Origin of the sequence: Aliishimia ponticola, assembly GCF_004803475.1 — a bacterium.
GTDB lineage: Bacteria > Pseudomonadota > Alphaproteobacteria > Rhodobacterales > Rhodobacteraceae > Aliishimia > Aliishimia ponticola.
The window spans coordinates 1-113,322 of sequence record NZ_SRKY01000006.1; the positions used below are offsets into that span (position 1 = coordinate 1).

113 protein-coding genes, 1 tRNA gene and 3 pseudogenes (1 of these 117 only partly in view) are annotated in these 113,322 nt (G+C 61.1%); 47 read left to right on the top strand and 70 right to left on the bottom strand.

What is annotated here, in order from left to right; genetic code table 11:
* The coding region (locus E4Z66_RS18090; protein ID WP_211097190.1) for a transposase at positions 1-235 on the bottom strand (235 nt) is incomplete at its 3' end.
* A 902-nt stretch (positions 236-1,137) separates the two neighbouring features.
* Here E4Z66_RS18090 and E4Z66_RS18095 point away from each other — a divergent pair.
* Positions 1,138-1,936: pseudogene (locus E4Z66_RS18095) on the top strand (IS5 family transposase).
* A gap of 175 nt (positions 1,937-2,111) precedes the next feature.
* Positions 2,112-2,999 carry a LysR family transcriptional regulator gene (locus tag E4Z66_RS18100; RefSeq protein WP_136464484.1) on the top strand — a complete coding sequence of 296 codons (888 nt, stop codon included), beginning with the start codon at positions 2,112-2,114 and terminating at the stop codon, positions 2,997-2,999.
* Positions 3,000-3,003: 4 nt separating this feature from the next.
* Here the strand turns inward: E4Z66_RS18100 and E4Z66_RS18105 are convergent, their stop codons facing one another.
* The 9 genes and pseudogenes from E4Z66_RS18105 to E4Z66_RS18145 all read right to left on the bottom strand — a co-directional run bounded on the left by E4Z66_RS18105 (position 3,004) and on the right by E4Z66_RS18145 (position 11,079).
* Entirely contained in the window at positions 3,004-3,660 is a 657-nt protein-coding gene (locus E4Z66_RS18105) for a 2-hydroxychromene-2-carboxylate isomerase (protein WP_136464485.1), read from the bottom strand.
* A 145-nt stretch (positions 3,661-3,805) separates the two neighbouring features.
* Positions 3,806-4,612, bottom strand: coding sequence for a transporter substrate-binding domain-containing protein (locus E4Z66_RS18110; protein WP_168797831.1), 807 nt, complete (start codon positions 4,610-4,612; stop codon positions 3,806-3,808).
* A 48-nt stretch (positions 4,613-4,660) separates the two neighbouring features.
* Positions 4,661-5,389, bottom strand: a complete 729-nt coding sequence (locus E4Z66_RS18115) for an amino acid ABC transporter ATP-binding protein (protein ID WP_136464488.1) — start codon at positions 5,387-5,389, stop codon at positions 4,661-4,663.
* Positions 5,370-6,026, bottom strand: a complete 657-nt coding sequence (locus tag E4Z66_RS18120; protein WP_136464489.1) for an amino acid ABC transporter permease — start codon at positions 6,024-6,026, stop codon at positions 5,370-5,372. Before E4Z66_RS18120 ends, E4Z66_RS18115 begins: the two co-directional genes overlap by 20 nt.
* Positions 6,027-6,029: 3 nt before the next feature.
* A complete protein-coding gene (locus E4Z66_RS18125) occupies positions 6,030-6,695 on the bottom strand; it encodes an amino acid ABC transporter permease (RefSeq protein WP_136464490.1) in 666 nt (221 codons plus the stop codon).
* Between the two features lie 77 nt (positions 6,696-6,772).
* Positions 6,773-7,579, bottom strand: coding sequence for a phytanoyl-CoA dioxygenase family protein (locus E4Z66_RS18130; protein WP_136464491.1), 807 nt, complete (start codon positions 7,577-7,579; stop codon positions 6,773-6,775).
* A gap of 478 nt (positions 7,580-8,057) precedes the next feature.
* A pseudogene (locus tag E4Z66_RS18135) lies at positions 8,058-8,681 on the bottom strand (IS3 family transposase); the annotation flags it as partial.
* Between the two features lie 694 nt (positions 8,682-9,375).
* A complete protein-coding gene (locus E4Z66_RS18140) occupies positions 9,376-9,885 on the bottom strand; it encodes a hypothetical protein (protein WP_136464493.1) in 510 nt (169 codons plus the stop codon).
* A gap of 792 nt (positions 9,886-10,677) precedes the next feature.
* A complete protein-coding gene (locus E4Z66_RS18145) occupies positions 10,678-11,079 on the bottom strand; it encodes a helix-turn-helix domain-containing protein (RefSeq protein ID WP_136464494.1) in 402 nt (133 codons plus the stop codon).
* Positions 11,080-11,424: 345 nt separating this feature from the next.
* Here E4Z66_RS18145 and E4Z66_RS18150 point away from each other — a divergent pair, with 345 nt between their 5' ends.
* On the top strand, positions 11,425-12,462 hold the full coding sequence (locus E4Z66_RS18150) for a nucleotidyltransferase family protein (protein ID WP_246036079.1): 1,038 nt from the start codon (positions 11,425-11,427) through the stop codon (positions 12,460-12,462).
* A gap of 562 nt (positions 12,463-13,024) precedes the next feature.
* On the opposite strand, the gene E4Z66_RS18155 is transcribed toward E4Z66_RS18150, so the two are convergent.
* Complete coding sequence (locus E4Z66_RS18155) at positions 13,025-14,575, bottom strand: alanine/glycine:cation symporter family protein (RefSeq protein ID WP_136464496.1); 1,551 nt, start codon at positions 14,573-14,575, stop codon at positions 13,025-13,027.
* Between the two features lie 14 nt (positions 14,576-14,589).
* A complete protein-coding gene (locus E4Z66_RS18160; RefSeq protein ID WP_136464497.1) occupies positions 14,590-15,024 on the bottom strand; it encodes a universal stress protein in 435 nt (144 codons plus the stop codon).
* A 321-nt stretch (positions 15,025-15,345) separates the two neighbouring features.
* Between E4Z66_RS18160 and E4Z66_RS18165 the strand changes: the two genes are divergently transcribed.
* Positions 15,346-17,532 (top strand): DEAD/DEAH box helicase, encoded by a 2,187-nt coding sequence (locus E4Z66_RS18165; protein WP_136464498.1) that lies wholly within the window; start codon positions 15,346-15,348, stop codon positions 17,530-17,532.
* A gap of 3 nt (positions 17,533-17,535) precedes the next feature.
* Here the strand turns inward: E4Z66_RS18165 and E4Z66_RS18170 are convergent, their stop codons facing one another.
* The 4 genes from E4Z66_RS18170 to E4Z66_RS18185 all read right to left on the bottom strand — a co-directional run bounded on the left by E4Z66_RS18170 (position 17,536) and on the right by E4Z66_RS18185 (position 22,505).
* Positions 17,536-17,964, bottom strand: a complete 429-nt coding sequence (locus E4Z66_RS18170; protein ID WP_136464499.1) for a universal stress protein — start codon at positions 17,962-17,964, stop codon at positions 17,536-17,538.
* Positions 17,961-20,549, bottom strand: a complete 2,589-nt coding sequence (locus tag E4Z66_RS18175) for a TRAP transporter permease (RefSeq protein ID WP_136464500.1) — start codon at positions 20,547-20,549, stop codon at positions 17,961-17,963. The genes E4Z66_RS18170 and E4Z66_RS18175 overlap by 4 nt, the downstream gene beginning before the upstream one ends.
* A gap of 97 nt (positions 20,550-20,646) precedes the next feature.
* Positions 20,647-21,615, bottom strand: coding sequence for a TAXI family TRAP transporter solute-binding subunit (locus E4Z66_RS18180; protein ID WP_136464502.1), 969 nt, complete (start codon positions 21,613-21,615; stop codon positions 20,647-20,649).
* A 29-nt stretch (positions 21,616-21,644) separates the two neighbouring features.
* Complete coding sequence (locus tag E4Z66_RS18185; RefSeq protein ID WP_211097191.1) at positions 21,645-22,505, bottom strand: MurR/RpiR family transcriptional regulator; 861 nt, start codon at positions 22,503-22,505, stop codon at positions 21,645-21,647.
* Between the two features lie 96 nt (positions 22,506-22,601).
* Between E4Z66_RS18185 and E4Z66_RS18190 the strand changes: the two genes are divergently transcribed.
* The 3 genes from E4Z66_RS18190 to E4Z66_RS18200 are packed head-to-tail and all read left to right on the top strand — an operon-like array spanning position 22,602 to position 27,070.
* On the top strand, positions 22,602-24,992 hold the full coding sequence (locus tag E4Z66_RS18190; RefSeq protein ID WP_136464505.1) for a GcvT family protein: 2,391 nt from the start codon (positions 22,602-22,604) through the stop codon (positions 24,990-24,992).
* Positions 24,993-24,995: 3 nt separating this feature from the next.
* Positions 24,996-25,739 carry a beta-keto acid cleavage family enzyme gene (locus E4Z66_RS18195; protein WP_136464507.1) on the top strand — a complete coding sequence of 248 codons (744 nt, stop codon included), beginning with the start codon at positions 24,996-24,998 and terminating at the stop codon, positions 25,737-25,739.
* Positions 25,736-27,070, top strand: coding sequence for an aspartate aminotransferase family protein (locus tag E4Z66_RS18200; protein ID WP_136464509.1), 1,335 nt, complete (start codon positions 25,736-25,738; stop codon positions 27,068-27,070). Before E4Z66_RS18195 ends, E4Z66_RS18200 begins: the two co-directional genes overlap by 4 nt.
* Before the next feature lie 3 nt (positions 27,071-27,073).
* Here the strand turns inward: E4Z66_RS18200 and E4Z66_RS18205 are convergent, their stop codons facing one another.
* From E4Z66_RS18205 to E4Z66_RS18220, 4 genes are read right to left on the bottom strand one after another with little or no spacing between them, the layout of a single operon-like run.
* On the bottom strand, positions 27,074-29,170 hold the full coding sequence (locus E4Z66_RS18205) for a molybdopterin-binding protein (RefSeq protein WP_136464511.1): 2,097 nt from the start codon (positions 29,168-29,170) through the stop codon (positions 27,074-27,076).
* Entirely contained in the window at positions 29,167-29,658 is a 492-nt protein-coding gene (gene mobB / locus E4Z66_RS18210) for a molybdopterin-guanine dinucleotide biosynthesis protein B (protein ID WP_136464512.1), read from the bottom strand. Before mobB ends, E4Z66_RS18205 begins: the two co-directional genes overlap by 4 nt.
* A complete protein-coding gene (gene mobA, locus E4Z66_RS18215; RefSeq protein ID WP_136464514.1) occupies positions 29,655-30,284 on the bottom strand; it encodes a molybdenum cofactor guanylyltransferase MobA in 630 nt (209 codons plus the stop codon). The genes mobB and mobA overlap by 4 nt, the downstream gene beginning before the upstream one ends.
* A complete protein-coding gene (locus E4Z66_RS18220) occupies positions 30,281-31,162 on the bottom strand; it encodes a formate dehydrogenase accessory sulfurtransferase FdhD (RefSeq protein ID WP_136464515.1) in 882 nt (293 codons plus the stop codon). Before E4Z66_RS18220 ends, mobA begins: the two co-directional genes overlap by 4 nt.
* A 54-nt stretch (positions 31,163-31,216) precedes the next feature.
* Here E4Z66_RS18220 and E4Z66_RS18225 point away from each other — a divergent pair, with 54 nt between their 5' ends.
* A complete protein-coding gene (locus tag E4Z66_RS18225; protein WP_136464517.1) occupies positions 31,217-31,927 on the top strand; it encodes an AzlC family ABC transporter permease in 711 nt (236 codons plus the stop codon).
* Positions 31,924-32,247, top strand: coding sequence for an AzlD domain-containing protein (locus E4Z66_RS18230; RefSeq protein WP_136464518.1), 324 nt, complete (start codon positions 31,924-31,926; stop codon positions 32,245-32,247). Before E4Z66_RS18225 ends, E4Z66_RS18230 begins: the two co-directional genes overlap by 4 nt.
* Before the next feature lie 29 nt (positions 32,248-32,276).
* On the opposite strand, the gene E4Z66_RS18235 is transcribed toward E4Z66_RS18230, so the two are convergent.
* The 5 genes from E4Z66_RS18235 to E4Z66_RS18255 form a co-directional block, all read right to left on the bottom strand.
* Entirely contained in the window at positions 32,277-32,792 is a 516-nt protein-coding gene (locus E4Z66_RS18235) for a hypothetical protein (RefSeq protein WP_246036080.1), read from the bottom strand.
* A gap of 118 nt (positions 32,793-32,910) precedes the next feature.
* Entirely contained in the window at positions 32,911-33,045 is a 135-nt protein-coding gene (locus E4Z66_RS18240) for an aa3-type cytochrome c oxidase subunit IV (protein WP_136464522.1), read from the bottom strand.
* A gap of 89 nt (positions 33,046-33,134) precedes the next feature.
* The gene (locus E4Z66_RS18245; protein ID WP_136464524.1) at positions 33,135-33,593 is read right to left on the bottom strand and encodes a DUF6173 family protein; all 459 of its coding nucleotides are present in this window, start codon (positions 33,591-33,593) and stop codon (positions 33,135-33,137) included.
* 102 nt (positions 33,594-33,695) lie between these two features.
* The gene (locus E4Z66_RS18250) at positions 33,696-34,745 is read right to left on the bottom strand and encodes an MBL fold metallo-hydrolase (protein ID WP_136464525.1); all 1,050 of its coding nucleotides are present in this window, start codon (positions 34,743-34,745) and stop codon (positions 33,696-33,698) included.
* A gap of 34 nt (positions 34,746-34,779) precedes the next feature.
* Positions 34,780-36,492, bottom strand: a complete 1,713-nt coding sequence (locus tag E4Z66_RS18255; protein WP_136464526.1) for an acyl-CoA dehydrogenase family protein — start codon at positions 36,490-36,492, stop codon at positions 34,780-34,782.
* A gap of 125 nt (positions 36,493-36,617) precedes the next feature.
* Here E4Z66_RS18255 and E4Z66_RS18260 point away from each other — a divergent pair, with 125 nt between their 5' ends.
* Positions 36,618-37,550, top strand: coding sequence for an L-threonylcarbamoyladenylate synthase (locus E4Z66_RS18260; RefSeq protein WP_136464527.1), 933 nt, complete (start codon positions 36,618-36,620; stop codon positions 37,548-37,550).
* 3 nt (positions 37,551-37,553) lie between these two features.
* Here E4Z66_RS18260 and E4Z66_RS18265 read toward each other — a convergent pair whose 3' ends face one another.
* On the bottom strand, positions 37,554-38,123 hold the full coding sequence (locus E4Z66_RS18265; protein ID WP_281276238.1) for a YqgE/AlgH family protein: 570 nt from the start codon (positions 38,121-38,123) through the stop codon (positions 37,554-37,556).
* Between the two features lie 129 nt (positions 38,124-38,252).
* Here E4Z66_RS18265 and E4Z66_RS18270 point away from each other — a divergent pair, with 129 nt between their 5' ends.
* Positions 38,253-39,059: a protein-disulfide reductase DsbD domain-containing protein gene (locus E4Z66_RS18270; RefSeq protein ID WP_246036082.1), complete on the top strand. Its 807-nt coding sequence runs from the start codon at positions 38,253-38,255 to the stop codon at positions 39,057-39,059.
* Positions 39,060-39,114: 55 nt separating this feature from the next.
* Here the strand turns inward: E4Z66_RS18270 and E4Z66_RS18275 are convergent, their stop codons facing one another.
* The 4 genes from E4Z66_RS18275 to E4Z66_RS18290 form a co-directional block, all read right to left on the bottom strand.
* A complete protein-coding gene (locus E4Z66_RS18275; protein WP_136464528.1) occupies positions 39,115-42,750 on the bottom strand; it encodes an efflux RND transporter permease subunit in 3,636 nt (1,211 codons plus the stop codon).
* 11 nt (positions 42,751-42,761) lie between these two features.
* Positions 42,762-44,216: an efflux RND transporter periplasmic adaptor subunit gene (locus E4Z66_RS18280; protein WP_136464529.1), complete on the bottom strand. Its 1,455-nt coding sequence runs from the start codon at positions 44,214-44,216 to the stop codon at positions 42,762-42,764.
* A 114-nt stretch (positions 44,217-44,330) separates the two neighbouring features.
* Positions 44,331-44,873 (bottom strand): molybdenum cofactor biosynthesis protein B, encoded by a 543-nt coding sequence (gene moaB / locus E4Z66_RS18285; protein ID WP_136464530.1) that lies wholly within the window; start codon positions 44,871-44,873, stop codon positions 44,331-44,333.
* Positions 44,870-45,646: a uracil-DNA glycosylase gene (locus tag E4Z66_RS18290; RefSeq protein WP_136464531.1), complete on the bottom strand. Its 777-nt coding sequence runs from the start codon at positions 45,644-45,646 to the stop codon at positions 44,870-44,872. The genes moaB and E4Z66_RS18290 overlap by 4 nt, the downstream gene beginning before the upstream one ends.
* Before the next feature lie 142 nt (positions 45,647-45,788).
* Between E4Z66_RS18290 and E4Z66_RS18295 the strand changes: the two genes are divergently transcribed.
* From E4Z66_RS18295 to plsY, 4 genes are all read left to right on the top strand, one after another.
* The gene (locus tag E4Z66_RS18295; RefSeq protein WP_136464532.1) at positions 45,789-46,730 is read left to right on the top strand and encodes an aspartate carbamoyltransferase catalytic subunit; all 942 of its coding nucleotides are present in this window, start codon (positions 45,789-45,791) and stop codon (positions 46,728-46,730) included.
* The gene (locus E4Z66_RS18300; protein ID WP_136464533.1) at positions 46,727-47,275 is read left to right on the top strand and encodes a hypothetical protein; all 549 of its coding nucleotides are present in this window, start codon (positions 46,727-46,729) and stop codon (positions 47,273-47,275) included. The genes E4Z66_RS18295 and E4Z66_RS18300 overlap by 4 nt, the downstream gene beginning before the upstream one ends.
* A gap of 109 nt (positions 47,276-47,384) precedes the next feature.
* Positions 47,385-48,647, top strand: a complete 1,263-nt coding sequence (pyrC, locus tag E4Z66_RS18305; RefSeq protein ID WP_136464534.1) for a dihydroorotase — start codon at positions 47,385-47,387, stop codon at positions 48,645-48,647.
* Positions 48,647-49,255, top strand: a complete 609-nt coding sequence (gene plsY, locus E4Z66_RS18310) for a glycerol-3-phosphate 1-O-acyltransferase PlsY (RefSeq protein WP_136464535.1) — start codon at positions 48,647-48,649, stop codon at positions 49,253-49,255. The genes pyrC and plsY overlap by 1 nt, the downstream gene beginning before the upstream one ends.
* A 37-nt stretch (positions 49,256-49,292) precedes the next feature.
* On the opposite strand, the gene E4Z66_RS18315 is transcribed toward plsY, so the two are convergent.
* The 7 genes from E4Z66_RS18315 to E4Z66_RS18345 all read right to left on the bottom strand — a co-directional run bounded on the left by E4Z66_RS18315 (position 49,293) and on the right by E4Z66_RS18345 (position 55,777).
* Positions 49,293-50,279: an oligopeptide/dipeptide ABC transporter ATP-binding protein gene (locus tag E4Z66_RS18315; protein ID WP_136464536.1), complete on the bottom strand. Its 987-nt coding sequence runs from the start codon at positions 50,277-50,279 to the stop codon at positions 49,293-49,295.
* Complete coding sequence (locus E4Z66_RS18320) at positions 50,276-51,259, bottom strand: ABC transporter ATP-binding protein (RefSeq protein WP_136464537.1); 984 nt, start codon at positions 51,257-51,259, stop codon at positions 50,276-50,278. The genes E4Z66_RS18315 and E4Z66_RS18320 overlap by 4 nt, the downstream gene beginning before the upstream one ends.
* Positions 51,256-52,128 (bottom strand): ABC transporter permease, encoded by an 873-nt coding sequence (locus E4Z66_RS18325; protein WP_136464538.1) that lies wholly within the window; start codon positions 52,126-52,128, stop codon positions 51,256-51,258. The genes E4Z66_RS18320 and E4Z66_RS18325 overlap by 4 nt, the downstream gene beginning before the upstream one ends.
* Positions 52,128-53,048, bottom strand: a complete 921-nt coding sequence (locus tag E4Z66_RS18330; protein ID WP_136464539.1) for an ABC transporter permease — start codon at positions 53,046-53,048, stop codon at positions 52,128-52,130. Before E4Z66_RS18330 ends, E4Z66_RS18325 begins: the two co-directional genes overlap by 1 nt.
* A 73-nt stretch (positions 53,049-53,121) precedes the next feature.
* Entirely contained in the window at positions 53,122-54,648 is a 1,527-nt protein-coding gene (locus E4Z66_RS18335; RefSeq protein WP_246036083.1) for an ABC transporter substrate-binding protein, read from the bottom strand.
* Positions 54,649-54,714: 66 nt separating this feature from the next.
* Positions 54,715-55,329, bottom strand: coding sequence for an RraA family protein (locus tag E4Z66_RS18340; protein ID WP_136464540.1), 615 nt, complete (start codon positions 55,327-55,329; stop codon positions 54,715-54,717).
* A 103-nt stretch (positions 55,330-55,432) separates the two neighbouring features.
* Positions 55,433-55,777 carry a RidA family protein gene (locus E4Z66_RS18345; protein WP_136464541.1) on the bottom strand — a complete coding sequence of 115 codons (345 nt, stop codon included), beginning with the start codon at positions 55,775-55,777 and terminating at the stop codon, positions 55,433-55,435.
* A gap of 167 nt (positions 55,778-55,944) precedes the next feature.
* On the opposite strand from E4Z66_RS18345, the gene E4Z66_RS18350 reads away from it, so the two are divergent.
* Positions 55,945-56,877 (top strand): LysR family transcriptional regulator, encoded by a 933-nt coding sequence (locus tag E4Z66_RS18350; RefSeq protein ID WP_136464542.1) that lies wholly within the window; start codon positions 55,945-55,947, stop codon positions 56,875-56,877.
* Here E4Z66_RS18350 and lhpI read toward each other — a convergent pair.
* The 6 genes from lhpI to E4Z66_RS18380 are packed head-to-tail and all read right to left on the bottom strand — an operon-like array spanning position 56,859 to position 62,188.
* Positions 56,859-57,806, bottom strand: a complete 948-nt coding sequence (lhpI, locus tag E4Z66_RS18355) for a bifunctional Delta(1)-pyrroline-2-carboxylate/Delta(1)-piperideine-2-carboxylate reductase (protein ID WP_136464543.1) — start codon at positions 57,804-57,806, stop codon at positions 56,859-56,861. The genes E4Z66_RS18350 and lhpI overlap by 19 nt on opposite strands.
* The gene (locus tag E4Z66_RS18360; protein ID WP_136464544.1) at positions 57,803-59,047 is read right to left on the bottom strand and encodes a Zn-dependent hydrolase; all 1,245 of its coding nucleotides are present in this window, start codon (positions 59,045-59,047) and stop codon (positions 57,803-57,805) included. The genes lhpI and E4Z66_RS18360 overlap by 4 nt, the downstream gene beginning before the upstream one ends.
* Before the next feature lie 30 nt (positions 59,048-59,077).
* Positions 59,078-60,361 (bottom strand): TRAP transporter large permease, encoded by a 1,284-nt coding sequence (locus tag E4Z66_RS18365; protein ID WP_136464545.1) that lies wholly within the window; start codon positions 60,359-60,361, stop codon positions 59,078-59,080.
* Entirely contained in the window at positions 60,358-60,831 is a 474-nt protein-coding gene (locus E4Z66_RS18370; protein ID WP_136464546.1) for a TRAP transporter small permease, read from the bottom strand. The genes E4Z66_RS18365 and E4Z66_RS18370 overlap by 4 nt, the downstream gene beginning before the upstream one ends.
* Positions 60,828-61,202, bottom strand: a complete 375-nt coding sequence (locus E4Z66_RS18375; RefSeq protein WP_246036085.1) for a cupin domain-containing protein — start codon at positions 61,200-61,202, stop codon at positions 60,828-60,830. The genes E4Z66_RS18370 and E4Z66_RS18375 overlap by 4 nt, the downstream gene beginning before the upstream one ends.
* Positions 61,199-62,188, bottom strand: coding sequence for a TRAP transporter substrate-binding protein (locus E4Z66_RS18380; protein WP_136464547.1), 990 nt, complete (start codon positions 62,186-62,188; stop codon positions 61,199-61,201). The genes E4Z66_RS18375 and E4Z66_RS18380 overlap by 4 nt, the downstream gene beginning before the upstream one ends.
* Positions 62,189-62,436: 248 nt before the next feature.
* On the opposite strand from E4Z66_RS18380, the gene E4Z66_RS18385 reads away from it, so the two are divergent.
* The 5 genes from E4Z66_RS18385 to E4Z66_RS18405 all read left to right on the top strand — a co-directional run bounded on the left by E4Z66_RS18385 (position 62,437) and on the right by E4Z66_RS18405 (position 66,255).
* A complete protein-coding gene (locus E4Z66_RS18385) occupies positions 62,437-62,994 on the top strand; it encodes a GbsR/MarR family transcriptional regulator (RefSeq protein WP_246036086.1) in 558 nt (185 codons plus the stop codon).
* A 218-nt stretch (positions 62,995-63,212) separates the two neighbouring features.
* Positions 63,213-64,013, top strand: coding sequence for a hypothetical protein (locus E4Z66_RS18390; protein WP_136464548.1), 801 nt, complete (start codon positions 63,213-63,215; stop codon positions 64,011-64,013).
* A 2-nt stretch (positions 64,014-64,015) separates the two neighbouring features.
* The gene (locus tag E4Z66_RS18395; RefSeq protein WP_136464549.1) at positions 64,016-64,468 is read left to right on the top strand and encodes a hypothetical protein; all 453 of its coding nucleotides are present in this window, start codon (positions 64,016-64,018) and stop codon (positions 64,466-64,468) included.
* Complete coding sequence (locus tag E4Z66_RS18400) at positions 64,465-64,809, top strand: hypothetical protein (protein ID WP_136464550.1); 345 nt, start codon at positions 64,465-64,467, stop codon at positions 64,807-64,809. The genes E4Z66_RS18395 and E4Z66_RS18400 overlap by 4 nt, the downstream gene beginning before the upstream one ends.
* Before the next feature lie 144 nt (positions 64,810-64,953).
* Positions 64,954-66,255, top strand: a complete 1,302-nt coding sequence (locus E4Z66_RS18405; protein ID WP_136464551.1) for a calcium-binding protein — start codon at positions 64,954-64,956, stop codon at positions 66,253-66,255.
* A gap of 178 nt (positions 66,256-66,433) precedes the next feature.
* Here E4Z66_RS18405 and E4Z66_RS18410 read toward each other — a convergent pair whose 3' ends face one another.
* From E4Z66_RS18410 to E4Z66_RS18430, 5 genes are all read right to left on the bottom strand, one after another.
* Positions 66,434-66,991, bottom strand: coding sequence for a hypothetical protein (locus tag E4Z66_RS18410; RefSeq protein WP_168797832.1), 558 nt, complete (start codon positions 66,989-66,991; stop codon positions 66,434-66,436).
* Positions 66,992-67,109: 118 nt separating this feature from the next.
* Entirely contained in the window at positions 67,110-68,480 is a 1,371-nt protein-coding gene (locus E4Z66_RS18415; RefSeq protein WP_136464553.1) for a glutamate--cysteine ligase, read from the bottom strand.
* Between the two features lie 57 nt (positions 68,481-68,537).
* Positions 68,538-69,068 (bottom strand): hypothetical protein, encoded by a 531-nt coding sequence (locus E4Z66_RS18420; RefSeq protein ID WP_136464554.1) that lies wholly within the window; start codon positions 69,066-69,068, stop codon positions 68,538-68,540.
* Positions 69,065-69,919, bottom strand: coding sequence for a GNAT family N-acetyltransferase (locus E4Z66_RS18425; protein ID WP_136464555.1), 855 nt, complete (start codon positions 69,917-69,919; stop codon positions 69,065-69,067). The genes E4Z66_RS18420 and E4Z66_RS18425 overlap by 4 nt, the downstream gene beginning before the upstream one ends.
* Positions 69,916-70,638 carry a 16S rRNA (uracil(1498)-N(3))-methyltransferase gene (locus tag E4Z66_RS18430; protein ID WP_136464556.1) on the bottom strand — a complete coding sequence of 241 codons (723 nt, stop codon included), beginning with the start codon at positions 70,636-70,638 and terminating at the stop codon, positions 69,916-69,918. The genes E4Z66_RS18425 and E4Z66_RS18430 overlap by 4 nt, the downstream gene beginning before the upstream one ends.
* 13 nt (positions 70,639-70,651) lie before the next feature.
* Here E4Z66_RS18430 and ubiA point away from each other — a divergent pair, with 13 nt between their 5' ends.
* The 3 genes from ubiA to E4Z66_RS18445 all read left to right on the top strand — a co-directional run bounded on the left by ubiA (position 70,652) and on the right by E4Z66_RS18445 (position 73,996).
* Positions 70,652-71,629 (top strand): 4-hydroxybenzoate octaprenyltransferase, encoded by a 978-nt coding sequence (gene ubiA, locus E4Z66_RS18435; RefSeq protein ID WP_136464557.1) that lies wholly within the window; start codon positions 70,652-70,654, stop codon positions 71,627-71,629.
* Positions 71,630-71,757: 128 nt separating this feature from the next.
* The gene (locus tag E4Z66_RS18440; RefSeq protein ID WP_136464558.1) at positions 71,758-73,674 is read left to right on the top strand and encodes an OmpA family protein; all 1,917 of its coding nucleotides are present in this window, start codon (positions 71,758-71,760) and stop codon (positions 73,672-73,674) included.
* Entirely contained in the window at positions 73,667-73,996 is a 330-nt protein-coding gene (locus tag E4Z66_RS18445; protein WP_136464559.1) for a hypothetical protein, read from the top strand. Before E4Z66_RS18440 ends, E4Z66_RS18445 begins: the two co-directional genes overlap by 8 nt.
* Positions 73,997-74,028: 32 nt before the next feature.
* Here the strand turns inward: E4Z66_RS18445 and E4Z66_RS18450 are convergent, their stop codons facing one another.
* The 17 genes and pseudogenes from E4Z66_RS18450 to E4Z66_RS18530 all read right to left on the bottom strand — a co-directional run bounded on the left by E4Z66_RS18450 (position 74,029) and on the right by E4Z66_RS18530 (position 89,845).
* Positions 74,029-74,823, bottom strand: coding sequence for a creatininase family protein (locus tag E4Z66_RS18450; RefSeq protein WP_136464560.1), 795 nt, complete (start codon positions 74,821-74,823; stop codon positions 74,029-74,031).
* Positions 74,820-75,455, bottom strand: a complete 636-nt coding sequence (locus E4Z66_RS18455) for an NAD(P)H-dependent oxidoreductase (protein ID WP_136464561.1) — start codon at positions 75,453-75,455, stop codon at positions 74,820-74,822. The genes E4Z66_RS18450 and E4Z66_RS18455 overlap by 4 nt, the downstream gene beginning before the upstream one ends.
* A 1-nt stretch (position 75,456) precedes the next feature.
* Positions 75,457-76,038 carry an NAD(P)H-dependent oxidoreductase gene (locus E4Z66_RS18460; RefSeq protein WP_136464562.1) on the bottom strand — a complete coding sequence of 194 codons (582 nt, stop codon included), beginning with the start codon at positions 76,036-76,038 and terminating at the stop codon, positions 75,457-75,459.
* Positions 76,039-77,448 carry an FAD-binding oxidoreductase gene (locus E4Z66_RS18465; protein ID WP_136464563.1) on the bottom strand — a complete coding sequence of 470 codons (1,410 nt, stop codon included), beginning with the start codon at positions 77,446-77,448 and terminating at the stop codon, positions 76,039-76,041.
* Positions 77,445-78,728 carry a cytosine deaminase gene (locus E4Z66_RS18470; RefSeq protein ID WP_136464564.1) on the bottom strand — a complete coding sequence of 428 codons (1,284 nt, stop codon included), beginning with the start codon at positions 78,726-78,728 and terminating at the stop codon, positions 77,445-77,447. Before E4Z66_RS18470 ends, E4Z66_RS18465 begins: the two co-directional genes overlap by 4 nt.
* A gap of 4 nt (positions 78,729-78,732) precedes the next feature.
* Positions 78,733-79,629 (bottom strand): ABC transporter permease, encoded by an 897-nt coding sequence (locus E4Z66_RS18475; RefSeq protein ID WP_342773467.1) that lies wholly within the window; start codon positions 79,627-79,629, stop codon positions 78,733-78,735.
* Positions 79,626-80,435: an ABC transporter ATP-binding protein gene (locus E4Z66_RS18480; RefSeq protein WP_246036087.1), complete on the bottom strand. Its 810-nt coding sequence runs from the start codon at positions 80,433-80,435 to the stop codon at positions 79,626-79,628. Before E4Z66_RS18480 ends, E4Z66_RS18475 begins: the two co-directional genes overlap by 4 nt.
* Before the next feature lie 10 nt (positions 80,436-80,445).
* The gene (locus tag E4Z66_RS18485; RefSeq protein ID WP_136464565.1) at positions 80,446-81,438 is read right to left on the bottom strand and encodes an ABC transporter substrate-binding protein; all 993 of its coding nucleotides are present in this window, start codon (positions 81,436-81,438) and stop codon (positions 80,446-80,448) included.
* A gap of 308 nt (positions 81,439-81,746) precedes the next feature.
* Positions 81,747-82,190 carry a molybdenum cofactor biosynthesis protein MoaE gene (locus tag E4Z66_RS18490; RefSeq protein ID WP_425456168.1) on the bottom strand — a complete coding sequence of 148 codons (444 nt, stop codon included), beginning with the start codon at positions 82,188-82,190 and terminating at the stop codon, positions 81,747-81,749.
* Between the two features lie 3 nt (positions 82,191-82,193).
* Complete coding sequence (moaD, locus tag E4Z66_RS18495; RefSeq protein WP_136464654.1) at positions 82,194-82,439, bottom strand: molybdopterin converting factor subunit 1; 246 nt, start codon at positions 82,437-82,439, stop codon at positions 82,194-82,196.
* Positions 82,439-83,104 carry a CDP-diacylglycerol--glycerol-3-phosphate 3-phosphatidyltransferase gene (pgsA, locus tag E4Z66_RS18500; RefSeq protein WP_136464566.1) on the bottom strand — a complete coding sequence of 222 codons (666 nt, stop codon included), beginning with the start codon at positions 83,102-83,104 and terminating at the stop codon, positions 82,439-82,441. The genes moaD and pgsA overlap by 1 nt, the downstream gene beginning before the upstream one ends.
* A gap of 60 nt (positions 83,105-83,164) precedes the next feature.
* Complete coding sequence (gene uvrC, locus E4Z66_RS18505; protein ID WP_136464567.1) at positions 83,165-85,027, bottom strand: excinuclease ABC subunit UvrC; 1,863 nt, start codon at positions 85,025-85,027, stop codon at positions 83,165-83,167.
* 291 nt (positions 85,028-85,318) lie between these two features.
* Positions 85,319-86,107, bottom strand: a pseudogene (locus E4Z66_RS18510) (SDR family oxidoreductase); the annotation flags it as partial.
* A gap of 13 nt (positions 86,108-86,120) precedes the next feature.
* The gene (locus E4Z66_RS18515) at positions 86,121-87,086 is read right to left on the bottom strand and encodes a calcium/sodium antiporter (protein ID WP_211097193.1); all 966 of its coding nucleotides are present in this window, start codon (positions 87,084-87,086) and stop codon (positions 86,121-86,123) included.
* 169 nt (positions 87,087-87,255) lie between these two features.
* A complete protein-coding gene (locus E4Z66_RS18520; RefSeq protein ID WP_136464569.1) occupies positions 87,256-88,053 on the bottom strand; it encodes a S49 family peptidase in 798 nt (265 codons plus the stop codon).
* 98 nt (positions 88,054-88,151) lie between these two features.
* Positions 88,152-88,913: an ABC transporter permease gene (locus E4Z66_RS18525; RefSeq protein ID WP_136464570.1), complete on the bottom strand. Its 762-nt coding sequence runs from the start codon at positions 88,911-88,913 to the stop codon at positions 88,152-88,154.
* The gene (locus E4Z66_RS18530) at positions 88,910-89,845 is read right to left on the bottom strand and encodes an ABC transporter ATP-binding protein (protein ID WP_136464571.1); all 936 of its coding nucleotides are present in this window, start codon (positions 89,843-89,845) and stop codon (positions 88,910-88,912) included. Before E4Z66_RS18530 ends, E4Z66_RS18525 begins: the two co-directional genes overlap by 4 nt.
* A 135-nt stretch (positions 89,846-89,980) precedes the next feature.
* Here E4Z66_RS18530 and E4Z66_RS18535 point away from each other — a divergent pair, with 135 nt between their 5' ends.
* Both E4Z66_RS18535 and E4Z66_RS18540 read left to right on the top strand, forming a co-directional pair.
* A complete protein-coding gene (locus tag E4Z66_RS18535; protein WP_136464572.1) occupies positions 89,981-90,964 on the top strand; it encodes a DMT family transporter in 984 nt (327 codons plus the stop codon).
* 72 nt (positions 90,965-91,036) lie between these two features.
* Positions 91,037-91,453 (top strand): globin domain-containing protein, encoded by a 417-nt coding sequence (locus E4Z66_RS18540; protein WP_168797833.1) that lies wholly within the window; start codon positions 91,037-91,039, stop codon positions 91,451-91,453.
* Between the two features lie 78 nt (positions 91,454-91,531).
* Here E4Z66_RS18540 and E4Z66_RS18545 read toward each other — a convergent pair whose 3' ends face one another.
* Positions 91,532-92,095: a nuclear transport factor 2 family protein gene (locus E4Z66_RS18545; RefSeq protein ID WP_136464574.1), complete on the bottom strand. Its 564-nt coding sequence runs from the start codon at positions 92,093-92,095 to the stop codon at positions 91,532-91,534.
* A gap of 213 nt (positions 92,096-92,308) precedes the next feature.
* Between E4Z66_RS18545 and E4Z66_RS18550 the strand changes: the two genes are divergently transcribed.
* From E4Z66_RS18550 to E4Z66_RS18615, 14 genes are all read left to right on the top strand, one after another.
* Entirely contained in the window at positions 92,309-93,418 is a 1,110-nt protein-coding gene (locus tag E4Z66_RS18550) for an amidase (protein ID WP_246036089.1), read from the top strand.
* A complete protein-coding gene (locus E4Z66_RS18555; RefSeq protein ID WP_136464576.1) occupies positions 93,419-94,558 on the top strand; it encodes an acyl-CoA dehydrogenase family protein in 1,140 nt (379 codons plus the stop codon).
* A gap of 11 nt (positions 94,559-94,569) precedes the next feature.
* Positions 94,570-94,938, top strand: a complete 369-nt coding sequence (locus E4Z66_RS18560) for a hypothetical protein (RefSeq protein WP_136464577.1) — start codon at positions 94,570-94,572, stop codon at positions 94,936-94,938.
* Between the two features lie 16 nt (positions 94,939-94,954).
* Positions 94,955-96,238 carry an aromatic ring-hydroxylating oxygenase subunit alpha gene (locus E4Z66_RS18565; protein ID WP_136464578.1) on the top strand — a complete coding sequence of 428 codons (1,284 nt, stop codon included), beginning with the start codon at positions 94,955-94,957 and terminating at the stop codon, positions 96,236-96,238.
* A gap of 3 nt (positions 96,239-96,241) precedes the next feature.
* Positions 96,242-96,736 (top strand): aromatic-ring-hydroxylating dioxygenase subunit beta, encoded by a 495-nt coding sequence (locus E4Z66_RS18570; RefSeq protein WP_136464579.1) that lies wholly within the window; start codon positions 96,242-96,244, stop codon positions 96,734-96,736.
* Positions 96,736-97,497, top strand: a complete 762-nt coding sequence (locus E4Z66_RS18575; RefSeq protein WP_136464580.1) for an SDR family NAD(P)-dependent oxidoreductase — start codon at positions 96,736-96,738, stop codon at positions 97,495-97,497. Before E4Z66_RS18570 ends, E4Z66_RS18575 begins: the two co-directional genes overlap by 1 nt.
* A gap of 10 nt (positions 97,498-97,507) precedes the next feature.
* Positions 97,508-98,458: a PDR/VanB family oxidoreductase gene (locus E4Z66_RS18580; RefSeq protein WP_136464581.1), complete on the top strand. Its 951-nt coding sequence runs from the start codon at positions 97,508-97,510 to the stop codon at positions 98,456-98,458.
* 9 nt (positions 98,459-98,467) lie between these two features.
* Entirely contained in the window at positions 98,468-98,992 is a 525-nt protein-coding gene (locus E4Z66_RS18585) for a flavin reductase (RefSeq protein ID WP_136464582.1), read from the top strand.
* Positions 98,993-99,328: 336 nt separating this feature from the next.
* Positions 99,329-100,345 (top strand): TRAP transporter substrate-binding protein, encoded by a 1,017-nt coding sequence (locus tag E4Z66_RS18590; RefSeq protein WP_136464583.1) that lies wholly within the window; start codon positions 99,329-99,331, stop codon positions 100,343-100,345.
* Positions 100,342-100,872 (top strand): TRAP transporter small permease, encoded by a 531-nt coding sequence (locus tag E4Z66_RS18595; RefSeq protein ID WP_136464584.1) that lies wholly within the window; start codon positions 100,342-100,344, stop codon positions 100,870-100,872. Before E4Z66_RS18590 ends, E4Z66_RS18595 begins: the two co-directional genes overlap by 4 nt.
* Positions 100,873-100,883: 11 nt before the next feature.
* Positions 100,884-102,164: a TRAP transporter large permease gene (locus E4Z66_RS18600; RefSeq protein ID WP_136464585.1), complete on the top strand. Its 1,281-nt coding sequence runs from the start codon at positions 100,884-100,886 to the stop codon at positions 102,162-102,164.
* A gap of 16 nt (positions 102,165-102,180) precedes the next feature.
* Positions 102,181-103,215 carry a ketopantoate reductase family protein gene (locus E4Z66_RS18605; protein WP_136464586.1) on the top strand — a complete coding sequence of 345 codons (1,035 nt, stop codon included), beginning with the start codon at positions 102,181-102,183 and terminating at the stop codon, positions 103,213-103,215.
* Between the two features lie 12 nt (positions 103,216-103,227).
* Complete coding sequence (locus tag E4Z66_RS18610; protein WP_211097192.1) at positions 103,228-104,001, top strand: class II aldolase/adducin family protein; 774 nt, start codon at positions 103,228-103,230, stop codon at positions 103,999-104,001.
* 134 nt (positions 104,002-104,135) lie between these two features.
* Positions 104,136-104,582 (top strand): MarR family winged helix-turn-helix transcriptional regulator, encoded by a 447-nt coding sequence (locus tag E4Z66_RS18615; protein WP_136464587.1) that lies wholly within the window; start codon positions 104,136-104,138, stop codon positions 104,580-104,582.
* A gap of 150 nt (positions 104,583-104,732) precedes the next feature.
* Here the strand turns inward: E4Z66_RS18615 and E4Z66_RS18620 are convergent.
* The 4 genes from E4Z66_RS18620 to E4Z66_RS18635 all read right to left on the bottom strand — a co-directional run bounded on the left by E4Z66_RS18620 (position 104,733) and on the right by E4Z66_RS18635 (position 108,463).
* Positions 104,733-104,809: transfer RNA gene (locus E4Z66_RS18620), tRNA-Arg, on the bottom strand.
* Between the two features lie 125 nt (positions 104,810-104,934).
* The gene (locus tag E4Z66_RS18625) at positions 104,935-106,305 is read right to left on the bottom strand and encodes a sensor histidine kinase (protein ID WP_136464588.1); all 1,371 of its coding nucleotides are present in this window, start codon (positions 106,303-106,305) and stop codon (positions 104,935-104,937) included.
* Between the two features lie 6 nt (positions 106,306-106,311).
* Entirely contained in the window at positions 106,312-107,730 is a 1,419-nt protein-coding gene (locus E4Z66_RS18630) for a dihydrolipoyl dehydrogenase family protein (protein ID WP_136464589.1), read from the bottom strand.
* 1 nt (position 107,731) lies between these two features.
* Entirely contained in the window at positions 107,732-108,463 is a 732-nt protein-coding gene (locus tag E4Z66_RS18635) for a TVP38/TMEM64 family protein (protein ID WP_136464590.1), read from the bottom strand.
* A 284-nt stretch (positions 108,464-108,747) separates the two neighbouring features.
* On the opposite strand from E4Z66_RS18635, the gene rpmH reads away from it, so the two are divergent.
* The 7 genes from rpmH to E4Z66_RS18670 form a co-directional block, all read left to right on the top strand.
* Entirely contained in the window at positions 108,748-108,882 is a 135-nt protein-coding gene (gene rpmH, locus E4Z66_RS18640; RefSeq protein WP_005980833.1) for a 50S ribosomal protein L34, read from the top strand.
* Positions 108,883-108,890: 8 nt separating this feature from the next.
* Positions 108,891-109,262: a ribonuclease P protein component gene (gene rnpA / locus E4Z66_RS18645; protein ID WP_136464591.1), complete on the top strand. Its 372-nt coding sequence runs from the start codon at positions 108,891-108,893 to the stop codon at positions 109,260-109,262.
* Positions 109,259-109,483, top strand: coding sequence for a membrane protein insertion efficiency factor YidD (yidD, locus tag E4Z66_RS18650; RefSeq protein ID WP_136464592.1), 225 nt, complete (start codon positions 109,259-109,261; stop codon positions 109,481-109,483). Before rnpA ends, yidD begins: the two co-directional genes overlap by 4 nt.
* Before the next feature lie 50 nt (positions 109,484-109,533).
* On the top strand, positions 109,534-110,400 hold the full coding sequence (yghU, locus tag E4Z66_RS18655) for a glutathione-dependent disulfide-bond oxidoreductase (RefSeq protein WP_136464593.1): 867 nt from the start codon (positions 109,534-109,536) through the stop codon (positions 110,398-110,400).
* Entirely contained in the window at positions 110,397-111,335 is a 939-nt protein-coding gene (locus E4Z66_RS18660) for a hypothetical protein (RefSeq protein ID WP_136464594.1), read from the top strand. Before yghU ends, E4Z66_RS18660 begins: the two co-directional genes overlap by 4 nt.
* A gap of 63 nt (positions 111,336-111,398) precedes the next feature.
* Positions 111,399-112,271, top strand: a complete 873-nt coding sequence (ttcA, locus tag E4Z66_RS18665) for a tRNA 2-thiocytidine(32) synthetase TtcA (protein ID WP_136464595.1) — start codon at positions 111,399-111,401, stop codon at positions 112,269-112,271.
* Between the two features lie 56 nt (positions 112,272-112,327).
* On the top strand, positions 112,328-113,322 hold the 5' portion of the coding sequence (locus E4Z66_RS18670) for a putative bifunctional diguanylate cyclase/phosphodiesterase (protein WP_246036088.1). Its footprint extends 565 nt past the window's final position; only the first 995 of its 1,560 coding nucleotides appear in the window; it begins with the start codon at positions 112,328-112,330; its stop codon lies off the right edge, out of view.

Consider the following 113,322-nt stretch of genomic DNA (forward strand, 5'->3'; position numbering starts at 1 on the left):
TTTGCACGAACCCCGTCGTTTGCCGCAACGGCAGGCCAAACAGCACCTTCATCGTCAGGCACATCTCAATCGCCGCATCGCTGAAGCTCGGCTGTCGGCCGCGTTTGCCCGTCGGTGGCGCTCGCCATATCATTTCTGGATCAAACCAGAGCGTCAGCGATCCGCGCCGCTTCAACGCGTCATTGTAAGCCGACCAGTTCGTGGTCTTGTACTTCGTAGGGGACCAACTGCTCATGCCATCCAGCCATCATGATGGATTCATGCAGTCAATCCCCCACCCGATTTGTGCAACAAGGCCCCGCAGCCGGACCGGGAGAACTATCTCACATGGGCAAGTGGCGGAGGAGGTGTCCTCAATACTCTACCCGCAAGACACCGATAAACTTGAAAAATCCATATAATGGATCGAATGCCTCAGGGCATATGGTATGCTTGATGCAATTTCGCAGATGGGAGCGAACCTAGCCCTATGGATAGCGGCGTAGCTCGAATGCCCCCAAAAAACGCAAAAGCGTCCTGAGCCTACCTAGTTGCTCCCGTGCGGGATCGAAAAACCCTGTTTAATGAATCTGCACCGGAGCTGCTGAGGGATAGCATCACTCATTTCACGAACTCAATAAAGCACTTTGGCTGATCAAACAGGTCGAGCGCTCTGGACCCGGTCGCTGTCTCCTACACGCTTTTCGTTAAAGATCTGACGATGGAAAACGATCTCCCAATCGGCGCTCGGATTACCAAAAGAAACCACAGACGGACACGAGATGGACAAAACGGAAAGAAAAAGTGCTTCCGATTTCTGCGTAAGAATTTCAACCAATGACCAGCAAGCGACCGAATGCCCAAACTCAATTGAAATCACAGGCTTAGAAGATGACGGCTACCAACTTGCAAGAGAGGGCAAATCTGCAGCGGCTTTGGATAGGTTCGTGCGAGTTGCGGCATTCTGCAACGCTTGCAACTTGCCGTGTCCGCGAAAACGTCGATGACGCCGCCCGATCACAATTATCCCGCTGGGTGCAAGTGCCTGCATGTGCATGACCAGTTCCAACCGGATCTCTGTGCGATAGCCGTTAGGGTCAGGACCCATTGATTTCCCAGGGATGGCATGATTCACGGTTCGAAAAACGAGCGGTGAACATGTCTGACCTATTTTGGCTGACCGACGCCCAGATGGCGCGTCTTGAGCCCTTCTTTCCCAAGTCACACGGCAAGCCACGCGTCGATGACCGACGTGTGCTGAGTGGGATTATCTTCATCAATCGCAACGGCTTGCGGTGGCGGGATGCCCCCACCGCCTACGGTCCACACAAGACACTCTACAACCGTTGGAAACGATGGAGCGACAAGGGCATCTTCGCGCGAATGATGGCCGGTCTGGCTGCCGAGCATAGCGAGACGAAGACCGTGATGATCCCCTCTCGGGACATCACTGCGTGATGCCCTGCCGGGCGGTGGACGCGACCTACCTCAAGGCCCAGCGAACAGCGACCAGTTTGGGTGTGAAAAAGGGGGGCGTGGACGCCTGATCGGTCGGACGAAGGGCGGCATGAACACTAAACTGCACGCTATCTGCGACGGCCAGGGCCGACCGCTCAACCTCTTCGTCACCGCCGGACAAGTCAGCGACTACATCGGCGCGCGAGCGCTGCTCAGCAGCCTGCCGAAGGCCGATTGGTTGCTCGGGGACCGCGGTTATGATGCCGACTGGTTCAGAGAAGCATTGAGAGACAAGGGGATACGCGCCTGCATCCCTGGCCGCAAGCAGCGCAAGAAGGCGGTGAAATACGACAAGCGCCGCTACAAACGCCGGAACCGGATCGAGATCATGTTCGGCAGGCTAAAGGATTGGCGACGCGTTGCGACACGATACGACAGGTGTCCGAAGGTCTTCCTGTCTGCCATCGCCCTCGCAGCAACCGTCATCTATTGGTTATGAGTCCTGACCCTAGTCGCCCGATGCTTTTGCTGCGGGGTCTGGTCACTGCGAGCGGCGTTGCACTTTTGCGGAATTCATAGCATCCTAGAAAGAATGGACCGCCTCGTTATCAGCGAAGAGTGGAGATATCTGCAAAACGCCCACGGTACTAATTCTCGAAACTTTGGATGCAAACGTGAATTTTCAGCAGCTGAGAACTTTTCGTCAAGTCGTGGAAGCGCAATCCTTCACCAAGGCGGCCGAAAGGCTCAATTCCACGCAGTCCACAGTTTCCATGCGCATCTCGGAACTGGAACAACATCTTGGGGTGCAGTTGTTGGATCGGTCCAAGCGTCAGATCCGGCCCACGCTCAAAGGCCAAGAGTTGCTGCGGTATGTCAAAGAGATGGACCGGATCGAAAATGCAATTCAGGAAAATGTCGGTAACCCGGATAAGTTATCTGGCGGAATAAGGCTTGGAGTTACCGAATTGATTGCAGTGACTTGGCTGCCAACATTGATTGCGGAACTCAAACGCCACTATCCGAAAATAGCGTTGGAATTAGAAGTTGGCGTGAGTGGGAACATTCTTGAGAAAATCGAAAGCCGAGATTTTGATCTTCTAATTCTCCCAACGAGCAAAGATTTCTCTCCTGGGTTGATTTTTGAGAAGCTCTATGAAGTAGAATTTCGGTACTTTGCGCATCCATCTTTGGGACTGAGCGAGCGCACCTTGTCCGCAAAGGACCTGGAGCGATGCAAAGTTATCTCTCCTGACCGAAAGTCTCCTGTTGCGATGGTCCAATCACGGTGGTTCCATCAAAATAAAATTTCTCCTGAGTGCATTAGCACCTCTAATTCAATGGAAATCGGTGCGATTCTAGCAAGGTCGGGCTTTGGCGCTGCACTTCTGGCGTATGATCACTATAAGCAGGAAGAGAAGGGTGGGAAGCTCGTGGCGCTAGATATTGTTGAGCCGATCCCATTTATTCCCTTTTTTGCTGTTTATTCCGACGAACCACTCCCCGTTCACGTATCAAAAACCATCGAACTCGTCCGCGACATCGCAAGCCGGCTTGAATAACACATCATTTTTCTAACCGAGGATCACCCGGTTTGGGGTTGAGGAAATTGAAGGGGCCAAATGGTTGCGAAATAGCATATTCCATCAGTTCGAGGTGATCTTGACCATAGTACATGTCGCCATCCAGGAAATAGGTAGGAGAACCGAAGATGCCTCTTTCGATCGCTTCGTTCGTATTGCTTGAGTGAATTCTTTGCACTTCTTCGCTTAATGCGATGTCGACAAACTTACCGTATTCTGGGTTAAGGTTTGTCGCCACCTTTCGCATCTGATCTGGATCTTCCAGGTCTGCGTCATCCCTCCAGTGCGCCTGCAGAATGGCATATGAGAGCGCGTCAATATCGGCTGAACCGTTGATCCCCGCGATAAGGATCCCGTTGGAAAAATCTAGTTGCCTGTCGTGGTATGTTGGTCGGTGTGAAAGAATGGCAATGTTGCGAAACTGAGCCCATCGTTCGATTTCTCTTCCGAAATGATAGTCGACATTGTGCTGAGTTCTCCTGTCAAACGGCAGACTTCCAACCGCTCGGACCACCGGGCGAAGATCTATTGGTTTGTGAACCAGTTCGCAGCCATGGGAACTACAAATTTCAAGTAGTCGTAAGTGACCAATGTATGCGTAAGCCGAATGCGCGGAGTAGAAATATTCTATCGTCTTCATCTTTTTTGCCCAACTTTTTTCGAGGTGGTGCCAAGAGTGACGGGTTCATGTATATCGCCCGCGCTCATGTGAAATGAGGGGGTCCAAATGATCCCCCTCAAGGCTTGGGATTTTTTTGCCGATGACAGGAAGAAGATCAGCAGTATCAGAAGGTTGGCAGATCACTCTGAAGGTCTTCATCTAACCATTTTTCGTGAAGCATCTGGAGATTGCCATTGATCTTGTTGAAGTAGACAAAGGTCTCCAACCAACGAAGCCAATCTGGATCTCCTTGCCGGAGCCCGATAGACGCCGGTGCGCGGCGCATAACGAACTTCAGCTCCAGCGGATTATCCGGGTTCAACTTGTTTGACTCGACAATGTGCATGTTGACCGCGGCCCACATGTCTGCTTGCCCAGAGAGCACGGCAGCCTGCGCGGTTGCTTCGTCTTCGAAGCGAACGATGTTTTCGTCAGGCACCATTTGCGAAAGTGTCGTGTCCATCGTTGTGCCACGTCCGACCGCGATCTTGTAATCGGCGATGGATTCAGGCGACATCACGTCCACGCCCGGCGGCCCATAGGCACCGATGATCAATCCGGTATAAGGCGATGTGAAGGCTATCTGACGCGCCCGTTGCGGTGTAGCCCCAAACAGGTTTACCTGCACATCCACCTTGCCCGTCAACAGGTTGGGGATCCTGTTGACCGAAGTCATCGGCTTCAGTTCAACTTCGACCTCTAGTTGTTCTGCAAGCAAGCGTGCGAGGTCGATATCAAAACCGACTGGGTTACCTTCTGCGTCGATTGAGCCAAAGGGAGGCGAATCCACCGGAACACCGATGATGATCGTTCCTCGGTCAATCACTTTTTTTAGCGTCGATTTTTCCTGCGCGTCAATTTTCCCTGCTGTTGCGGCAAGCGCGAAAACCGATGCTAAAACGCCTGCCAGCAGTTTTCTGGTCCAATTCATCGCATTCATTCCTTCTCTCTGTTGGGTTTCTGTTTTTGTTCGGAGGTGCTAAAGAACTGAGTTGATGAAACCGGCCAACTCAGGGGTTTTGGGGGATTTGAACAGGGTTTCCGGTGCTCCTTGTTCCCAAACTTTGCCTTCATGCATGAAGACCACTCGGTTTGCGACTTTGCGCGCAAAACCCATCTCGTGAGTCACGAGGACCATCGTCATACCTTCGCTTGCCAGGTTTTCGAGAACCTTGAGAACTTCCCCGACCAGTTCCGGGTCAAGCGCAGAAGTGATCTCATCAAACAGCATGATCTTGGGTGACATTGCCAACGATCGCGCGATTGCAACACGCTGCTGCTGACCACCTGACAGCTGGCTTGGGTATGCCCCGCTCTTGTTTGCAATTTGCACCCGTTCCAGAGCGGTTATGGCAGCTTTCTTTGCCTCGTCAGGTGACACCTTCTTAACCACCCGGGGTGCAAGGGTCACGTTTTTCTCGATCGTCAGATGCGGAAAAAGGTTAAAGCTCTGGAATACGATGCCGATCTTTTGACGCAAGGCTCTCAAATCGGCCTTGGCGGCACTGACCTCGGTTCCGTCTACAACGACTTTGCCGGATTCGACCTTCTCCAGTCCGTTGATACACCGCAGCAAAGTGCTTTTGCCCGATCCGCTGCGTCCTATGATCACGACGATTTCACCCGCAGCGATGTCTAAAGAAACTCCCTTGAGCACTTCGAGTTTACCGAAGGTCTTGTGAATGCTCTCAATGTTGATGAGTGGCATTGTATCTCCTTTCAAGAATCCGGCTCCACTGGGAAAGCGGGTAACACATTGCGAAATACATAAAGGCAACCACCAAATAGACGGTTAGCGGCTGGAACGTGGCAGCCGTTACCAACTGACCCATTCTCAGAAGATCGACGAACCCCACGACAGCGGCGAGCGATGTGTTCTTGACGATTTGCGCCATGAAACCGACAGTCGATGGGATCGCTATGCGCGCAGCTTGCGGCAACACGACGTAACAGAGCTTCTGCACGAAGCTCATGCCGAGCGCATCGGCCGCTTCCCATTGCGTTTTTGGAATAGCTTCAATGCACCCTCTCCAGCTGTCGCCGAGAAACGCACTGGAAAAGAAGACCATTGCAACAGAAATCGCCACCCAAGCAGAAACGTCAAATCCGAAGATGCTAAAGCCGAAGTAAAACAGGAAAAGTTGCCCTAACAACGGTGTACCCTGAATGGCGCGGATGTAGCACTCGATGAGAAATTTGAGTGGCCCTGGGCCGAACACTCTTCCGATCGCCACCATTAAACCCAGCAGCCCACCACCGGTGAAGGCTATCAATGACAGCAATACGGTCCATTTGGCGCCGGTGAGCAGTAGAAGAATGTCGTCGATTCCGAATTCACGCAGCATAGCTCAGTTGCCTCCAGAAAAGGCAAATCGTCCCAACACATAAAACAACGCTCTGAAACCGAGTGTCATTGCGAGATACATGAACGATACGACAAGGTAGATTTCGAAAGGCAGGAACGTCCGTGAGTCCAGATAGGCCGCAGCGTGAAACAGTTCCTTGGCGGAGATGAACGAGACGAGGCTACTTCCCAACAAAATCAGTATGAACTGACTCGCCAGTGCCGGATAAACCACCTTCAACGCTGGAAAAATTATCACGTGGCGAAAGACTTGCAGTGGACCCATACCAAGGCAAAGACCAGCTTCGATCTGACTCCGGGGAATAGCTTGAATGCCGGCTCGCACGATTTCCACGGTGTAGGCGCCAGCATAGATAGACAGGCCAATAATCGCTGCCTGCGAGGCTGACAGCCCGATCCCAACGGACGGCAATCCAAAGAAAACAACAAACAGCTGGACGAGCAGCGGCGTGTTGCGGATGAAATCGACATAACAGGACACGATAAACCCAAGAGGCTTCGGCCCCCAAACCTTCGTAGCTGCTCCGATGGTTCCGATGACCAGTCCAACCCCGATTGCTATGACCGAAAACTGAAGTGTGGCGACCGCCCCTTCAAGCAATAGGTCGATGTTCCGGAAGACAGGCTTGAAGCTGAACTCGTAGCTCATCCTTGCTCCTGTTGATGAAAGGTTTTGGCGAGAGGAAACCCGAAAGCTCGCGTTTCCTCGGCTTGGTTCTCTGACGGTTACTGTCGCAGGACTGGGAAGAGCGCAGAGTCCAAAGGTGCGCCCACCGGAATACCGGGATCGGCAAGCATTGGTTGAAGATTTGGGCGAGGATCGTAAGTCACGTCAGCACCTGCCATGCGCATAACATATGCACGTCTTGACTGATCGTTTCTGGAGTTTCCTGGTGCGCCGTGTACGGTCAGACCGTGGTGCACTGTAACATCACCCGGCTGCATTTCGAACATGATCAGATCAAGGTCATCACGCATGCTGTCAATGTCCGGCACCGGTGGCAAATCCTCTTTGTACCGATCCTTGTCGACGAAGGACTCGGCTTTGTAGCGTTGCCCCCATCTGTGTGATCCCTTGACATACTCGACTGCGCCCGTTTCCTTCGTAACGGGGTCCAAGGCCACCCACATTGTGCAGACTTGGTCGCCAGCCACGGGCCAGTAGGTTTGATCATGGTGCCAGACCGTTGGAGTCGAAGTCCCCGGCTCCTTGATCAGGAACTGGTCAAAAATTAAGTTGATCTTCTTAGACTGCAAAAGTTTGGAGGCATAGTCCGCAGCGCTCGAGTCTTCTACAATCCGGGACAGCTCGGGAATATGCTTGACTACGAAGGTATCGCTGAAGAAACGGCCACTGCCCTCTCGGGTTGCGTCTTCACTCATTTTGCTGGGCGCTGCCATATCCTTGGCCGCGATCTCCCGCAAAAATTCAACCTCTGATGGAGAAAACGCTTGCCTGATGCAAACGATCCCATCTCTCGCGTAAACTTCTGCCGCGTCTTCGTTTAGTTCAGAAGGTGCATACTCGTTCATCTTGAGCTCCCTTGTTTTTTGAAAGGCTTTTCAGGCGTATCAGTGAGGATTGAGCAGTCCGTCATTTCTAGGAAGCTTAGAAATTTGTTAATATCGCTTCAAATGATTAAAATGGATAAGTAAGATCAAAAATTCCGATATAATCTATGACGGCAGCACCACAAATTCATGGTTCTGTCGCAAGCGTTGTCGATCAAACTCAACTTGTGTGGCGGAACGGTGGCATTTTCGCCCGCAACAATTCTGAACCGACCCGGCTTTACATGGAACGTTTGAGGGTCCTTGAACGATTGATCTGGCCCTCGGCTTGGCCGCTGCTTCAGGGCATCTCGATGGCGTTGTTGAGTGCCTCGAAGTCTCGGTTCAAGATGCGGGCAGAGCGCACGATGGGCGCGAGGGCGGTGTGAATCCCGGAGACCAATTGGACCACGGAAACGGCCGGATAATCCGGTTGACCCAGCCCCCTAATCCGGGCCGTTCAGGTGTAGAATCCGTTTCTGTTTGTTTCTGTTGATATGGTTGCGGTCAAGGCCTGCTGAGCGGAGCCCTTGCGGAACTCAAGCGAGGCAGGCCGGGCGGCACGGTTGAGATTGGCGTAGACGGCTGGTGCCAATCCGCCAAGCGATGTGTGTGGTCGTTCAGTGTTGTAATCAATCCTCCAGTTTTCGATGATCTTCCTGGCCTCTGCGAGGTTGCCAAAGATATGTTCATTCAAGCATTCGTCCCTGAGCCTGCCGTTGAATGACTCGACAAAAGCATTCTGCATCGGCTTTCCCGGTGCGATGTAGTGCCAGCCGACGCCAGTATCCTCGCACCATCTCAGCACAGCGTGAGATGTCATTTCCGTTCCATTGTCAGAGACAATTATGTCCGGCTGGCCGCGCCTGCGGATCAACTCATCCAGTTCACGGGTCATCCGCGCACCAGACAACGAACGATCTACGACGATGGCCAGTGCCTCGCGTGTGCAATCGTCCACGATGCAAAGCACACGGAACCGCTGTCCGTCCTCAAAAGCGTCAGACACAAAGTCAAGCGACCAACGCTGATTGGCTCGATCCGGCACCAGAACCCGCCTTCCCTGGCGTCGGCAGCCCCCTCGCAGGGGCGCTATAAGACATACTACAGCACCACAAGGCATTTTCGAGAGACCGAGACTCACACGCCAAACGGCAGCCGCAAGCGCCACTACAGAGCCTCTCCGGCATGGGAGGTTAGGGCTCGAGGAATTGCCGGCGCCGGAACTGATCCTGATGGACGAACAGCGAGTCTTCTAGGACTCCGTATCTATCCGCCGGAAGCACGTTCCGTTGGGGGCTTTTCCATACGTCTTCCACATATTATGCATCGCACGTGGCAAACACGCCGGAACGACGTCGTCTACAAATCCATGAAACTACGGCGTCCATAAGCGATGCTCACAATTCTTCGCGTTTGTTGAATATGCTACCCTTCTTTCCGGGTTTTCTCATCGTCAACAGGCTGTTCGTTATTGTCGAAATTTACTACGTCTTGCCGCCACGGCGTGGATAATTCCATTTTGCAAAAAGTAGATAATAACACTCAAACCTTCTCCTTCGTTCGGCCTTTGGCCGAACTCAGTCCGACGAGCACCTCCCTTCGGTCGGCGCTCGACCTTTGTCTTCATTTTGCTTTCTCTTCTTTGATGCTGCGAATGCATATGCATTCTAACAAAGCTTACGCATTACGATGGGGCGAGCCATCGCATCTGAGCCAGGTGTGTATAGGAGATTGCGGATGACCCGTAGCGTGGCAGACAGGCTTCTCGCGGTTACCTAGTTGTTGATAAATTCACGGGATAGAATGAAATTTTCGAAATTCTGCTCTGCGGCAACTACCTTAGTAACATAGTCTATCACCGCCGGAGATTCAACGTCCTGGCAGTCAAAAGTCCCTTGTGGAACCAGTTTTTCCCAATGCTGCTTCGAGACGTCCGGAAGCTTGCTTGTGCGCTGTGCTCGCCCGCCTTCAATTATCCAAGGATCGACTTCGACGATCAGATGCCAGTGAGGATTCACACTCGCCTTCTCCAGAAACGCAAACCATATGAGCCTTTCATCTGGCCGCCGGGCCCATCTCGGTCCGTTGATAGACCGGTTCACTCTTGCGTCCCATTGCTTCAGCAGACTGCGCATCTTCGAAGGAGAAAACTGTTGGTGGCTCGTTGCCAGCGTTATGAAGTAGGTGAAGTCGAAGGACTTGAGCCTGTCGCGCAACTCGGCACGCATGCGTATCTGCATCGGTAATAGCGACGAGGTCATACCTGTATCTGGCAGGTCTTTCATGGTGTGAGGTCCTTCTTTGTGTAACTCACATCTCATAATAGCAGTTTCGACCGCGGCGATTTGCCGGTTTATTCGATGAGTGCAAAAAAAATGCCTCATGCCGCAAAAGAACGGTTCGTGCGCGGCGGGCGGCTCCAACACATTCAGTCGGCCCCTCCGTTGAGGGGCTCATTCGGCAACCACAGGCATCGCATCGCGCAGATAGAAGGTGTGTATTGTGGAGCTCCCGGCACCGCGAGGATCACATTCGCTCACCGGCCTCGCGTCTAGGAAAACTCCTGCCTTCGAAATGCGGTCGTGGAGCGATCCGTCAAACGACTGTATTCTCCATTCCCGCTCCTCCACAAAATCTGCAGGAAGCGATGCTAGGTAGCGCAGATCTGAGGCTAAGGAGTCGTGGGCTGGTAAGTGCCTTGCGGCGGCGATGCGGTCTCTTCTGCGCGGCCGCCAAATACGTGAGAGGTTTACCTCTTCCAGTAAAAACCAAAAACAGCACGAAAAAGTATACCCCTGCGCCGATCATAACCGAAAACGACGACTTCTGAGCTTACATGCCTGCGGCTCAGCCCGTCAGGACACCCTCTATGCAACCCCTCGCAGGCACCTATGAAAACCCCCTGCGGCTTCGACGTTAACCTTGTGCAACCCTCATTTAAACCCGCCAGCGGTCGGAGGGGACCCGACGACGCGTGGCCGTCGAGCCATTCCTCGCCGGGGACCTCATCGATGATCTTCGCTCTGGAAGGGGCGTAGTGCAGCCCGCTTAGTGAAGCGTCTTGGCTTAGACGGATGTTACCGCCCGAACATGGTGCGGATCGTCAACTGTGAGCGACTGGTCAGCCTCGGGTCGGTGTTGCCGGAGGCATCGCGTATCGCGTCCAACCAAGCCAACTCGTTCGATGTCACCGGATCACCAAACACCTCCAGCACGGCCTCGGCCCCGGTCGAACCGATCGCCTGCTCTAGGGCAAGACGCATCAGGAAGGCCGGGTCGCAGTCCAGCGCCTTCGCCAAGGCGGGGACGCGGTCGAGAGCGACCTTCGTGCTGCCCTGCTTGATCATCGTGATCATGTTCTGGTTGACGTATCCTGCCTCGACCGCGATCTCGGCCTGCGTCTTCTTCGGCTTCAATTCGAGCACCCTTCGCTCAATGAACTTTGCCAGCCGGGTCGTCTCGTGGGGTTTCTTAGTCATGGTTACCTCATTGAAGTTACACAGAAAGTCTGCATGACTAAGTTATAGCGACGGCGCGCTCGGCACTTGGGTGGGAAAAGCTGGAAAACGACGATATTCAAGTTGAACCGTCGGGACGACTATGGCGTGCACCTGGGCAAAGACCTGCACAGCACTTGTTTAGTGACCGTGACCTCGAGCTGTATCGACCATCGCGTGAATGACGTCGGGCTTGGGCGCCGGTGATGATGTTGTCCGCTCGTAAATTCCTTGGATGTGCCGGGGGATTTACGGCGGGGGTACGCCTGTGTTCAACGCCTTTACTTTTCGTTGAACACACGGCATGTTCAACAAAACTCAATATCGTTGAACAAGCCGGAGCCGACGGTGTTCTCTCGCCATTCTTCCACAGCGCATGCTGCCTATCACGACCTCTTGCGGTCGCTTCAGGACGATGCCGTGTCCGACATCCGCGGCACGCTCACCCGTGTCGAGCGGAACGGAAAATCCTACTGGTATGACACCTATCGGATCGGATCGGACGTGAAGAAGCGCTATATCGGCGAAGACAAGGAAGGCCTCCGACAACGGCTCGATCAGCACAAAGCCCTGAAAGCGCAGCAAGAGGACCGTCGCCGCGCCAGAACCCGTCTCGTGCGGATCCTGCGCGCCGAAGGCTTCCTCGGTCTCGACGTGTCGACAGGAAGTCTCCTTTCTGCGATGGCGGCCTCTGGTGTGTTCCGCTTGGGCGGCACCATCGTCGGCACTCATGCCTTCCGCCTCTACGAAGGGGAATTGGGTATCCGCTACGACATGGACATGACAGCCCATACTGACGACATCGACATTGCGAGCTTTTCTCGATTGTCGCTCGTGCTGGAAGACGCAGCGTCTCCTTCCTTGGAGGACGTGTTCAACGATCTCGCCTTTGCAGCACAGCCTAGCCTTGCTCCGGGACGCGCGTGGCGTTGGAAACAAACCCGAGGCGACACTCTGGTAGAGTTTCTGACGCCTTCCTTTGGCGACGGCGAAACCCTGCGCGAATTGCCGGCTCTGGGCGTCAACGCACAAGGTCTGCATCACCTGAACTATCTGATCGCCGACCCGATCAAGGCCGCCTTGACCTACCGGAGTGGCGTGCTGGTCCAGATCCCACAGCCGGAACGCTACGCGATCCACAAGCTGATCGTCGCAGATCGCCGCCGTTCTGGCAGGGATGTTCTCAAATCGGAAAAAGACCGAAGGCAGGCTGCATTTCTGATAGACGTGCTGAGCGAAGACCGACCGGACGAGTTGCGCGACGCCTATGAAGATGCGCTGTCTCGTGGTCCAAAGTGGCGCACGCGGATCGAAGCGAGTTTGAGTCGAATGCCTGAGACCCGGCGCTTGCTGGAAGCGGTTTGAGTTTCGAAACGTCCGCAATGAAACCGCAACGTTATTCCAGAACTGACGGCCAATCGAACGTTTTGCATGACGCAAGCAGCCCTTATTTTGTGGACTTCGAACCTGCGCGCTCGCCTTCGGGAGGCAGGGGCCGGAGGTTCGAATCCTCTCACTCCGACCAATGAACAGGACGCCTGCGGGCGTCCTTGACGTTTTCAGCAGTTTGAATGCACAGACCTCCGGGCTGTCCGGCTTGCCTGACATGCGTTTTCCGGCCTGTGATCCCATTGTGAAACGCGGCTTCGAACATACCGGGCGAAGTGCCGTCTACGCGCGGAAAGAACCGGCGTTGACGGACCGATGCATGTCACATCAGAGGATCGCCGGCACTGAAACTCTCGGCACTCAGGCGCGACACGCCCGGTCGCTTCATGTTTTCATGCTTCGGCAAGCGTCATATCCGGATGCCCCAAAGCCCCAGACGGCTGTGTATCAGTCTGACCTCTACCGGTCGCGTTTGACGACACTCGGCGCCAGACCTTCCGTGTGGAAGAGGCGGCCCCCGCCTCTTCCTTGGTCGCGGTTAGTGCTCGAACCGCTTGATTTCACCCGACTTCAGACGGGAGGCGTAAGAAGACAGTTCCTCTTTCACCAGCCGCATCAGGAAGTAGAGCGCCGTGATGTTGACCACCGCCATGGCGAAGATCGCCGCATCGGAGAAGTCGATCACCGGACCCAGCGACGCTGCCGCGCCGATGACGACGAAGATGCAGAAGATGATCTTGAAGATCAGTTCTTTCGTCTTGCCCTCGCCAAAGAGGTAGGTCCACGCCTTCAGGCCGTAATAGCTCCATGAGATCATGGTGGAGAAGGCAAACAGGATCACCGCAAGTGCGAGGATATAGGGGAACCAGCTAAAGCCCTGCGCGAAGGCGGCAGAGGTCAGCGCCACGCCCGAATTGCCATCGACCGTCGCGATGGCAGAACCTGCTTCGTTCAGGACGTAATTCCCGGTTTGCGCGTCCACGATCAACTGACCGGAGATGATGATCACCAATGCGGTCATGGTGCAGATGACCACGGTGTCGATCAGCGGCTCCAGCAGCGAAACGAAGCCTTCGGTGATCGGCTCATTGGTTTTCACCGCAGAGTGCGCAATCGCCGCAGACCCGACACCCGCCTCGTTCGAAAACGCGGCCCGCTTGAAACCTTGGATCAGCGCACCGACCATACCACCCGCAACGCCAAGCCCGGTGAAGGCCCCGTCGAAGATTTGGCCGATGGCCCAGCCGATCTTGTCGGCGTTCAGCAGCAGGATAATCAGCGCCGTGACCACATAGAGGATGCCCATGAACGGCACGACCTTTTCCGTGACCCGCGCGATGGATTGGATACCGCCCACGATCACCGCAAAGACCACGGCGGCAAAGATGACGCCCGTGATCCAGCCGGGATAGTCGCCGACGATATTGGCAATCTGTGCATGGGCCTGATTGGCCTGGAACATATTGCCGCCGCCCAATGCACCAAGGATACAGAAGATCGCGAACAGCACCGCAAGGATCTTGCCGCCCGGCAGGCCAAGCTGGTCGAACCCCTTGGAGATATAGTACATCGGACCGCCCGAAACGGTGCCATCCTCGTACTCATTGCGGAATTTCACGCCCAGCGTACATTCGGTGAATTTCGACGCCATGCCCAGCAGGCCGGCGAGGATCATCCAGAAAGTCGCGCCCGGACCGCCGATGCCGACGGCCACGGCGACGCCCGCGATATTCCCAAGGCCGACCGTACCGGACAGCGCGGTGGCGAGCGCCTGGAAGTGGCTGACCTCTCCCGCGTCATTGGGATCGGAATAATCGCCTTTCACCAGCGCAATCGCATGGCCGAAAAAGCGGAACTGCACGAAGGCGAAGTACAGCGTGAAGACCGTCGCGGCCACGACCAGCCACAGCACGATCCAGGGAAAATTCGTACCCGGCAACGGCGAAAAGATCAGATTGACGAACCATCCTGTCGAATTGGCAAAGATTTCATTGACCCGTTGATCGAGGCTTGCGGCCTCTTGCGCATGGGCCGCGCCACTCAGCGCCAGCGTCGCGAACGCTGCTGTCGAAGCAATACTGCGTTTCATTTTCCAATTCTCCTTCACGCGACGACGGTCACGGGCACAGAGGCGCTCATGACGAGGTTCGAGGTGACGCTGCCGAAAATCTTTTGCGAAAACCCATTGTCGGAAGTCCGGCCAACGACGATCTGTTCGGCGCCGCTTTGCTTGGCCACGCGGTTGATCGTGTCGGCGACGTCGCCATGCAGAACCTTGCCGGTGGCTTTCACGCCAGCCTCGGCCAGTTGCTTCAGCGCCGGGTCCAAAACCCGTTCCTGCGCAAAGGCGATTTCTTCTTCGCGCCGTTTATGTCGCTGCGCATTCTCTTCGGCGGTGTGGAACGAAAACGGTGACCATTCGATCACGTACAGAACAATCAACTCACAATCACCGATCAGTTTCGCCTGTCGCTCTGCATGTGCAAGCGCACGCTCTCCCGATGAATGGCCATCAAGCCCGACCAATAATGTTGTCATAGCATGGAGTCCTCTCGTTGCGTCCGCATGTCCCTGTTTTTATTCCACCCGGCGGACGACGGATTGGTGCGGCGAGTTTGGACAAATTCCACCAAAAGGGGAAGTCAGTCTTCGCCAGCCGCGCCCGAGCCCCGCTCGCAACCTGCCGAAATCGGCCGGATCACAGCGCAAAGCGCCCGTTTTCTGCCCGATCCGAACCAATGCTTCACGATTTGAGGTATACACACGCGGCCCAAGCGTTTATGGCGCTAGGCTTGTTTCGGCCCTTTGGCGGAATCGGTTCGCGCGACAGCGCCTCATTAAACCAGACTGACTTCAAACATGATCCAGACTCTTGCCGATGCGCTATCAGAGCGTGGTTACGACACCCTGACCGCCGTTCAGGAGGCCGTCACCAATCCCGATTTGGAGGCGCAGGATCTTCTTGTGTCCGCGCAGACCGGATCGGGCAAAACGGTGGGGTTCGGCCTTGCCATCGCGCCGACCCTTCTGGAAGAGGCAGAGGTTCTGGGCCAACCCGGCGCACCGCTGGCGCTGATCGTCGCGCCGACACGGGAACTGGCATTTCAGGTGATGCGCGAACTCAGCTGGCTTTATGCCAAGGCGAATGCGCGCGTGACGACCTGCATCGGCGGGATGGATATGCGCGACGAACGGCGCGCGCTGGAACGTGGCGCGCATATCGTGGTGGGAACACCCGGCCGTCTGCGCGACCACATCCAACGCGGCTCGCTCGACATGAGCGGCTTGCGCGCCATCGTTCTGGACGAAGCGGACGAGATGCTGGATCTGGGCTTCCGCGAAGATCTGGAATTCATGCTTGCCGAAGCGCCAGAAGACCGCCGGACGCTGCTGTTCTCGGCCACCGTGCCGCCGATGATTGCCAAGCTGGCGCAACAATATCAGCGCGACGCCGTGCGGGTGACGACGCTGACCGGCGAAAGCCAACATGCTGACATCTCATACCAAGCCCTGCGGGTGGCCCAGCAGGATGCGGAAAACGCGATCATCAACGTGCTGCGTTACCACGATGCGCGCAATGCCATCGTCTTTGCCAACACGCGCGCGATGGTGAACCGCCTGACTGCCCGACTGACGAACCGGGGGTTCTCTGTCGTGGCGCTGTCGGGCGAACTCAGCCAGAACGAACGCTCCCACGCGCTGCAAGCCATGCGCGATGGCCGTGCGCGCGTTTGCGTGGCCACCGATGTGGCAGCGCGGGGCATTGACCTGCCGGGGCTGGAACTGGTGATCCACGCAGAACTGCCGTCCAATTCCGAAGGGCTGCTGCACCGCTCTGGCCGGACAGGCCGCGCGGGTCAAAAAGGCATTTCCGCCCTGATCGTACCGCCGAAGATCACCAAAAAGGCCGAACGCCTGCTGAAATTCGCAAAGATCACGGCGGAATGGATGGTCCCCCCCTCGGCCGAAGATATCCTGCGCCAAGACGAAGAGCGGCTGTTGTCTGATCCCGTGTGGCAGCAAGAGACAACGCCCGAGCAGGAAGAATTCGCGGCGAAGCTGCTGGCGCTGCATGGCCCCGAAAAGATCGCTGCGGCCTATCTTGCCCTACACCGCGCGCGCCTGTCCGCGCCCGAAGACCTTGCCGATCCCGATACGCGCCCCGAACGCAAAGAGCGTAAGGCCTTTGGCCCCAGCGTATGGTTCGCGCTGTCCGTTGGCCGCGATGACCGGGCAGAGCCGCGCTGGCTGCTGCCCCTGCTCTGCCGGGCCGGGAATATCGACAAGGACGCCATCGGCGCGATCCGTATCCAGCAATCGGAAAGCTATGTGGAACTGGCGAAGGCCAGTGTCGCGGGCTTTCTGAGCCAGATCGGAACCGATGGTGTGCTGGAAGACAGCGTGACCGTGCGCCAACTTGATGGCGCGCCCGATCTTGGCCCGCCCCCTGCAAAGCGTGGTCCGAAACCGCACCGCCCTGACGGGGGCTCTGGCCCGCGCGGGCGGGATCGCCGCGATGGCCCGGATCACCGTGGCCCCGGCGCTGGTAAGCCCGGTGAGTACAAGCCCCGAGAACACAAACCCCGCGATAAATCCGCGAAACCGTATGCCCCCAAGGGTCCGGACCGCATGACCAAGGCGGTATCCGATGGGGCCGTGAAGCCGCGCAAAGTGAAATCCGCGCCAAGCGATGCGCCCAAGCGTGCGGACAAACCCGCCGCTGGGAAGAAGCCCCCACGCGATGTGCAGGGCAAACCCGCCGGAAAACCGAAGGGAAAGCCTAAGGAAAAAGCCGGTGCCGCCCCCGCGGCCAAGGGTGACAAGCCGTACAAGAAATTCGACAAACCGGCCCGCAAATCGGAAGGCAAGCCGCCGCGCAAGGGCGATGACAAACCGGCGCGCAAGACGGACAGCAAGCCTGCCCGCTCCCGCGCCAATGCCTCGGATACGTCGAAGCGGTTCACGCCTCCGGGTGCGGCGGGTCAATCGCGGCCACCACGCCTGCGCAAGGGCGGCGGCGGTGACGCCCCGCCGCGCCGGAAGTAACCGTCAGAGCCGCAGGACCAGAACCGAGGTCTTGGCATAGCGCGCGACCCGCGCCGCGTTCGGACCGATGACCCGGTCAGCGAAATCTGGTTTGTGCGCGCCGACGATGATCAGATCGGCAGAGATTTTCTCTGCCGCCTGCAGCACCTCTTCATAGGCGGTGCCGATCGCCACGATGCATTGCACCTGCTTGAAGTCGGGCAAGACCTCTTCGGTCATCTCATGCAACGCCTTGGACGCGGCTTCCGCTGCGCCTTTCATGGTGCCGTCCTTGAAGAACGACCCCACAAAGGACGACCCGTAATCGGGCAGCACTGTTGCGACGCTCAGACGCGCGTTCTCCATCCGGGCAAGCCGCCCCGCCTCCTTGAGAATGGCCCTTGCGTCCTTGTCATGGGTCAGATCGACCGCGCAAAGAATACGTTGGGTCATGCCAGCACCTCCCTTTCCTGACGTCCGCGTTGCAGCAGATAAACCAGCAGCACCAGCAGCAAGCCGGGGATGTAGAAAATCTCTTTTGGCAGCCGCTGCGTCGGCACATCCAGTTCCACGACCTCCCAATCCCAGTCGATGCCCAGTTGTTCTGACGGACCACCAAAGGCGATGTTATCGACAAAGATCTTACCGTCTTCCTCGCGGAACTCGATCCCGGCCGCATCTTGCAGGCGCGTCATTCCATCTGCGCCCGCCGCCCCGACGGGTAGCAGATACTTGGCGTCAATCGGTTCGCCATTCAGGTTTTCGCCCACGAACCGCACACGCAACGAAGCGTCATCGGGCGCGTCTTCGGCCATCTGGAAGATTTCCGCGCTGGGACGGGTTTCGAATTCCGGCGCGATCTGGTCAAGGAAGAAGCCCGGCCTGAACAGCACGAAGGCGGCCAGCAGCAGGATCGCACTTTCATACAGGCGCGATTTGACCATGAAGTAGTTCATCGTACCCGCCGCAAACAGAAGCATCGCAATCAGCGCGACGATGAACACGAACACCGCCTGTACCGGCCCCACATCGATCAGAAGCAGATCGGTGTTGAAGATGAACAGGAACGGCAGCAGCGCGGTACGGATCGAATAGAAGAACGCCTGAAAGCCGGTCTTGAGCGGATCGCCCTTCGAAATCGCAGCGGCGGCGAAACTTGCCAGGCCGACAGGTGGCGTCACATCCGCCATGATCCCGAAATAGAAGACGAACATGTGTACCGCGACCAGCGGCACGATCAGCCCGGCTTGCGCGCCCAGCTCTACCACGACGCCTGCCATCAGCGAGGACACGACGATGTAGTTCGCCGTGGTCGGCAGCCCCATGCCCAGCACGATGGAGATCAGCGCGACGAAGAACAGCATCGCCAGCAGGTTGCCGCCCGACAGGAATTCGACGAACTCGGCCATGACCTGCCCGATCCCGGTCAGCGTCACCGCTCCCACGATCACACCGGCCACGCCCATGGCGGCGGCAAGGCCGATCATGTTGCGCGCCCCGGCGATCATGCCTTCGGCGATATCGGAAATGCCTTCCTTGATATGGCGCACGACTTCGCCCTGATTGCGGAAGAACGCTTTCAGCGGGTTTTGCGTGAGCAGGATGAACAGCATCGCAACGGTCGACCAGAAGGCCGAAAGCCCGGGCGATTTGCGTTCGATCATCAGCAGGTACATCAGCAGCAGGATCGGCATCAGGTAGTGGATGCCGGTCTTGAAAATCTCGCGCACGGGCGGAAGGTGCTGCATGGAATCGAGGCTGGTTTCCAGGTCCGGCCCCTGCGCGGCAAAGCGCACCGCCGCCAGATAGGCGACCAGCATCAGGGCAAGGATCACATACATCGACGCACCGCCGAAGGTGCCGTAGATCGCATCGACGATCACGCCGGTCAGGAACAGCAAGCCACCCGCGATCACGATGGAAATCGCGATGATGAAGATCGCGCCAAGCATGAACTTGACCGGGTGCATCCGGCTGGTGCCCGTCATGCCGGATTTCAGTGCCTCAAGGTGCACGATATAGACCAGCGCGACATAGGAAATCGCGGCTGGCACGATGGCGGTTTTGACGACCTCCACATAGGAGATGCCGACATATTCGGTCATCAGGAAGGCCACCGCCCCCATGACCGGCGGCGTCAACACACCGTTGATCGACGAAGATACCTCGACCGCGCCCGCCTTGGTGGCCGGAAAGCCGACCTTTTTCATCAGCGGGATGGTGAAGGTGCCGGTTGTCACCACGTTGGCGATGGACGAGCCGGAGATCAGCCCCGTCGCGGCAGAGGCGATCACCGCCGCCTTGGCCGGGCCGCCGCGCAGGTGGCCAAGGGCCGCAAAGGCCAGTTGCAGGAAATAGTTGCCCGCCCCCGCCTGGTTCAGCAAAGCGCCGAACAGCACGAAGAGGAACACGAACCCGGAGGACACACCCAGCGCCACGCCAAAGACGCCCTCGGTCGTGAGCCACATATGGGACATGGCTTTCTCGAAGGACGCGCCTTTCCACTGGACGACCTCCGGCAACCATGAGGAGGAGCCGAAGAACACATAGGCCAGGAAGAACAGCGCCACGCCCATCAGCGGGAAGCCAAGCGATCTGCGCGCCGCTTCCAGCAGCAGGACAAGCCCGATCCCCGCCATGATAAGGTCGGTCGTATTGGGGTTACCGGTGCGGTCCGCGACCCCGCGATAATCCCACCAAAGGTAAGACGCGGCGATGGCCGCCACGATGGCGACGATCCAGGTCAGGATCGGAATATGATGCCGGGGCGACGATTTCAGCCCGGGGAAGGCCAGATAGGCCAGCAGCACCGCGAACCCAAGGTGAATGGACCGCGTCTGCGTGTCGTTCCAGACGAACCCGACGATGAAGGGCAGCGGCGAAGCGATCCAAAGCTGATAGAGCGCCCAGCAAAGCGGCAGCACCCAAAGCGCCCTGCGCCCGAATTTGTCGTTTGGCATCCGCCCGCCGGTATCGGCGTCGGCTACGATATCTTCCAGCGCCGGGTCCATCCCGGTGTCGTTACGCGCGTCAGTCATTCATGCCCCCGTTGGTCCCGGTTGCCAGCGGCACTTCGTGGCACCGCTGGTCGATTAGCAAAGCACGGGGCACGTGTTGCGCCCCGTGCGGCGCGCCTTACATGAGGCCCGCTTCCTTGTAGTACTTGACCGCGCCCGGATGCAGCGGAGCGGACAGACCGTCTTTGACCATCTCTTCTTTCGTCAGGCGACCAAAGGCAGGGTGCAGCTTTTTGAAGTCGTCGAAGTTTTCGAAGACAGCCTTCACCAGAACATAGACAACGTCATCCGGCGTGGAGGCATCGGTCACGAAGGTCGCTTTGGGCCCCCAGGACGCAACATCACCGTCATTGCCCGGATACATGCCACCCGGAATGGTCGCAGCCGCATAAGCCGGGTTCTCTGCCAGAACCTTGTCGGTACCGGAGGTCGTCAGGTCGAGCAGTTTGATATCGCAGGTGGAGGTCGCTTCCATGGTCGACCCGTTCGGCAGACCCGCCGCCCAAATCGCGGCATCAAGCTTGCCGTCACACAGCGCCGCCGATTGTTCGGAGGATTTCAGCTCTGCCGCCAGCGAGAAGTCATCGGGCGAAACGCCCGCTGCGCCCATCAGAACGTCCGCCAGAACGCGCGTCCCGGAGCCGGGGTTGCCGATATTGACCCGCTTGCCCTTCATATCCATCACGGATTCGATGCCGCTATCGGCGCGGACCATCACGTGCATCGGTTCCGGGTGGACGGAGAACACAGCGCGCAGATCGGCATAGGGTTCGTCGTTTTCAAAAGCGCGGACCCCTTCGATGGCCGCGGATTGCACGTCCGACTGCACAACGCCGAAGTCCAGCTCACCCTCGCGGATGGTGCGGGTGTTATAGACCGAACCGCCAGTCGATTCGACGGAACAGCGCGTGTTGTGCTCTTTGCGGTCCTTGTTCACCAGACGGCAGATCGCACCGCCTGTCGGGTAATACACCCCGGTGACACCGCCGGTGCCGATCGTGATGAATGTCTGATCCTGCGCTGCCGCGAAGGTGCCCGTGGTCACCAGCGCAGCTGCCGCTGCAGTCAGTTTGAGTTTTGCAAACATGTAGATACTCCCTTGTTTTGCAAAAGTTGTCAGATCACCCGGCTTTCAGTGAGTTTCCGGGATTGTTCTTCCGTTGCGCGGATCCGCGCTTCGGCTTCTGGGCCAACACGGGCGACCAGCATCGACATCATAGTTTCGATCAGGGCCAGTGTGGCGACATAGGATGAAAAGAAATTCGCGGTTTCGGTCGGCAGGACGAAAACATGGTCAGCGTGGTCTAGTCCAGGGCAGGTGTGGCTGTCTGTCAGTACGATGACCTTGAAACCGTTTGAACGCGCGACGTCAATCGCACTAAGCGATTGATGCGCATAGGGCGCTTTGGTCAGCACGATAACAGCATCATCTTGTGACATCTGCGCGAAGGACGCTGCAATCGACGCGCCGCTGCGTCCGGCAACAGACCAGTTCTGCGCGAAATACTGCGCCTGATAGCAAAAGTAATCGACGATTCCCGCCGATCCCAGCGCACCGATCAACAAAACCCGGCCCGCGTTATGCAGCGTGTCCACCGCGGCCTCAAGCTGCGCGCCCGTCACGTTTTGCTGCAGGAAGGTGATGTTCTGGATGCACATTTTCGACTGCCGTAGCAGGATGGCATCTGCGCTTTGATCGCCGCGCTGCAACGCCTCTGCCCGTTCGGAAAACGGCAGCAGCTTTTGCCCGACCGCGATCCGACCTGCCTCGCGCATGGCTTCGTAGTCGTCATAGCCAAGCGCGCGCGCCAGACGCGAGAACGTCGCGGGCGATACCCCACTGGTCTGCGCAACCGCGCGCAAGGACCGGGTGGCAACATCCACCGGATTGTCCGCCACGAAATCCGCCGCCTTGCGCAACTGGGCGCTGAGGCCGGAATATTCGGCACTGATCCGTTCTACGATTGTGTTCGCCACGCAGCCCCCTTGTCTGAAACTGAATGTTTCAAGCGTTTTCCCCATTGTCAAGCTTTGAAACAGATGTTTCATTCATACAACCTTTAGGAGACGAACATGACCGACTCACTGCCCTCCCATTCCTCAGTCGTTGTGATTGGCGGCGGGATCATGGGCTGCTCCACCTTGTATCACCTGGCCAAGCTGGGCGTGAGCGATGCGATTCTTCTGGAACGCAATGAACTGACCTCCGGCACCACATGGCATTCGGCGGCGCAGGTTCGGGCGCTGCGCAACTCGCGCAACCTGACGCGGATGATTCAGTATTCGGTCGATCTTTATTCCCGGCTGGAGGAAGAGACCGGGCAAAATGTCGGCTGGATTCAAAAGGGATCGCTGTCCATCGCCACCAACCCAGACCGCCTGACCCATATCCGGCGACAGGAATCTCTGGCCCATGCCTTTGGGATCGACGCGCATTCGATCAGCGCGCAAGAGGCCAAGGAACGCTGGCCCCTGATGAATGCGGATGATGTTCTGGGGGCGGTCTGGTCGCCGGATGATGGCCGCGTGTCCCCGTCGGATGTGTGCGCGGCCTTGGTCAAAGCGGCAAAAAAGCTGAACGCGAAGATCTTTGAAAAAACAGGCGTTACCGGGATTTTGACCGAGAACGGGCGCGTGCGCGGGGTCGAGACCACGGCAGGCACTGTGTCCTGCGATGCGGTTGCGATCTGCACCGGGCTTTGGTCGCGCGATGTGGGGCAGATGGCGGGGGCGGATGTGCCCTTGCTGGCCTGTGAACATTTCTACCTTCTGACCAAGCCCGTCGAAGGGATCACCGGCAACATGCCGACGCTGAGCGATCACGACAATCATCTCTATATCCGCGATGACAGCGGCGGCCTGCTGGTGGGTTGCTTTGAGCCGATGGGCAAGCCGATTGAACCCGGCGTGCTGGGTGCGGATTTCGCCTTTGGCCTGCTGCCCGAAGATTGGGATCATTTCGAGCCGATGATGACCAACGCGCTGCACCGCCTGCCCGCGCTGGAAACGGCGCAGGTGAAGATGCTGCTGAACGGGCCGGAAAGCTTTACCCCGGACGGCACCTTCATGCTGGGCGAAACCGCGGAAACACGCGGGCTGTTCCTTGGCTGCGGCATGAACTCCGTCGGGATGGCGGCCGGGGGCGGTGCGGGGATGAACCTTGCCCACACAATCGTCCATGGCCACACGGCCTATGACCTGTCCGAAGCCGATGCCAAGCGGTTCGCGCCGGCGTTCAACTCGGTCCAGCATCTGATGGCCCGCGCCCCAGAAATCTTGGGCACCCATTACGACATCGCCTATCCGGGCAAACAGCTGAAAACCGCACGCGGATTGCGCCAACTGCCGCTGCATGACCGTTATGTGGCGGCAGGTGCGCAGTTCGGCCAGTTCTACGGGTGGGAGCGGCCCTTGTATTTCGGCAAGACCGCAGAGCCGACGCTAGGTTTCGGGCGGCCCGACTGGTTCGAGAACGTCAAAGCCGAAGTCGCAGCCGCGCATGAACGCGCGGCGATCTTTGACGCCTCGTCGTTTGGCAAGATCGATGTGAAGGGCCCGGATGCCGAAGCGTTCTTGCTGCATACCTGCGCCGGTCAAATGGCGCGCGCGCCCGGATCGGTGATCTATTCCGCCATACTGAATGCGCGCGGCACCTTCGAAAGCGATATCACCGCCCAGCGCATCGCCGTGGATCACTACCGGCTTTTCGTCGGCACTGCCGCGATCAAGCGCGATCTGGCATGGCTGACGCGGCACTCGGACGGGTTTAACGTGACCCTCACGGATACGACCGAAGCCTATGCCGTGCTTGGCCTGATGGGGCCGGATGCCGCGCGGATCGCAGCGCAAGTGGGCGCACCGGAACTGGTTGACCTGCGCTATTTCACGCAAGGCGAGGCGCATATCGCCGGGCACCATGTGCGCGCCGCGCGGCTGTCCTATGTCGGCGAAGCGGGCTGGGAGATTACCTGCCGCGCAGAAAACGCAACAGCCATCTACGATACCCTTTGCGCCGCCGGGGCCACGCCTGCCGGGCTGTATGCGCAGACCTCGATGCGGATCGAAAAAGGGTTCTGCGCCATGGGCCATGAGCTTGACGGCGATCTTGACCCGATCGAGGCGGGGCTAGACTTTGCGGTGCGCAAATCGGGTGGGTTCATCGGCAGCGATGCGCTGGAACAACGCCGGGCGGCGGGCGCAACGTCGCAGGTGGTTGCGCTGGCCTTCGACGATGATGCGGCGGTACCCTTGGGGCATGAGCCGATCTATGCGGGCGGCAAGATCGTCGGGCAAACCAGTTCCGCCGCTTATGGCTACCGCGTGGGTGCACCGGTTGCTTTGGGCCATGCGGCGGGGCTGCGCCAGGGCGACCGGGTGGACGTCGATATCGCGCGGGAAATGTACACGGCCACCGTCACCATTGGTGCGCTCTTCGACCCGACGGGTCGGCGGATGAAGGTGTAACCCATGTTGCTGATGGCCGCCCCGAACGGGGCCCGCAAGACAAAGGACGACCACCCGGAACTGCCGATCACGCTGCCCGAAACCGTGGCCTGCGCCCGCGCGTGCCATGCGGCGGGGGCGGATGCGCTCCATCTGCATGTGCGGGATGCGGCGGGCGCGCATAGCCTCGATCCGGGCCTGTACCGTGCGGCGCTGGACGCGCTGGCAGAGGCCGTGCCGCAGATGCGTGTGCAGGTCACAACCGAAGCCGCCGGACAGTTTACCCCCGCCCAGCAATTCGCCACCCTGCAAGCGCTGGTCCCCGACTGGACGACCCTGTCCGTGCGCGAAATGGCTACCGATCCCGGCCTCGCGCGCGAGGTTTATGCCTTCTGCGCCGATCACCGGATCGAGGTCCAGCATATCCTTTATGATGCGCAGGACGCGGCGCTGCTTTCGGGGTTGCAGGATACTGGTATTCTGGGCGGCGATGCCTCGGTGATCCTTGTCCTCGGGCGCTACACCAAGGGGATGGTATCGGACCCTGATGACCTGCCCGCCTTTCTCGCTGCGCTGCCCCCTGTTGGACGCTGGATGCTCTGCGCCTTTGGCCGCCGCGAACATGATTGCCTGCGGGCAGCGGCCCGTCTTGGCGGTGATCTGCGTGTAGGGTTTGAGAACGCACATATCGGCCCGGATGGAACGCCGTGGCCTGATATGGCATCATCCGTGCGCGCGTTGCGCGACAGCTTAGGAGACGAACCATGAGCCACGTTTTCCCGCGCCACACACATAAACCGCCACCCACCGCCGTCAGAGGCGCGGGATGTTATCTTTATGATGCGGACGGAAAAGCCTATCTGGACGGGTCCGGCGGGGCGGCGGTGTCCTGTCTTGGCCATGGCGACGCAGAGATCATCGCGGCGGTGCAAGAGCAGACCGCACAGCTTGCCTTTGCCCATACGGGCTTCTTCACCTCGGACCCGGCGGAGGAACTGGCCGATCTGTTGGCCGAACACGCGCCGGGCGATCTCAACCGGGTCTACTTCGTGTCCGGCGGGTCAGAGGCGACGGAAGCGGCGCTTAAACTGGCGCGGCAATATTTCGTTGAGACCGGGCAACCCCAGCGGCGCCATGTGATCGCACGTCAGCAAAGCTATCACGGCAACACGCTGGGGGCGCTGGCGGCGGGCGGCAATGCGTGGCGGCGGGCGCAATTCGCGCCGCTTTTGATGGATGTGCACCATATCGCGCCCTGCTATGAATACATGCTGCGCGCCGAGGATGAGAGTGCCGAAGCCTATGGTCTGCGCGCGGCGCAAGAGCTTGAGGACACGATCCTGCGGCTCGGCCCGGACAGCGTGATGGCCTTCATGGCCGAACCGGTGGTCGGTGCGACCTTGGGCGCGGTTCCGGCGGTCGACGGCTATTTCAAACGCATCCGCGAGATTTGCGATACCTATGGTGTGCTTCTGATTCTGGATGAGGTCATGTGCGGCATGGGCCGTACCGGGCATCTTTTCGCGTGCGAGGCCGATGGCGTCACGCCTGACATCCTGTGTATCGCCAAGGGGCTTGGGGCCGGATACCAACCGATCGGCGCGATGTTGTGTACCGGCGCGATCTATGACGCGATCAAGGACGGCTCCGGCTTTTTCCAGCATGGGCACACCTATCTGGGCCACCCGGTCGCCACGGCGGCAGGTCGCGCCGTCGTGCGAAAGCTGTTGCGCGACGATCTGGTGGCGCGCGCGGCATGGCAAGGCGACAGGTTAAGCGCCGCCCTGACAGAGCGTTTGGGCCAGCACCCGCATGTGGGTGATCTGCGCGGACGCGGGATGTTTCAGGGGATCGAACTGGTGCAGGACCGGGAGATTAAGCAGCCCTTCGCGCCAGAGCATGGCTTGGCGGGCAAGGTGAAGGCCGCCGCTTTCGAGGCCGGTCTGATCTGCTATCCGATGTCAGGCACGCGTGACGGCAAGAACGGCGATCACGTGCTGCTCGCCCCTCCCTTCATCATCTCGGACGCAGAAATCGACGAGCTGGTGGACAAGCTGTCCGGCGCGATTGACCACGCTATCGGCAGCGCCGCTGGCTGAGGATCAGGACCGGAACGGAAGGTAGCGGACCGGATCGCCCGGCCGCACTTCTGCCGCGCCATCGGGCAATTCGACCAGCCCCTCGGCCCAGCTCAGCCCGCTGATGCGCCCCGATCCTTCGGAGGAAAACACCTCGACCCCGCCATCGCGCACCCGCGCCCGCAGGTATTCGCGGCGGCCCGGTTTCTTGGTCTTGGAAAAGCGCGCAGGCAGGTCGTAGGCTTGCGGCGGCTGCCATGACCGCCCCGCCATCACGCCCAGCGCAGGCCGGGCGAAGATAAAGGCGCAGACCAGCGCGGCCACCGGATTTCCGGGCAGGCCGAATACCGGAACACCGTCCCACATGCCCAGCGCCAGGGGGCGGCCCGGCTTGACCGCAATGCGCCACATCTGCATCGCGCCCGCCGCGCGCAGCAGCGCGGATACGTGGTCCTCATCCCCGGCAGAGGCGCCGCCGCTGGTCAGGATCGCGTCCGTTCTGGAAGCGCCTTCGTCGAACCGGGCGCGAAGCCGCTCCCGGTCATCTTCCACCGTTCCCAGATCGACGGGCTCAAAGCCCCATTCGGCCAGCAGTGTCAGCAGCATGGGCCGGTTCGCATCATGGATCAGCCCGGGAGCCATGTTCTGCGTGCCCGGCTCGCGCAGCTCGCTCCCGGTGGAGATCACGCCGACCCGCAGCTTGCGCCGGACCGGCAGATAGGGATGCCCCGTCGCCGCCGCCAAAGCGATATCCGCCGGTGTCAGCACCCGGCCTGCCGTCAGGATTGTCTCCCCGGCCTGCACATCCTCCCCCGCCTTGCGCGTGTTCGCGCCCTGCCGGATCGGTCCGTTGAACGCGACGCTGTTGCCATCGCTTGTCACGTCCTCTTGCAGCACGACGGTTTCCACACCGGCGGGCAGTACCGCCCCGGTCAGGATACGCACCGCATGTCCGGCCGGCACCGGCGTCGGGGCATCGCCTGCCGCCGCCCGCGTCTGGACCAAGGGCAACACATGCGGCCCTTCCGGCATGGCACCCGCGAAGCCATAGCCGTCAACGGCCGTGTTCGGATAGGGCGGGTTCGCGGTGCGCGCCTGTACATCCTCTGCCAGCACGCGGCCCACCGCTTCGTGCAGCACCGCATCGGTGATCTCGGTCGCCTGTACCGAGACGGCGGCGCGCAGATGAGCGATGGCGTCATCCACCGGAATCCAGTCGACCCCCGCAGGCAGCGCAAAACAGTCATTGCGCAGGGGCGGCGGCACCAATGGTGTCTGCTGAAGCAACTCCTCGTGGCCAAGCCCGAATATCCACCCTTCTCGCCGGGCCTCCGGCGACTCGATCGTTGTAATCTGGCGCAGCGCCTCTGCCGACAGGGCCGAAATGCGGATCGCCATTTCGCGCACTTGCCACGCGTCGCGGATTTCCCCATCGGGGGCGCTGCCCAGAACAAGCGATGGCCAAATCTCGACAAAGGCGACCGGTCCGCCCAAGGGCTCAAACGGCCACACGGTCACGTCCATGCCGAAGCGTTCGCGCAATCTGTGCAGCACCGGCAGGCCCATCAAGGTCTGACTTCCGACGGCACCGGCCCCGGCCAATTGCCAGCAGGTAAAGCTGCCCTTGGCCCGCGCCTCGCAGGTGCGCCTTTCGGGGAAGGGATTTGCATAATCCTGCTTCGTGCGCGGCAAGCCCACGATGTCACGTTGCAGGGCATTGCCCCAAAACGGCCCCTTGCCCTGCCCCAGCCCGCGATTGATATCCCCGGCGAGGTCAAAGCGGTTGTTCCGCTCTGGCATGTCGGCAATCGCGTCGGCCAGATGCGCCCAGACGTCCAACGGGTTCACGGGGTCATCCGACCCAAGAAGCGCCTCGGCAAACCCGCTGGGATAGGCAAAGGCGAAATCGAACCCGACAAGCACCCGGTGCCCCTTTTGGCGCTCTTGCGCGATCCGTCCCGACAGCCATGTTTCCGCATCCTGTCGGTTGCGCAGATAGACCGGGTCTTCGGCCTGGCCCGATTGCGCGGCGCAGACCCAGATCGCATCTTTGCGCGGGGCGGCGCCGGTATCGTTGCCGCCGGACCAGTCCACGACGATAACCGTGTCGAAACGTCTCACAGGCCCAACTCCCCCGCGATGAAATCGGCAATCGCCTTGGTATCGTCCAGATCAAGAACCGGGCGGTCACTTTGCAAGCCCGTGTCCGACGCAATGGCCCGGATCGTCGGATCGCCGGGCGCAAGCAAGGGTTGGCCCGCAGCGGCGCGATGGGTTTCGACCTTGGGATGCGCCGCGCTTTTGTACCCTTCGATCAGCACCAGATCGACGGGCGTCAACCGCGCGATCAGATCGGTCAGGGGCGGTTCAGGCGCGCCGCGCAGCTCTTGCATCAAGGCGACGCGATGGGGCGTGGCAAGCAGCACCTGGGACGCGCCTGCGTCGCGGTGCCGGAAACTATCGGTGCCGGGCGTGTCGATATCGGCGCTGTGATGCGCATGTTTGATGGTGGACACTGTCAGCCCGCGCGCGCAGAACTCGGCCACGAGCCGTTCTGTCACCCCGGTCTTGCCAGTGTTCTTCCAGCCGGTGATGCCCCAGATCTTCATGCCCAGCGCGCCGCCGTTTCGAGGTCTTCGGGCGTGTTCACGTTGAAGAACGGGTCCGGGTCGGTGACAGGAAACTCCGCCAGCCGACCGTCATGCTTGTCCGTCCAGATCACGACCTTGCGCAACCCATCCTGCAAAGCCGCACGCAGATCGTCCCGCAGCGCGACAGGCCACAGGCCGAAGGTCGGGTGGCGGATCAGCCCGGATGACGATTTGGATTTCGTCTGCGCATCGCCCTTGGTCGCCGCAAGGACCAACGGATGCGCCTGCCCTTCTGACGCCAGCATCAAGCGCGGCACCAGATCGCAGGGAAAGAACGGCGTGTCAGCGGCCACGGTGACGATGGTCTCCGCCCCTTGCTCCGCCGCCCAGTCCAGCCCGGCCAGAACGCCTGCCAACGGTCCAGCGAACCCATCTATCGTGTCGGGCAGCACCGGCAGGCCAAAGCGCGCGAACCGCGCCGGATCACCATTCGCATTCAGGGCCAGACCCGCCACTTGCGGCGTCAAGCGGTCCAGGACATGCGACAGGATCGACTGCCCGCCAAGGGTCAGCAGCCCCTTGTCACCGCCGCCCATGCGCGTGGCCAGACCGCCCGCCAGAATAACGCCCAAAGGTTGTTTCACGCGCCCCCCTTCCGGCGGTGCTTGCGATCCTCTGCCGGGACCGCGCCAGGGTCCGCATCCCACACCAACCTGTCCTCGCCACTCAGGCACATGAAGCGCTGGCCGCGCATCCGGCCCACAACCGTCAGGCCGACCTGCCGGGCGATTTCCACGCCCCACGCGGTAAAGCCAGACCGCGAGGCCAGCACGGGAATGCCCATCAGCGCGGTTTTGATCACCATTTCGGATGTCAGGCGCCCGGTGGTGTAAAGGATCTTGTCCGCCGGGTCCGCGCCTTCCGACCACATCCAGCCCGCGATCTTGTCCACCGCGTTATGACGGCCAACATCTTCCATATAGACGAGCGGGCGGTCGCGCTGGCACAGCACGGTGCCATGGATCGCGCCGGCCTCAAGATAGAGCGAAGGTGTGGTGTTGATCTTGTGCGCCAGCGCATACAGCCAAGAGGTCCGCACCTCTGCCTGCGGCAGTACGAGCCCTTCCAGCCCCTCCATCATGTCACCGAAAACAGTGCCGACAGCGCAGCCGCTGGTGCGCGTCTTTTTCTTCAGCTTTTCCTCGTGGCTGGTTTCCTGCGCCGTGCGCACCACGACGGTTTCGAGTTCCTCGTCATAGTCGATGCCCGACACCTCATCGCCTGCCAGCAGCATCCCCTGATTGCGCAGAAAGCCAAGCGCGAGGTATTCCGGGTAGTCACCAATGGTCATCGCCGTGACGATCTCGCGGGAGTTGAGAAAGATCGTCAGCGGACGTTCCTCCACCACGCGGACATCCTGCGTCGCACCGGTTTGATCCACGCCGGTCACTTGCCGCGACAGCCCTGCGCGCGCCGGGTCGGGTGCGATGACGTAACCAGTGTCGTCCTTTGCCGAGGCCAATTGCGTCTCCCTCCCCTTGCGGCTACAGATTCCGGGTCAAGCTAAGGACTTCCCGTGCCATTCTCCACTCCCAAATCTGCCTTCTGGGCCGGTTTTCGCGACGCGCTCCCCTTCATTGTCGTGGCGGGCCCTTTCGCCATCCTGTTTGGCGTGCTCGCAACCGAAGCGGGGCTGAACGTCTTCGAAACACTGGCCTTTTCCGTTGTCGTCATTGCCGGGGCGGCACAGTTCGCCGCGCTGCAACTGATGGAAGAGAACGCGCCGACGATCATCATCTTGGCATCTGCGCTGGCCGTGAACCTGCGCATGGCGATGTATTCGGCGTCGATCACGCCGCATCTTGGGGCCGTGCCGTTCTGGTGGCGCGCGCTGGCGGCCTATTTCCTTGTCGATCAGGCTTACGCGCTGTCCATCGCGAAATATGAGGATGAGCCGGAACTGCCGCTGAACCAGAAGCTGGCCTATTTCTTCGGAACAGTCGCACCCGTCTGCCCGCTTTGGTACGTGTTCACCCTTGTGGGCGCGGTGATCGGCAAGCAAATCCCGACAAGCTGGAATATCGAATTCATCATGCCGCTGGCGTTTCTGGCCATGATCGGACCGCTGCTGCGCACCCCGGCCCATATGGCGGCCGCGGCAACCGGGCTGACCGTGTCCTTGCTGGCCGCAGGTCTGCCTTACAATCTGGGCCTGCTGCTTGGCGGTTGCGCGGGCATGGTTGCCGGCGCGCGGACCGAGGTCTTCATGGAAGGGCGGGCGAAATGACCGGCACGCTTCAGCTATGGATCATCATCATCGGTCTGGGTCTGGGCAGCTTCCTGATCCGCTTTCTCTTTCTGGGCTTTGTCGGCGACCGCCCATTGCCGCCATGGCTGCTGCGGCATCTGCGTTATACCGCCGTGGCGATCTTGCCTGCCTTGGTCGCGCCACTGGTGGTCTGGCCTGCGGGCAATGATGGCGTGCCGCACCCGTCCTATATGATCGCGGCGGCAGCGGCCTTCCTATTGGGATATTTCACCAAGAACGTCGCGCTGGCCGTGGCGGGCGGGGCGCTGTCACTTTACGTGTTGCTGACGGTATTCTGACGCGGCTTTGACGGTGCCGGACGGCAGGCTTATTCCGCCACCGCGACCGTATAGCCATCGACGACATTGCCGTCGTCATCCTCGTAATACTGGTCGACGACGACCGCGCCCTTGGCCGCGAACTGGCCCATCAGTTTCTCGGGATAGAAGGTCACCTTGATGTCCTCCAACCCGGGCAATTGCCCCAAGATGGTCGAGATCGAGTTGGCGCAGAAGGCGGAGGGCACGCTGCCGCGTTCTTCGACGAGGCGCAGTGCCAGATTGGCCGTTTGCGCGGAAACCGGCAATTCGTGCAGCACCACATGGTGCGAATTCCGCGCATGGGCGCTTTTATACGCCTGAAGGTTGCGCGGTGTGATCCCGTAGAGCACATCGCCATATTCCGCGACCCAATCGGGCCGGAACGAGCCTGCCGGATCAAAAATCACCCGCTGGCTTCCCGAAATCATCAGCGCCGCGTGTCCGCCGCCGCCGGTATTGTTGTTGATGACAGTGATCAAAGTCAGCTTGGGCGGGCCGGCGTCCTTATAAGCGACAATCGCCACTTTATCCGCCGGAGGGGAACCAACCCCACCGCCGCCACACGCCGCCAGCAAAACGAGCGCACAGCACCCGAAGATCAATCGCAACATACCTAGACCCCGGTCAGAGAGTTCTTCGTCCTCAGGTCGCGAAAACCGCAAGGAAGATGAGGAACAACAGAATCGCAATGATCGACCATTGCGTAAAATTCATGAAGCCTTCGAAGGTCTTCTCTTGGTCCCGGATATCCATTTCACCGTGCTTGTGATCGGCCATGGGTGTTCCCCTTTTCGCGCGTAACTCTCAATTCGATCCCGCATTTAGCGGATTTCGCCCGACCTGTCACGAGGCCAAATCGGCGCAGTTCATGTTGTTTCCTTCTCCAGATCCTGCGCCAGCCGAAAGCCGATGCGCATCGGCTCTGTCTCGTTGACGCGGCGCGGAAGGGCGCGCAGAATCACATTCAACTGCGTGACATGCTGGATCATCTGCGTGCGCACCCCGGACGGGTCGCTGCCATAGAAGGTCACGATGTCGGGGTCGAAATATCCCATGCCCTCGATCCGCAGCACGCCCGCATCGCCGCCGGTGAAACCCATGGCGATTTCATGTTCGCCATCAAGCTGCTTTTCGAATTCCTGAATATACATGGCGATCCGCTCATAGGCCCATTGGGCAGGGCTTTTCGCCTTGGCCGATTTCGCCACCTTTGCCGGCACGGGCTGTTCCCCATCCGGGGTCGCGGCTTCGGTATGCACCTCATAGCGCTTGGGAAGCTGCTCTGCCTCGGCATGTTCAGCGGTTGTCTTGATCTCGTCATCCATCGGCGGTCTCCTCCAGGAACTTGCCTGACCTGTTACCTCGCGCAGAGTGACTGATTCCCCGGCGCGGCGCACCCTGCAATCACGGCAAGGTGAGGCAGCGCGTCATGTGGCCTTTTGGTAAAGCCAAGCGCCATCGTCGCGCCGCGTGCGCACGGCCTGCCCCACCTGGTAAAGGTGGCTCAGATGGGCGACCGCCTCCACCAGTGCCAAACCGTATTCCGCCGGTCCGATCTTGCGCTTGAACAGGGGCGAAAAACACTCCGCCGCGGTTTTCGGCGTGTCGATATACTCCAATAGGCGGCGCAGCGCAGAATGGTGGTTTTCGATCAGTTGCCGCATCCGCGTGGGCAGGCCGGTGAAGGGCAGCTTGTGCCCGCCCAGAACGAGGTGATCGGCCCGCGCGAGCGGGGCCAGACGCTCGCAGCTTTCCAGCCAGTCGCCAATGGGGTCGGCCATCGGTTCGGTGACATAAACGCCGATATTGGGGCTGATCGACGGCAAAAGCTGATCGCCGCCCAGAACGAGGTTGTCATCCCGGCTCCAGAATGTCGCGTGCTCGGGCGCGTGGCCGTTGCCCATATGCACATCCCAGCTGCGGCCGCCGATTTCGATGGTGTCGCCTTGCTGAATACGGGTGTAGCCCAAGGGCATGGGCCACAATATATCGGAAAAGTTGAAGGGCCGTTCGGACACGCGCTTTTCAAGGATGTCCGGCGCCATGCCCGTGCTTTTGTAGAACGCCACCGTTTCGGGCGGCAGCGTATCCTGTTCGTCCAGAAGCAACATCCGCGACATGAGCCACGCGGTCCGCGTCGTCACCAGTTCCGCGCCATGCACCGACTGGAACCACCCTGCCAGCCCGACGTGATCGGGGTGATGGTGGGTGACGATAACGCGCCGCACGGGCTTTCCGCCCAGCGGCCCTGCCATGAACGCGTCCCAGATGTCGCGGGTCTTGCCAGAAGAGAATCCGGTGTCGATCACCGTCCAGCCATCGCCGTCATCCAGCGCGAAAACATTCACATGGTCGAGCTTCATCGGCAACGGCAGACGGGTCCACAGCACGCCGGGCGCGACTTCAATCGCTTCTCCATGCTCTGGAGGGGTCTCCCAAGGATAGCGGATGCCGCTGCTGGCCTGATCGTCTGGCATTATCGCCCTTTTCGTTGGTTCCGGTGATGCGATGTCATGCGCTGAATTCCTCGGGCGACAGACCGAACACGTCGAAATCGCCGGACCGGGCCTGCACCAGAAGCGACTGATGCTCTGGCAGGAGACGGCGGATATAGAAACGCGCCAGCTTTTCGCGCGGGCCGCCCTGTTCGACCAAGGCCGCCTGCAAATGCAGATGGCCGCCCAGCACACGGGCAAAGGCACGCAGATAGGGAACCGCCCCGGCGAAACGAACGCGGTGGTTGCGGTCGATCAGCCATTCGGTTGTCTCGCGCAGCTCTTCGGTGGCCTGCCAGACGGATTCGGTCAGGTCCGGCAGCTTGCAACGCGACAGTTCGGCGGCTTCCTCGATCTCGTCGAACAGGCGGAAGGCCGCGTCGCCCTGATCCATCATCTTGCGCGCCACAAGGTCCATCGCCTGAATGCCGTTGGTGCCCTCGTAGATCGTCGTGACCCGTACATCGCGCGCATATTGCGCGGCGCCGGTTTCCTCGACAAAGCCCATGCCGCCATGCACCTGAATGCCGATGGCAGCGACTTCGTTCCCGATATCGGTGCCGAACGCCTTGGCCACCGGGGTCAACAGCGCGGCGCGGGCTGTCCACCAATCATCGCCGGTGGCTTCGGCCATGTCGATCGCCACCGCGCAGGACAGCCCAATGGCGCGGGCTGCGAATGTATCGGCCTTCATGTGCATCAGCATCCGCCGTACATCGGCGTGATCGAGAATGGTGCCGGTGCCGCCATCTTCCATCGACCGGCCCTGCTTGCGGTCCAGCGCATAGGACAGCGCGTGCTGATAGGCCCCTTCGGCCACACCGATGCCTTGCCCGCCAACGCCAAGCCGCGCGTTGTTCATCATCGTGAACATCGCCGCCATGCCGCCGTTTTCCGGCCCGACCATCCAGCCCTTGGCGTTCTCATAGGACATCACGCAGGTCGGCGAGCCATGCAGGCCCATCTTGTGTTCCAGACTGACGACCTTGACCCCATTGGCCACACCCGGCTTGCCGTTTTCGTCCGGCAGGAATTTCGGAACCAGGAACAGGCTGATCCCCTTCGTCCCTGCGGGGGCACCGGGAATGCGGGCCAGTACCAAATGGCAGACATTCTCGGCAAAATCGTTATCGCCCCACGAGATATAGATTTTCTGGCCGGTGATCGAATAGGTGCCGTCGCCATTGTCTTCGGCCTTGGACCGCAGCGCCCCAACGGCGGAGCCAGCCTGCGGCTCGGTCAGGTTCATCGTGCCGGTCCACTCGCCGGAAATCAGCTTGGGCAGGTAAAGCGCCTTGATCTCGTCGCTGGCGTGATGCTCCAGCGCCTCGATCTGGCCCTGGCTCATCAGCGGGGCCAGCTGCAGAGACATGCAGGCGGCGCTCATCATCTCGTTCACGGCGTGGGCCAGCGTCAGCGGCAGGCCCATCCCGCCATATTCGGGGTTCGCAGCCATGCCGATCCATCCGCCTTCCGCGATGGCGCGAAAGCCGTCATCGAACCCGGGCGAGGTCCGCACGACCCCGTTTTCCAACCGCGCGGGATGCAGATCGCCGGGGCGCTGCAACGGGGCCAGAACGTCGTCGCACATGCGACCCGCTTCGGACAGGATCGCCGTCACCATATCCGGCCCCGCGTCGGAGAATCTGCCCGTGGCGTTCACTTGGGAAAGGTTGACCACATTGGACAGAAGAAAGTTGTATTCTTCAACTGGGGCACGAAACGGCATCTGGTACTCCGTCGGTCTGGCGCTTGGCTTTGCCTGGCGCGGGCTCTAATGAAGCAGAACCCGTTCCGGACCATGCGGCCCGGGCGTGTCCCGATCAACCAAAACGCGGCGTCACCATAGCACATATGGATAGCATCCACCTCATAGCTGACAATGCAGGGTTACAGAAGGCCGCTGCGTTGCTGGGCGAGGGTCATCTCGTCGCATTCCCCACCGAAACGGTCTATGGGCTGGGCGCAGACGCGCGCAACGGACGTGCCGTCGCCGCGATTTACGAGGCCAAGGGGCGGCCCAGTTTCAACCCGCTGATCGTGCATGTGGCCAGCGCCGAGCAGGCCAAAACCTATGTTACCTGGAGCGACACCGCACAGCGCCTGGCCGAATCGTTCTGGCCCGGTCCGCTGACGCTGGTACTGCCGCTGCGCGAAGGCCACGGGATTTCCGAATTGGTCACCGCCGGCCTGCCGACGCTGGCGATCCGGGTGCCCGCGCATCCCGCCGCCCATGCGCTGCTCAAGACCTTTGGGGGGCCGGTCGCCGCGCCTTCGGCCAACCCGTCCGGGCGGATCAGCCCGACCACCGCGCAGCATGTGCTGGACGGGCTGTCGGGGCGGATCGCCGCCGTGCTGGATGACGGCCCCTGCACGGTCGGGGTCGAAAGCACCATTGTCGGGCTGACGGATACGCCGCGCCTGCTGCGGCCCGGCGGCTTGGCCGTGGAAGAGGTAGAAGCCGTTCTGGGCCAATCGCTTGGCACCGCAGAGGGTGCGATTTCCGCGCCCGGCCAATTGGCGTCACACTATGCCCCCGGCGCGTCTGTCCGGCTGGATGCGACAACCGCGCGTCCCGGCGAAGTGCTGCTGGGGTTTGGCCCCGTTGCCGGTGATGTATCGCTGTCGCCGACCGGTGATCTGGCAGAGGCCGCAGCCAATCTCTTCGGCCATTTGCACCGTCTGGATGCCATGGGAAAGCCCATCGCCGTCGCCCCGGTGCCCGAGATCGGGCTGGGACGCGCCATCAATGACCGTCTGCGCCGCGCCGCCGCGCCGCGCGACTGACGCTCAGGCGTTCCCCGCCTCGGCCGACAAAAGCGCCGGATTGATACCCAGCCGTTCCAAAGCCCGCCCCCATTTGCGGGTATTGGCGGTGTCAAAGACCAGATCGGGCGTGCCGTCACAGGTCAGCCAGCCATTCTCCGCGATCTCTTTTTCCAGCTGCCCCGGCCCCCATCCGGCATATCCCAGCATCATCATCACGCGCGACGGCCCCTCGCCCATGGCGATGTCTTCAAGGATATCCAGCGTCGGGGTCAGGGCGATTCCGTTATCCACCCGCAGGGTCCGAAGATCGGATTCGTATTCGCTCGAATGCAGCACGAACCCGCGTCCCGTTTCGACCGGCCCGCCGAAATAGACACCGACATCGCCGGTATTCACGGTTTGCTCGATCTCCAACTGCTCCAACAGGTCGGTGAAGGACACGTCGATCGCAGGTTTGTTGATGATCAACCCCATCGCGCCCTTGGCGGAATGGTCGCACATATAGACAACGGATTGGCTGAACCGAAAATCCGTCATGCCGGGCATCGCGATAAGCAAGGCACCTGTCAATTCGAGAGGTTCGTCCTGCAAATTTCCTGCTTTCCTTTATACCTTGGCAGCATCCACCCTCGCGCTGCATCAATCAAGCGCGGAATGGATGACATATGTCTCGCGTGGACGTGACTTGGCATTTACCCGCTGATCGCCCAATTAAGCGGTATGTTTAAAGCCAGCCTTATGTCAGCCATCCTGTCGTTTTCTGCCGCATCCATGGGCATTGCGGGCGATCCGACCGCGGGAATCCTGTCGCACCGGGTCATCACCGGGTGGCAGCAGGCGGATGGAACGCGCATGGCCGGGCTGGAACTGACGCTGGCACCGGGCTGGAAAACCTATTGGCGCAGTCCGGGCGATGCCGGGATCCCGCCTGAATTCACCTGGAATGGCGCGCGCAACCTGTCCGGCGTGCATGTGCATTGGCCGACGCCCCGCGTGTTCTGGCAATCGGGGATGCGGTCTGTGGGCTATGCCGAAAGGGTCGTTCTGCCACTGACGCTGTCCCCCAAAAGCGCGGGCAAGGATATCCGCCTGAAGGGCCGGGTCGATCTTGGCGTTTGCGCCGACATTTGCATGCCCGCCACGATCCGCATCGATTCCACGCTGCCCAGCGCAGAGTCCGAGCGCAGCCCAGAGATTGTCGCGGCACTGGCCGCCCTACCCTTTTCCGCGCAGGAAGCCGGCGTGCGCAGTGCAATTTGCGCCCTGTCACCAACGGCTGACGGGCTGGAAGTGAAAGCCACGATCACCATGCCTGCCGCTGGCTCCGCCGAAGAAGCCGTGATCGAGGCGCAAGACCCGTCGATCTGGGTGTCCGAGCCAAGTACAAGCCGCTCCGGTCAGGTTCTGACCGTCCGGGCCGAGATGATCCAGCAAACCGGCGCGCCTTTGGCGGTGGATCGGTCCGGTCTGCGCATCACCGTGATCAGCGCCGGACATGCGGTCGATATTCAGGGATGCACGGGCTGACCAGCCCGCCAGCGACACGCCAGACAATTCGGGACGTGATACGGGCGCGGGGATATCAGGCCGCGCGCCGCCCGTTTGAAGTGATGGCATAGAAAAGCGCGCCCGCCGCATATCCCACCAGACACAGCACTGCCGCCCCCAGAATGAACAGCGCAAGCGCCACCGCAGGCGCATCGGCTGGCACGCTTTGCGGCAGCAGTTGCACAAGCCCAGCGGGCAATTGGCCGAGCCCGATAACAGCGCCCATCGTCGCAGCCCCCCACGCCAGAACCGCCACCCACAAGCCCATGACCAGCGCGCGCAGGCCCCACGCCCGGCGCGCAAAGGCAGCCTTGCGCATCGACCGGACCAATTGGCCCACATCATGCTGCAACGCGATCAGCGCGGGAACGACAAGCAGAACCAGCAGCATCCCGAAGCCAAGACCATAGACCAGCGTGATGACTGTCGGCTTGAGGAACTGCGCCTGCCGCGAGCCTTCGTAAAGCAGCGGCACAAGGCCCAATACGGTCGTCAGCGTCGTCAACAGCACCGGTCGCAGCCGATCCGCCGCCCCATCGATGATCGACGGGAACAACCCGCGTTCTTCCCGGTACTGGTCGATGGTCGTCACAAGAACGATGGAGTCGTTGATGATGATCCCGGTCATGCCGATCAGGCCGACCACGGTGAACATGCTGAGCGGGACTTCCCAGACGTAATGGCCATAGATCGTCCCGACGAGACCGAAGGGAATGATCGCCATCACCACGACAGGCCGTGTCCAGCTTGCGAAAACCCAGGCCAGCGCGAGGTAAATACCCACAAGACACATCACAAAGCCCGCGCCCGCCTCGGCCAGGAACTGGCTTTCCTGCTCGCTCAGCCCTGACAGCCGCCATTCGACCTGACGTTCCTGCGCGATCTGGGGGAGGATCTCGTCTTGCAGCAAGGCCTGAATTTCCGTGGCGCGGGCCGGATCGTCTTCGGAAATATCGCCCGTCACCGAAATCAGCCGCAAGCCGTTCTCGCGCTTGACGGTGGAAAAGCCCGTGCGGCTTTGCACGCTGACGATATCGGCCAAGGGCACATACATGCCATCGCCGCTGCGCATCTGCGTGCGTTGCAGGAAATCGGCGGTCAACTCGCCTTCGGGAAGCTCCACCCGGATTTCACCGCTGCGCGGTCCGGCGGGATAGGTCGCCGCTTCGATCCCGGCCAGTCGGTTGCGCAACATCGAGGAAAGATCAGCCACGGTAAAGCCCAGCGCCTGCCCCTGCGGCGTCAATTGCAGGATCAGTTCTTCCTTGTCATAGGCAAGGTTGTCCTCGACCGCGCTGACTTCGGGGAACCGGGCCAGCGCCTCTTTCAGGTCTTCCGCCGCGCCTTTCAGCACCTCGGCGTCAGAGCCGAAGAACTGCACATCCAGCGCGTCGCCGCCGGGGCCGGACCGCCAACTCCGGAAGCTGAGCTGTTCGACCAGCGGATGCTGCGCGACGCGGTCCTGCAACTCGCCCACGAATTGGAAGCTGGAATAGGGCCGCAAATCCGCGTCGATCAGTTCGATGGAAATCCCGCCCAACTGGTCGGCGTCCTTGGTGTCGGTCCCGGCAAGGCCACGCCCGGCATTGCCGCCAACCTCTGCCAGCACGAAATCGACCGGGTTGCGCCCGTAACGTTCGCCATACTCGTTCGCCAGTTCTTCTGTCGCGCGCTGCAATTCACGCATCATGGCGATGGAATCGGCGCGCACGGCACCTTCCGCCATCACGAAATTGCCTGTGACCGACCCGCGCTCGGGCGCGTTGAAGAAGCGCCATTGCACCTTCTGGTCAATGAACAGCGTCACTTGCGAGGCCAGTACGAGGAATACCCCGGCCAGAACCACGTAGCGCGCCCAGATCACGCCCGCCATCAAGGGGCGGAACAGGCGTTCGCGAACCCAGACGAAGCCGCCATTGACCACATGCGACGGCAGATCGATCCCTTCGCGGCCCATCGCATCCAGCACCGCCAGTTTGCGCGGGCGCGGCAAGATCATGAACACCGCGGCGACAATGGCCCAAGCGCCCAGCACCGCCGGCACTGCGCCGAGAATTCCATCCCATGTGGAGCCATGCAGCAGATACCATCCCGCCAGCGTGAACGCCCCGACAACACCCGCAACCGACAGCAACGCCATACCTATCCGGGTACGGGACGGCTTGGGCACCTCGGTGCGCAGCGCATGGGACATGTGGTTCGGCAGGATCAGGAAACATTCGATCAAGCTGGCTGCCAGCACGGCGATAACGGTGAAGGGAATATCCTTGATCAGATCGCCAAAGCGGCCTTCAACGAAGGTCAGCCCGAAGAAGGCGATGACCGTTGTGATCGTCGCCGCGAAGACGGGCATCGCCATACGCTGCGCCGCGCGTTCAGAGGCCGTGACCGGATCTTCCTTGTAGCGCTGCGCCCGTGCGTCGGCATGTTCGCCCACCACGATCGCGTCATCCACAACGATGCCCAGCGTGATGATCAGCCCGAACAGTGAAATCATGTTGATGGTCAGCCCGGCCACATACATCAGCGCGACCGCTGCCAGCATCGCCACCGGAATGCCCGCCGCCACCCAGAATGCCGTGCGCGCGTTCAGGAACAGGAACAGCAGCGCAACCACCAGAACCAGCCCCATCAGGCCGTTATCGACCAGAATATCAAGCCGCCCACTGATCGCTTCGGCCCGCGTGCGGATCAGTTGCGCGGTGACACCTTGCGGCATGGTCGCCTGCAATTCGGCCACGACATCCTCAACACGGTGCTGCATTTCAATCGCGTCACCGTTCTGCGCGCGGTCCACCCGCAGGGAAATCGCCGCGTTCGCGCCCACGAAATAGCTGCGTTCGCGCGCCGCGCCTTCGCTGCGGATCGTCGCCACATCACCGATCGTCACGGTGGAGCCATCGGCACGGGTACGCAGGACGATGCCCGCAATCTCATCGACAGAGCGTTTGGCCGACCCGGTGCGCACCCGCGCATTGGCCCCGGTTACATCGCCCGCAGGGTTGGCATCGACTTCCGCCGCAATGGCCGCCGCGATTTCGGCCATCGTCACGTCATAGGACATCAGCTGCACGGTCGGCACTTCGACGATGACCTGCGGCGCGGCAACGCCCCGGATCGTGGTGCGCGTCACCCCGGCCTGAAACAGACGCGAGACCAGCTCGTCGGCATAAAGCGCGATCTGATCCGCCGACACCGGGCCAGAGATCACCACATCCGTAACCCTGTCGCGCCACACACCACGGCTGACAGTGGGCGCGTCGATCTCTTCGGGCAGGGTCGTGACGGCATCCACCGCCGATTCAACGTCATCGGCCGCGCGGGCCATGTCCCAGCCCGGCTCGAACTCCATCAGGATGGTGGCGCGCCCCTCGGTGGAGGTGCTGGTCGTGCTTTCCACCCCTTCGACCGCCAGCAGCGCGGGTTCAAGAACCTGCACGATTCCCGCATCCACGTCTTCCGCCCCGGCCCCGTCCCATTCGGCAGAGACCGTCACACTGTCGATCACCACATCGGGGAAGAACTGCGCACGCATGTTGGGCACGGCAAACAGACCCGCCAGCAGCAGCACAAGCAGCAGCAGGTTCGCCGCCGTTCCGTGACGTGTGAAGTAGGAAAGCAACCCGCCTGCAGCGCCGGGCAGGTCTCGGATCGGGCGAGTGGCTTTCATCGGGGTATCTCCTAGCTGCCCATGCGGCTTTCAAGGCGTTCGATCATCTGCGCCGGCACCTGCGGTTCAGACAAACGCAGCAGCACGCGCGCTTTCACATCGTCGGGCATACGTTGGTTCGCCTCGACGAACGCGACCAGCTTGGCGCGCCTCTCTTCGGTCAGTTCAACCATGTCGGGGGCGTCGGGGGTCTGCGCCTCGCCCTCCAGCGGGCGCACCGCGATACCGGGGCCAAGCAAAGGCGTGCGCGTCGTCACGATCCGGCGCCCCGCAAGCTCTGGCCCGCGCAGAAGCACGTCATTGCCTTGGCGGCGGACTAGCTGGGCATCCAGCGCCTCAAGCCGGTTGTCGTCATTGACCGCAAGCACAGTCCCGGAACCGTCAAAGGCAGAGGCCGGCAAGCGCACCACCCGGTCGATCGGCGGCTCTTCCACGGAAACGGTCACGAAATCGCCGGGCTTGAACCCGCGCGCGCCGTCCAGCGCCGCAAAGACCAGCCGCCCGGATTCCGCTTCGCCCACGGCGGCACTGTCGCGCAGCACACGACCTGTTGCGACCAGGTCCACCCCGGCCACGTCAAGCCGCGCCTTGATCGGCAGGTTCGGCAAGCGCCCATCGTCATCAAGCAGCCGGACATATTGCGCCGTGGACAGCCGGAAAGAGACTTCCAGCGCGGCAGGGTCGATCAGCGTGGCCAGCTGTTCGTTGTCCGAAACAAGGCGCCCAAGGGTCAGGGAGACGCCGCTGAGGCTGCCTGCGAAGGGCGCCGTCACGATCGTGTCCACAACTCGCCGTTCGGCGTCTTGCAGAATAAGTTGGGAGCGTTTGAGCCGCGTTGCAGATTGCGCGATCCGCGCCTGCGATTGCGTGACCGCCTGACGGCTGGCCAAAACCATCTGGCGCGCGGCGGAATCCGCAAGCTCTGCCGTTTCCACGGCGGCAGCGGTGCCAACCCCGCGTGCGGCCAAATCCTGTTGACGTTGCAGAGCGCGTGTCCGCAGTTCCGCTTGTTCGAGGGCCGCGGCCAATTCGTCCTTGGCCAGCAGCAGCGCCGCTTCGGCATCGCGCACTTCAGCTTCGGCATCCGACAAATCGGCGGCCACAGCATCACGCGCCGATTCCGCATCGCTGGGATCGAGCCGCAGCAGCACTTCGCCCTCGGACACCACGCCGCCCTCGGCAAAGCTGTCCGACATTTCGACGATGCGGCCCGAAGCGGCTGCCCGCAGTTCAAGCGTGCGTTTCGCGCGCACCTCGCCAAAGGCTTCGAGAACCGGCGTTTCGCGGCCCGGCACCGCGGTCTGCACCGCCACGGCAAAGACTCGCTCCCGCTGCGCGGGGGCCCGATCTTCCGAGGCCATCCGCGCCAAGACCGCGCCGCGCACCATATTGGCCGCATAGCCCAAAAGACCAAGAGTCATCGCCGCCAGAAATAGCCCCATCACCGATTGGCGCAAGAATCGCATACGTCATGCCCTTTCGACGGAAATCGCGTAGACTAAAGATAAACTCTTTGCCGGATTTTCCAAATGCTTAGAGGATTGAACGGACCAGCCGCGTATTTCCGTCGCACCGATCGATCATTTTCTGCGCTGATGCTCGTCAAGACGCGGCATGATCTCAACGAAGTTGCAGGGTCGGTGGCGGTAATCCAATTGATATTGCAGGATTTCATCCCACGCATCCTTGCAGGCACCGGGGCTGCCCGGCAGTGCAAAAAGATAGGTTCCCCCCGCGACCCCCGCCGTCGCGCGGCTTTGTACGGCAGAGGTTCCGATCTTCTGCATTGACACGATCGTGAAGACCGTCCCGAAGGCGTCGATCTCTTTTTCATAGACGTCGCGATGGGCTTCGACCGTCACATCGCGCCCGGTCAGCCCTGTCCCGCCGGTCGAAATCACGACATCCACATCCGCGTCCGCGATCCAGTCCCGCAGTTGGGCTGCGATGGCGTCGCGCTCATCGCGGATGATGGCGCGGGCGGCAAGACGGTGGCCTGCCGCCTCGATCCGGGCCACCAGCGTATCGCCAGAGCGGTCATCCCCGGCGCTGCGCGTGTCGCTGACGGTCAGCACCGCGATCCGCACCGGGATGAAAGTCTTGCTGTCGTCGATGCGGCTCATGTTTTCTCCAGTTTTGCGCGGATTTGCAGAAGGTCCGCCCATGCCTCGCGCTTGGCGGAGGGCGTGCGCAGCAGATAGGCCGGGTGGAACATCGGCATTGCCGGCAGGCCCTGAACCTCTTCCCAATTGCCGCGCAAGCGGGTGATCCCACGCCGCCCAAGCAAGGCCTGGCACGAGATATTTCCCATCACGATCAACAGCTTCGGCGCGGCCAGTTCGATATGGCGCTGCAAGAACGGCTGCATCATGGCGATCTCGTCCGGCCTTGGGTCACGGTTCTGTGGGGGACGCCATGGCAGCACGTTGGTGATATAGACATCGCGGGCGCGGTCCCGCGCGATGGCTGCCAGCATCCGGTCAAGAAGTTGCCCGGCCCGGCCCACGAAGGGTTTGCCCTGCCGGTCCTCGTCGCGGCCCGGCGCTTCGCCCACAATCATCAGCGGCGCGCCTGCCACCCCATCCGAGAAGACAAGGTTGCGCGCCCCGTGACGCAGATCGCAATGGGGGAAATCGGCCAAAGCCTGACGCAGCGCGGCCAGATCCGCAGCGCCTTGCGCGGCTTTGCGGGCTTCGACCACGGGATCGGGCTCTGCCGGTTTGAGGGCCGGTGTGGCCGCGGCATCCGCTGCTGCGGCGCCTGCTGTCGCTGGCTTTGCCGGTTTCGCGGCCAGCGCATAGCGATCGACCGGCGCGTCCAGCACCGCTTCGGTCGCCCCAAGCTCCACCTGCCAAGCCAGCGCCGCGAGGGCACTGTAATATTCCACCGAATCCATGCTGGGCAATCTAGCGCCCTCTGCGCTGGTGCAACATACCCGATCGCAGCTCGCCCCGTTCCGGCACACGGTTTTGCCGCTGGCACCCGCTTGCCCCTGCGAGGCCGCGCTTTATACTGATACCGTTCATTGCGGAGGCCCCATGAGTTTCAGACATCGTCATCTTCTGGGGATCGAACCGCTGGCCCCGACAGATATTTCCGCCATTCTCGACCGCGCCGAAACCTATGTGGACCTGTCACGCTCTGACAGCAAGCATTCCGACCTGCTGGCCGGGATGACGCAGATCAACATGTTCTTCGAAAACTCCACCCGCACGCAGGCCAGTTTCGAACTGGCGGGCAAGCGGCTGGGGGCGGATGTGATGAACATGGCGATGCAGGCCTCGTCGATCAAAAAGGGCGAAACCCTGATCGACACGGCGCTGACACTGAACGCGATGCAGCCGGACCTTCTGGTTGTGCGCCACCCCAATTCCGGGGCGGTCGACCTGCTGGCGCAGAAAGTCCATTGCGCCGTGCTCAACGCTGGCGACGGGCGGCACGAACATCCGACGCAAGCGCTGCTGGATGCGCTGACGATCCGCCGCGCCAAGGGGCGTCTGCACCGGCTGTCCATCGCGATTTGCGGCGACATTGCCCATAGCCGCGTGGCGCGATCCAATATCCTTGCGCTGACCAAGATGGAAAACCGCGTGCGCCTGATCGGCCCGCCGACGCTGCTGCCTGCCGGAATTGGCGAGTTCGGCGTCGAGGTGTTCCATGACATGCATGAAGGGCTTGAGGACGTGGACGTGGTGATGATGCTGCGCCTGCAACGCGAACGGATGGATGGCGGCTTCATCCCGTCAGAGCGTGAATATTACCACCGCTATGGGCTGGATGCCGACAAGCTGTCCCGCGCCAAAAGCGATGCCATCGTGATGCATCCCGGCCCGATGAACCGCGGCGTCGAGATCGACGGGACGCTGGCCGACGACATCAACCGGTCGGTCATTCAGGATCAGGTCGAAATGGGCGTCGCCGTGCGCATGGCCGCGATGGACCTTCTGGCCCATAATCTGAGGGAGCGGCGCGCGGCATGAGTCTTGATGTCAAACAGAACGAATTTGGCGTGATCCGGGTATTCGCGCTGTCGCTTCCGGCGGCAGAGGCGAAAACCCTTCGTGATGACGGCCCCGAACCGGACACCGCCGCCGAGCGGCGCGCGCAGTTGCTGGGCGTGCGCGATCTGAACCCCGCCTATGTCGAAGTCTTCCCGGTCAGCGATCTCGAAGAGTTGGGGCTTGCGGGCTATCTGGTTGAGGGCAATGGCGTCGACCCCGAAGAGCTGGCCCCGCATCGCGCCCGTCTGGCGGCTTTGGACGGCTGGGTGATGATCGTCTATTCACAGGCTTTCGGCGATCAGGCCGTGACGCTGCGCCCCGCGCCCGAAGCAACACTGATCGCGACGCTGCACCAACCCGGCACCGATTGGCGTAACAGCCAGCCCTTGGAAAGCCGCGCGGCAACGACACTTGCGCCCGGCAAGCCCGCCCCCTCCGATGCCGCCATGTCGGGACGGATCGCGATGGCCGCGCTTCTGGTGATCTTTTTGCTGACCGCCCTGATGATCTGGGTCGCGACCTGATCGCGTATCGCCGCCGGGCCCTGCGCCCTCCCCTTGCTCGGGCCGTTTACTCTAGACATCTTGCGCCCCATCCATGACAACCCTTTCGCAGCAACGCAGCGGGACTTTTATGACGACGCTCCATTTCACGAATGCCCGCCTGATCGATCCGGAACAGGGAACCGATACTGTTGGCGAGCTTTGGGTGTCGGAGGGGCGCATCTGCGCGCCGGGCACCGCAGACAAGCAGATCGACTGCCGGGGAAAGTGCCTCGCGCCGGGGATCGTAGATATCGGTGTGAAAGTCTGCGAGCCGGGGGACCGGCACAAGGAAAGCTATGCATCGGCGGGCCGCGCGGCGGCGGCAGGCGGGGTCACGACCATGGTGACACGCCCCGACACCAACCCGCCGATTGACACACCCGAAACGCTGGAATTCGTCACGCGGCGGGCGCAGGCCGATAGCGTTGTGCATGTGCTGCCCATGGCGGCGCTGACCAAGGGCCGCGCGGGCACCGAGATGACAGAGATCGGCTTCCTGATGGATGCCGGCGCGGTGGCCTTCACCGATTGCGACCACGTCGTGACCGACACCAAGGTTCTGTCTCGGGCGCTGACCTATGCAAAATCCTGCGGCGCGCTGGTCATCGGCCATATCCAAGAGCCGGGCCTGTCCAAAGGCGCCTGCGCCAGTTCCGGCAAATTCGCCAGCCTGCGCGGCTTGCCCGCTGTCTCCCCCATGGCAGAGCGGATGGGCCTCGACCGGGATATCGCGCTACTGGAGATGACCGGCGCGCGCTATCACGTGGACCAGATCACGACGGCCCGCGCCCTGCCCGCGCTGGAACGCGCCAAGGGCAACGGGATCGACATCACTGCAGGTACGTCGATCCATCACCTGACGCTGAACGCCTTCGACGTGGCCGATTATCGGACCTTCTTCAAACTGAAGCCGCCGCTGCGGGACGAGGATGACCGCCTTGCCGTGGTGGAGGCCGTCGCCAGCGGGCTGATCGACGTGATTTCGTCGATGCACACTCCGCAGGACGAGGAAAGCAAGCGCCTGCCCTTCGAAGAAGCCGCCGCCGGGGCCGTCGCGCTGGAAACGCTGCTGCCTGCGGCGATGCGCCTTGTGCATGGCGGCTACATGGATTTGCCGACATTGTGGCGGGCGCTGTCCGTCAACCCGGCGCGGCGGCTGGGGCTGGACACCGGACGGCTGACCGAGGGCGCGCCTGCCGATCTTGTCCTGTTCGATCCGGACGCGCCGTTTCAACTGAACCGGTTCAATCTGCAATCAAAGTCCAAGAACACGCCTTTCGATGACGCACGCATGCAGGGCAAGGTTCTGGGAACTTGGGTCTCCGGGGCCCGCGTCTTTGGAGATACCTAATGCCCCCTATTGAAAGCAGCATCGCGGTTCTGATGCTTTGGACGGTCATCGGATACCTTTTGGGGTCGATCCCCTTTGGCATGGTGCTGGCCAAGTCAATGAACCTTGGCAATCTGCGCGATATCGGTTCGGGTTCAATTGGGGCGACGAATGTGCTGCGCACCGGATCGAAGAAGGCCGCAGCGCTGACCCTTGTGCTGGACGCGCTGAAAGGGGCCGTCGCCGTGCTGCTTGCACGTAGTGTCGCCGGTGAAGATGCGGCGCAATTGGCCGGTTTGGCGGCGATGATCGGGCATTGCTATCCGGTCTGGCTGAAATTCAATGGCGGCAAAGGTGTTGCGACCTTTCTTGGCCTCGCCCTTGCGCTAAGCCTGCCTGTCGGCATCGGGTGCTGCCTTGCGTGGCTTGCAGGCGCGGCGCTATTCCGCATCTCGTCGATGGCGTCGCTGATCAGCGCGGCGGCCTCCACCTTCCTTGTGGTTCTGCTGGACACCGGCCCGTTCTTTGCGCTTTTTGCCGTGCTGACCCTGCTGATCTTCTGGCGGCATCGCAGCAATATCTCCCGCCTGAAAGCCGGCACCGAACCCAAGATCGGCCAAAAGACCTGACCGCCAAGGGCGCGCGCCTTCGGCCCGCCCGGCCCGGTTACTCTGCCGGTTGAGGCAGGATCGCATCGCTCGGCAAGGAACGGCCCGCGATGGCGCAGCGCACCATTCCGCCGTTCAGCGCGCGCAAGTTCTGCGGCGTGGTCCGACAGCTCTCCTGCACTTCGCGGCATCGCGGCGCGAAAAGACACCCGGCCTGCCGTGCGAAAGGGTCCGCCGGGGCCGCGCCGATCAGTTGCTCCGGCATACCAGTTTCCGGGTCCGGCAACAGCGTCGCCGCCAAAAGCGCCTTGGTATAGGGGTGCTGCGCCGCATCGAACAGCGCGTCAGTCGGTGCTTCTTCGACCTTTTGACCAAGATACATCACCGCCACGCGGTCCGCCAAATGTTCGACCACTGCAAGATTGTGACTGACGAAAACCATTGTCAGCCCCAGCTCTTTCTTGAGCGACAACAACAGGTTGATGATCTGCGCCTGCACCGACACATCGAGTGCCGAGGTCGGCTCGTCGCAGATCAGGACGCGCGGCTTCAGGATCAACGCGCGGGCGATGGCGACGCGTTGGCGCTGACCGCCCGAAAGCTCTCCGGGATAGGCATCGGCCAGCCGTGAGGGCAGACCGACAAGGTCCAGCATCCGCTTCACTTCAGCCTGCTCGTCAGTGCCGCCATGCAGGCGCAGGGGCTGCGCGATCAGTGTTTCGATCCGTTTGACCGGGTTGAGCGAAGCATTGGGGTTCTGAAACACCGGCTGGATCAGGCGCACCCGCTCTGCGACCGGCATCGTGCCGATCTTTTGCCCGGCGATTTCGACCTCGCCCTGATCGGGCTGTAGCAGCCCCAGCATGATGCTGACCGCCGTACTTTTGCCGCAACCGGACTCGCCCACAAGGCCCAAGGTTTCGCCTTCGGCCACCTCAAGCGACAGATCATTGACCGCCAGCAGATCTTCGGCCGGGGCAAACAGCCCGCGCCGCAGCCGATAGGCTTTGCGGATACCGGACATGCGGATCATCGGGGGGGTCATGCGGCCACCTCTGCGGCTTTGTAACACTCGACGAAGCGGCCCGGCGCAGGGCTGTGTCGCGGAACCGGGTCCTGGCTGCATTCTGCCCCGGCAAGGGCGCACCGGTCACGAAAGGCGCAGCCCGTCATGGTGCCGATCAGCCCCGGCACACGGCCCGGAATGGCGGGCAAGGCGCTGCCGCGCGGGGTCAGGCCCGGCACCGGGATCGCGGCCAGAAGCCCTTGGGTATAAGGATGCTGCGGCGCGCGAAACAGGTCCTTGACTGGCGCGCGCTCGGCGATGCGGCCTGCATACATGACCGCCACTTCGGTGGCGATGGCTGCGACGACGCCAAGATCATGGGTGATCAGCAGCAGCGACAGACCAAGGTCGGCCTGCAACTCGCCCAATAGCGCCAAGATCTGCGCCTGGATGGTGACATCAAGCGCCGTCGTCGGCTCATCCGCGATCAGAAGCTTGGGCCGCCCCATCAGCGCCGAAGCGATCATGATGCGTTGGCGTTGCCCGCCGGAAAACCCGTGCGGGTATTGTGTCAGCCGTGCTGCCGGATTGGCGATCCCGACTCGGTCGAGCATTTCGATGGCGCGCGCGTCCGCCTCCTTGCGGCTCAGTTTCTCGGCGCGCATGACGCCTTCGGTCAGTTGCCGCCCAATCGTCAGGGTCGGGTTCAGCGCGCTGGTCGGGTCCTGAAAGATCATCGCCACATCGCGTCCGCGCATCTTCGCCAGTTTTGCATCGGTCTTGGCGGTCAGGTCCTGGCCTGCCATCTCGAACCGGTCTGCCGTCACCTTGGCATAGCGGGGTAACAGCCCCATGAGAGCCGTCGCCGTCAGCGATTTGCCGCACCCGGACTCGCCCACAAGGCACAGCGTTTCGCCCTTGGCAATCGACAGGTCCACGCCCCGTACCGCGTTCAGCGTACCGCGTTCAGTCGGCAGCGCGACCTTGAGGTTACGGATATCCAGCATCTTGTCGGTCATTTGCGTACAGGCCCCGTGATGTCGCGCATCCCGTCGCCAAAAAGGTTGACCGCCAGCACCAGCAGGCAAAGCGCAGTGCCCGGCAGCGCAATCAGCCATGGATCGAACAGGATGTTGTCGCGCCCTTCCGAGATCATCAGCCCCCAGCTTGGGGTCGGCGGACGGACGCCAAGGCCCAGAAAGGACAGGGCAGCCTCCAGCAGGATGACGTTGGCGACCTCCAGCGAGACGACGACAAGGATCGTGGCCCGCATATTGGGCAGGATTTCAAGGAACAGGATACGCGCGCGGCTGGCGCCGATAGCGCGTAGGCCCATGATGAATTCCTGATGCCGCAGGCTTTGCGCGGCGGCGCGGGTCACGACCGCGAACCGGTCCCACAAAAGCAGGCCCAGAACGGTAATCAGCGTGGTCAGCGATGCGCCGCCCAAGGCGACTGCCGCCAATGCCACCAGAACGATCGGGAGCGACAGGCGCGTTGTGATGGCGAAGCTGATCACCATATCGACCCAGCCGCCGAAATACCCCGCCAGCAATCCCAGCGTGATGCCGATGGCGCCGGAAACCAGGATCACGCCCAGCCCGACCCCCAGCGACACCCGCGCGCCATAGATCAGGCGCGACAGGTAATCGCGGCCAAGGTGATCTGTGCCGAGCAGATGCTCTGGCACGGACCGGTCATGCCAGAAGGGGGGCAACAGACGGCGGGTCAGGTCCTGGGCAACCGGGTCATGGGGGGCCAGAAGCGGCGCGAAAAGGGCGATCAGCACGATCACGGCCAAAAGCGTCCCACCGATCAGCGCGCCGGTATTGCCGCGCATCTTGCGCCAGATACTGGGCCGCGCCGCTTGAGTGGAAAGTTCAGCCATCAGGATGCCCCCCGCAAGCGCGGATCAAGCACCGCGTTCAGAATGTCCGCCAGCGTAGTCAACACCACGTAAAGCAGCGACAGGATCAGGATGATCGCCTGCACTACGGGCAGATCGCTTCGCAGCAGCGATTCCCATGCAAGACGCCCCAGCCCATTCAACGCGAAGACGCTTTCGATCACGATGGACCCCGACAGAAGCTGCCCCAACTGGACCGCCGCCAGCGATACCAGCGGCAGCACCGCATTGCGCAGGGCGTGGCGCGAGATAACCAGATGCATCGGCAGGCCCTTGGCCTTGGCGGCACGGACATAATCGGTGGCCAGCACGTCGATCATGCCGGACCGGGTAATGCGCATGAGTTCGGGAATGGCGTAATAGCTCAGGACGACGACGGGCAGGATATAGCCCTGCCATGTCTCAGCGCCCGAAATCGGCACCATCCCGTACCAGACGCCAAAGACCACGATGGCCATCAGCCCCAGCCAGAAGCTCGGGATTGCCTGACCGGAGACCGCGATAACCAAGGCAATGCGATCGATCCAGCCGTTTGGCCGCAGCGCCGCCGCAATGCCCAAAGGCACCGCGATCACAAGCGCGACGAGGAAGGAGATGAACCCCAAGGTCAGCGTGACACCGACCCGGTTGCCGATGATTTCCGTCACCGGCACGTTGAAATAGATGCTCTGCCCCAAATCGCCGGTCAGCGCGCTGCCGATCCAATCGAGATATTGGATAACCAAAGGCCGATCAAAGCCATAGGCCACGCGAATTGCCTCTGCATCCTCGGCCCGGCCACCGGAGCCCGCGATGGCAATTGCCGGATCGCCTGACAGGAACATCAAACCAAAGCTGAGCGCCGAGACGGTCACACAGACCAGAAGCGCGACAAGCAGACGTTTGGACAGAAAAGACAGCATGAGGGCATTCCAATATATGGGCCGGACGGCTGGGGAGAGGGACCGCCCGGCCCGTTGCATTGGCAGGGTCAGCTTATTTCCAGCTGGACGCCCACCAACGGGCGAACTCATCCGGATGCGGTGTGAAGTCCAGATCATTGGACAGGCCGTAGTTCACATTGAAGTTATACATCGGCATCCAATAGGCTTCATCCGCGATCCGTTTGACCGCCATTTCGTAGTTTTCGGCCCGCACATCCCGGTCGGACGCGGTGTCCGCCTCGGTCAGCCATGCGGCCAGTTTCTCGTCCTGCACCAAGTCATCCGCGCCGCCCCCGAAGAAGTTCGACAGGATGAAGGCCGTGTCGCCAATGCCGTAGCTGCCCCAGTTGGAGAAGAACGCCGGCAGTTCCTTGGCTCGCCATTTGCCGATGCCTGCGGAATATTGCTGTTCGTTCAGCACCAGCTTCACGCCCACCTTGGCCAAATCCGCGGCCACCGCTTCGGCTGTGGGGCGCGGCATGGCAGAGAACACCATTTCCATCTCGAAGCCGTCGGGATACCCGGCCTCGGCCAGCAGCGCCTTGGCTTTTTCAGGGTCGTACTCATAGGACGTCACATCCTGCGCGCAGCCGAATTGCGCCGGGTTGCAGGGCGTGTTCAGCACTTTGGAGGCCCCGCCCGCGAAGGCATCGACGATCGCGCCCCGGTTGGTGGCGTGGATCAGCGCCTGGCGCACCAGTTTGTTGGCAATCGGCGTGTCGCCTGCCATCGCCTCGGGGGCGAAGCCGACATAGCCGATGCGCATGATCGGCGCGCTGACGATTTGCACGCGGCCTTCCAGACGGTCGGCCTGATCCGGCGGAATACGCCAGATCCAGTCGAGAGAACCGGACATCAGTTCGGCAAACTGGGTGTTCATTTCAGGGATGGTGCGGACCACGATCTTGTCGATGGTCGCGCCAGATTTGGGGCTGCCCGCATAGTGATCTTCGAAGCGTTCCATCTCGTAGCGGATGCCCGGCTCTTGCGCGACCAGCTTGTAGGGACCGGTGCCGATGGGCGTGGCCGCCATCCCGGCAGAGCCGTTCTCGGTGAAGAAGGCATGGGGATAGATCGGCAGCGCGTCGGCCAGCATTTCAATCGCACCGGCGAAGGGCTTCGCCATGTTGATGCGCACCTTGTAGTCGTCCAGCTTTTCGACGCTTTCGATCCAATCGACCGAGATGGAATAGCGTGTGCCATATTCCGGGGCGATGACGGTGTTGAGCGTGGCGACGACATCATCTGCAGTGAAATCCGCGCCATTGTGGAACTTCACACCTTCGCGCAGGGTGAATTCCATCGTCAGCGGGCCGGTGAATTCCCAGCTTTCGGCCAGCGCGGGCACGATCTCACCGGTATCGAGGTTCTTGTAGAGCAGGCCATCATAGATGTGGCGCGCAAGGATCAGGCCCTGACGGCCCGCGATCTTGTAGGTGTCGAGCGGCTCTGGTTCGGCCGCAAAGGCCACGTTCAGCGTGTTCGATGCCTTATCCGCCAGCGCGGGCGTGGCCAGTGTCAGCGAGGTGCTGGCGGCCAGCGCGGCCAGACCTGTCATGATTTTGGAAGTGAACTGCATTACGTCTCTCTCTGTTGGGGTGGCGTGGTTGGAAGATTTGAGGGGATGCGTGCCGGTTTTCCGGTTCTATGCGGGCTGCTTGTTCCTTGGGGTGATCTCGGCCAGAGTCTCGCCCGCTTTCAGCCGGGCCAGCACGGTAAGCTCATCGATCTGCATTTGGCGAGCGCGCTCGGCCTGCTTTGCGGCGTCTGCGGGATTCAGCACGACGACACCGCTTTCATCGGCCAGCACGATATCGCCGGGACGCACGGAAACGCCGCCGCAATTGACCGTGACATTCACCTCGCCGCCCAGATTGCGCGGTTTCGTCGTGATCGGGGACCGGCCCCGGCACCAGACCGGATATTGCGCCGCAAGAATTGCTGAGCGGTCGGTGATAAAGCCGTCGATGATACTGCCCAGAACGCCACGGGCCTGCGCCGCCGCAGTGGTGACAGCGCCCCAGCAGCCGTGGCGCAAGTCGCCGCTGCGGTCGATCACGATGACCTGCCCCGGCTTGGCCTCGGACAGGGCTTCGACCAGCGGCGCCCCATCATCGGCGCGCATCCTGACGGTCAGGGCCGGGCCGAAGACCCGTTTTTCAGGCAGGAGCCCCTGGATCGAAGGCGCCATGAAGCCGGTTTCCAGAAAATGGCCCAGTGTGGCGGTTTCGATATCGGAAAGGTCGAGTTGTGCTGACATAGCCTGTCCTGACGTTGCGTGGCTTGATCGATGAAGCCGCAGGCAGGACCGAAGGGCAAATAGGCAGGGGTTATGGCTGGCATAACCCCTGAACCGGGGCAGATCAGACCGCCGCGGTCACGATGAATTCCACTTTGTAGTCGGGCGTGGCCAGTTTGGCTTCGCCGCAGGCCCGTGCTGCCGGGTTATTCGGGTCGATCCAGGCGTCATAAACCGCGTTCATGTCTTGGAAGTCAGCCATATCAGCAAGCCAGATGATGACCTGAAGCAGCTTCGACTTGTCCGTTCCCGCCTCTTGCAGCAGCGTATCAATGGCTTCGAGGCAATCACGTGTCTGGCTGGCCACGTCAGAACCGGGTGCGCCGACCTGCCCTGCCAGATAAACGGTGCCATTATGGATGACGGCCTGACTCATGCGCGGACCGGGATGGAGACGTGTGATGGTCATGGGACTCTCTTTTCTGATGAAAACTTCGGCAACCATACAAGCGCGGGCCTGAACCGCACAGATGCCGAGAATAGAGGGCGGTTATATTTGCAATAGCCTCTTGCTATTTTGGACTTGCTGCGAAAACAGGCACTCTGCTTCATCATTTCCGCGACCGAGATCGATCAATGGACAACGCCCCGCAAGCCGACTTGAACTGGAACCTTCTGCGCATGTTTTACATGATATGCAAAGAGCAGAGTATCACCCGCGCGGCAAAACGGCTGGGCCTGAGCCAGCCATCGGTCAGCAATGCGTTGCAAAAGCTTGAAGCGCAGCTTGAGTGCCAACTGGTCTTTCGCGACAGCCGCCATTTTGAACTGACCACGCGGGGGGACAAGATTTTTCAGGAATGCCGCGACATCTTTCACAGCGCCGAGCGGATTTCGGTTCTGGTTCGCGACGCAGAGGCCGAAGAGCGCGGTCAGGTGCGCTATCAGATCATCTCGAACCTTGTGTCGCCGCTGATCGACGAGGCCATGCGCCTGTTCCACCAGCGCAACCCGTCGGTGATTTTCCAAAGCGAAGTGCAAAACAGCCAGACCATCGTGCGCCTGATCCAGCAGGGCCGCGCGACGCTGGGCTTCTGCCTGCTGTCGAAACCCTTGGTCAATGTTCCGTCGATCCGCCTGTTCCGCGAGGAATTCCGCGTGTTCTGCGGCGCCGAGCATCCGCTGTTCGGGCAGGAAACAGTCGAATTGCGCGACCTTCAACGCGAACCGTTCATCTCCTTCGCTTGTGCGACCGAAGGCATGGGGCTGGAGCCGATGTCCGTGCTGCGCGAAGGCACGCGGCTTGGCAACCGGATCAACGGGCTTAGCACCAGCACCGAAGAAGTACGGCGGATGATCGTCACCGGACTGGGCATTGGCATCCTGCCGCTGGCCATCGCGCAGGACGACATCCGCAGAGGAGAGCTTTGGCCGCTGAAAATCACGGACGAGCCCATCGGAGCCGATGTGTACATGGTCCATGCCCCGAAGGAGAAACTCTCATCGTCCGAGCAGAAATTCGTACAGACGATGGAAGAGCTGCTGGCGCTTTATCCCGATTTGGCCTGAGAGGCCGCAAGCGTCGCCGCCGCCAAATCCTGCAGCGCCATGCCCGCCGATTTGAACACCGTGAAGGCGCGGTCGTCGCGACGTCCGGGGTGGCTGCCTTGGGCCAGGTCCTGCAGATCGGCCAGCAAATCCGTCGGTGCAATCGTGCCGTCGGCCAGCGGTTGGGCAAGATCGCCCGCAAGGCTGGCCCCGTCGCGGCGATCGACAAAAATCTGCGCCTGCGCGACCGCCTGATCGTCGCTTTCACGCATATCGGCCTTGAAGGCACCGATCAGGTCCAGATGGCTGCCCGGTCGCAGCCATGCGCCTTGGATCAGGGGGCGGGTCGACGCCGTAACCGTGCTGACAACATCCGCTGACCGGCAGGCTGCTTCGAGATCCTCGTTCATCACGGCGGGCAGGCCCATATCGGCCAATTGCCCCGCGACCGCTGCGGCCTTGTCCGGGCTGCGGCCCCAGATGGTGATGTCCTCATAGCGGCGCACGGAGGCATGGGCCTGCGCCACCGCCGCCGCCAATTGCCCGGTGCCGACCACGACCAGACGCGCCGCATCCCGGCGGGCAAGGTAATCCGCGGCCAGGGCCGATGCTGCCGCCGTGCGCCGCGCGGTCAGCGCGTCACCGTCAAGCGCCGCAGTCATCTGCCCGGTATCCCCGTCGAACAGCAGATACCCCGCGTTGATCGTCGCCCTGCCCTTATCGGCATTGGCGGGAAAGAAGGTCACGACCTTCACACCGATGCTGTCGCCCGGGACCCATGCCGGCATGATCAGCAGCGATGCTTCACTGCCATCGGGCTGCGCCATGGTCAGCACCTGCCGTTCCGGTGCCTCGACCTGTGCCGCCTTGTACCACGCGCGCAACTGCGCGATCAGCGCGGGCCAGTCCAATGCGGCCTCCAGCGCCGCGTGCCCGATCAGCGCGGTCATCGGTCGGCTCGCTTGACGACTGCGTGCAGCAGGATGTTCAAACCGGCCACGAAATCGTCGGGCGTGCAGTTTTCCTCGTTATTATGGGTGATGCCGTTTTCGCAGGGGGTAAAGATCATCGCGGTCGGGCAATGTGTGGCCAGGAAATAGGCGTCATGGCCCGCCTGGCTTTGGATATCGCGCCAGTTGAAGCCCATGCGGATCGCCTCATCGCGGATACCGTCGATCATCTCGTGGTCGAAAATGTCGCCGCCCCATTCCCATTCATCTTCGATCTGGGCCTCGCAACCGCAGCGCGCAGCAGATTCAAAGAGCGCCCGGCGCATTTTCTCGGCCATGGCGCGGGTGGTGATCGGGTCGGGATGGCGCACGTCGCAGACCGCCTCGGCGGTGTCGGACAGGATGCCCGGCTTGTTGGGCCATGCGGTGAGCCGCGCGGCGGTGGCCTTGCCGTCATGCACCGCGAAATCCCAACCGATATCATCCACAGCCGTCAGCCAGCGCGCGCCTGCGGCCAGCGCATTCTTGCGCAAATCCATCGGTGTCGGGCCGGTATGCGACGTCTGCCCTTTGAAAGAGGCCCGCATCCCCCGCACTGGATAGCCGCCGGTGACGATGCCGACCTGCCGCTTTTCCGCATCAAGGATCGGCCCCTGTTCGATATGCAGTTCGAAATAGGCGTCGATCTCACCCGCTTTGCACGCGCGGTCGCCTTTATAGCCGATCCGCTCCAACTCATCCCCGAAGCGCGCACCGTCATCGCTGATCAAGTCATGCACCCAGTCGATATCATACTTCCCGACAAAACAGCCCGAGGCGACCATCGGCGGCGAGAATCGCGCGCCTTCCTCGTTGGTCCAGTCCACCACAACGATGGGGCGTTTCGTGACATGGCCCGCGTCGTTCAGGCTGCGGATCACCTCCAGCCCGGCCAGAACCCCCGCGATTCCGTCAAAACGCCCGCCATTGATCTGGGTATCAAGGTGACTGCCGATCAGGATCGGCGGCAGATCGTTGTCGGTGCCATCGCGGCGACCAAAGATATTGCCGGCGGCATCCACCTCGACGCTCAGCCCGGCCTCTTCGCACCAACTACGGAACAGGTCACGCATCTGGCGGTCGGAATTGCCAAGGGTCAGGCGCGACAGCCCGCCGGGGCGGCCTTTGCCAATCTCGCCAGAGGCTTCGATAGTGGACCAGAAACGGTCGAGGTCGACGCGGGTATCGGGTGTGATCGGCATGGGAAACCTTCTTTCTTTCGGGGGCCGGGATCAGAACAAGATGCCCGGCAGATCGGTAATCAAAGCGGGAAACAGCACGAGAAGCAGCAGCACGCCGACCATCACGCCGAGGAACGGCAAGAGGTATTTGAAGGACGCGCTCAGCGGGATCTCTCCGACCCGGCAAGCCGCCATAAGGTCGATGCCAAGGGGCGGCGTATTGGCGCCAATGGCGAGGTTGATGGTCAGCAGGATGCCGAAATAGACCGGGTCGATCCCGTAGTGGCCAAGGATCGGCAGGAACACGGGCGCGAGGATCAGGATGATCGCGATGCTTTCCATGAAAGTGCCGAGGATCAGCAGCACCGCCATCATCATCAACAGCGCCACGGTGCCGCTTTGGGTGGCTTGGGTGATGCCGTTCACGGCCATTTGCGGCACCTGTTCGGCGGCAAGGATCCAGCCAAAGACAGAGGCCGAGGCGATGACCAGAAGGATCACGCCTGTCATTTCGGTGGTTTCACGCAAGAGCCGCATCAAGGTGGTCAATGTCAGCGCACGGTAGACAACGACCCCGATGAACAGCGCATAGGCCACGCCGATCCCGGCCGCTTCGGTCGGGGTGAAGATGCCAAGACGGATGCCGCCCACGATGATGATCGGTGCCAGCATGGCCAGAACGGAACCTTTGGCCGCGCGGCCAAGTTCGCCCCAAGAGAAGGGCTCGCCCCCCTGCCAGCCATTGCGGCGGGAAATCCACCACGCGACCAGCATCAGACCAAGGCCAAGCAGGATGCCGGGCAGGATCGCCGCGACGAAAAGCTGGCCGATCGAACTGTTGGTGGCGGTGCCGTAGACGATCAGCACGATGGACGGCGGAATGACCGTGCCAAGCGATCCGGCACAGCCCAGCGCCGAAGCGGAAAAGCCCGGCGCATAGCCCTGATCGCGCATTGCAGGCAGCATCATCGTGCCGATGGCCACCACGTCCGCCACGCCGGAACCGGAGAGCGAGCCAAACATCATGCAGGCGATGATCATCACCATGGCCAGCCCGCCCGTGCGCCGCCCGATCAATGCCGAACACAGCGCGATGATCCGGGGCGCAAGCCCGCCATGGACCATCAAAAGACCTGCCAGCAGGAACAGCGGAATCGCCAGCAGGGTAAAGCTGTTGATGCCCGCCACGGCCCGCTGTGCCACCACGATCATCGGCGCGGCATCGGCGATCAATAAGTAGAACATCGATGACAGGCCGAGCGCTACGGCGATGGGCGCATCCAGCAGCACCAGCACGGCAAAGACGACAAGCAAAAGGATAAGGGCAAGGCTCATGTCCGGCCGCCTTTCAGGATCAGGCCCACAAGGGCGAGGCCGCAGCAGATCGGCACAGACAGATAGAACAGCCCCACGGGCAAAGACAGCGCGGTGGTCTTGTGCGACCAGGTGATCTGCGTCAGTTGCCAGCCGGTCCAGATGAACACCGCCAGAAAGATGGCACTCGCCAGCCATGCCAGAACTGACAGGCCCCGCCGCACCAGCGGCGGCAGCACGATCAGGTCAAGAAGCCCGGCGCGGAAATGGGTGCCGCGCACAAAGCCCGAGATCGCGCCAACGAAGGCCAGCCAGACCAGCGCCAGACGCGGCAGTTCTTCGGCCCAGCGCGGCGTGGAAGAGAACAGGTAGCGCGAGATGACGACATAGACGACCAGCGCCGCAAACCCCGCCACCAGCGCCGCGCCAACCCAGCGCGCCGCGCGGTCGATAACAGTGGCCGCGCGCAGCGACCCGTTCCCAATCGTCATGGCTTCAAAAATCCTTCCGGCCCACGGCACAGCGTGCACTCGTCGCAATAGGCCGCGACCACCACCCATTCCTCTGAGATCACTTCGACCGTGTGATCCAGACCTGGCGGCAGGCGCACGGCGGTGCCTTCGGTCATGTGATATTCCTCACCCCCGGCGCGCAGGATCGCCTCGCCCTTCAACGTCAGCGTCACCTCGTCCCGGGGATGGCTGTGGGCGGTGGATTTCGCGCCCTTCTTGCCCGTTGTCACGCTCAGCTTGATAAAGCCCTCGCCGCGCGCCGCAGGGGAAAACAGCACCTTCTGCGTGAAGTCGTAAAGTTGCACCGGCTCCACCGATGCAACTTCTGTTATCTCCGGCCGCAGGGTCATTTGCGGTACTGGTTGAGGATGTTCAGCAGGTCCGCGCCGTAGACATCCTTCTGGCTTTCCCAGATCGGCTCGACCGCTGCGATAAAGGCGGCTTTGTCGACCTCGTTGAATTCCATGCCCTTCTCTTTCAGTTGGGCAATCAGGTCGTCATTGGCGGCGGCGACCATGTCGCGCTGTTTCAGACCCCAATTGGTGGCGGCGTCCATGACGATGTCCTGATCCTCGGGCGAGATTTTGTTCCACGTCGCGTTCGACATGGTCAGCGTGGCCGCGCCCCAGATATGTTCGGACAGCGACACGTATTTCTGCACCTCGAAGAAGGACGCCGAATAGATGATCGCCAGCGGGTTTTCCTGCGCATCGAACAAACCCTGTTGCAGGGCGGAATACAGCTCTCCGAAGGATAGCGGCGCGGGTTCAGCGCCCAGACCCTCGAATGTGGCAAGGCGCACCTTGTCCGGGGTGACGCGGATTTTCAGACCTGCGAGGTCTTCGGGCTTCGCGATGGGGCGGACGTTGTTGGTGATGTTGCGGAAACCGTTTTCCCACCAGCCCAGAACCTTGATCCCCTTGGCATCCAGCAGATCCGCCAGCGCAACGCCCAGATCCCCGTCAAGCGCGGCAAAAGCCTGTTCGCGCGCGCCCCACGCATAAGGCATCTCGATGATGCCCATGCGCGGTTCGATCCCCTGGAAGGAACCCGACCCGATCAGACCGGCCTGAACCGACCCGAATTGCAGACCTTCGATGACTTCCTTTTCGCTACCAAGCTGACCAGAAGGGAAAACCTCGATCGCCACGCGACCTTCGGTGCGGGTTGCGACCTCGTCCGCGAAACCGGTGGCGGCGATGTGCCAGCTATGGCTTTCGGGCAGAACATGGCCAAGGCGGATGGACACATCAGCCGCCAGCGCGGCAACCGGTGCGAAGGCTGTCAGGCAGGCTGCAAGCACGCCGCCCTTGAACAAATCGGTGGGGAATTTCATCGGGGGTCTCCTGTTGGGTTTTCTTTGAGGCGAAGAAATACCGAACCCAAAACCTGCGCAAATAGCTCAGCGCTATGGTTGAGAAAGCCTCTCCTTATCCATCTGCGCGCACCGGGCATGGTGTGCGCGCTGCCCCCCCTGCTTGCTACATCCTGTTGTCGCCGCTCCCGGATGACTGCGCTTGATGACGGATTGACAAAACAGTTGTTTCTGTTATTTCTCTCAATACAGAAATTACAGGACACGCCATGAACCTCACACCCGCCATGCAACGATTTATCCTTCACTGGGGAGATATGGGCGCGAAATGGGGCGTGAACCGGTCCGTCGCGCAGATCCATGCGCTGCTGCATATCGCACCCGACCCGATGACGGCGGAAGAGATTTCGGAAACGCTGAACCTGGCCCGGTCCAACGTGTCTACCGCCCTGAAGGAATTGCAGGGCTGGAAAATCGTCCAGTCGCGTCGACAGCTTGGTGACCGCCGGGACCACTTCACGTCTGTCCGGGATATGTTCGACCTGGTGACAATCGTCATCGAAGGCCGGCGTGAGCGTGAGTTCGCCCCGACCATCGAAGCGCTCAACGCTGTTCAGGCAGAGGCCGCGACAGATGGCACCCCGGAAAACGTGCGCAAACGGATCGATGACACCCTGTCCACCATGCAGATGTTCGACAATTGGTACACCGATATGGCGAACCTGAACCGAAGCGTCCACGTTGCCATGCTGAAACTCGGCAGCCGCATCGTGAAGTTCCTGCCCAAGGGCAACAAAAAGAGCAAGCAAACCGATAAAGGATCTTAAGTCAAAAAATTTTGCCCTGAAATTTCTGTCTATACAGAAATCTCAAATATTTCCGATGATCTCAAAAGTTCAGAATGAAAGGTACCTGCCATGTTGCACCAAACCTATCGACACCCCCTAGCGCCACGTCACGGCGACAACACGCGCGCACGCCGCCCGCGTCCGACCGATGTGATCCTGCGTATCTTGCGCGCTGCCCGCTTGTGGAGGGCAGAGCAATGAAAGGGACCATTACAAGCGATATTCGCCGTATCCGGGCCGAGGCTGAAATGCTGGCCGGTCGTCCGCAAGACCTTGAACAACGCGCCTCTGTCTACCTGCGTCTGTATCGCGAGTCCGGTGGGCGGCATGTCTTTCCATTGTTGGCGGCGCATGGGGCGCTTTGGGGCGCGGGTCACTTTCAGCGCGGTCTTGCAATTGGGCGCGCGGTCGCGAAGGCGCATCGGGATGGGGCCGAACGGCTGGCTCGGCTCGCGGATTTCGCCACCGCCTTCAAAGAGATCAACCGCCAGGTCTGCGTTGAAACCTATGCGGCCTACCACATTACCGGGCGACTTGGCCCCGACGCGGCGCGGCAGGCCGGACTCGATCCCGCGTTGATCGACGCGCTGACAGCCTGCCATGACGCAAGGCGGCGCGGCGCGGCATTGTCCCCCGCCGGGACAGAGGCGCTGTTCACCGCCTTCTTCCGCTGGGAACAGGACAATGTCGTGCATCCGTCAATTCTGGCTGCCGAGGCCGCGCTGGATTGGCCATTGATGCGGACAGTGGCAATGCGCCCGCCGGTCTGGTTCAGCTATATGCGCGCGCCGCTGCTCTTTCGTCAGTTCGCCAGCAAATCCGAACGGATCGACAAAGGGCTGCGCGCGTTTCAACTGGCACAGAAACGCGGCTGGTCGCGGGTCGAGGCCGATATCGCGCGCTATGGCCGGATGCCAACCACCTATGTGGCCGAACCGGAGCGGCACTACCAAACGCTTCTGGATCGGCTGGATCTTCGTCCGTTGAGGAGTGTCTGATCATGCCCGATATCCTGCCACGCGCAAATGGACGCCGCCGCTATATCGTCGACCCAATGGCCTTCTTTCTGGCCCTGTTCGGGGCACCAATCCTGGTCGCTGCTTTGTGCTTCTGGGCGCTTTTCATTCCCGTCTTTGCCGTCATTTATGGCGGGCCGCTCTATCTGGCGGCGGGCACCCCTGCACTCCTATGGGCATTGCCCCGCTTTGGGCCAAACAGCCTGACCTGCGCGGCACTCGCCTTTGCAATACAGATCAGCATTTGCGGATGCGCATGGGTCTGGATGGAGTTCACTGACGGGCCCGCTACCGATTTGGCGCATTTCTTCCTGATATTCGGCGCGGCGATCGCCCCGCTTTGGGGCTGGGCCTTTGCCGTCCTTTACCGCGCCTTCGAGCGCAGCGCTTTCCGGCGCCTCAATATGTTTCGTGATCAAGAAGGAGTAATGTCATGATCATTGCAATCCTCGTCTATATCCCCCTCGCGCTAAGCATGACCGCCGCGTTGAGCTTCGCGATCCTGCATGTGGGCACGCTAAGCGCGGAGTGTCCCGAACAAGCATCCGCCGCGCGGATCAGCGCGTTCAGTATCGCCACCGGCTTTGCCGCGACCGGGACAGGCGGCGTTCTGCTGATCGGCGCACTGATGCTGATCGTGCCAGAGACTCACACCATCGCGCTGGCTTTCTGCCTTGGCCTTGCCGCCTTGTGCCTTGGGCTGGGATTCTCTCATGCGGTGGCGACTCTGGGGGCGGTCACGCAGCGGAATCGGCAGGAACCCACCGAAAAAGCCTGATTCGTAACGGCCAGGACACAGGTTTCCGCCTGTCTTCTGGCCCCTACCTTGACGGTAAATATTCCCTCAACTACCCAAAAAGCGGGTGAGAACAGACCGGCCACACAGCCGGCACCATGAGGCAGAAATACAGGTGGGACGCCAATGACGACAGCCTATGTGCAGGTCGCTCAGTTTGCGCGTGGCGATACGCTGCGCCTGATTGGGACTGACACGATCTCTATCTTCTCGGAAGATGGTACCTTCGATTTTCAGTACCTTTTCCCCAGTGACGAATTCGACCCACGTGTCGAACTCCGCGAGCCAGAGGGCGATATCGTCGATTTCGGGTCCTCCGTGACCTTTACGGAAATCACGGTCTTCAACCTCGAATTCGGAAGCTCCAGCGCCGATTACATGGTGATCGTGGATGTGGATGCAGGGTACGAGTATTTCTTCCAATTGTCTTCGGACGGCGCGAACGTGCCGGACTTCCCGACCTCGCTGGACGATTACGACGCGATCGTGAATGACTTCACCGGGTTCAACAAGATGACCGACAGTTCGACCGGCGTGTTCTCCGTCAGCCTCGCGTCGCTGTTCGAAGCCACGCTTACCGAAGACGACAACCTGAACTTCCTGAAGATCGACAGTGACGAAGACCTCAGCCTCGGCGAGGGGAATGACACGGTCTATTCCGGGGCCGGACGCGACCAGATCCAGGGCGGCGACGGCGATGACCGGCTGGTGGCAACCAGTACCGAAGAGGGCGATTGGGCGACCTTCTATGGCAACAAGGGCGACGATTTCCTCAAGGCCAAGAACCTGACCCGCGCGGAATTCTACGGCAATACCGGCGACGACACCCTGTATGGCGCATCGCAGGACGATTGGCTGGATGGCGGTCAAAACAACGATGTGCTCTACGGTCTGGCCGGAAATGACGAGATGTACGGCGGCTCTGGCAATGACATCGCCTATGGCGGGTCGGGCAATGATTACATCGAAGGTGGCGACGGCGCGGACCTGCTGCGCGGCAACCGGGACAGCGACACCCTTCTGGGCGGCGCAGGCGCGGACGATCTGCGCGGCGGCGGCGGCGGCGACGACCTGCAAGGCGGCGACGGCGATGACTATGTTCTGGGCGAAGGCGGGTCTGACACGCTGACCGGCGGGCTGGGCGACGACACGCTGGTGGGCGGGTTCGGTTCCGGCAATCTGGACGGCGCGCGTGACACCTTCGTGTTCGAGGCTGGCGGTGGCTTTGACCGGGTCAAGGATTTCGAGGTCGGCATCGACCGGATCGACCTGAGCGATTTCGGCTTCACGGATTTCGACACCGATGTCCTGCCGCTCACCTCAGAAAAATCTTCCGGGCTGCGCATTGATTTCGGCGATGGCACGGTGGCCTTCCTTGAGGGGATCACCCTTGCCGAGCTGGCCTCCGGTGACGTGATCCTGCTGTAAACCGCGCCGGTTACGCGACAAGCTGGGGCAATACTGCCCCGGCCTTTCGGTCGATACTGCGGTGCCCGGCAAAGCCGTTGCACATGCAAAAGGCCTGAAATCCCGCGTCAGATCGACAAGAGGCTCTTAGCTATCTCGTCGAGGGGCACAGGTTACCTTTCCTCAAGCACGACGCCCTTTACGACCGAGTTGGCAAGCCCAGCTCCTTCAGCTTGCGGAACTCCTGTGCGGCCGCTTGCGCGTCAAAGATGGCCGCCAAGACCAGTGGCCGTTTCGCCCCGCGCATATGAAGCGAAATTTCATTTTGTTCGCTCACTGTCAGCGCACTCTTGGTCAGTTCAATGGCCTCGACATCCCCAAACGAATACTCGGAGAGGCGTGCGCCGCGCCACGGTCGATCGCAATGGATCGCCACAATCCGTCGACTTGGGTCAAATGTTACAACCACGTCCGGGGCAAGAATGCCCTTTTTGATTGAAACATAGATAAACGCGCAAGGTAGTCCGACACAAAGCAGCAACAGAACCAGATAGCCGATGAAGTCGCCAAAGCGGGTGTAATCGCCCTGCAATATGGGAACGACCAGATCGAAAGCGTCACTTCCGAACAGCCCAAATCCGGAAATCAAGACCATCGCCAAAATGACGGCGAACGGGATCACGACCAATGCAACAAATATCCGGAGACGCGGCGTCGTCACGTTTCGATATTTGATGAGGTTGGCGTCCGCTCTCATCAACGGCTCCCGATTGACTGGCGGCGTCTTATCGCGGCACATCTGCGATCACGCCGCGAAATCGCCGAGGAATTGGAAGCGGAGAGCGCAGCGCCGGCAGGCTCTCCGATGATGGCGATCAGTAGGAATATTCCGGGAAGATGCGGGTCAAATCCCCGCCCCAATCGCCGTGATAGTGATCCAAAAGCTCATCTGCAGGGGCTTTGCCGCTTTCCACGCTTTCCTTCAGCGCATTCAGGAAATGGGTCTCGTCCGGGACAAGACCGCCCGAGCCGGGGCGCGCCCGCGCTTTCAAGCCTGCTTCGGACAGCGCGACCGCCTCACGGGCGAGGTCCAGCATCTTGACCCCGTTCACCTCGGCCGCCAGCCCCTCGGTATAGGCCGCGACACGCATTGCCTGACGCATCTCGTCGTCCCAGTCCTTGACCAGATCCCACGCCGCATCCAGCGGGCCTTGTTCATACATCAGACCGACCCAGAAAGCGGGCAGCGCGCACAGACGCCGCCACGGGCCACCATCGGCGCCACGCATTTCCATGTATTTCTTGATCCGCGCCTCGGGGAACACCGTGGTCAGATGATCGGCCCAATCGCTGAGCGTCGGAGTCTCTCCCGGCAGCGCGGGCAACTTGCCTTCCAGGAAATCGCGGAAGGACATGCCCAGCGCGTCGACATATTTGCCGTCGCGATAGACGAAATACATCGGCACGTTCAGCGCGTATTCGACCCAGGATTCGAACCCGAAGCCTTCTTCGAACACGAAGGGCAGCATCCCCGTGCGGGCATCGTCGATCCGGTCCCAGACCCAGCCGCGCAGACTTTTGACGCCATTCGGCTTGCCCTCGAAGAACGGAGAGTTCCCGAAAAGCGCATTGGCCACCGGTTGCAGCGACAACGCCACGCGCAGCTTCTGCACCATGTCCGCCTCGGACGAGAAATCGAGGTTCACCTGCACCGTACAGGTGCGCCGCATCATGATCTTCCCGGTGGTGCCGACGGTATCCATATAGGCATCCATCAGCTTGTACCGGCCCTTGGGCATCAGCGGCATTTCCTCATGGGTCCAGATCGGTGCCGCGCCCAGCCCGATGAAGCCCACGCCAACCTTGTCGGCAATGTCCTTCACGTCGCGCAGGTGGTCGTTCACCTCGTCGCAGGTCTGATGAATGGTTTCCAGCGGCGCGCCGGACAGTTCAAGCTGGCCGCCCGGCTCAAGGCTGATATTGGCCCCGTCCTTGGTCAGCCCGATCAGGTTGTCGCCTTCGGTCACCGGCTCCCAGCCGTGGCCGTCGCGCAGCCCTTCCAGAACGGTCAGGATCGAACGCGCGCCCGCGAAGGGCAGAGGTTTGAGCGTATCTTTGCAGTATCCGAACTTTTCATGTTCGGTCCCGATGCGCCATTCGGACTTCGGCTTGCAGCCAGAGGCGAGATATTCCGCCAGTTGTTCGTGACGTTCGATCGGCCCGCCGCCGGACTGGGGTATCGACATTGGGGTGTCCTCTCGCCTGCGCTTCGTGTTCGTGACTGCAAGGAATTCAAAGGCGTGTCAATGCAGCCTGTCCGTGGGCACGCGCACAGGTCCCCGTGTCCAGATCACGGTGTCGTGTGCGGTCGTTTCGCCAAGCACACGGAGCATGCGTTCGACCTTGAGCCCCGGCAGGGTGGTAAAGGCATCAAAAAGCGCGTCGCTGCCATCGGCATTCAGCGGGATGAACAGGCTTTCGGTGGACGATTTCAGCCGCCAATGCGCGGTGACGCCAGTACGCAGAATCGCCAGTTCCGCCAGATCGCCGAGCGCCATTGCGCCGCCGGTCAGCGGACCGAAATAGACGATCTGCCCCTCATCCACATCCACCGTACCCGGCCCGTCCGACGCCCTGCCCCGGAACCGGCCACGCTGAATGCCGGTAATCGCCAGCCCGGCGCCCACAGCCGCCAAGAACCAGCCAAGCGCGCCGACCAGCCCCCCCGGACCGATCCCGGCCCATAAGCCAATCAGCGCCAGCGCCGCACCGCAGATCGTCTCGCGCCAGCGCCAGAACTGCGCGCGCAATTCCGGTCGAATGAATCCCGTCACTGCACCCTCCTTGGCGCTTTGAGAAGCGCGGTCCGATAGTGTCCGATCTGCCGGAACCCCAGCCCCGCATAGGCGCGCGCGGCGGCAGGCGACGCGGCAAACAGGATTGCCCGGCGCGCCTGCCCATCCCGGTATGCCTGTGTCAGCCGCGCGGCGACGACGCGCCGCCCAAGACCGCGGTTGCGCTGCGCGCGGGGCACGAAAACGCCCCCCACCTGCACCAAGCCCGGCATCACCGCGTTGAAATCGACCATCGCCGCCGGCACCCCGTCTTCGATCAGCAACCGCAAATCCGACCTGTGGATTGTCGCCTCTGCGCGCGCCTGCGACTGCGCATCAAGGTCGGGCCCGGCTGTGGATAACCCTGTGTCCAATTGGTAATCGCGGAACCAGTCTGCCAGCATGATCCGGTCTTCCAACCCGGCAAGCCGCAGCTTGTTCACATCAGCACTTGCGGGCAAATCCTTCAACTCAAGCGAAAATAACGGCTCGTCTTCCTGTCGTCGCCACGCTGCCTGTGGAAAACTCAAAGCATCCTGAAGCACGCGCACCTGCGCCGCCTCGCCGGTCAGCCCCTGCACCGCGCGGTTTTGAACAGTGTGGAGAAAACTGTGGGCCGCCTCTGCATCTGCCTGCGGCATCTGGCACAGCAGAAATCCACCCCGCGTCGCCCCGAACACCGCGCCAAGCGCCGCGCCCTTGTGCCATAGAAAGAAATCCGTCCCATGCGGGTGGTCAGAGCCGATCCCATGGCTGGCCAGATTGCTGCGCAAAAACATGGAGGTTTCGGCATGGCGCGCCAAGAAACGCTCGATCGCGGGTGCGTCCTGCGCTGTCGCTGCGCGTATCACGTCCAATCCCCAAGTGCCTGCTGCCACAGCGTCATTGCCGCGACCGCCGCCGTATCCGCGCGCAGGATGCGAGGGCCAAGGCTGATGGCATGCGCGTGATCCAAGCCTGTGAGCCGCGCGCGCTCTGCCTCGGAAAATCCGCCCTCTGGCCCGATCAGAATGGCCCATGGCCCCGGCGTCGCCGCATGCAGGCCAGAGGCTTCGCCGACCTTGGCCTCATCGCAGAACAGAATATGCCGCGCGCTGTCCCACCGATCCATCAGGGCGGATAGCTTCACCGCGTCGGCCACTTCCGGCACAAAGGTGCCGCCACATTGTTCTGCCGCTTCGACGGCATGGGCTTGCAGCCGGTCGCGCCGCACCCGTTCGGCATTGGTGAAATCGGTCAGCACCGGCACGATCCGCGCCGCGCCCATCTCTGCCGCTTTCTCGACGATGAAATCGGTACGGGCCTTCTTGATCGGCGCAAAGAGCAGCCACAGATCGGGCGGCATCCTCAGCGGTGCTGTCTGCGCCTCGCACAGGACAACGCCGCCACGCTTGCCCGCCTCTGCCACCACGGCGCGCCATTCACCATCACGCCCGTTGAACAGCGAAATCGCCGCGCCCGTTTGCAGGCGCATCACACCAAAGAGGTAATGCGCTTGATCCCGCGACAGGGCGACGGCTTGCCCCGCGTCCAGATCGGCGTCTACATACAGGCGGATTTTCTCACTCATGGGGCCAGCTTTAATGCAAGAGAACGAGGCAACGCCAGAGGACCCGAACGCGGATGGTCAGGTTTCCGATGCGGTCGCGGGAAATTGGGTGGATACGCGCGCCCCGGAATGGACCCGGCCCTATCTGCGGCTAAGCCGTGCGGACCGGCCCATCGGCACGTGGCTTTTGCTGATTCCCTGCTGGTGGGGACTGGCGCTGGCGATGCTGCATGACCAAAGCCCCCGCTGGGAAGATGCGTGGATCGCCCTTGGCTGCGCCGCCGGGGCGTGGCTGATGCGTGGGGCGGGCTGCACGTGGAATGACATCACCGACCGCGATTTCGATGGCGCGGTGGAGCGGACACGCTCGCGGCCCATCCCGTCCGGGCAGGTCACGGTGCGGCAAGCGGTGGCGTGGATGGGTCTGCAGGCACTGATTGCGTTCTGCATCCTGCTGACCTTCAACATTCAGGCAATCGGGCTGGGGGTGCTGTCGCTGGTGCCGGTGCTGATCTATCCCTTTGCCAAGCGCTTTACGTGGTGGCCGCAGGTCTTTCTGGGGCTTGCGTTCAACTGGGGCGCGCTGTTGGCATGGACCGCCCATACCGGACGGATCGAAGCGCCCGCCGTCGTTCTTTACATGGCAGGGATCGCATGGACGCTGTTCTATGACACGATCTATGCGCATCAGGACACCGAAGATGACGCGCTGATCGGGATCAAATCGACCGCGCGTCTTTTCGGGGAGAAAACCGGACCGTGGCTGCGGCGCTTCCTGATGGGAACGGTCGGCCTGATGGGCCTTGCGGTGATCTTTGCGCTGCTGGACGAGGCATCGATCCTTGCCATGGTCGTCGCGCTGGCGGGGCCTTGGGCGATGGGCTGGCACATGGCGTGGCAGCTGCGCGGGCTGGATATCCATGACAGCGCCAAGTTGATTCAACTCTTCCGCGCAAACCGCGATACCGGGCTGTTGCCCCTGCTGTTCTTCATTGCCGCGCTCTTTTTATAACGGGGAAGTGATCGAAAGTTTTCCCGGCAAAATCGGCGGGTTCCAACCGATGCGACCACCGGGATTGATTGCAACCCCGCGCGCGGCGGCGTATCCCTGCGCAAACTGAAACGGCACCGGACCTTTGAATGCGCCTGTCGACTTTTCTCCATGTCGCTTTGACATTCGTGGCCGCAGCCATTGTTGCGCTGATGGCTGCGAACGCCTCTGTCGGACTGATCGAAGACCGCTCCGAAATCGGGGTGCGCCAAGTGCTCGACGACCGTGAACTGGTCTGGGCCGAAGTTTCTGCCGATGGGTTGCAGGTCACGCTGACCGGGACCGCCCCCACCGAATCCGATCGGTTTCAGGCACTGGCCGCCGCCGGGTCCATTGTCGATGCGGCGCGGGTCATCGACGCGATGCAGGTTGAGGCCGAAGCAGAGCTTGCGCCGCCGCGTTTCTCCATCGAAATCCTGCGCAACGATGCGGGGATCTCCGTGATCGGGCTGATCCCGGCCGCCGCTGACCGCGAGGCGCTGACCGATCGGTTCGAACGGCTGGCCGATGGCACCGCCTTTGCCGATTTCCTTGAAAGCGCGGACTACCCCACACCGGATGAATGGGACGAATCGCTGGGCTTTGCGCTGCGGGCGCTGGACAAGCTGCCGCGGGCCAAGGTGTCCGTGCAATCGGGCCGCGTCGATATCACCGCCATGGCTGAAAGCGAGGATGACAAAGCCGCGCTGGAACGTGACCTGAACCGGGCGGCCCCCTCCAACCTGTATCTGGCGTTGAACATCACGGCCCCGCGCCCGGTGCTGACCCCCTTTACGCTGCGCTTCGTGCGCGACGCGGATGGCATCCGGTTCGACGCCTGCTCTGCCGATGATGAAGAGGCCCGCACCCGCATCGTCAACGCGGCTTTCAAGGCAGGGCTGACCGGACAACCCGATTGCACCATCGGCATGGGCGTGCCGACCCCGCGCTGGTCCGAGGCGGCGTCGCTGGCCATTGCGGCCATCGCGGAACTTGAAGGTGGTTCTGTCACCTTTTCCGACGCGGATGTGTCGCTGATCGCGCCCGAAGGCACGCCGCAGAACACGTTCGACCGGATCGTGGGCGAATTGGAAAACACCCTGCCCGACGTCTTTGCGCTGACTGCCGTGCTGCCGCAGCCCAAATCCGAGCAACCGCAAGGCCCGCCGGAATTCACTGCGACGCTCAGCCCCGAGGGGCAGGTGCAACTGCGTGGCCGCATTCAGGACGAGGTCACGCGCGAACTTGCCACGTCTTATGCCCAGTCGTTGTTCGGGTCCGCCGCCGTCTATACCGCCGCGCGGATTGACGATTCGCTGCCCGATGGCTGGTCCACGCGCGTGCTGACCGGGCTGGAAGCTTTGGGGAACCTGTCCAATGGCGCGGTTGTCGTGACCCCGGATGAGGTCACTGTGACCGGCAACACCGGCGAAAAAGAGGCCAATGCCCGCATTGCGCAACTTCTGGCGGACAAGCTGGGCGAGGCGCAGCATTTCGATATCAGCGTGACCTATCAGGAAAAACTGGACCCGGCCTCTGGCATCCCCACCCCGGAGGAATGCGAGGCCGAGATCGCCGGCATCGTCGCCGTGTCCAAGATCAACTTCGAACCCGGCTCTGCCAATGTGGACGCCGCCGCCATGGGAACGCTGGACGATATTGCGGAAATCCTGAAGGAATGCGGCAGTATCAAGCTGGAAATTCAGGGCCATACGGACAGCCAGGGGCGCGAATCGATGAACCTGTCGCTCAGCCAGGAACGCGCGCAGACCGTGCTTGACGAATTGCGTGCACGCCGGGTGCTGACCTCCAGCTTCCGGGCGAAAGGCTATGGCGAGACTCAGCCCGTGGAGGATAACGGCACCGAAGCGGGCCGCGAGGCGAATCGCCGCATCGAATTCCGCCTGATCCGGCCCGAACCTATGACGCCAGAGCCGCAATCGGCTCTCGACAGTCTGGCAGAACAGTCTAATGAGGACGCGCCAGAGGAACCCGCATCGGAGTCAGAGGACGCAGGGGATGAGTAGAACTGAATTCGTCATCGCGACGGCCATCATCCTGTTCGTCGCCTTCTGCCTTGGCTGGTTCGCCAATTGGTTGATCCATCGGTTCTCTCGTGTGGCCGCCGCCGACATCAACGAGCTTGAGCGGATGAGCCAGGAGTTGCACGAGGCCGAGGAAACGCGCGATCAGGCGATCACCTACTTGCAGCAGCGCGAAGCGGAATTGACCAATCAGTTGTCGCAGACCGAGGCCGAATTGCGTGCCGCGATGGATGGTCTGCGCGATGCCCGCGAAGAGGCGGAGCAGCTGCGCGCATGGATCGAACGTCAGCAAGGCACAAGCTGACTCGCACCAAGCGCCCCCAGTATCAGCCGGGATCAGCGGGCCGGGAACGGGTCCGTGACCGGGGCAAAGCGGCTGATATCCTGCGCCGCGATCTTTTCCAGCACTTCGATGGCATGGGCGACGTAATGTTCAGCGGTCGCGCGGCCTTTTTCGGCGGTGGCCAGATGCGCCTCGCCGGCGACGCCGTCCTCATTCACATCTGACGCGATCCAGCCATGGGCGATGGTGCCGACGGGCGGGATCTCTCCTTGCTGGTGGGTCCAGCGGAAATCCTTGGCCTTGCGCATATCCACGGTGTCAGGCCGGAAATGCAGCATCAGCGAGGTTTCGTTGTCGCCGCCGTGAATGCCCTGCGCCATTTCTTGCGGTCCGAATATCCCGTCCGGCACTCCACCCGCGCCCCAGCCCATACGCACGCAATACATCCCCGCGCGCACGCGCAATTCACGCGACAGGATGGAATTGATGTCCATATTGCCGCCATGCGAATTGACGATCAGCATTTTGCGCACTCCGGCCCGCGCCAGCGACAGGCCGATCTCTGTCCAGGCCCGCAGCGCGGTTTCCGCCGTCAGCGTCAGCGTGCCGGGCGCCCACAGGTGTTCGTTCGACTTGCCGACCGCCTGCACTGGCAGCAACCGGATATCGAGCGTCTCCGGGCAGCGTTCGGCCAGCAGGTTGCACAGGCCCTCATTGATCATCGTATCCACGCCCACCGGCAGGTGCGGGCCATGCTGTTCCACGGCTGCGGTGGGAAGAATGGCGATGGTCCGCGCCGGGTCGATCTTCAGATCAGTGGCGGGGTAGTCGATCCAATACCGGCTCATGCGGTTTTCGCTCCGTCAATCGTGGGGGTTTCCTTCAGCCCGGTCAGGCGGTCCACCCGCGCCGCGACCTTGCGCAAATGCGCCTCCAGCTTGGGACGCGGCGCGCTGTCCATCAGGTAATGCGCTGCAAACACCTTGCGGCTGCGGCGCGGCATCAACAACCCCACCCCCCGCATCAGCGTGCGCCGACCGGGTGCGCCGATGAACCGCGTCAGCCAGAAGCTTGCGCCGCAGGTGGTGAACACGCCCATTCGCTGAATATGGTGCAGGCCGGGCCGAATGGTTTCTCCGGGCGCTTTGGGCATGACAAAGGCGACCTCGGGCAGCAACACCCGGTCAAGCCAGCCTTTCAGCATCGCGGGAAGCCCGTACCACCATGTCGGATAGACGAAGATCAGCGTGTCGCACCATTCGATATCCGCGCAGTGATCCTCTACCGGGCTGCGATTGGCAGGATAGTCGAGATAGCCGGTCCACTCGCCCGTGGTCAGCACCGGCTGAAACCCTTCGGCGTAAAGATCGCGCAATCGGACCTCGGCCCCGGCGGCGGCCAGTCGGGCCAGAACCGTGTCACGCACTGCAGATGTGAATGACCCTTCGCTTGGGTGGCAATAGATGACGAGCGCGCGCATGTCAGAACGTCTCCATTTCGCGGCGAACCCGGTCCAGAAAGGCAGAGCAGCCCTTGGGCGTGATATTGTTCATGTCGTATTGGGCGATATAGCGGGCCTTTTCGGGGCGGAATGTGCCCCGCACCGCGCGCTGGAAAATCTTGCGCGGCGGGTTCCCGGCAAGGAACGCCATCATCGGCGTTGCGCCATAGGTCGTGATCGCAGCCATCTTGCGGATGTTGTCCAGACAGGGCGACAGCTTGCCATCCTTCAGGGCAAAGCTGACACCGGGCAACATCACACGGTCGAAAAATCCCTTGAGAATAGCCGGATAGCCGAAATTCCAGACCGGAAAGCACAGCACCAAGGCGTCCGCCGCCCGCAACCGGTCAACATAGGCCTGAACCGGCGCGGTGTTGATCGCGGTATTGTGGTAGTTGCGGCGTTCTTCCTCGCTCAGCACCGGGTTGAACCCCTCGGCATAAAGGTCGCAATCATCGACCTCCCAGCCCGCTTCGACCAGCGTTGTGACCGCGACCCGGTACGCTTCGGCGTTCAGGCTTTCCGGCACCGGATGGGCAAAGAGAACAAGCGCGCGCGGCATTTATTCCGCCGCCGTCTTGGGTTGCAGACCGGGCCATGCATACATGCTGTCATAGGACCAATCCGGATCGTCCCAGGTAATCATCTTGCCGGGGTTGAGCAGGCCTTTCGGGTCGGCCTCCCGCTTGAAGGCCAATTGCCGGTCATCGACGGTCTGCCGACCGCCCTCTTCCAGCGTATAGCGATGAGGGTTGAAGTTGATCGCGCCCATCTCCTCGTGCATGGCGATGATCTCGTCCAGCCGTTCTTCGGATGTGAACTTGACCAGGGTCAGTCCCGACATGGTGACGCGCCCGCCCGACCGGGTGACTTCCACATGCTGAAGCACCTCGGGCGAGAGCCGTTCCTTCACCTTGCCGATCAGGGCGATGGGATCATCCGCGCCGTAAGCAATTTGCAGGTAGGTGATCGACGGATCGACTTTGAGCGCGCGTAGCGTGGTATGGTTCCAGCCGTATTCAAAGACATGGCCCGGCTGGCGCGGCCAGTCGGTCTGGCCCTGAACATAGATCGTCTTGGCCCCGGAATAGGCGGCGGTGAAGGTTTCCCACCCCGGCATGGCGTGGGGCGCGACCATCAGCGCAACCACCGCGTCATCCTCGGCCACATGGGGCGCGACCCTTTGGAAATAGTCCTTGGCGATGGGCGCCTCGAAGATCGTCGCCAGCTTGATCAGCAGCCCGTCGCAGGCCGCCAGATCATAGCTGTAGCGCAGCGCTTCTTCGAAATCCTTGAAAGACAGGAAGATCCCCACCCAGTCATAGGCCGGGGCCAGCGGCATTTCGATTTCGGTGATGATGCCGTTGGTGCCATAGGCATGGGCCACACGGTGAATATCATCGCCGGTGATCTCCATCACGCGCGGTTCGGCTTCCATCGTGACAACGCGCAGGCGCAGGATATTGCCCACGTCGCGCAGCCCGCCCCAGCGCACAGACCCGACACCACCGGAGCCGCCCGCGATAAAGCCGCCAATCGTCGCCGTCGCCCAAGTGGACGAGAACATGCGCAGCTCTTGCCCACTATCGGCCTTGCACGCCGCGTCGAGGTCTTTCAGAAGAATACCCGGCTCGCAGATCACCCGGCCCGGTGCGATGTCCTTGACCGCTGTCATCTTCCCCAGATGCAGGATGCAGCCGCCCGCCAGCGGCATGGCCTGCCCGTAATTGCCCGTCCCTGCCCCGCGCGTCGTCACGGGCACGTCTTCGGCATGGCAGATGCGCAGGATGTCGATCACCTCTGCCTCTGACTTGGGGGTGGCGACGAAATCGGCAACCACATGGTCCAGCCGATCCTTGAGAACCGGCGAATACCAGAAAAAGTCGCGGCTTTTCGATTTGACGCTGGGCGGATTGGTATCAATGTCGATCCCCTTCGCGGTGAGGGTATCAATCGCGGCCTGAATGCTCATGCTGGCTCCATCAGGTAATCGAGTTCGGAATAGGCCGGAAGGGTCCGGTCAATGGGGCTGCCCCCGCGCAGGACGATGCGGTCCGATTGCGGGCGGGCGAAAAGCTCTGTCCAGTTGCGGGCATTGCAGATCACCAGATCGGCCGGGGCGCCGGGTGCAAGGCTGGGCGCGTCGAACCCGCAGGCCTCGGCAGGGTTGGTCAGGAAGGCGTGGGTCCAATCCGGGTCCGAGTGGTCCAGATGGCCGATGCGGGTCGCTTCGCGCATCACCTCGATCATGTCCATATCGCCATAGGCATAGAACGGATCGCGCGTGTTGTCGGAGGAGAAAGAGACCGAAATCCCCCGCGCCTTCATCTCGTGCACCAGCGTGATCCCCCGGCCACGCGGGGTACGTGCGCCGTGGCGGTCCTGTAGGTACAGGTTGCACATCGGCAGGCTCACCACTTTCAGCCCCGCTTTCGCAACCAGATCCAGCGTCGCCTGTGCGTCCGCGTCTTCCATCACGGAAAGCGAGCATAGATGCCCGACCGTGACCTTGCCGGAAAAGCCGGTGGCGATGGCTGACTGCGCGATGTCCTTGAGCGTGTTCACGCTGGGGTCCATCGTTTCGTCCACGTGGAAATCCAGGTCCAACCCGCGCGCCTCGGCGGCAGCGAAATAGGCGGCGATTTCCTTCGCCTGATCGGGACCAGGATAGGTGCAAGACCCAAGTATCCCGTTATGGCGGGCGACCAGATCGGCACATTCATCCAGCGCCGCCTGATCTTGTGCCAGATCCGATCCGGTCAGCGCCGCCGCCTGAAGCGTGATCCGCCCCGCCCATTCGTCGCGCAATTCCGCGAAAACCGGCCAGGAACGGCCGACGTCTTCGGTGCCGCCAAAATAGTCCAGATGGGTGCGGATCGCCCGCGTTCCATGGGCATAGGCCGAGCGAAGAGCAAAGCTCATCCTTGGTTTCAGATCGTCCCTGTCCCAGCGCCCGACCTTGTCGGCACCGACCGCATTGATCGCGCCATCAAAGGTGCCGTCGGGGTTCGGCGTGCGCCCCCCGATCTGCGCCTTGTCCAGATGGGTGTGCATATCCACGAAGGCGGGGAAAACCATCGCGCCGCCCATATCCATCGTGTGATCGGCGGCCAGATCATTGCCCGCGATACGGCCCTCTGACACGGTCAAATCCATGCGCGTCAAGCTGCCCGTTGCGCCCACAAGGCAGGAAGGAGCAGACACGTCTTTGAACCGGATGACGCCGGCATCGGGCAGAGCCTTAAAATCCATGAACTTATTCCCGTTTCAACGCAGATTCATGCCACTTGCGTAGGGCAAGGTGCGAGATCAGCGATGTCGTCGCGTAAATCACCACGCCCGTCACCGCGATCAGGATCAGCGCGGCGAACATGCGTGGTATCTGCAGACGATACCCCGCCTCGAGGATACGGAATGCAAGCCCAGTTCCGATGCCCCCAGTGCCCGCCACATATTCAGCCACAACTGCCCCGATCAGCGCAAGCCCCCCCGCGATCTTGAGACCCCCAAGGAAATAGGGCAGCGCGGATGGCAGTTGCAGATAGCGCAGGCGTTGCCAGCGGTTCGCCTTGTAGATCGTCATCAGATCCTGAAGGTTGTGATCGGCGGATTTCAGACCCAGCGTGGTATTGGCGAGGATCGGGAAGAACGCCACGATCCATGCGCATAGCAACAGCCCGATCATCCGGCTTTCGATATAGATGAAGATCAGCGGTGCGATCGACACGATCGGTGTCACTTGCAGGATGACGGCAAAGGGCGAAAACGACATTTCCGCAAAGCGCGAAAGCGAGAATAGAACCGCCAACCCCACCCCGCCGATTACCGCAACCGCAAGGGCCATGCCCGTGATCTGCAACGTGATGAGCAGCGATTGCGACAGAGTGCCCCAATCCTTGATCAACGTCGACAGCACCAGACCGGGGCGCGGCAGGATGTAGGGTTCGATGTCATTCCAGACAACAAGGCGGTCCCAGTACCAGATCGCCAACGCCAGAATGGCAAGCGGCACGATGTACTTGGCCACTTCCTCGATCCGCTTGCGGCGGGCGCGGCGCTCTTCATCGGCGTCGAAAAGCGGGCCAGTCCCGCGGCCCTCGCACATCGGGGTCTGCGGGGTGGCGGCGCTGTCTGCTGGATCTACGGCCATCATTCTGCCATCTCCGGTTGGCCCGCGTGCAATGTGCCATGAAGCGCATCGGATGCCTCGCGGGCGATCTCGCCATACTGGGGGGCGATCCGCCATTCCAATCCGCGCGGATAGGGCTCGTCCACCGTGATTTCCTTGATGACCCTGCCGGGCCGCGCTGCCATGACCAGTATCCGGTCAGACAGGAAGACGCTTTCAAAGACCGAGTGGGTGACGAAGATCACCGTTGCGCCGGTCTTGGCCCGCAGCGCCAGAAGATCGTCGTTCAATTTCTGGCGCGTAATCTCGTCCAGTGCCGCGAACGGTTCATCCATCAGGATCAACCGGGGCCGTGTGACCAGCGCCCGCGCGATGGAAACCCGCATTTTCATGCCGCCGGACAACTCGCGCGGGTAGCTGTCGTGGAACTTCTCCAGCCCGACAAGGGCCAGCGCCTCGAACACCTTGTCCTTTACGGATTTGAAGGACTGTCCGCGCAGCCGGAAGGGCAACCAGACATTCTGCGCCACCGTGGCCCACGGCATCAGCGTGGGTTCCTGAAACACGACGCCAAGGTCGCCAGCGCCTTGACCGCCGACCCATTCGATCTTGCCCAATGTCGGCGGCATCAGCCCTGCGATCAGCCGCAGGGCCGTGGATTTGCCGCACCCGGATGGCCCGAGCAAAGAGATGAAATCCCCCTCCCGGACCGTCAGGGACATACGGCGCAGCGCAGCAACCTGACCGCCGAAGGTCTTGTCGACCTCGCGCATGTGCAGGATTGGCGCGCGCTCGGACAGGGGCGCTGTCATCGGGTCTGCTTCGGACATTGTCACCAGTTTACTCTGGCCGCAGGTCCATACCGAGTCCCTTGTTGATAAAGGTCAGGTCATAGGCCTTGGCGTAGTCCACGCCCTCGGGCAGAACGCCCGCCTCGACCATCGTGTCATAGAATTGCTTGGACCGCTCTTCCGTCATCGCACCGATGCCCAGTTCCAGCGTGTCGCCACTGTCAACGATCCCGTGTTCCAGCATCGCCTTGATCGCAAAGTCGATCTTGTCCTGCGTCATGTCCGGGTTATCGGCAAGGATCAAGTCATTGGCCGCCGAATTGTCGCCGTAGATGTAGTTGTACCAGCCAAGGATGGACCCTTCGACAAAGCATTTCACGACCTCGGGCTGCTGTTCGACAACATCCAGCTTGGTCTGGATCGTCGTGGAATAGCCGGAATACCCAGCATCCGCGATCAGCCAGACATCGGGGGCCCAGCCTGTTTCCTTTTCAATCGCGTAGGGTTCGGACGACAGATAGCCCTGCTGCGCGCTGTCCTTGTTCACAAGGAACGGGGCGGAATTGAACGTATAGGGCTGGCGCTGCGCGTCGTTGAAGCCATAGGCCGCCTTCATCCATTCGTAATAGGCGACCGCGTCCTGCACGATCATCGTCAGGTCCGTCATCTGGTCAAAGCTGGACACTTTGCCCGGATGGGTCATCAGCACCTGCGGGTCTTTCTGGAACGACGCCATCACATTGACGATCGGCAGACCTTCCTGCACCGCGAAATAGGCATCAAGATGCCCGCCCATGTAAAAGTCGATCCGGCCTGCCAGCATCATCGCCTGATTGTTCACCTGCGGGCCACCGGGCAGGATGCTGACATCCAGACCACAGGCGGCATAGGTGCCATCCGCGACCGACTGGTAGAAACCGCCATGCTCCGCTTGGGCAACCCAATTGGTGCCGAAGGTCACAGGGGTCAGATCCTGAGCGAAACTAGTCTGTCCGGTGAAGGACAGGGCGACGGCAGAAAGGGCTAGAGCGCGGTTGATCATATCATCCTCAAGAGTGTTGACCGTCGAAGCCTCGCCGTGCCGCGCCGTACTTCTCAAGGGGGGTTAACGATAGTTTTGGACGCGCGGTCGCGGAGCGCCAAATCGGAAGGCGATTAAGTAGGCGCTTGTTCGAAATTTGGGCGGTTTTTGTCTGCGATCTGCCTGCAAAGGATGCAACCTAGACAAGATGTCGCCCGAATCTGCCTATGCTTCGCACAAGGGGCGCACCTGGACGTTTCGCTGGCATTGTGGCCGCCAGCCCCGGTTTTAACCAAGATACGGCAGCACTGCGCCGCGGCACGCCGGGTTTACCAGCGGCTCAGGGCGTCTTCGTCATCATCCTTAGACTGCACCCAGTCAGAGGCCCCGTCACGGGTGATCTCGCGCTTCCAGAATGGCGCGCGGGACTTCAGGAAATCCATCAGAAACTCGGCCGCATCAAACGCATCCTTGCGATGCCGCGCGGCGGTGGCGACCATCATGATCATGTCGCCCGGCTCCATCCGACCGTGGCGATGAATGACCAGCACGTCCTCCAACGCCCAACGTTTGCGCGCCTGCTCTGCAAAACCGGTCAACTGGCTTTCGGTCATGCCGGGATAGTGTTCGATCTCCATCGCCAGCAGCCCGGCATCGGTGTCGCGGACAATCCCGGTGAAGGTCACGACCGCGCCCGACGCCGATTGCCGCGCGGCAAAGCCTTGCGCCTCGGCACCGAAATCGAACGGGTCTGCCAATACGCGGATATCCACGGCTCAGCCCCCGGTCATGGGCGGAAAGAACGCAACCTCGCGCACGCCGTCCAGCGGGGCGTCAAAATCGCTGAGTTCCTGATCCAAGGCGACGCGCAGCGCGCTGAGATCCTCGAACGCCATGGCGTAACGCTCCTCGCGGGCGCGCAGTTCCTCGACAAGCTCCGCCACTGTTGCGGCGTTGGTCTCAACCCGCTCTTTCGGCAGGCCGATGCGTTCCCGGACCCATGCGAAATACAGAACATCCATCACGCTGTCTCCTTCAGGAAAGGCATCGCTTTGCGGAAGTAATCCCAACCGGTTATCGCCGTCAGCCCCGCTGCCACCCAAAGCAGCGTCAGCCCGATGCGACCGGACCATTCCATTGCCGACAGCTTCCAGCCAAGCCCCTGCGTGTCTTCCACCGCGCCCAGAAGCATATCCGCGATCATCTGATCATCCATGCCCCAGGTGGAGGCCGTCAGATAGTGTTCGAACACCCCTTGGGAAAACAGAACCGCGATTGCCAGCATCTGAACCGTGGTTTTCCATTTCGCCAGCTGCGTCACCTTCAGCGTCCCGGCCACATCGCCAAGAAACTCGCGCAGGCCGGATACGAACACCTCGCGGAAGAGGATCAGCGTCGCGGGCAGCACCAGCCACGGCGTCATGGTCGAATAACCAAGTATCACCGCCAGCGCGATCACGACCATCGCCTTGTCCGCAATCGGGTCAAGCATGGCGCCGATCTTGGTTTCCTGTTTCCACGTGCGGGCGAGATAGCCATCGAACCAGTCGGTTATCGCCGCGCCAAGAAACAGGAATAGCGCGAAGAAATCCGCGTAAGGCCGCGTGAAGTAAAGGAAAATCACCGCCACAAGGGGCGCTGCAAGAAGTCGCAAGGCGGTCAGGATATTTGGTAAATTCCACGTCATCGCCGTGACCCTAATGCGCGCGCAGACCGAGCGAAAGCACCATTTCGCATAGCAGGCGGATCACCCGCCCTCATGAAAGAAGGCGTATATCTTTTCCGCCAGCGCCTCGGACACGCCGCCCACCGCCTTCAGGTCGGCCAGATTGGCGCGGCTCACCGCCTTGGCCGATCCGAAATGCGCCAGCAAGGCCCGTTTGCGCGCGGCGCCCACGCCCGGAATTTCGTCCAACGGGGTGGCGGCGACTGCCTTGGCGCGTTTGGCCCGGTGCGTTCCGATGGCAAAGCGGTGCGCCTCGTCGCGCAGACGCTGGATGAAGTACAGCACCGGATCGTTATGGCGCAGCGCAAAGGGCCGCGCCCCGGTGCGATAGAATTCCTCTTTCCCGGCATCGCGGTCCACGCCCTTGGCCACACCGACCATGGGGATGTCCTCGACCCCGTATTCACTCATGATCTCGGCCACCGCACTGACCTGCCCCGCCCCGCCATCAATCAGCAACAGATCCGGCCACAGGCCTTTCTGGCGCTCCGGGTCTTCCTTCAGCAACCGTTTGAAGCGGCGCGTCAGCACCTCTTTCATCATCCCGAAGTCATCGCCGGGCGTCAGATCATCGCCCTTGATGTTGAACTTGCGGTACTGGTTTTTCATGTAGCCTTCCGGGCCCGCGACGATCATCGCGCCGACAGCGTTCGTGCCCTGGATGTGGCTGTTGTCATAGACCTCGATGCGCGCGGGCGGGCCTTCCAGTTCAAAGGCCTCCGCCACCCCCCGCAGAAGTTTCGCCTGCGTCGCGGTTTCCGCCATCTTGCGGGCCAGGCTTTCGCGGGCATTGCGCAGCGCGCTATCCACCAGTTCCGCCTTTTCGCCGCGCTGGGGCACCAGCAGTTCAACCTTGCGGCCCAGTTTCTCGGACAGGGCTTGCGCCATCAGGTCGGGGTTCTCGATCCCGTTCGACAGGATCACCTGACGCGGCGGATCCTTGCTGTCATAAAACTGGCCAAGGAACGCCTCCATCGCTTCAGCATTGTCCACATGCTCGCCCACACGCGGGTAGAAGTCGCGGTTGCCCCAGTTCTGGCCGGCGCGGATGAAGAACACCTGCACACAGGCCTGCCCGCCTTCCATGTGCAGCGCGACGATATCGGCCTCTGTCACGGTGCGCGGGTTGATCCCCTGCGCGGTCTGCACGCTGGTCATGGCGCGAATCCGGTCGCGCAAAGCCGCCGCGCGTTCAAATTCCATCTCGTCCGAGGCTTTCTGCATCTCGGCGGCAAGCTTGGCCTGAACATCGGTGGTCCGCCCTTGCAGGAACCGTTCGGCATCCTGAACGCTGGTAGCGTAATCAGCCTTGGAAATCTTACCCACGCAAGGCGCACTGCACCGCTTGATCTGGTACAAGAGGCAGGGGCGCGTGCGACTGTCGAACATCGCGTCCGAGCAATTGCGCAGCAGGAACACCTTTTGCAGTTGGTTCAGCGTTCGCGTGACCGCCCCGGCGCTGGCGAAGGGGCCGTAATAACTGCCCTTCTCCTTTTTGGCGCCGCGATGCTTCTTGATCTGCGGAAAGTCGGTTTCCTGACTGACAAGGATATTCGGGAAGGATTTGTCGTCCCGCAGGATCACGTTGTATTTCGGCTTGAGCTGCTTGATCAGGTTCTGCTCAAGCAACAGCGCCTCGGTTTCCGTGCGGGTCGTCAGGAACATCATCGACGCGGTCTGCGAGATCATCCGCGCGATACGCGGCGAATGGCCCGTGGGCCGGGCATAGTTGGACACCCGCGCCTTCAGATTGCGCGCCTTTCCCACATAAAGCACCCGGCTCTCGCTATCGAGCATCCGGTACACGCCGGGCGATCCGTCCAGAGATTTCAGGTACCCCGCGATCACTTCGGGGCCGGTCACGATGTTGGTCATGTCTGCCATGTGCGGAACTTAGCGATTCTTGGTGGCGGCTGCACCGGTTTCTGACCGGGAACAAGGCGAAAGGCATCCACTGAAACTGTGGATAACCACGTGGGTATTCTTCGGTCAGACGGAAAAATCAATGAAGTTGTAAGCACTTCGCCGATACGCCTAAAATTTAGGCACCCCCGCAAGACACTGATTTTTCTCCCAAAATTTATGAAGTTTTGGTAAATTGTTGAGAACACAAGGAATTTTGTAACGGATTTGTTAACTATTTCAGCACGGGTGCACAAATCTCGCGGGCGTTAATCATTCGACGCCCAGGACATCGGGGGTTTGCCATGCCAGATGCTGCCCGCCATCGACGCACAAAAGTTGTCCCGTAACCCCTTGGGCATCAAGAAAATACCCTAACGCGCCGGTGATATCCGACGGGTTTGCGCCGCGCTCCAAAACGGTGGCGGCGCGCTGCCGGGCGAAGTGTTCGTCAGATTGCCGCGCCCCTTGCAAGGTCGGGCCCGGCCCGATGGCATTGACGCGGATCGCCGGGGCAAGGCCCTGAGCGGCGGTTTGGGTCAGCGCCCAAAGGCCCATCTTGGCCAGGGTATAGGTGGCGAATTCCGGCGTCAGCTTGCGCACACGCTGGTCAAGCATATTGACGACAAGACCGGTGGCAACGGGTTCTCCCGCCGCGTCGATATCTGGGGTAAGCCCCTGCGTCGCCATTTGCTGAATCAGCAGGAACGGGCCGCGCAGGTTGGAATTGAAGTGGCGGTCCCAGTTTTCACGCGTGGCCGTTTCGATCCGGTCGTATTCGAAGATGGAGGCATTGTTCACAAGGCAGGTGATCGGCCCGCCCAGCGCCTTGGCTGCGCGGGGCAGCAGCGATTGCGTGTCTTCTTCGTCCAGTAGGTCCGCATGAAGCGCCACGGCGTTGCGACCCTTGGCCCGGATACCGTTGGCCACTTCTTCGGCCCCGTCGCGGGAACTGGCGTAATGCACCGCCACGTCAAAGCCGCGATCCGCTAGGTATTCGGCCATTGCCCGTCCCAGACGTGCCCCTGCCCCGGTCACCAATGCCCTGCGTTCCGCCATGTTCGTCGCCTCGGTTCTAGCTGATTACAACGAGAACATAGGCGATATACATGGTGGTCAAGAGCCCCCCCCACAGGCGCGAGATATCGACCTTGAGAAAAACGAAGGGGATCAGGATCAGCGACGCGGCCAGCATGACCCACAGATCGAACTGAAGGAATTCCGGATCGACTGGAATCGGCGCGACCAGAGTGGCGACGCCAATGATGGCCAGCAGGTTGAACATGTTCGACCCGATCACGTTGCCCAGCGCCACATCCGCCTGCCGGCGCAGGGCGGCCATGACGGTTGTCGCGAGCTCCGGCAAGGAAGTGCCGACCGCCACAAGTGTCAGGCCGATCACCGTATCGCTGACGCCATATTCACGGGCGATGATGGAGGCATTGTCCACCAGCAGGCTTGCCCCCAGCGGCAGGCCAATGAGGCCCAGCACGAGGAATAGCGCGATCAGCAGCCATGACATGTCCGGGTCGGCGCCTTCGACTTCCTCGTCATCTTCAACATCGATCTCTTCCCCGTTGCGCACGGCGCTCCGGTGCCGGGACGCATCCCGGAACGCATCGCCCAGAACCAGCGCGAGGGCGGCGAGCAGAATGACCGCCGCCAACAAGTCAAAGATACCCCGAAAGGCCAGCGCGATGAACAGCACCGTCGCAGCGATCATGAACAGGTAGGTTTTGCGCGTGTTGCATTCGGATGTGTGCATTGCCGCAAGCATGGCGGGCACCCCCAGCACCAGCAGCACGTTGGCCGTGTTGGAGCCGACCACGTTGCCCAGTGCGATGCCCGGTGCCTGATCCAGCACTGCCTTGATGGCGATCAGAAGCTCAGGCGCAGAGGTGCCGAATGCCACGATCGTCAGCGATACGATCAACGCAGGAACGCCAAGACGAAGCGACAGGTTCACCGCCCCTTTGACCAGCGCATCGCCCGCAAGAAGCAGAATGAGCAGCCCCAAACCGGACAGCAGCCATGGCATCATTTCACCCATTACGACCCTCGCAGGAACACGGACCTTTGCCGATCCTGTACCGACCGCACTGGCGGCACTTGGATTGCGTCAAACGGCGCCCTCCGATCCAGTGCAATTTGCCCAGCATGCCCAGCACAGCGATAAACGCCAGAAAAAGAAGTACGATCTTGGCCAGCATTCAAAGTCCGAACTGCGCGAAGGCCGCGCGTTCTTCAAGCCCGTCCAGCGAGCCTTCGATGATGCTTGCCCCGAAGCGTTGAAACAGTGATCGGCGGATCTCGTAGCGGCGGAAGCGCACCTTGTCGCCGTATTCTTCCTTCATCCGCGGGGCGAGATGGCCGATGCCATCGATCAAGCCCAGATCCTGCGCCTTGCGCGCCAACCAGAATTCGCCGGTGAACAAGTCTTGGGACATGTCCAGCTTGTCGCCGCGCCGCGCTTTGACATGGCCGATGAAATTCTGGTGCAGATCGTCCAGAATGGTTTTCAGCCGCGCCACATCTTCGGGTTTTTCCGGGCGAAACGGGTCGAGGGTCGATTTGGATTTCCCCGCCGTGTAGACGCGCCGTTCCACCCCGTGTTTTGCGATGAACTCATGCGCGCCGAACCCGGCAGAGATGACGCCGATCGACCCGACGATGGAACTTTCATCGGCCCAGATTTGATCCGCCGCCGCCGCCAGCCAATATCCGCCAGAGGCCGCGACATCCTCGACAAAGGCGTAGACGGGAATGTTGCGTTCTTCCGCCAGACGGCGGATGCGTTGACCGATCAGCGAAGATTGCACCGGGCTGCCGCCCGGAGAGTTGATCGACAACGCAACAGCGGTGGGTTTGCCGCGCTTGAATGCCCGTTCCAGCACGGGGGCCAGCGATTGATCGTTGATCTGCCCGCGCGACCCGGCGGCAATGCTCCCGGACATGCGAACGACAGCGACCACGGGGTCAGCCTTGAGAAAGGGAATCCAACGTTTCATGCAAAGCCATTTAGAAGGCTGTTGCACGGCAAACAAGGCTTGGCGACCGGATCACACGAAATAACGATGCGCTGCGACATTGCCCGCACCGACTGCGCTTACTCCCGTATCCGCCAACCGGTCTTGAAGATCAGCCCGATCACACCGACACAAATGCCGGTAAACAGCGCAATTGCCCCCAGCGATGCCAGGACCGGCACATCGGACAGGCCGAAGAAAGCCCAACGAAAGCCGGAGACCAGATAAACCACCGGATTGAACATCGACACCCCCTGCCAGAACGGCGGCAGCATGGAAATCGAGTAGAAAGAGCCCCCCAGGAACACCAGCGGCGTGACGATCAGCAGCGGGACGAGTTGCAGTTGTTCGAAGTTTTTCGCCCAGATGCCGATGATGAAGCCCAACAGCGCAAAACTGATGCAGGTCAGCACGAGGAAGGCGACCATGGCCAGCGGGTGCTGGATCGTGATGTCGACGAAGAAAAACGAGGTGATGAGGATGATAATCCCGATGAACAGCGCCTTTGTGGCCGCAGCCCCGACATAGCCGATCACGATCTCAAGGAAGTTGATCGGGGCCGATAGCAGCTCGTAAATCGTGCCAATGAATTTCGGAAAGTAGATGCCGAAAGAGGCGTTGGAAATCGCCTGCGTCATTACGGTCAGCATGACCAGTCCGGGCACGATGAACGCGCCATAGCTCACGCCCTCCACCTGATCGATGCGCGATCCGATGGCCGCGCCGAAGACAACGAAATAAAGCGACGTAGAGATGACAGGCGATACGAAGCTTTGCAAAAGCGTGCGGAAGAACCGCGACATCTCGTAAAGGTAGATCGAACGAATGGCCGCCCAGTTCATGCCGCGTCCTTTCCATCATGCACCAGCCCGACGAAGATTTCCTCAAGGCTCGATTGCCGGGTTTCCACATCCGAAAGCTGCAGCCCGGCCTCCGACATCGCGGAAAGCAGTGACGTGATGCCGGTGCGTTCCGCGCGGGTGTCGTAGGTATAGGTCAGTGTCTTGCCGTTCTCGCTGAGCGTCAGGTCATACGAGGCGAGCAGTTCCGGGATCGTGTCGATCGGGGCTGTGATCTGCACGGCGAGTTCCTTTTTGCCCATACGCGCCATCAGGGCGGTCTTGTCTTCGACCAGAAGCAATTCGCCCTTGTTGATGACGCCCACGCGATCCGCAATCGCTTCGGCCTCTTCGATGTAGTGGGTGGTCAGAATGATGGTGACGCCGCTTTGCTTCAGCGTCGCCACGATATCCCACATATCCTTGCGCAATTCGACATCGACCCCGGCGGTCGGCTCATCCAGAAACAACACGCGCGGCTCATGCGCCAGCGCCTTGGCAATCAGGACACGGCGCTTCATGCCGCCGGACAGTTCCTTCACCTGATTGTCCTTCTTGTCCCAAAGGCTCAACTGGCGCAGAACGGTTTCAACGATCTTGTCCTTGCGCGGCAGACCGAACAGCCCGCGCGAGAACCGCACCGTGTTGACGACCGTTTCAAAGGGTTCGAGGTTGATCTCTTGCGGGACCAGCCCGATCATCGACCGTGCTGCCCGAAAATCGGTTTCGATATCATGGCCGCCCACGGTCACATTGCCGGAGGTCGCCGTGGTGATCCCGCAGATCGTGGAAATCAGCGTGGTTTTCCCCGCGCCATTCGGACCGAGCAGCGCGATGATTTCACCTTCTTCGATATCCAGATCCACGCCCTTGAGCGCCTCGAAACCGTTTGCATAGGCCTTTCGCAGCCCGCGCACCTGAAGAATTGCTGACATGATCGCCTCCGTTCGCGCGCCCAGACCTATCGCCACGCGCCACAATGCAACACCCCAATCCTTGCACAAGTCGCTCTTCTCGTCTGCGGAAACGATTCCGCGTGACTTGGCCTGCCCCTGTGCTACCGATCGCGCATGTCCGATAACGCGCATAACAGACCCGGTCTGGGCATCATCTTCGTCCTTGCGGGCGTCATCGCCATCTCGGTGAACGATCTGCTGATCAAGCAACTGTCCGGCGGCTACCCGCTGCACCAATCGGTATTCCTGCGGTCCGGGATCGGCATCCTTTTTACGCTGGTGCTGGTGCAATATGAGGGTGGCTGGTCGATCCTGAAGACCCGGCGGCCCTTTGTTCATGCGCTGCGCGGGCTGCTGATCGTCATTGCCAACCTGTCGTATTTCGCCGCACTGGCCGCGCTGCCCCTGGCGGATGCGACCGCGCTGTTCTTCGTTGCGCCGCTGTTCATCACATTGCTGTCGATCCCGATGCTGGGCGAAAAGGTCGGACCAATGCGGCTGGGCGCGGTGGCTGTGGGGTTTGCGGGGGTGGTCCTGATGCAGCGACCTTGGGCAGGGTCCGCCGCGCTGGAGGTGCCGCGCATCGTCTTGCTGCTGCCGGTTCTGTCGGCGCTGACCTACGCGCTGAACCAAATCCTGACGCGGCGTCTTGGAGTGGAAAGCAAAGCCTCTGCGATGTCGGTCTATATACAAGTCACCTTCATCATCGTGTCACTGGGGTTCTACGCCGTCGCCGGAGATGGCCGCTTTGCCGAAGGGCAGACGAATGAAAGCGTGATCTTCCTGCTGCGCGCGTGGCGGTGGCCCACGCCAGAGGACTGGCCATACTTCATCGCGCTTGGCGTCAATTCCGCCATCATCGGCTATTGCCTCAGTCAAGCCTATCGCCTTGCCGATGCAGCGACGGTGGCGCCTTATGAATATGTCGGTTTGCCGCTTGCGGTGCTGTGGGGCTGGGTCGTCTTTGCCGAGCTGCCGACATGGGAAGTCTGGGTCGGGATTGCGCTGATCCTCGGTTCTGGACTGTTCGTGTTCCTGCGCGAGCAGCAAAAAGCCCGCGCCATTGCCCGATCTACCCGGATCAGGGGCCGTTATTGAACCAGGCAGGCAGCGTTAGGGTAATGGAAATCACCTGCGTGCATGGTGCACCCGATTCCAACGGAGGCGCGCATGACACCCGAGCAGATCAAGCTTGTTCAGACGAATTTCGGAATGATCTTCCCGATCAAGATGAAACTCGCGCAGTCCTTCTATGACCATCTGTTCGAAATCGCGCCCGAAGTCCGCCCCCTCTTTCCAGAGAACATGCAGCATCAGCGCGAAAAGCTGGCCGATACGCTGGCCTTCGTGGTGCGCAACCTGAACAATAGCGAAGAACTGATCTTGTCGGTGTCCGGGCTGGCGCGGCGGCATCGCGGGTATGAGGCCAAGCCGGAACATTTCGATCCGGTCGGCATCGCACTGATCCACGCGCTTGATATCCATACGCCGGGGGGGCTGAGCGACGATGCGCGCAGCGCATGGGCCACAGCCTACGGCATGATCGTGGACGCGATGCTGCCCAAGATGCTTGACGGGGCGGCCTGATCCGCCCCGATCCGCCCCGGTCCCCCGCGCTGACTGCCTGTCACAGCGCCACACTTCGCGGCGCGCATGATCCCTTGCCTATGGCCGCATCAGGACAGAAGTCGATGGGTAATCCGACGCCCATGTGGGTGCCAAGGGTGCAATGAAGACGTTTTCCGTCCGGTTCTGGGTAAACCGCCAGATACCATCCTCGCATTTGCGGAACCGGTTAAACAGCCGCGACGACCGCAGCATCGCCTTGCCGTCCGAAAACAGCCAGGGCTGCATATGGACCCAGTTGCCCTCGGCCGTCATCGCATCGGGCGCCACACGGATTTGTTCCGACGTCAGGTAGTGACAGTTCAGAATGAGCGCCGGATCGGTCTTCCCCGCCCAGAAGGCCTGAAAATGCGCCTTGATCGCGTCCCAGCCCTCGGCGCGACCGAATTGCCCGTCGTAATATTCCCCAACACCCTCCCAAACCGCCTCTGGCGCGAAAAGCTCCATGATCCGGTCAATCCGCTCCGCATCGGAGTTCGTGCCAAATTCCGGGTTGGGCGTATCGCATAAGAACATGTAGCGGGCCTGAAGGCGGCGCACCTCTGCCTCTGCCTCAAGGGTCGCGATTCGGGATTCCAAAGCGGAAATTCGGTCATCAGTCATAGGTTTCGCCTCTCATCTGCGGGGTTTTTAATCACTTGCCCCAAGGAATGCGCAAAGCCGGTGATTATTTCAATATTCACGTAAAAATTCTTGACCGGTTTTGGCGTTGCGGTAATTTTACCGTAACTGGCGTCGACTGAACGCACAACAAGCCACAGGGAAAAAATGACGGTAGCCGAACAGGATAACTGCGCTTTGGCGCACTCTCTAGACATGGGCGGAGACGGCCTGAGAGTGGTCGTGAAAGACTGTATCGACATTAAAGGGACCGTTAGCGCCTGTGGATCTGCCGCATTGATGGACCGCCCCGCGGCGACGCGAAATGCGTCTGTCGTCGATGCGTTGCTGGGCAAGGGCTGCAAGATCACCGGCAAGGCCAATATGCACGAACTCGCCTTCGGGATGACCGGGGTGAATGCCACGTTCGGAACGCCCGTGAACCCGCGCTGGCCGGACCGAATTCCCGGTGGATCGTCCTCGGGCTCCGCCGTGGCGGTTGCTGCCGGGCTCTGCGATTTCGCCGTGGGCACCGATACTGGCGGGTCGGTCCGACAGCCTGCGATCTGCTGCGGCGTCTTTGGGATCAAACCGACATATGGCCGGATCAGCCGGGAAGGATGCCACCCGGCGGATAGCACGCTGGATTGCGTGGGCGTTATGGCCCGGACGGCCGAGATGCTGACCAACGGGATGGAGGCGATCGACCCCAGCTTTACCCGCCATGTGCTGACCAAGGCCCCGCGCATTGCCCGCGTCAAAAGCGAGGTCGAACCAAGCCTGGGGCACAAGCTGGTCTATAGCCTGATGGAGAGCCTGCCCGAAGTTGGATATGTCGCCCTACCGCGCATGGCAGAGGCGTTCGACGCCGCGATGACCCTGATTTCCTGGGAAGCTGCCCGCGCCTATGGTCCGCTGGCAGAAGCTGATGCGCCGTTGGGGGCAGATATCCGCGCGCGCCTGCAAGCCGCCGCCGCAATCCCCGATGACGCACGCCGCGCCGCCGAGGACACCCGCGCCGCGTTCACGCAGGACGTCGACGCGCTGCTGGAAGACTACGACATCCTCATGACCCCGGCCCTGCCGATGATACCGCCCACATTGATCGCGGCCAAAGACCCGGCAACCGTTCTACCACTCACCGCGATGCTGCGCCCTTTCAACCTTAGCGGCCACCCGGCCCTTGTGCTCCCCGTCGCGGTCGGCCCTGAACGTCTGCCTGCCGGGCTTCAGTTGATCGGCCGCAAGGGCGAGGACGCGGAACTGTGCGCAGCCGCCGAATGGATGACCAAGACTTTGGCAATTTTCCAAGAAATGGAGGCTTGAATGACAGCCCAACCGGCCTTAGCCGACACCACGAAATCCAAGGAGGAGATCCTTGGCGCAATCCGGGACTGCGCGGCAGAGTTTCAAAAGCTGCGCCATATCCCCCGCGATGTGGTCGAGGATTTCAAAACGCTCGGCGTATACCGCGCCTTCGTCCCGGCGCGGTTCGGCGGCGATGAACAAAGCCCCGCCGCGTTCTGCCGCCTGATTGAAGACATCTCTGCTGCTGATGCCTCTGCTGGCTGGGTTGCAAGCTTTGGCGTGTCGGCCACCTATCTGAGCACCCTGCCCCCCGAAACCTACGCCGCGATTTATGGCGCTGATCCCGATACGGTGTTCGCGGGTGCAATGTTCCCACCGCGTCCGGCCAAGACGGTTCCGGGCGGTTACGAGATTTCGGGCCAGTGGCCCTGGGGCTCGGGCATCATGGGCGCGGATCTGGCCGGAGTCGGGATCAAGGTGGACGACCAGCAGACGCAGTTGCCGCTGATTGCGATCATGCCCGCCCATAAGGTCGAGGTCGTGGACACGTGGAACACAATCGGGCTGAGCGCGACCGGATCGCATGACATCAAGGTCGACAAGGTCGTAGTGCCTCCTGAATGGACCTTTGTGCGCGGCAGCAAGCCCACGATGGACGACCGGATTTTCCGCTATCCGTCGATGGCGTTGGCCTCGCAGGTCTTGGCGGTGGTTGCCCTTGGGGCAGCACGCGCCGCGCTGGATTTCCTGCATGAGAACAGTGGCCGCCAATCGGTGACAGGTGCCCCGAAACCCGGCGCGCGTCCTTATTTGCAAAGCGAATATGCCAAGGCCCGTGGGCTGTATCTGGGCGCGCAGGCGCTGTTCTACGATACGCTCGACGCGGCTTATGAAACGCTCGCCCATCAAGAGACCGTTGACCGGGATATGCATGTCCAGTTGCGGCTTGTGGCGTCCAAGGCCGCGAAAGACGGCGCTGAGGCAGCCCGCATGGCCTTTGCGCTTGGCGGCTCAACCGCGATCAACCAAGGCCACCCGCTGGGCCGCCAGATGATCGACGCGGCCAGCGTCGCGCAACATGCATTCCTGAGCGAAGGAACCTGGACCGGCGCAGGGGCCGCCATGTTCGATGAACCCACCATGCCCGGCTATCCTTAAGGAGACGATCAATGCCTGATAAAACACCGTTGCGGACGCTTTTGTGCTTCAATAATCACCCGACCTTCTTCAGCCTTCCGTTCGACCAGATCGGCCCGGTGTGGAAAGCCACGCAGGAGTTGATGATGGGCATCGACCAGATGGACGGGGTCGAGATCGTCGGAACCTTTGACGATGACCAGACGATGGTCGGCGCCAGCCAAGGCTTCCCCTTCACATGGTATATCCTTGCCGATTTCCCCGACCGCGACGCGGTTCAGGCGGCCTGCAACCTGCTGCGGACCATCGTGGTCGGCGAAGGCAATGACCGGCTGTGGAAATACATGACCGTCGAGGCGCGCATGGGCCGCGCCCTTGAAATCCCAACTGAAATCCTGTGATCGCCGGGTACTGAACATGTCTCTAGATACGCCGAAATTCAGTGATCTCGATGCGCTCTACGATGTAGAGAACGCCAAGGTCGCCACCGAAATGTACGAAGACCCCACGCTCTTTCAGGAAGAGATGGAGCGGATTTTCAAGAAGACCTGGGTGTGGGTCGCCCATGAAAGCGAGTTTCCCGACAAGGGGTCGTTCAAGCTGTCTCAGGTCGGTCTTGATCCGGTCATCGTGGTGCGCGACCGGAAGGGCAAGATTCACTGCATGGTGAACCGGTGCCGCCACCGCGCGGCCACGGTCTGCGAGGTCAAGAAGGGCAAGACATCGTCGTTCCAATGCCCCTATCACGGGTGGGGCTACGGGCTGGACGGATCGCTGCGCGCGGTGCCCTACCCCGAGCAATACGGCGATGATTTCGACAAGTCCCAGCACGGGATGCTCAAGCTGCGCACGGAATCGCACGAGGGCATGGTTTTTGCGACCTTCAACGAGGACGCGGAGCCGCTGGTGGATTTCCTTGGCCCCGAAGTCTGCCGTTACATGACGCTGTTCATGAAGCAGGGCGGCGGCTTCCCGGTGAAGGTTCTGGGCGAACACCAATTCTCAGTGCCGATGAACTGGAAGGTTCAGTTGGAGAACACGACCGACGCCTACCACTTCCCGATCGTGCACAAGTCCTTCATGCAGACGCTGGATGAAAAGACCGAAGACCTCTTTGCCTTCATGGAAAAGAACGAGGGCTGGGTCGAAGATCTGGGCAACGGCCATTCCATCATGATGATGATGCCCGAGCGCGAAGACCTTGACGCCTGCCTTGATGACCCGATTGAGCCGCGCTTTGAGTGGCTGGCCGAGGAAATCCGCAAAGAGGGCTATAGCGAAGAGCAGGTCAAAAAGATCGTGCTGGCCGTCGGCGGTCCCGGCTTCAACATGAACCTGTTCCCGAATGTGTCGTTCTCGCTGTCCTTCTTCCGCGTGCTGACCCCGGTCGCCGTGGACAAGACGGAAATCCGGCACATGGCGCTTGGGATGGACGGGGGACCGGCGATTGCCAACCGGACCCGCCTGCGCCTGCACGAACATTTCCAAGGGCCGATGGGCTTTGGCTCACCCGATGATGCGGAAGTCTGGGAACGGGTGCAGCGCGGCACGCGCGGCGGCGAAGAGCTTCCGATCCTGGTCAATCGCGGCATCGTCGATGAAGAGCCGGGCGTCATGGGCCCCCGCGGCCACGTGAGTTCCGAAACCGGTATGCGCGCAGCGTACCAGATGTGGAAACGCATGATGGACAAGGAGGCCTGAGCGATGACCGAGATGACCAAACTCGACCCCAAGGCGCTGCTGGCGGATGTGACCGAATTCCTGTGGCTCGAAGCCGATATGCTGGACCGCAAGGCTTATGGCGATTGGCTGGACCTTTGGCTGACCGAGGGGCTTTATATCCTGCCCATCGGTGACGGCGAGGATTACGAGAACCAGCTCAACCTTTGCTATGACGACGACAAGATGCGCCGCAATCGGATTGATCGGTTCAATCGCGGCTTTTCGATCTCTTCTGCGCCGGCAGCCGATACGGTTCGCACCGTCAGCCGGATCGTGATCGACAGCGCCGAGGGCGACCTGATCAAACTGCGCGCCGCCGAGCACCTGATCGAAGACAAGTTCGGGCGTCAGCGGATTTGGGCAGCGGACCTGCAATATACGCTCAGGGTCACAGGCGACGGGTTCAAGATCGAACGCAAAATCGCGAAACTTCTCAACTCTGATGGGATGCTGAATTCGTTCAGCTACTTATTCTGATGGCCAAACCACTTCCCAAGGACATTCAGACCGCTGTTGTCACCGGCGGCGCGCGCGGCTTTGGCGCCGAAGTCTGCCGCGCGCTTCACAAGGATGGGTATCGCGTCATCATCACCGATGTCGATCCGGGGAAAGAGGCGGCTGCGCTTGCCTCTGAACTCGACCTTGCTGGCGACACCGGCATGACCGCAACGCTGGATGTCTCCAAGCCCGAAGACTGGCAGCGCGTTCTGGACGAGTGCATCCAGCGCTATGGTTCGGTCGAGGTGCTGGTGAACAATGCTGCGCGGACCAAGGCGCAGCCGCTGTTCGACATCGACCCGGCCGAGTTCAACGACATCATGGCCGTCAACGCGGGCGGCACCTTTACCGGCTGCCTGATCTTTGGCCGTCACTTCAAGGATCGCGGGTATGGGCGGATCGTCAATCTTGCATCGCTGGCAGGCCAGAATGGCGGCACGGCGACAGGGGCGCATTACGCTGCTTCCAAAGGGGCGATCCTGACATTGACCAAGGTCTTTGCCCGTGATCTGGCCCCGTTCGGCATCACCTGCAACGCCATCGCGCCCGGCCCGATGGACACACCGATGGTCCGCGCCGTGTTGGGCGAAAATATCGACAAGGCCATCGCAGCTATCCCCGTTGGGCAACTCGGCGATCCCGCCGTTGTCGCCGAACTTGTCACCACCCTCGCCTCCCCCCGGTCCGCCTTCATCAATGGTGCGTGCTGGGATGTGAATGGCGGGTTGTTCATGCGCTAGTGGACGGATCATGACCCAAACATTTACCGTCTCGAACCGCGTCGATGATCGCGGCAATATCGCGCGCATCCGCCTGACCCCGGAAGACGGGTCCGGCCTTCCCCTGCCCACGGCGGGCGCGCATCTTGATATCTATCTGCCCGAGGTCGATCTGTGGCGGCAATATTCGCTGTGTTCCGACCCGGCAGAGACCGCATTCTACGAAATCGGCGTCCTGAAAGACCCGAATTCGCGCGGCGGGTCCGAAGCGATGCATCGCCTCGCCACGCCCGGTGCGCGTTTCAAGATCGAAGGCCCACGCAACCATTTCCCCCTGGATGAGACCGCCGACCATTCCGTGCTCATCGGCGGCGGGATCGGGGTCACCCCGATGATCGCGATGGCCGCGCGGCTTCACGCATTGGGCAAGGCGTTCACGCTTCACTATTGCACCCGCTCGGCAGAGGTCACCGCCTTTACCGATACGCTTTGCGCAGCGCCCTTCGCGGAGAGGGTCGTCTATCATTTCGATGATCAGGATGCGGACCAAAAGCTTGATCTTGAACGCGACTTGCCGCCCGCTGCCGATGGTACGCATCTTTATGTGTGCGGCCCGCAAGGGTTCATGGATTGGGTCATTTCGACCGCAGAAGCAGCCGGTCACCAGCCTCAGAACGTGCACCGCGAATATTTCTCTGCCGATGTGGAGCTTTCCGGCGACAGCTTTGACGTGGAATGCGCGCAAAGCGGCGTCACCGTCACCGTTGGCGCGGACGAAACGATCGCCAAAGCCTTGGCGAAAGAAGGCGTCATGATCGAGGTCAAATGCGAAGAAGGTGTCTGCGGCACCTGCATGACCGACGTTCTTAGCGGAGAGATCGAGCACCGCGACCAGTTCCTGACAGATGAGGAACGCGAGGATGGCGACGTGATCATGGCCTGCTGTTCACGCGGCAAAGGCAAGCTGGTTTTGGACATCTAAGGAGCCCCCATGAATATGCCGCAAACGCAAGCAGACTTCCGCGAAGGCATGAGCCGCATGGGCGCTGCCGTGAACCTGATCACCTCGGATGGCGTTGCCGGAAAGCATGGTTTCATCGCCTCGGCGGTGTGCTCGGTCACCGATGACCCGCCGACGCTGCTGGTGTGCGTGAACCGCAACGCATTCGTGCACAACCGTTTTCTGTCGAACGGCGTGCTGTGCGTGAATGTACTGGCCGCGCATCATCAGAAACTGTCGGGGATTTTCGCTAGGTATGTCGAAGGGGTGGATCGCTTTGCCCACGGGACATGGACGACCTCAAAGACCGGCGCGCCCGTGCTGACCGACGCCAATGTCGCTTTCGATTGCCGTATCGCGTCGACCTCGACCCAGGGGACTCACTCGGTGCTGTTCTGCGATATTCAGGCGGTCCACCTGTCCGCCAATATCGACCGCGGATTGGTCTATTTCAGCCGCGATTACCACCATCTTGAAGCAGCCCCGCAAGACCTGCCGCCGGCCGCTAAACCATAAGGAGAAATCGATTCCACCGCGTGGTTATCAGCTATGCCTTTGGATCGGACATAGGTCAGTCTACCTGCCTGTTTTTTGACCAGAGGTGACGAAAACCCCGAAAATTCACGGCCCCGGACAGAAATGCATAAGCCTCTCACCCGCAGCCAGTTACAGTATTTTTACTGTAACTTTCATGGGACAAAACTCCGAGGCCCGCTTTTGTGAATGACCGGATCAAGCGAGTTCATCGCCTGGTCATTCAGCCCGCGAAATCAAGGTCTTAAAGACGCCACTCACAACATCGCAACGTCGCACGCTTTGTCCTGCGTGACGGCAGCAACAGGGAAATTAACGATGAAACACCTCAAGACGACCTTCCTCTCTGCCCTTGCGGTCGCTGCGGTCAGCGCCGCGCCTGTGATCGCCGAAACCAAGTTGACCGTCGCCAACTGGCTGCCGCCCTCGCACCCCTTGGTTTCGGAAGTCATCGTGCCGATGACCGAGCAGATCGCCGAAGCGACATCAGGCGAAGTGACAGCCACGGTGCTGCCCGCGCCCTTGGGCCCGCCGCCCGCGCATTTCGATTTCGCGGTGAACGGCGTGGCCGATATCACCTTTGGCGTTCAGGGCTACAACGCGGGTCGGTTCAAGACCACGAACATCGCCGAAATCCCGTTCCTGGGTGACAGCGCCGAGGCGATTTCGGTCGCATATTGGCGCACCTTTGACGCCATGCTGAAGGACGCGGGCGAATATGATGACGTCAAGGTTCTGGCGGTATTCACCCACGGCCCGGGCGAGATTTTCCTGAAAGACGGCGATCCCAGCGATGTTGACCTTCTCAAAGGCACCAAGCTGCGCGTCGGCGGCGGTATCGTGCATGAAGTCGCATCGACCCTTGGCGCGGTTCCGGTCGAAGGCCCTTCGTCGAAGGCCTATGAGCTTTTGAGCCAAGGCGTCGCGGACGGCATCCTCTTCCCCTATGAATCGGTGAGCTTTTTCAAATTGATCCCCGAACTTGAAGTCGGCGTTTCGGTGCCCGGCGGTCTGTACAACACGTCCTTCTACATCGTGATGAACAAGGCGAAGTGGGAAAGCCTGACACCTGACCAGCAAGAGGCCATCGACGGCGTCACCGGCGAAGCACTGGCCCGGATGGCGGGGCAAATGTGGGACCGCGCGGATGCGGCCGGACGCGACGCCATGGATGGCGCGACGGTCATCACCCCCGCCACAGAGGCCCAGATCACCGCATGGAGCGCGGCGCTGAAGCCCGTGGTTGACGCCAAGCTGGCCGAAGTGTCCGAAACCGGCATCGACGGGGCCGCTGCCCTGTCCATGCTGAAAGCCGAAATCGCAGCGCAGCAATGAGCGACGCGATTAAATCGGTCGAATTGGAGGGGCAGACATCTGCCTCTCCTCCCGCCCGGCTGTCGGTCACGGGCTGCGTGCTGGGCTGCCTGGGCGGGGTGCTTCTGATCGCCATGATGGCACTGACCGTCTGCGATGTGATCGGCCGCTACTTGTTCAACTCGCCCATCAAAGGGGCGAGCGAACTGACGGAAATCCTGCTTTGCGCGGTGATCTTCCTTGGCCTTTGTGCCGTTTCGCTGGCCGAGGATCACGTGGTCGTGGATTTGCTGACCGATAAGATGCCCGCGTCGATCCACCCCGCCCGCGAGGCCCTGACAGGGGTGCTGAGCGGCCTGATCCTTATGGTGATCGCATGGCGGATCTGGGTCTATGCGGCGCAGATCGCTGGCTATAACGGCGCGACCACGAACCTGAGCATTCCCATCGCGCCCCTGGGCTATTTCTGCGCCATTTGCGCCTTTGCCGGTGGCCTGATCACCGCGTTTCTGCCGCTGAAACGCGCGTTCTTGCACGCCAAGCACTAAGGAAAAACCACATGGAACATTGGCCCGTCGGGATGGCGATCCTTACAATTTTGTTGTTCATCGGCGTGCCGATCTCCTTCGCGCTTGCGGGCGTCGGGCTGGTGGGTGTGGTGTCGATCATCGGCTGGGCGCCCTCACTGGCGCTGCTTGGGTCGGTGTTTTTCGACAATGGGCGCGATTACACGCTGTCCGTTCTGCCGCTGTTCCTGATGATGGGCAATTTCGTGGTGCAATCGGGCATCGCGGAAGAGCTGTATCAATCCGCCTATGCCTGGCTGCGGCACCGCAAGGGCGGCTTGGCGACGGCCACCGTCGTGGCCTGTGGCGCGTTTTCATCGGTGTGCGGATCGTCCTTGGCGACTGCTGCGACCATGACCAAGATCGCCCTGCCCTCCATGCGGCGCTATGGCTATCCCGACCAGATTTCCACCGCGTCGATTGCGGCGGGTGGCACGCTGGGCATCCTGATCCCGCCTTCGGTGATCCTGGTGTTCTACGGCATTCTGACCCAGCAAGACATCGGACGCTTGTTTCTTGCGGGGCTTATCCCCGGCCTGATCGGGATCGTGGGCTACGCGATCGCCGTGCGAATCTCGCTGAAATTGCAGGGCATTGACCTGCCGACCGAACCCAAGCTGCCACTGCTGGACCGGATCCGCGCGCTGAAGGGAACGGCAGGTGCGCTGGCGCTCTTCACCTTCGTCATGGGCGGGATTTACCTTGGGGTGTTCACGCCGACGGAAAGCGCGGGCATGGGCGCGGGCGGCGCCTTCCTTCTGATGATCCTGAAGCGCCGATTCTCTGCCCAGCGCACCTTGATGGTGCTGTTCGACACGATGAAAACCACCGCTATGATGTTCTTCATCCTCTTCGGCGCGCTGACATTCACCAACTATGTGAACATGTCGGGCATGACCGGGGACATCCAATCCCTGATTACCAGTCTGACCAGCAGCCCGCTTGGCTTCATCGTGATCGTGCTGTGCATCTATCTGCTGCTGGGCTGTGTCCTCGAAAGCCTGTCGATGATCATGCTGACGGTGCCGGTCTTCTACCCCATCGCCGCGAGCCTTGGGATCGACCTGATCTGGTTCGGCATCTTCGTTGTCATGGTGACAGAGATTTCGCTGATCACGCCGCCTGTCGGCATGAATGCCTTCGTGCTGCGTTCGGTCGTGCCGGATGTACGCCTTGGGACGATTTTCCGCGGCCTCGTGCCGTTCATCGCGATGGATGTGGTGCGCGTCGGCCTTCTGACCGCCGCGCCGATCCTCGTGCTGCTCTTAACCTAGGAAACCGGGAAAGCTCATGTCCGTTCCATATAAAATCGGTGTCATCGGTGCTGGGAATATCGGCACGGCAATGGCGGCACTGCTCAGCAGGTCTGGTGCTGAAATCCATGTGACAGCGCGCGGCGCGCGGCTGGCCCAGATCACGCAAGCGGGTGTGGAACTGAACGACCGGGGCGAGATCATCACCGCCCGGCCCAAGGTCTGCGAAGCCATAACCGAGCCGATGGATGCGCTGTTCGTCTGCGTGAAGTCGCAAAGCCTCGCCTCTGCGATTGCCCTCAACCGTGCGGCCATTGCCCCGTCGACCTTGGTGATCCCGATGGTGAACGGCCTGCCCTTCTGGTTCTACGCCAGCGCGGACGGCATGGGGCATGTTCCCCTGCTTGACCCGGACCGTGTGCTGGCGCGAACCCTGTCCCCGGCGCAGGTTCTGGGCGCGGTTCTTCTGATGACCGTGCAAACCGATGCGACGGGCAAGGCGACCTCTTCCAACACGCCGACGCTAAGCCTTGGCGCCGTCAGCGATGGCACGGATGAAGCGGCGGTGACGCGCTTGATCGCGCTTCTCGAAACGTCCGGGGTGCGCACCGATTTCGATCCCGCGATCCGGCAAAAGGTGCTGGTCAAATTGCTGGCCAATTTCGCGACCAATGCCCTGTCTGCCCTGACCGGCGCGATGCTGGACGACATTGGCCGTGACCCGGCGTTGCGCAGCGTCGCCACCGGGCTGGCCGATGAATTCCGCGCCTGGGCCAGCCGCGAAGGGTACAGCTTGCCCCCCAATGCGTGGCTTGTCGATCTGCTGATTGATGCGGGCGCTTTCCCCACTTCGATGCTGCAAGACGCATTGGCTGGCAAACCATTGGAATTGGACGCGATCTGCCGCGCCCCGATGGACCGCGCGCGTATGGGCGGGGGCGACATGCCGATCATGGGCGCCCTTCTCGACCGGTTGGCCCATGCCGGACACACGCCGGTGCCGCGCAGCGACATTCCGGCCATCCTCCGCTCTTTGCCCCTGTCCCCGATCCCCGCTCAAAAGACCGCCTGAAAGGATGTGACGATGAACACCCAGACTGCCCTGACCAAAAGCGATATTCCCATGGATGGCATGACCGAAGAGGAACTGCGTATCCAGCTTGCCGATTTCTACCACCTTGTCAGCTATCTTGGCTGGACCGAGTTGATCTTCAACCACATCTCGGTGCGCCTGCCGGGCGAGGACCACGCCTATCTCGTGAACCCGATGGGCCTGCATTACGACGAGGTCACACCCGAAAACCTGCTGGTTGTCGGGGTCGATGGCAAACTTCTGCGGGAAAGCGACTATACGCCGAATCCGGCCGGTTTTGCGCTGCATGGCGTGATCCACGAACATCGCCCCGATGTTGGCTGCATCGCCCATACGCATACCACGCCGATCTCTGCCATCACGATGAAGGGCTTCGATATCGACCATGACAGTTTCTATGGCGCGCAGCTTTACGGGCGTGTGGCCTATCACACCTTCGAAGGCATCACGATCTATGACGATGAGCGTGAGCGGATGCTGGAATCGCTGAAGGACAAACATGTGCTGGTGCTGCGCAACCACGGCATCGCCGTATGCGAAGCCGATATCCCGCTGACATTCTTCCTGCTCTGGACTGTGCAGCGCGCGGCGGAAATCCAATGTGCGGCGGGCGCGATCCCCGGACCGAACAATGCCCTGCCCGAGGAAATCAAGGCGAAATGCGCAGCGGATGCCCAGCGCCTGAAAGAAAGCGCCTCCTTTGCGACGCTTCTTTTTGACGCAATGGTCCGCAAGATGAAACGCGACCGGCCAGAATTCGCCTAAAACACACGGGCTCGGGGGGGCTGTGACCGGCTCCCCCGGCCGCATTGAAACGGTTCACTTTTCACGTTCAACTTCGGCATAACTCAATCTAAGGTTCGGCCAAACACAAGCCTTTGAGAGATGCAGCAAGAGCCGTGCAACAGGACAACCCCGACAAATTCAAAGAAAACTGGCCGTTTTTCTGGGTCACCCAGATCAATGCCGCCTATGCCAACGTATTGGAAAAACGCATAAAACCCTTGGGTGTGGATCTGCCGCGCTGGCGTGCGATGATGAGCCTTTATGAGGACGAGTATCTTTCTGTTTCTGAGATCGCGGAGTTCTCGGCACAAAAGCTCAACACAACGACCAAGGTCATTCAGCGCATGTTGAGCGACGGATTGGTCTCGACGCGCGTGCGGCCCAGCGACGGGCGCGTGACGGAAGTTTGCCTGACCGACAAGGGCGAACGGCTGCGCAAGGATGTGTTTGTAGAGGCGCAGGATATTTTCGAAAGCACGTTTGGCACATTCTCAAGCGAAGAATTGAACCAATTGAATAGCAGCCTGTCTCAAATCCACCGGCGCTTGAAGAAACTGTAAAACGGCGCGTGGCACTGTCCCTTAGCCAAACACTTCGCGCGACATTTTCGCAGGACGAGGGGTGCAACCCAACTTTAGCAGCCAACAGACATGGCTGGTTCAAGCGGTGATGCTTGGGTCAATTTTGTCTGGGTGTTTTCAAGGGGGTGGTGGCGGACCGAGGAGGATTCGAACCCCCGACCCCTTGATTCGTAGTCAAGTACTCTATCCAGCTGAGCTATCGGTCCGTGAGGGGTGCATTTACGCCCCCCTGCGGGGCTTTGCAACCCCTCATTCGACAGGAATTTCGGGTTTTTTCCGATGGCCTGAAATTTACGGGCCGATGGCTGATTTCGCCACTTCCATATGGCCTCTAGCGCGGCAGGCGGATTGAGAACACCGTGCCGTCCTCCCCCGTCCGGGACAATTCCAACGTCCCGCCGTGACCGCGCACCAACTCGCCCGAAATCGCAAGCCCAAGGCCAGTTCCGCCCTTGGTTACGCCGCCATGAAAGGCGGTGAACAGGTGTTCGCGCGCTTTGACCGGAAGACCCGGACCGGTGTCGGAAACTTCGATCACCCATTCAGTTTCCATTTCGCGGGCGCTGACGCAGATTTCGCCTTCTTTCCCGCTGGCGATGATCGCCTGGCGGGCATTGCGCACAAGGTTCGACAGCACTCGGAACAACTGATCGGGGTCGGCGCGCAGTTTCATCGCTTGTGGCACGTCTTCGCTGAAGGACAGCGCCTGCCCCTCTGTGGCGAGCCGTTCGCTTTCAATCACGTCGCAGACCAGTTCGGCCAGCGGCACGACGGTCAGGCGCGGCGGCGGCTCTTCGGCGCGGCCAAAGGCGAGCGTGCTTTCGCACAGGTTCACGGCGCGGGTGATCGAATTGACCAGTTTCGGTGCCATCCGGTTCACCAGCGGATCGTCCGAGGCTTCGATCCGGTCGGTGAAAAGCTGGGCTGAGGTCAGGATGTTGCGCAGATCGTGACTGATCTTGGAAACCGCAGTGCCAAGCTGGGCCAGACGGTCTTTCTGGCGCAGCGCCTGCGTGAGTTCGGTCTGCATCTTGTGCAGAGCGTCCTCAGCCTCGCGCAGTTCGGTCACACGCGCGCGCGGCTCGATGATGCGGCGGGCATCTTCGGGTGCGGCGGCATAGGCCTGCATATAGCCGACCACCCCCTTGATCGGGCGCACCAGAAGGCGGCGCACGGCCAGAAACAGCAAGAACGCCGTCACGACAGAGATCACCGCAGACAGCAGCAGGATGCGCAGCCCATAGTCGATCATCGCCGCACGCAACTGGCTGGTTTCCATGGTGACTTCGATCAGAAGCCCAGCCTCGCGGACCGGGGCGCCGATAACGCGGATCACCTCTGGCTCATGCGTGACAAGGCGGATCAGCGCGTCGCCGATCAGTTCAAACGCCGTCGGATCCCGCAGATCGAAGGTTGCGGCCACCGGCTTTGGCATGGGCGAGGACAGCATCAACTGCCGCACCTCGTTGCGCCGCAGAACCACGTTGAGCACTTCCGCGTTGCGCAGCAGCTCCTCTTCCAGTTCCTCGTCCAGCATGTCGTCAGCCAACAGCGCCAGCGACGCGATCTGCGCCCGCTCAAGCCGGTCGAGCAGGTAATCCTCGCGATACCGCGCGACGGATGGCACGAAGATCAATATCTCGGCCAGCATGACGAATACTGTCGTCAAAATAAGGAAACGGCCGGAAAGCGAGTTCAGCATAGGCTCTTATGGAACGAAACGCTGGATCAGTCCAACAACCCTTTTGACGGTCGGATTCTCAAACAGGCGCGGCGTGAAATAGGCCCCGGCCACGCGCTTGTTGACCTCTGTCACGGTGGGATAGGGCGACACCATGGCAGAGACCTGACTCATCTTCAGCTTGTTGACCATCACCAAGGACCAGAAGTTGATCAGCTCGCCCGCCTGATGGCCGACGATGGTCACCCCCACCGGGCGGCCCTTGACGATCATCGCCTTGATGAAGCCCTTCGTTTTACGCTCTGCGATCAGGCGGTCGTTATGGTGGAAGTCGAACCGCGCGACTTCCATGCGATCGCCATGTTCCTCGCGCGCCTGTTCTTCGGTCAGGCCGATTTGCGCCAATTCGGGGTCCGTGTAGGTGGCCCAGGGGATATGAGAGGTGCTGGCTTTCGACGGCAATCCGAACAGGATCGACCTGATGATGACCCCCGCGTGATAGCCCGCCACGTGGGTGAACTGCATCCCGCCGGCCACATCGCCGATGGCATAGACCTTGCGGTTGGTGGTGCGCAGGCTGTCATCCACCTTGATCCCGGTTTTCGTGGTCTCGATCCCGGCGGCGTCAAGGTTCAGCTTGTCGATATTGGATTTGCGTCCCACCGCCATCAGAAGGTGAGAGCCTTTGAACACGCGCCCATCGGCGGCCAGCACTTCTATCGCGCCGCCGGTGCCGGAGATTTTCTCGGCCTTGGCGCCCTCTTCGATGATAACGCCCTCCGCGCGCTGGCTTTCCAGAACCAAAGCTGCGGCTTCGGGATCGTCCTTGCCCAGCGCCCGGTCGCCTTCGATGACCGTCACCTTCGTTCCCAGGCGTATATGCGCCTGCGCCATTTCCATGCCGATAGGGCCGCCGCCGATGATCAGCAGATGATCAGGCCGCGTGCGCAGATCGAACACGGTTTCATTCGTCTCATAGGGGACATCGTCCAAGCCGGGGATCGGCGGCACCAAGGGACTGGAACCCGTGGCGATCACGATCCGGCGCGCGGTGATGACGGCATCACCCGCCTTAACCTGCGTATCAGAGATAAAGCTGCCATATTCGCGGATGACCCGGACGCCGAGGCCCTCGAACCGTTCCTGACTGTCGACAGGTGCGATCTGCGCAATCACGTCATGCACATGATCCTTGGCCGCCGCGTAGTCCACTTGCGGCACCACATTGGCCACACCGTAGACGTCGCTATGGGCCTGTCCATAGGCCGCCTTCCCGGATGCGATCAGCGCCTTTGAGGGGACGCAGCCGAAGTTCAGGCAATCCCCGCCCATTTTGTGGCCTTCCAGCAAGACCACGTCGGCCCCCATTTGCACCGCGCCAGAGGCGACGGAAAGCCCGCCGGACCCGGCCCCGATGACCAGTATGTCGGTTTTGATTTGTTCCACGTCAGATGTCCTTCCGACCACTTACGGCCTTGATAACGATAGGAAGCGCCGACAGCGCGGCAAGTCCTAGAATTGGTCCCAGCACATGCGGGGCGAAGATGATGCTCAGGTCAGGCGACTCACCGGCGGCAAAGACCTTGCCCAGCCCGGCCCCGACCGAGGTAAAGACCAAGCCCCCCGGAATGATTCCGAAAAACGTGGTGATCGCATAGCGGTGCAGCGGCACGTTCAGCAGCGCGGGCAACAAGTTGGCGACGAAGAACGGCACCACGGGAACAAGCCGGATCAGGAACAGCATCGACCATTGGTTTTCATCGATGCCCCGTTTCACACGCGCGATCTTGCCTTCTGCGGTATGCATCTTTTCGGCCAGTGCCCGGCCAAAGCCAGCGCGCGCGGCCAGAAAGATGAGAATCGCGCCCAAGGTTGCGGCGACCACGTTCAACCCTGTGCCAAGCACGGTGCCAAACAGGAACCCGCCCGTCAGGGTCGCAACGGTTGCGCCCGGAAGCGAAAACGCGACGATCAGCATATAGGCCGCGACAAAGCCCAGCGCCGTCAGCGCGAAATTGGCATCACGGAACGCCAGAAGCGCCTCCCGATGCTCGCGCAGGGTTTCGAAGTTCAGCGTGTCGCGCAGGGCAAAGGCCCCCACCCCGGCCACGGCCAGAATCGCGAGGATCGGCAGATATCGTGCCAGTCCGGAATTTTCTGTCTTGCTGGTCGCGCTCATCGCGGACGGCCTTTCCTTGCTTGGTGTGTCCAACCTAGATGGCCGGTAGCAGCGCCCTGAGATAGGCCCCTCACGCGCGCTTGATCGCGAGTGACAGGAAAAACCGACTTTTCCCGGGTTCTGAAACAAAATATGCGTCTTGCGTGCAGGTTATGTTGCAGAACCCGTAAAAAATGGGTTCGAGACGTTTGACTTGGCAGTCACATACCTTTAATGGGCGGGCTTCGAATACATGACCGGCGCCGAATCCGATGCGTGCGCCTGCCCGATCCGGAGATTTTGCGATGAAACGCACTTACCAACCGTCGAACCTCGTACGCAAACGGCGTCACGGCTTCCGCGCGCGCATGGCCACCAAAGCCGGCCGCAAGATCCTGAACGCGCGTCGCGCACGGGGTCGGAAATCGCTCAGCGCCTAAGCGCGACGATGCACGATGTGCAAGCAGAAGCCGCCGAAGGGTCCGCCCCTTTGGCGGCTTTGCCTGTTTCGGTTCTGCGAAACCGGAGCGATTTTCTGCGCGCCGCGCGTGGCCGCAAGGTGCCGTCGCCGGGATTCATCCTGCAAATCCGCAATCGGCGCGACGATGACCCGGCGATCCGGGTCGGATTTACCTGTTCCAAGAAAGTGGGCAATGCCGTCGCCCGCAACCGCGCCAAACGCCGCCTGCGCGAAATCGCGCGGCTTGTTCTACCTGTGCATGGCAAACCCGGTCACGATTACGTGTTGATCGGCCGGGCGGAAAAGACCGCGACGCGCCCTTTCGACCAAATGCTGCGTGATCTGAAGGCGGCGCTGTGACGCCGTTGGCCCATATCGCGGCGCTGCCGGTTCGGGCCTATCGGCTGCTGTTTTCCCCTTGGGTCGGCCATAATTGCCGCTACCAACCCACCTGTTCGGCCTATGCTTTGGAAGCGCTGGAAAAGCACGGCGCGATACGTGGCACATGGCTGACTCTGCGCCGTATCGGGCGCTGCCATCCTTGGGGCGCGTCCGGCTACGATCCGGTTCCCAAGGACTAGCATTCAGTTTCTGGCACGTTACGTTGGCCCCGACGAACAGGGAGTCGCGCATGACCGAAGCTTACACACCACCCAAAGTCTGGAAATGGGAACAGGAAAGCGGGGGGCGCTTTGCCTCCATCAACCGCCCGATTTCAGGCCCGACCCACGATAAGGAGTTGCCGATCGGGAAGCACCCGTTCCAACTTTATTCGCTGGGCACGCCCAATGGCGTCAAAGTCACCATCATGTTCGAAGAACTGCTGGCCGCGGGCCATAGCGGCGCGGAATATGACGCGTGGTTGATCGATATCAGCGAGGGCGATCAGTTCGGCTCCGGCTTTGTGGACATCAACCCCAACTCGAAAATTCCGGCGCTGATGGACCGGTCCGGGCCAGAGCCGATCCGCGTCTTCGAATCCGGCGCGATCCTGATGCACTTGGCGGAAAAGTTCGATGCCTTCCTCGGCCCCAAGGAAAAGCGGGCAGAGATGCTGTCCTGGTTGTTCTGGCAGATGGGCAGCGCCCCTTATCTGGGCGGCGGCTTCGGCCATTTCTATGCCTATGCGCCAGAGCCGATGGAATACCCGATCAACCGCTTCACGATGGAGGTCAAACGCCAGCTCGACGTGCTGGACCGACATCTGGCAAAAAGCCGCTATATGGTCGGCGATGACTACACCATCGCGGATATGGCGATCTGGCCGTGGTACGGGCGCACCGTGCATGGTGCCTCTTACAATGCGGGCGAATTTTTGGATGTGCAAAGTTACAAGAACGTGATCCGCTGGGCGGACGAAGTGCTGGAACGTAAGCCGGTGCAGCGTGGCCGGATGGTCAACAAGGCGTTTGGCGAGCCGTCGGAGCAATTGCGCGAACGTCACGATGCCTCTGACTTCGAGACGCGCACGCAGGACAAGCTGGACGCGCAGTCGTGATATCGCCCCCCGCCGAGCCAGCACCGCGTGCCGCGCTCGGCGGGTTTCTTGCGTCCGGCAAGGTGATCCTGCATCTGGGGGCGCATAAGACCGCGACGACCCATATTCAGGCCACCATGCGCGACCAGCGCGATATGCTGGCCGATCAGGGAACCGCCGTGATCCTGCCATCCGATCTGCGCGGCCGTCATGGATTGCACCGGTTGGGCGGAAAGCACCCGGATGAACAGGCCCGGCTGGAGCGCGAAAACCGCACCAAGTTGCTGGATGCGCTCGAACTCTGCGCAAGTACCCCCGGTCTGCGTCAGATCACTCTGTCAGAGGAAGGCATTTTGGGCTCCCCCCGCGAATGTCTGACGGCGGGGCATATCTTGCCGTTTCTCGAACCGAACCTGCGGTCGCTGCCAACGGAGCTGGACCATCCCAATGTCACCGTGATTTTCGCGGTGCGCGATTATGGCAGCTTCTTTTCTTCCTGTTTCACGACGACCCTGCGCCGCGGCAAGCTGTTCGATGCCGAACATCTGAAGCCGCTGCTGCGTACCCTGCCCAATCGCTGGGAACATGTGCTGCACGACATCCGCGCTGCCCTGCCTCGCGCGCGGCTCAAGATCTGGCGACACGAGGATTTCGCAAAGGTCGCGCCGCAAGTGTTCGACATGCTCGCGCCGGGGATGCCGCTGCCGCCCGACGGGGCGTCCAAGTTCCAGAACCTGTCCCGCGACGCGGTCGCGCATATCCTGCGCCGCAACGCCCCGGGGGCCAGCCTCAAAGAGCCGCGCAAACGGATTCGGCGGGCGCGGCGCAGATATCCGGTGACGCAAGACAACCCGCCCTTTTCCTTATGGAACGCCGAGGACGCCGCGAGTCTTACCGCCGCCTATGAAGAAAGCTGGGCCGCGCTGGTCCATGCCTACCCGGACGCCGTGCTGTAACGCGCCCCACCGCCAGCCGCACTGCCGCTTGATTGCCTGCGCTGCCTGCGTTAGTGCCGCGTCATGCTGGATGATGCCGATGACATGCACCCGCTCTTTCAGGGCGCGCCGAAATCAACCGAGTTCCGCAAGCTTCGCAAGCGGATCGTGCGGCATACGCGCGAGGCGATCGAACAATACGGCATGATCGAACCGGGCGGGAAGTGGCTCGTTTGCCTTTCCGGCGGCAAGGACAGCTATACGCTTCTTGCGGTGCTCTACGAACTCAAGTGGCGCGGCCTGCTGCCGGTGGAGCTTTTGGCCTGCAATCTGGATCAGGGCCAGCCGGGATTTCCCGCGACCGTACTGCCCGAATTTCTGGAAACACGGCAGGTGCCGCACCGGATCGAATATCAGGACACGTATTCCGTTGTGATGGACAAGGTGCCGCAAGGCCGAACGTTCTGCGCGCTTTGTTCGCGTCTGAGACGCGGTATTCTCTATCGAATCGCGCGCGAAGAGGGCTGCACAGCGGTCGTTCTGGGCCATCATCGGGACGATATTCTCGAAACGTTTTTCATGAACCTGTTCCACGGCGGTCGGCTCGCGACCATGCCGCCGAAACTGCTGAACGAAGAAGGCGATCTGTTCGTTTACCGCCCGCTGGCGCATGTGGCCGAGGCTGACTGCGAACGGTTTGCGCAGGCGATGAATTACCCGATCATTCCATGCGATCTCTGCGGTTCGCAAGATGGGCTGCAACGCCAACAAGTGAAACAGATTCTCGACGGTTGGGAGGCCAATTCGCCCGGACGCCGGCAGGTCATGTTCCGCTCTTTGATGAATGCAAGACCGTCGCACCTGCTGGACCCGAAGCTGTTCGACTTCACCGGGCTGATGAGAACGAAATCGGAACAATTCGATGTAGATTCTGCGCCACCTGACTTGCGCGATTAACCTCGACGTGACGTGCACTGGGTAAGGTCCTCGTGAACAATTTCGTGAGGCAACCCGTGGCGAAAGAGACCAAGAACACTTCCATGCGCAGTGCGCATCAGCGCTTCCTGTCAAACGGAACCGCGGTCGGACTGATGGTGCTCACCCCGGCGCTTTGCCTGCTGGCCTACTGGCTTGGCGGCGAAATGGGTCTGACCCTCGTCGCGATCGGCACCCCCATCCTCGCGGGCTTGAACATTCTGCTGCCCCGGCTTGTCATGCCCGCCCCCACCACGTGGAGCCGGGCTGGAACGCTGTCGCCAACGGAATTCCACGCTGCGGCGCGGGAATACATGGGCGCGGCCCGAACCGCCGGGCGCAAAGCCGTGATCTTCATGATTGCCATCGACGATTTCCCCGATCTGGTGAACCGTTATGGGCGCGGCGCGATGGACAAGGTGCTTGACGAATGCAGCCTGCGCATTGCCAGCATGGTCCGTAAAGACGACCTTGTCGGAACGCTGGATACCAGCATCTTCGGTCTGTGCCTGACGCCGCAAAGCAGTCTTGATCTGGAAACTTGCCTTGAACTGGCAGGCCGGATCGCTGGTAATTTGGCGGAACCTTTTTCCATCGACGGGACGTCGGTCTACCTCACCGCCTCTATCGGGTTCTGCCAGCTTGGCCGGGAAAGCGCGGTCACCACCGTTGACGAGATGGACCCGGTCGCGGCCTGCGCGATAGAGGCGATGGGCCATGCTCAGGCGTCGTCCCATGGTTCCATCCGTGCCTACAACCACAAGGCGCGCGCGGTAAGCGACAGGTCTGAAACCGGTGCTGACGATGCGGTCGAGGCATTGGAAAACGGCGAGATCGTCGCATGGTTCCAGCCGCAAATCTCGACAGATACAGGCAAAATCACTGGTTTCGAGGCGCTCGCGCGGTGGATACATCCGACGCGCGGCCCCATTGCTCCGGCGGAATTCCTGCCGCAACTGGAAGCGGCGCACCGAATGGGACGCTTGTCCGAAGTGATGATCTATCACGCGTTCACATCCATGCGCGCTTGGGA

Bases quoted from the DNA above. Each gene is read 5' to 3' on its own strand.
- E4Z66_RS18105 (WP_136464485.1), bottom strand. From the start codon at position 3,660: ATGAAGACGATAGAATATTTCTACTCCGCGCATTCGGCTTACGCATAC.
- E4Z66_RS18110 (WP_168797831.1), bottom strand. From the start codon at position 4,612: ATGAATTGGACCAGAAAACTGCTGGCAGGCGTTTTAGCATCGGTTTTC.
- E4Z66_RS18115 (WP_136464488.1), bottom strand. From the start codon at position 5,389: ATGCCACTCATCAACATTGAGAGCATTCACAAGACCTTCGGTAAACTC.
- E4Z66_RS18120 (WP_136464489.1), bottom strand. From the start codon at position 6,026: ATGCTGCGTGAATTCGGAATCGACGACATTCTTCTACTGCTCACCGGC.
- E4Z66_RS18125 (WP_136464490.1), bottom strand. From the start codon at position 6,695: ATGAGCTACGAGTTCAGCTTCAAGCCTGTCTTCCGGAACATCGACCTA.
- E4Z66_RS18130 (WP_136464491.1), bottom strand. From the start codon at position 7,579: ATGAACGAGTATGCACCTTCTGAACTAAACGAAGACGCGGCAGAAGTT.
- E4Z66_RS18140 (WP_136464493.1), bottom strand. From the start codon at position 9,885: ATGAAAGACCTGCCAGATACAGGTATGACCTCGTCGCTATTACCGATG.
- E4Z66_RS18145 (WP_136464494.1), bottom strand. From the start codon at position 11,079: ATGACTAAGAAACCCCACGAGACGACCCGGCTGGCAAAGTTCATTGAG.
- E4Z66_RS18155 (WP_136464496.1), bottom strand. From the start codon at position 14,575: ATGAAACGCAGTATTGCTTCGACAGCAGCGTTCGCGACGCTGGCGCTG.
- E4Z66_RS18160 (WP_136464497.1), bottom strand. From the start codon at position 15,024: ATGACAACATTATTGGTCGGGCTTGATGGCCATTCATCGGGAGAGCGT.
- E4Z66_RS18165 (WP_136464498.1), top strand. From the start codon at position 15,346: ATGATCCAGACTCTTGCCGATGCGCTATCAGAGCGTGGTTACGACACC.
- E4Z66_RS18170 (WP_136464499.1), bottom strand. From the start codon at position 17,964: ATGACCCAACGTATTCTTTGCGCGGTCGATCTGACCCATGACAAGGAC.
- E4Z66_RS18175 (WP_136464500.1), bottom strand. From the start codon at position 20,549: ATGACTGACGCGCGTAACGACACCGGGATGGACCCGGCGCTGGAAGAT.
- E4Z66_RS18180 (WP_136464502.1), bottom strand. From the start codon at position 21,615: ATGTTTGCAAAACTCAAACTGACTGCAGCGGCAGCTGCGCTGGTGACC.
- E4Z66_RS18190 (WP_136464505.1), top strand. From the start codon at position 22,602: ATGACCGACTCACTGCCCTCCCATTCCTCAGTCGTTGTGATTGGCGGC.
- E4Z66_RS18195 (WP_136464507.1), top strand. From the start codon at position 24,996: ATGTTGCTGATGGCCGCCCCGAACGGGGCCCGCAAGACAAAGGACGAC.
- E4Z66_RS18200 (WP_136464509.1), top strand. From the start codon at position 25,736: ATGAGCCACGTTTTCCCGCGCCACACACATAAACCGCCACCCACCGCC.
- mobB (WP_136464512.1), bottom strand. From the start codon at position 29,658: ATGAAGATCTGGGGCATCACCGGCTGGAAGAACACTGGCAAGACCGGG.
- E4Z66_RS18230 (WP_136464518.1), top strand. From the start codon at position 31,924: ATGACCGGCACGCTTCAGCTATGGATCATCATCATCGGTCTGGGTCTG.
- E4Z66_RS18240 (WP_136464522.1), bottom strand. From the start codon at position 33,045: ATGGCCGATCACAAGCACGGTGAAATGGATATCCGGGACCAAGAGAAG.
- E4Z66_RS18245 (WP_136464524.1), bottom strand. From the start codon at position 33,593: ATGGATGACGAGATCAAGACAACCGCTGAACATGCCGAGGCAGAGCAG.
- E4Z66_RS18250 (WP_136464525.1), bottom strand. From the start codon at position 34,745: ATGCCAGACGATCAGGCCAGCAGCGGCATCCGCTATCCTTGGGAGACC.
- E4Z66_RS18255 (WP_136464526.1), bottom strand. From the start codon at position 36,492: ATGCCGTTTCGTGCCCCAGTTGAAGAATACAACTTTCTTCTGTCCAAT.
- E4Z66_RS18260 (WP_136464527.1), top strand. From the start codon at position 36,618: ATGGATAGCATCCACCTCATAGCTGACAATGCAGGGTTACAGAAGGCC.
- E4Z66_RS18270 (WP_246036082.1), top strand. From the start codon at position 38,253: ATGTTTAAAGCCAGCCTTATGTCAGCCATCCTGTCGTTTTCTGCCGCA.
- E4Z66_RS18275 (WP_136464528.1), bottom strand. From the start codon at position 42,750: ATGAAAGCCACTCGCCCGATCCGAGACCTGCCCGGCGCTGCAGGCGGG.
- E4Z66_RS18280 (WP_136464529.1), bottom strand. From the start codon at position 44,216: ATGCGATTCTTGCGCCAATCGGTGATGGGGCTATTTCTGGCGGCGATG.
- moaB (WP_136464530.1), bottom strand. From the start codon at position 44,873: ATGAGCCGCATCGACGACAGCAAGACTTTCATCCCGGTGCGGATCGCG.
- E4Z66_RS18290 (WP_136464531.1), bottom strand. From the start codon at position 45,646: ATGGATTCGGTGGAATATTACAGTGCCCTCGCGGCGCTGGCTTGGCAG.
- E4Z66_RS18295 (WP_136464532.1), top strand. From the start codon at position 45,789: ATGAGTTTCAGACATCGTCATCTTCTGGGGATCGAACCGCTGGCCCCG.
- E4Z66_RS18300 (WP_136464533.1), top strand. From the start codon at position 46,727: ATGAGTCTTGATGTCAAACAGAACGAATTTGGCGTGATCCGGGTATTC.
- pyrC (WP_136464534.1), top strand. From the start codon at position 47,385: ATGACGACGCTCCATTTCACGAATGCCCGCCTGATCGATCCGGAACAG.
- plsY (WP_136464535.1), top strand. From the start codon at position 48,647: ATGCCCCCTATTGAAAGCAGCATCGCGGTTCTGATGCTTTGGACGGTC.
- E4Z66_RS18315 (WP_136464536.1), bottom strand. From the start codon at position 50,279: ATGACCCCCCCGATGATCCGCATGTCCGGTATCCGCAAAGCCTATCGG.
- E4Z66_RS18320 (WP_136464537.1), bottom strand. From the start codon at position 51,259: ATGACCGACAAGATGCTGGATATCCGTAACCTCAAGGTCGCGCTGCCG.
- E4Z66_RS18325 (WP_136464538.1), bottom strand. From the start codon at position 52,128: ATGGCTGAACTTTCCACTCAAGCGGCGCGGCCCAGTATCTGGCGCAAG.
- E4Z66_RS18330 (WP_136464539.1), bottom strand. From the start codon at position 53,048: ATGCTGTCTTTTCTGTCCAAACGTCTGCTTGTCGCGCTTCTGGTCTGT.
- E4Z66_RS18335 (WP_246036083.1), bottom strand. From the start codon at position 54,648: ATGCAGTTCACTTCCAAAATCATGACAGGTCTGGCCGCGCTGGCCGCC.
- E4Z66_RS18340 (WP_136464540.1), bottom strand. From the start codon at position 55,329: ATGTCAGCACAACTCGACCTTTCCGATATCGAAACCGCCACACTGGGC.
- E4Z66_RS18345 (WP_136464541.1), bottom strand. From the start codon at position 55,777: ATGACCATCACACGTCTCCATCCCGGTCCGCGCATGAGTCAGGCCGTC.
- E4Z66_RS18350 (WP_136464542.1), top strand. From the start codon at position 55,945: ATGGACAACGCCCCGCAAGCCGACTTGAACTGGAACCTTCTGCGCATG.
- lhpI (WP_136464543.1), bottom strand. From the start codon at position 57,806: ATGACCGCGCTGATCGGGCACGCGGCGCTGGAGGCCGCATTGGACTGG.
- E4Z66_RS18360 (WP_136464544.1), bottom strand. From the start codon at position 59,047: ATGCCGATCACACCCGATACCCGCGTCGACCTCGACCGTTTCTGGTCC.
- E4Z66_RS18365 (WP_136464545.1), bottom strand. From the start codon at position 60,361: ATGAGCCTTGCCCTTATCCTTTTGCTTGTCGTCTTTGCCGTGCTGGTG.
- E4Z66_RS18370 (WP_136464546.1), bottom strand. From the start codon at position 60,831: ATGACGATTGGGAACGGGTCGCTGCGCGCGGCCACTGTTATCGACCGC.
- E4Z66_RS18375 (WP_246036085.1), bottom strand. From the start codon at position 61,202: ATGACCCTGCGGCCGGAGATAACAGAAGTTGCATCGGTGGAGCCGGTG.
- E4Z66_RS18380 (WP_136464547.1), bottom strand. From the start codon at position 62,188: ATGAAATTCCCCACCGATTTGTTCAAGGGCGGCGTGCTTGCAGCCTGC.
- E4Z66_RS18385 (WP_246036086.1), top strand. From the start codon at position 62,437: ATGAACCTCACACCCGCCATGCAACGATTTATCCTTCACTGGGGAGAT.
- E4Z66_RS18390 (WP_136464548.1), top strand. From the start codon at position 63,213: ATGAAAGGGACCATTACAAGCGATATTCGCCGTATCCGGGCCGAGGCT.
- E4Z66_RS18395 (WP_136464549.1), top strand. From the start codon at position 64,016: ATGCCCGATATCCTGCCACGCGCAAATGGACGCCGCCGCTATATCGTC.
- E4Z66_RS18400 (WP_136464550.1), top strand. From the start codon at position 64,465: ATGATCATTGCAATCCTCGTCTATATCCCCCTCGCGCTAAGCATGACC.
- E4Z66_RS18405 (WP_136464551.1), top strand. From the start codon at position 64,954: ATGACGACAGCCTATGTGCAGGTCGCTCAGTTTGCGCGTGGCGATACG.
- E4Z66_RS18410 (WP_168797832.1), bottom strand. From the start codon at position 66,991: ATGAGAGCGGACGCCAACCTCATCAAATATCGAAACGTGACGACGCCG.
- E4Z66_RS18415 (WP_136464553.1), bottom strand. From the start codon at position 68,480: ATGTCGATACCCCAGTCCGGCGGCGGGCCGATCGAACGTCACGAACAA.
- E4Z66_RS18430 (WP_136464556.1), bottom strand. From the start codon at position 70,638: ATGAGTGAGAAAATCCGCCTGTATGTAGACGCCGATCTGGACGCGGGG.
- ubiA (WP_136464557.1), top strand. From the start codon at position 70,652: ATGCAAGAGAACGAGGCAACGCCAGAGGACCCGAACGCGGATGGTCAG.
- E4Z66_RS18440 (WP_136464558.1), top strand. From the start codon at position 71,758: ATGCGCCTGTCGACTTTTCTCCATGTCGCTTTGACATTCGTGGCCGCA.
- E4Z66_RS18445 (WP_136464559.1), top strand. From the start codon at position 73,667: ATGAGTAGAACTGAATTCGTCATCGCGACGGCCATCATCCTGTTCGTC.
- E4Z66_RS18450 (WP_136464560.1), bottom strand. From the start codon at position 74,823: ATGAGCCGGTATTGGATCGACTACCCCGCCACTGATCTGAAGATCGAC.
- E4Z66_RS18455 (WP_136464561.1), bottom strand. From the start codon at position 75,455: ATGCGCGCGCTCGTCATCTATTGCCACCCAAGCGAAGGGTCATTCACA.
- E4Z66_RS18460 (WP_136464562.1), bottom strand. From the start codon at position 76,038: ATGCCGCGCGCGCTTGTTCTCTTTGCCCATCCGGTGCCGGAAAGCCTG.
- E4Z66_RS18465 (WP_136464563.1), bottom strand. From the start codon at position 77,448: ATGAGCATTCAGGCCGCGATTGATACCCTCACCGCGAAGGGGATCGAC.
- E4Z66_RS18470 (WP_136464564.1), bottom strand. From the start codon at position 78,728: ATGGATTTTAAGGCTCTGCCCGATGCCGGCGTCATCCGGTTCAAAGAC.
- E4Z66_RS18475 (WP_342773467.1), bottom strand. From the start codon at position 79,629: ATGATGGCCGTAGATCCAGCAGACAGCGCCGCCACCCCGCAGACCCCG.
- E4Z66_RS18480 (WP_246036087.1), bottom strand. From the start codon at position 80,435: ATGTCCGAAGCAGACCCGATGACAGCGCCCCTGTCCGAGCGCGCGCCA.
- E4Z66_RS18485 (WP_136464565.1), bottom strand. From the start codon at position 81,438: ATGATCAACCGCGCTCTAGCCCTTTCTGCCGTCGCCCTGTCCTTCACC.
- moaD (WP_136464654.1), bottom strand. From the start codon at position 82,439: ATGGATGTTCTGTATTTCGCATGGGTCCGGGAACGCATCGGCCTGCCG.
- pgsA (WP_136464566.1), bottom strand. From the start codon at position 83,104: ATGACGTGGAATTTACCAAATATCCTGACCGCCTTGCGACTTCTTGCA.
- uvrC (WP_136464567.1), bottom strand. From the start codon at position 85,027: ATGGCAGACATGACCAACATCGTGACCGGCCCCGAAGTGATCGCGGGG.
- E4Z66_RS18515 (WP_211097193.1), bottom strand. From the start codon at position 87,086: ATGATGCCATGGCTGCTGTCCGGTTTGGGGCTGCTCATTCTGCTTCTT.
- E4Z66_RS18520 (WP_136464569.1), bottom strand. From the start codon at position 88,053: ATGAAACGTTGGATTCCCTTTCTCAAGGCTGACCCCGTGGTCGCTGTC.
- E4Z66_RS18525 (WP_136464570.1), bottom strand. From the start codon at position 88,913: ATGAACTGGGCGGCCATTCGTTCGATCTACCTTTACGAGATGTCGCGG.
- E4Z66_RS18530 (WP_136464571.1), bottom strand. From the start codon at position 89,845: ATGTCAGCAATTCTTCAGGTGCGCGGGCTGCGAAAGGCCTATGCAAAC.
- E4Z66_RS18535 (WP_136464572.1), top strand. From the start codon at position 89,981: ATGTCCGATAACGCGCATAACAGACCCGGTCTGGGCATCATCTTCGTC.
- E4Z66_RS18540 (WP_168797833.1), top strand. From the start codon at position 91,037: ATGACACCCGAGCAGATCAAGCTTGTTCAGACGAATTTCGGAATGATC.
- E4Z66_RS18545 (WP_136464574.1), bottom strand. From the start codon at position 92,095: ATGACTGATGACCGAATTTCCGCTTTGGAATCCCGAATCGCGACCCTT.
- E4Z66_RS18550 (WP_246036089.1), top strand. From the start codon at position 92,309: ATGGGCGGAGACGGCCTGAGAGTGGTCGTGAAAGACTGTATCGACATT.
- E4Z66_RS18555 (WP_136464576.1), top strand. From the start codon at position 93,419: ATGACAGCCCAACCGGCCTTAGCCGACACCACGAAATCCAAGGAGGAG.
- E4Z66_RS18560 (WP_136464577.1), top strand. From the start codon at position 94,570: ATGCCTGATAAAACACCGTTGCGGACGCTTTTGTGCTTCAATAATCAC.
- E4Z66_RS18565 (WP_136464578.1), top strand. From the start codon at position 94,955: ATGTCTCTAGATACGCCGAAATTCAGTGATCTCGATGCGCTCTACGAT.
- E4Z66_RS18570 (WP_136464579.1), top strand. From the start codon at position 96,242: ATGACCGAGATGACCAAACTCGACCCCAAGGCGCTGCTGGCGGATGTG.
- E4Z66_RS18575 (WP_136464580.1), top strand. From the start codon at position 96,736: ATGGCCAAACCACTTCCCAAGGACATTCAGACCGCTGTTGTCACCGGC.
- E4Z66_RS18580 (WP_136464581.1), top strand. From the start codon at position 97,508: ATGACCCAAACATTTACCGTCTCGAACCGCGTCGATGATCGCGGCAAT.
- E4Z66_RS18585 (WP_136464582.1), top strand. From the start codon at position 98,468: ATGAATATGCCGCAAACGCAAGCAGACTTCCGCGAAGGCATGAGCCGC.
- E4Z66_RS18590 (WP_136464583.1), top strand. From the start codon at position 99,329: ATGAAACACCTCAAGACGACCTTCCTCTCTGCCCTTGCGGTCGCTGCG.
- E4Z66_RS18595 (WP_136464584.1), top strand. From the start codon at position 100,342: ATGAGCGACGCGATTAAATCGGTCGAATTGGAGGGGCAGACATCTGCC.
- E4Z66_RS18600 (WP_136464585.1), top strand. From the start codon at position 100,884: ATGGAACATTGGCCCGTCGGGATGGCGATCCTTACAATTTTGTTGTTC.
- E4Z66_RS18605 (WP_136464586.1), top strand. From the start codon at position 102,181: ATGTCCGTTCCATATAAAATCGGTGTCATCGGTGCTGGGAATATCGGC.
- E4Z66_RS18610 (WP_211097192.1), top strand. From the start codon at position 103,228: ATGAACACCCAGACTGCCCTGACCAAAAGCGATATTCCCATGGATGGC.
- E4Z66_RS18625 (WP_136464588.1), bottom strand. From the start codon at position 106,305: ATGCTGAACTCGCTTTCCGGCCGTTTCCTTATTTTGACGACAGTATTC.
- E4Z66_RS18635 (WP_136464590.1), bottom strand. From the start codon at position 108,463: ATGAGCGCGACCAGCAAGACAGAAAATTCCGGACTGGCACGATATCTG.
- rpmH (WP_005980833.1), top strand. From the start codon at position 108,748: ATGAAACGCACTTACCAACCGTCGAACCTCGTACGCAAACGGCGTCAC.
- rnpA (WP_136464591.1), top strand. From the start codon at position 108,891: ATGCACGATGTGCAAGCAGAAGCCGCCGAAGGGTCCGCCCCTTTGGCG.
- yghU (WP_136464593.1), top strand. From the start codon at position 109,534: ATGACCGAAGCTTACACACCACCCAAAGTCTGGAAATGGGAACAGGAA.
- ttcA (WP_136464595.1), top strand. From the start codon at position 111,399: ATGCTGGATGATGCCGATGACATGCACCCGCTCTTTCAGGGCGCGCCG.